We start from the raw sequence: 113,265 nt of genomic DNA, 5'->3' as shown, positions 1-113,265 counted from the left end.
GCAGCGCGTACGCGAGGCCGAGAAACGCGGGCTGATCCGCTTCAAATTCCGTCACCGGGTCAACGAATTGACGCGGACGGGCAGCGTCGTCAACGGCGTGCGCGGCGACCTATTGGCGGCGAGCGATGCCGAGCGCGGCCGCAAGAGCTCGCGCGAGATCACCGGCGATTTCGAGCTGAAGGCGCAGGCCGTCATCGTCGCCTCCGGCGGCATCGGTGCCAATCACCAGCTGGTCCGGGAGAATTGGCCGAAGCGGATGGGCGCGCCGCCGAAACGCATGATCACTGGCGTTCCCGATCATGTCGACGGCCGCATGCTGGCGATCGCCGAAGCCGCCGGCGGCCGGCTGATCAACCGCGACCGCATGTGGCACTATGTCGAGGGCGTCAGGAACTGGGCACCGATCTGGACCGATCATGCGATCCGCATCCTGCCCGGCCCGTCATCGCTGTGGCTCGATGCGCGCGGCAAGCGCCTGCCGGTCCCGCTCTATCCCGGCTTCGACACGTTGGCCACGCTCAGCCACATCATGAGCACCGGCTTCGATCATTCCTGGTTCATCCTGACCAAAAAGATCATCCAGAAGGAGTTCGCGCTGTCGGGCTCCGAGCAGAACCCCGATCTGACGGGGAAGAGCTGGCGCCAGGTGCTCGGCCGCGCCACCAGCGGCGTGCCCGCGCCGGTCAAGGCGTTCATGGAGAAGGGCGAGGATTTCATCGTCGAGCCTGATTTGCCGGCGCTGGTCGCCCGCATGAACGCATTGGCCGGCGGCGAGCCGCTGCTCGAACTGGCGCAGGTTGAGCGCGAAATCCGCGCCCGCGACCGGCAGCTCGACAATCCGTTCTCCAAGGACATGCAGATTACTGCGTTGCGCGGCGCGCGAGCCTATCTCGGCGACCGGCTGATCCGCACCGCAAGACCGCACAAGCTGCTCGATCCCGCCAATGGCCCGCTGATTGCCGTCAGGCTCAGCATCCTGACCCGCAAGACGCTCGGTGGGCTGGAGACTGACCTCGACAGCCGCGTGCTGGGCGCCGGCGGCCAACCAGTCGAGGGGCTGTACGCGGCGGGCGAGGCCGCCGGTTTCGGCGGCGGCGGCATGCACGGCTATGCGGCGCTCGAAGGCACGTTTCTCGGCGGCTGCATCTTTTCCGGCCGCAGTGCCGGACGGGCGGCGGCACGCGCGGTGGGGTGAAACAAGGCCCGCCGGCGGCCGTTGCGCCAAGGTGGCGATTGCACCGAATGGCCAACTTCCCTTAGAGCATTTTGCAGCCAAAATGGAATCATTTGGCGTCCGCATAAATGCGGCAAAACAGATGGTTAGAGCGGGTTACCGGTTCCAGGAGAACCGGAACCGCTCTAGGCGAAGGGCTGCAAATTGACGTCTTGAAGCTTGGAACCGGCAAGCAAAGCCTCGAGCACCTGCTTCTTGAGAGACAGGCACTGCGAACGGGCAAGTTTGACGATGGCGGAAACCTCGCCTGCCTCGCAGGCAAGGACCAGCTCCTTTTGCTGGGCGATGATCAACTGGGTGAAGTCGCGGGACTTGAAGCCGAGGTGGAGAACCCGCGCCGACTGGTCGAGTATCTGGTCCAGGAGATGCGCCAGTCGTAAATTTCCCGAGAGCTCCGCAAGGGCCAGACGAAAGGCACGGTCGGCCGCAAGAAAGGCAACGTGGCTGCGTAGCGTCTCCGGCTTCAGCACTTTTTGCGCTGCCAGCCTGACATCCTCGAGCCCGCGCTCGGTCATGTTCGATGCCGCCACCCTGAACACTTCCGGCTCGATCAAGCTGCGGACATCGAAGATCTCGTTGACATCCCGCAGGCTGAGCGTAGCAACGACGTAGCCGCGGCGCGGCTCGCTCCTGACCAGTCCTTCCTGCATCAGTCGGGCCAGCGCCGCGCGGATGGTCGCCTTTTTGATCTGGTATCGATCACCGATCTGTTTCTCCGTCAGCGCTTCGCCGGGGCGCAACACGCAGGCAATGATGTCGTTCCTCAGCTGCTCATATGCCTGTTCCCTGCGAAGGACGTCGGCGGCTGACAGTGCTGTCGCCTCGACCGTGGCCGGCCTTGCCGGTTCGGCGGTCAACTTCGTCGTTTTCATATTCTGTCCGTCTGGCTGTCCGGTTGACGCTGGCATCAGCATTCGCTAGCGTGAGCATCTCAGATTGATAATCTGAGCATCTCAGGGAGGATAACTGATATGCCTTTACCCGCCAACTCGCCTCTCTACGCCGCTGCCGATGATATCGTCAATGCCGCGAAGGGGCCAGGTCCCCTCGAAGCGGTAAGGACGGTCCTGGGCGACTACACCAACCGCTTTCACGCATCGGGAACACTCGCTCACGAAGAAGACGACGACGAGGTGCTTCTGCATGCGAGTCCGAACCTGACGATCTATCACATCACTCTGTCGCCCGGCCTGCAGTACCCGCCTCACAACCACCTGATGGATGCCTTGATCGGCATCTACAAGGGCAGCGAGACGAACTTCATCTATCCCGTTGCCGGCAGCGAACTCGATGTTCCCGAAAGGCAGGACATCGCAGCGCCTGCCGTGGTGCACATGGCGTCAAATACCGTGCATGCGGTTGCGAATACGGGCGGTGCGCGATCGGGTGCGCTGCATGTCTACCTCGGCGATCTCACACGAACCCACCGGCAGCTGTGGAGTCCGGACAGCAACCACGCCGAGCCGTTTGACAATGACCGCTATCTGGCCGGCGCTCGGCCCATTCAGCAGTCCGGGCACGAATGAGCGCAGGGGCGTCGCGGGCGGCGAAATTGGCCGTGATCAGCGGACCCGTCGGAATCGCGTCACACTTGTCACTCTCGCCAATCCGCTATCGCCCCTATCCTGGCTCACGACCCAACACGTCGCGCCGGTGCGGCGACAAACCAGCAAGGGAGATGCACAATGACGGCACATCAGAATGGCACAGGCGAGCAGACGACGCGGCTCGCGATGAAGACACCACCGGTCGTTTCGCCTGACGCGTGGGAGGCCGCGCGCCAGCAGTTGCTCGTGAAGGAGAAGACTGTGACCCGGGCTCGCGACGCACTGGCCGCCGAGCGCCGGCGGATGCCGTGGATGGCGGTGGAGAAGACCTATACGTTCGAGGGCCCCGACGGAAAGGTGAGCCTGCTCGACCTGTTCGAGGGCCGCCGTCAGCTGATCGTCTACCGCGCCTTCTTCGAGCCCGGCGTATTCGGCTGGCCCGACCACGCTTGCCGCGGCTGCTCGCTGGGGGCGGACCAGGTCGGCAATCTTGCCCATCTGAACGCCCGCGACACCACGCTTGCCTACGCCTCGCGCGCACCGCAGGCCGACATTGCGCGGCTGAAGGCGCGGATGGACTGGAAGATGCCCTGGTACACCATCACCGACAGCTTCGATGCCGATTTCGGCGTTGACGAATGGCACGGCCACAACGTGTTCATCCGCGACGGTGATCGCGTGTTCCGTACCTACTTCATTAACAACCGCGGCGACGAGGCGATGGGGACCGTATGGAGCTATCTCGACCTGTCGCCGCTCGGCCGCCAGGAGGTTTGGGAGGATTCGCCCGAGGGCTATCCGCAGACGCCGACGTACAAGTGGTGGAACTGGCACGACAATTACGGCGCCGAAGCCGTTCCCGACAAAAAGTGGGTCGAGGTGTCGGACGCCGGAGAGGCCGCGTTCCGGAACCGCACTGAATAGAACGTCTTTGGCGTCGCGCAAATGCGGCCAGGACAATTGGAGGAGCGGGATGCACGGTTCGACCGCATCCCGCTCGCTATGCAGGACAACGGACATGAGCGAGATTCATGCAGGCGGATCCACCGGCGATGCGAGCCCGGCCGGCCATAGTGCAGCCGATTGGCTGTCCTTTGCGGCCGCGCCGACCTTCGCAACCATGGCGCTGCTGACGCTTCTCGGCGGCGCGCCGGACATGATGTGCTCGACCGGGCAAGAGGCGTCACCGCTGGGCGGCATGGTCCCGATGTACCTGCTGATGAGCGGCTTTCATTTAGGACCTTGGCTGAAGCAGGTTTCCGGCCGGCGACGCCGCCGCAAATAGAGCTGTACCGGCCGACAAAGGCCCGTTCTGGTCGGGAAGACATCCCTCACCAGATCCACTCGCCCCTTCCCAAAACCGCTACCGCATCGACAATCCGGGTAAAGCTCGAGCGGGCGCGGCCGGCCGTGTGCCTGGCGCGCAAATAGCCATGCACCAGCCCCGGCTCCTCGAGCCACCAGGCGCGCCCGCCCGCGGCAACGATGCGGTCGCGATAGGCTTCGCCGTCCGACGACAGCGGGTCGCATTCAGCGGTGATCACGACGGTGGGCGGCAGATTGGCGAACTCGGCGTCGGCGAGCGGCCACAGAGTGAGATCGCCGGTGCGATCCTCGCCACCGGTCCTGATGTCCCTGTAGAAAACGAGGTCGCGCGCGGTAAGCATCGGCGCTTCCGCGTGGGTGACGTAGGAACCGGCGGAGCTGTCGCCGCCAAGGCCGGGATAGACCAGGATCTGGCCGATCGGCTTGCGCGCATGGCCGCGCGTTGCGTGACTGACAGCGGCGGCGAGATTGCCGCCGGCACTGTCGCCGCAGAGCAGGACAGGACGCTCGTAAGTCGCCGCCGCCCATTCGAAGGCGCTGATGGCATCGTCGAAGGCGGCCGGATGAAGGTGTTCCGGTGCCAGCCGGTAGTCGACCGAAACCACTTCGTAGCCGGTGCGGCTGCAAAGCTCGGCGCAGAGGTCGTCATGGCTGTCGAGCCCGCCGAGGATAAAACCGCCGCCATGGAAATAAAGCACCATCGCCGCCGCTTCCGGCGCCGGGGCGCGGTAGACGCGGATCGGAATGTGCCAGGGTGTGGCAATGGCGGTGGTTTCCGCCGTGACGCCTTGGGGATAGCCGGCAAAGAACTCGCGGCACATCCGGTTGTAGATCTGGCGCTGCTCGGCGATGGTGTAGTCGATCGTATCGGGCGGATAATAAGAATTGGTCCGCTCGATGAAGGCCCAGGTCTCGGCGTCGATGAGGGTTTTGTAGTCGGTCATGGGCGCTAAATGGATCGCAATGAATCCGCCTGAACACCCCCCTCTGGCCTGCCGGCCATCTCCCCCTCAAGTGGGGAGATCGGCAGCTTCGGCGAAACCGCCTTTTTTCCGGCGTCGACAATTGGCGAAAGCGATGATGACATCCAATCTCCCCCCTTGAGGGGGAGATGTCCGGCAGGACAGAGGGGGGTGAGCGCCATCATTCCTGCAATACCACTACTTCCCCTTCCACACCGGATCGCGCTTTTCGGCAAAGGCGCGAAAGCCCTCGAGATTGTCCTCCGAGCCGTAGAGTGCGTCAACCGTCGACAGTTGCCGGCGCGTCACCCGGTTCATGGCGTCCTGGAACGTCAGCGATTCTGCGACCCTGGCCGTTTCCTTGATCGCGGCGAAGACCAGCGGCGGGCCGCTGGCAAGCAGCCGTGCGATTTCCCAGACGCGGTCCTCCAGTCTTTCCTTGGGCAGCACCTCGTTGACCAGGCCCCATCGATGCGCCTCGGCGACATCCATCCAGCGGCCGGTGAGCAGAAGGTCCATGGCGACATGGTAGGGGATGCGCTTAGGCAGCTTGATCGTCGCCGCATCGGCCAGCGTGCCGGCACGGATTTCGGGCAGGGCGAAGGAGGAGTGATCCGATGCATAGATGAGGTCGCAGGATAGCGCCAGTTCGAAGCCGCCGCCGACCGCCATGCCATTGACGCAGGCGATCACCGGCTTGTTGAGGTCGCGCAGTTCCTGCAGCCCGCCGAAGCCGCCGACGCCATAGTCGCCGTCGACCGCGTCGCCGCTGGCTGCGGCCTTCAGGTCCCAGCCGGCGCAGAAGAACTTGTCACCGGCGGTCTTGACGATGGCGACGCGCAAGTCGGGATCGTCGCGAAACGCCTTGAAAATCTCGCCCATCAGCCGCGACGTCTTCAGGTCGATGGCATTGGCCTTGGGCCGGTCGAGCGTGACTTCGAGGACAGCGCCTTCGCGGCGGGTCGAAATGATTTCAGACATTCTTCTTGTCTCCAAGCACCAGCAGCGCATCGGCGATCCAGGCGCCCTTGCCTTCGGTGCAGACGATCAGCGGATTGATGTCGAGTTCCTCGATCTCGCCGGCGTTTTGCTGCACGAAAGCGGCAATGCCCGATATCGCATCGATTGCCGCTGCAACATCGGCCTTCGGCCGACCGCGATAGCCGTCGAGCAGCGGGAACAGTTTCAGCCCGCGCAAAGCGGCCTCGATATCGTCGCGGGTCGCCGGCAGCATCAGCGTGACGCTGTCGCGCAACAGCTCGACCAGCACGCCGCCGGTGCCGAGCGTCATCACCGCGCCGAACATCGCGTCGCGGGTGAAGCCGACGAGCAGCTCGGCGACGCCGTCGCGCACCATGCGCTCGACATAAAGGCCCGTGCCGAGCGGGCCGAGATCGTGGGCGGCGGTGCTGACGGATTCGGCATCCCTCAAATTGAGCCGGACCGCGTCGAGCTCGGACTTGTGGATGACACCAAGGGCCTTCAGCGCCACCGGGAAGCCGAGCGCCATCGAGGAGATGACAGCTTCGACCGCGTTGCCGGCGCGCTCGCCCTTCGGCACGGGGAGCCCGGCCTCGATGAGCCGCGCCTTCGCCTCGGCCTCGTCCGGCGTGACATGGTCGCCGACCGGCGCGCCGGACGCCGAAGTGTCGATCGGCTGCGCCTGCGGCTCGCGCCAGGCCCAGCCGATGAAGGCCGCCGCCTGGGCGGCGTCCATGGCTTCGGAGATGCCGAACAGCGGCACCATGCCCCGCGCCATCAGGCCGGCAGTGTATTCCTCGGGCAGGTTCTCCGGCAGCGAGGAGACGATCGCGCCTTGCGCGCTGTTGGTCTTCAGCGCCACTTCGAAGGCGCGCAGCGTCGCCCACCAGTCGGTGTCCGAGCAGCGGTCGGGGCGCGGGAAATCGAGCACCAGCATGTTGAGGTCGAATCCGCCCGACACCATCGCGGTGAAGGTGGCGGTCATCGCCGGCTCGTTGTTCCAGATGAAGGTGTGGTAGTCGAGCGGGTTGGCCACCGCGACCAGCGGCCCGAGCGTCGATTTGACATGCGCGCGGTGCTCGGGGGTGAGTGGCGGAAACGTCACCCAGCGGCCTTCGGCGCTGTCGGCCATCACCGACGCCTCGCCGCCCGAACAGCTCATCGACGACAGCCGGTAGCCGGGCAGGGGGCCGGTGACGTGCAGCAGCTTGAGCGCCTCGATGAAGGCCGGGATCGAATCGATGCGGGCGATGCCGAGCCGCTTCAGGAAGGCGCCGGACGCTGCGTCCGAGCCGGCCAGCGACGCGGTATGGGAAACGGTCGCCTGCCGCGCCTGCTCGGAGCGGCCGACCTTCATGGCGATGACAGGCTTTTTCAGCTCGCGCGCCCGTGCCGCCAGCCTTTCGAAGCCGGCTACCGAATCGAAAGCCTCGATATGCAAGCCGAGCGCGGTGACACGGTCGTCCTCGATCAGGCCGAGCGCCATTTCGGAAAGCCCGGTCTGCGCCTGGTTGCCGGCGGTCATCAGAAAGGCGATCGGCAGGCCGCGCTTCTGCATCGTCATATTGATGGCGATGTTCGACGACTGGGTGATGATGGCAACGCCGCGACCGCCTTCTGGCAGCCTGATGCCGCCATGCTGGTCGGGCCACAAAAGCGCGCCGTCGGCATAGTTGATGAGCCCGTAGCAGTTCGGCCCGATGATTGGCATTTGGCCCGCCGCCGCGACCAGCTCGGCCTGCAGCCGCTCGCCGTCCTCGTCATAGGCCTCGGTTTCGAGGAAGCCGGCGGCGAAGCAGACCGCACCGCCGGCGCCGCGCTCGGCCAGTGCCTTGACCACTTCGATGGTCAAGTGCCGGTTGACGCCGACGAAAGCGGCATCCGGCGCACCGGGCAATTCGGCCACCGAGCGATAGGCCTTGCGGCCGGCGACCTCGGCCTTGCTCGGATGCACCGGCCAGATCTCGCCGGCAAAGCCCATCTTGATCGATTGCGCGACGACGGCGGCAGCCTGCGCGCCACCGAAGACCGCGATTGTCCGCGGGCGCAAAAGGCGCTCAAGTTTGTGCATGAACACCCTCCTCTGCCCTGCCCTCTTTGCCAAAACTTGGCATCTCCCCCTCAAGGGGGGAGATTGGCAGTTGGGCCGCCGGCCCCAGGCATGCAACGGCAATAACTGGCGAAATCAGGAATGGCGGCCGATCTCCCCCCTTGAGGGGGAGATGTCCGATAGGACAGAGGGGGGCGCGAAGGAATGCAAACATTGCGCTGTTCAGCCCCCGAACGGGCGCAGCAGCGCCCGCGAGATGATGTGGCGCTGGATTTCCGAGGTGCCTTCCCAGATGCGCTCGACGCGGGCGTCGCGCCAGATGCGCTCGAGCGGCAAATCGTCCATCAGCCCCATGCCGCCATGGATCTGGATCGCCTCGTCGGCGACAAAGGCGAGCATCTCGGTGGCCTTCAGTTTGGCCATGGCCATGTCCTGGTCGGTGACGGTACCCTGATCGTACTTCCAGCCGGCTTCGAACACCATCAGGTCGGCGGCCTTCAGCTCGGTCGCCATGTCGGCGAGCTTGAACGACACGCCCTGGAACTTGCCGATCGGCTGGCCGAACTGCTGGCGCTGCGCGGCGTATTCGACGGCGTGGCCAAGCGCCCGCTCGGCGCGGCCGAGGCAGGTGGCGCCGACCTGCAGGCGCGTTGCGCCAAGCCACGAATTGGCGACGTCGAAGCCTTTGTGGACCTCGCCCAGAACCTGACTGGCCGGCAACCGGCAATCGTCGAATTCGAGGATGGCATTGGTGTAGCCGCGATGCGAGACGTTGCGGTAGCCGTCGCGCACCGTAAAACCCTTGGTGCCCTTATCGACAAAGAAGGCGGTGATCTTCTTGCGTTTTCCACGCGAAGACCCTTCCTCACCCGAGGCCATGAAGACGATGGCGAAATCGGCGAGGTCCGCATGGCTGATGAAATGCTTGGTGCCGTTCAGCACCCAGTCGTCGCCGTCTTGCACGGCGGTTGCCTTCATGCCGCGCAGATCGGAGCCGGCGCCCGGCTCGGTCATTGCCAGGCAATCCCATTTCTCGCCGCGAATGCAGGGAAACAGATATTTTTCGCGCTGCTCCGGCGTGCCGGCGAGAAGGATGTTCGAAGGCCGCGCCACGCAGGTCCAATGCAGCGCGTAATTGGCGCGGCCGAGTTCCTTTTCATAGAGCAGCCAGGTCACCGTATCGAGCCCGGCGCCGCCGACATCGGCCGGCATGTTGGCGGCATAGAGGCCGGCTTCGATCGCCTTGGCCTTGATCTCCTCGATCAGCTCGCGGCGCAGCACGCCGGTACGCTCCACTTCGCGCTCATGTGGGTAAAGCTCGTTCTCGACGAAGGCCCGCGTCGTCTCGACGATGAGCTTCTGCTCCTCCGAAAGACCAAAATCCATGGTCTCAGCCTTTCTTCCTTTTCTTCGGCTTTTCAGCCTTTGCCTTTTCGGCCGCCTTGGAGGCGGTGGGCTTCTTGGCCGCGAGCTTGGCCAGCTGCCTGGTGTAGTCCTTATGCAGGGCGCCGGCACCCCAGCCTTTGCCTTTGTTCTGCTTCGACAGTGCCTCCATGATGGCGACCAGATTGTCGTCGCGGATCTTTTCGAGCTCGCGGATCGACAGACCGTGCGCCTGATCGTCCGACTGGGTGGCGATCAGCTCGACCAGCTCATCGTTGAACTCCGGCACGTCCATCAGCTTGGTCCACGGCCATTTCAGGCACGGGCCGAACTGCGCCATGAAGTGGCGCATGCCGGCCTCGCCGCCGGCGACGCGATAGACTTGGAACATGCCCATCTGCGCCCAGCGCAGGCCGAAGCCGTAGCGCATGATGTCGTCGAGCTCCTCGACCGTGCAGATGCCGTCCTTGACCAGCCACAGCGCCTCGCGCCAGGCCGCTTCGAGCAGCCGGTCGCCGACGAACGCTTCGATCTCCTTGCGGATCACCACCGGCTTCATGCCGATCGAGGCATACATCTCCGTGGCGACTTCGATCGCCTCGGGAAAGGTCTGTTCGCCGCCGACGATTTCGACCAGCGGCAGCAGATAGACGGGGTTGAACGGATGGCCGACGACCAGCCGCTCCGGGTGCTTCTTCATCGCCACCTGCATGTCGGTCGGTTTGATGCCGGAGGTGGAGGAGCCGATAATGGCGTTGGCCGGTGCATAAAGGTCGATCTCGGCCAGCACGCGGTGCTTCAGGTCGAGCCGCTCCGGCACGCTTTCCTGGATGAAGTCGGCGTCGGCCACCGCCTCGGCGATCGTCTTGGCGAAGGTAAGCTTGCCCTCTTTCGGCAGGCCGCCGGGCAGCATCTGCTTGTAGGCGCGGCGTGCGCCCTTCATCACCTCGCCGACCTTGCGTGACGCCTCGGGATCGGGATCGAAGATCGACACGTCGATGCCGTTGAGCAGCAGCCGCGCCACCCAGCCGGCGCCGATGACGCCGCCGCCGATCGCGGCCGCCTTGTTGATGATGCTCATGCGGAAGCTCCGGTTCTTGTGCGGGCTGTTGCGGGGTCGGTGAGGGCGACACGCTCGCCGGCACGGATCACGGATGCGTCATAGGCCTTGCGCGCGAACACTTCGAGCACGAAGGGCCGGAAGAAATCGATCGGCAATGTCTCGTAGTCGGGATCGAAGCTCGACTGATCCCAGCGTTCGCAAAACTTATCGCAATCGTCGAAGTAGATGTGCCCGGCGAAACGGTCGCGGGCGTGTGGATTGCCGCCGAGGTGGTGGGCGTAATAGAGGCGCTGGAAATCGCCGTGCTTCTCCACCACCCAGGTGCATTGCTCGCGCACAAAAGGCTTCAGGATCGACGCCGCATACTCGTCGTGGTTATAGGGCGCGTAGATGTCGCCAATATCGTGCAGCAAGGCGCAGGCAATCCAGTCGGTGTCGGCGCCGTCGCGCCAGGCCCGTGTTGCCGCTTGCAGTGAATGGCCGAGCCGGGTGATCTTGTAGCCCGAGAGGCCCGCATCAAGCTGGACGAGCGCGTCGAGCAGCCGCTCGCCGGTCTTTGCCGCATAGTCGATCTCGTGCTCGGTGAGGAAGGCATAGTCCTCGCGGTCGCCGTCCTTCATGGCGGTGAATTTCACGGTCTTCATCGGCGGCTCCTCCCAACCGGCTACCGGCTTTCAAAGCGGTGCGCGCTTCGTCAGGTTCAGCTTCTTGCGGACTTCGTCCGGGCCGATGACCCTGGCGCCCATATTCGACACGATGCTGACCGCCCGCTCGACCAGCTGCGCATTGGTCGCCAGCACGCCCTTGTCGAGCCAGAGATTATCCTCCAGTCCGACGCGGACATTGCCGCCGGCCAGCACCGCGGCTGCGACATAGGCCATCTGGTTGCGGCCAATGGCAAAGGCCGACCAGTTCCAGGTCGACGGTACATTGTTGACCATGGCCATGAAGGTGTTGAGGTCGTCCGGCGCGCCCCACGGCACGCCCATGCACAATTGCACCAGCGCGTCCGGCTTCAGCACTTCTTCCTCGACCAATTGCTTGGCGAACCACAGATGCCCGGTGTCGAAGGCCTCGATCTCCGGCTTGACGCCGAGCGCCGTCATCATGCCGCCCATGGCACGCAGCATGCCGGGCGTATTGGTCATGACATAATCGGCCTCGGCGAAATTCATGGTGCCGCAATCGAGCGTGCAGATTTCCGGCAGGCACTGGCTCACATGTTCCATGCGGTTGCTCGCGCCGCCCATGTCCGTGCCTTTTTCGTTCAGCGGCAGCGGCTTCTCCGGCGGGCCGAATACCATGTCACCCCCCATGCCGGCGGTCAGGTTCAGCACCACGTCGACGTCCGCCGCGCGGATGCGCTCGGTTACTTCGCGATAGAGATGCACGTCGCGCCTAGGCTTGCCGGTCTCGGGATCGCGCACATGGCAGTGCACGATTGCAGCACCTGCCTTTGCCGCCTCGATAGCCGAATCGGCGATCTCTCTGGGCGAGCGCGGCACATGCGGGCTGCGGTCCTGCGAACCGCCGGACCCGGTCACGGCACAGGTAATGAAAACCTCACGGTTCATCGCTAACGGCATCGGACTCTCTCCCAATAGAACGTAGGGCAAGAATGCCTGACTTGCCGGAAACTGTTTTGCGTTTTACGAAGATCGTGTGACCAAAAACGAAAAACCGACGATCTTTCGGGCCGAGCGTTTGCCGCTCAAGGTAACGCTGCTGGTATTCTCCGGCTCGTCGATCATGTGCGTCGCGTCGGCCGTCGATCCGTTGCGCGCCGCCAACCGCATTGCCGGTGAGACGCTGTTTGATTTCAGGCTGGTCTCGGTGACAGGCGAGGCGCCGGTCACCACATGCGGCCTGCCGGTGGCGGTCAGCGGCCGCTTCGATGCGGCTGACACAACCGATATGCTGGTCGTCGTCGCCGGCTTCGGCACGCAGAACTACGCCACATCGGCCCTGCTGTCCGGACTGCGCCGGGCGGCGCGCGCGGCACGCGCCTGCGGCGGCGTCGAGGCCGGCACCTGGCTGGTTGCCCGCGCGGGTCTGCTGGAGGGGCGCAGCGCCACCACCCACTGGGAGGACATGGAGGATTTCTCGTCGGCCTTTCCCGGCGTCGACGTGCGCCCCGACCGCTACGTCATCGATGGCCCGGTGTTCACCACCGGCGGCGCCTCGCCGACCTTCGACCTGATGCTGCATCTGATCCGCACGCGGCTCGGCATGGCCGTGGCGCTAGATGTCGCGAGCGTCTTCATCTACGACCAGGCGCGCGCCGCGACGGACGCGCAACCGCTGGTCTCGCTCGGCCGTCTCGACGGCTACGATCCCAGGCTGGCGCAAGCCATTCGGCTGATGGAAGCGCATGTCGACCAGCCGCTGACTATCGCCGCCGTGGCAAAGCGCGCCGGGGTGACGGCACGGACGCTGGAAAGCATCTTTCGCAAGTCGATCGGCGAAACGCCCGGCGCTTATTACCTCAGGCTGCGCCTCGGCGCCGCGCGCCGGCTGGTGGTCGACACGCGCATCGCCATGGCGGACATTGCCGGGCGAACGGGGTTTTCGTCCGCCGCGGCATTTTCCAGAGCGTTTTCAAGAGCGTTCGGCGAAGCGCCGGTCAGGCTGCGTCGGGGATAATGCATGTCGCCCAAAAGTGCGGAGCGGTTTTGGGATAACGACATGCATAGACAAAGGTAGATCAGGCAGCGTCCTGGCGGTCGCTGCTGCCGTCGATCTGCGAGCGCATCTGTCTCGCAAGATGGGTCTCGAAGCGGCTGGCGACCGCGCGATCCCATTCGTTTGCACTCAGCGCACCTTGTTTCGGGTGCGGCAGCGCCATCAGCCGGTCGATGATCGATCCAGCCTCGCCAGATGAGAGCAGGGCGTCGATTTCGCGTTCGTGCTGCATATCGTTTCGCCTCCTTCTTTCTGAATCCCGCCACGAACCACACTATAGGAGGTTCGTGACGGCTGTTTGAAGGCAAGAGCGAGGCGATTGATGGGCGATGCCGGGCAAAGTTTTGTCCGCCGCCGCCCATCTTGGGCACGATCGTCCCGGCAGGTCAGGCGCTGCTTCAGCCAAGCCGCATCGACAGTTCAACATCCTCGCCGAACGGCGTGGACATGTAGCCACTCCCGGTCGAGCGCACCCGCTCGAGGTATTCGGGGCAAAGATCTGCGTTGTCGGCAACGACGAAGGCGCCCGGCCTGAGGCGGCTTTCAACCAGACTCAAGATCTCGGGATAGAGCGCTTTGGCGCCGTCGAGCAGAAGCAGGTCGACCGTTTCGGGAAGATCGACGCTTAATGTTTGTAGCGCGTCTCCTTCGCGGATTTCCACCATGTCAATGAGACCGCCTGCTGTCAGATTACGCCTCGCGCGCGTCACCTTGGATGGCTCGAACTCGCTGGTGATCAGGCGGCCGCCGCCATTGTCCCGCAAGGCTGCGGCAAGGTGCAGGGTCGAGATGCCGAACGAGGTTCCAAATTCAACGATCATCCGTGCATCGCTGCCTCGTGCCAGCATGTAGAGCAGCGTGCCGGTCTCTCGCGAGACGGGAAGCCAGAGATCCTTTAGCCGCCCATAGAAATCGAGGTATTCGGTCTTGCTCCGAACGAGGCGGCTCCGTTCCTCGGCGGAGAGTTCCGCCACCGCGGGGCTCGTTGCGGCAGCGGCTTCCTCGAACAGGCGGTCCAGCAGGGGCGCGAGCGGCGTTGTCGTCAGTGTGGTCATATCGGTCTCCAGTCAGAAGGGAATGCGTTCTTGTGCGGCATTCAAAATACGACTAATCATTCGCATTCACTAATCGCATTGGCGCGCCCCTCAATGAGCGATCACCGAAGCTCCCGGATTTCCTCGCGAAAACAGCCCAAGCAAGCCCGCTCGGCGGAGCTCGTCGCTGCGATTTTGCAGGCTGCTGTTCAGGTTTTGGCGAGGGAAGGCGCGCAGCGCTTCACCACGGCACGGGTGGCCGAGAAGGCCGGCGTCAGCGTCGGATCGCTGTATCAGTATTTTCCGAACAAGGCGGCGATCCTGTTCCGGCTCCAGAGCGACGAATGGCGGCAGACGACCGATTTGCTGCGCGACATCCTCGAGGACGTCAGGAAACCGCCACTTGAACGGCTGCGCGACCTAGTGCACGCCTTCCTCCGCTCGGAGTGTGACGAGGCCGCGGTGCGTGTGGCGCTCGACGACGCCGCACCGCTTTACCGCGACGCGCCTGAGGCGCAGACGGCAAGGGCGTCCGGAGACCGCACCATCCAGCTCTTCATGCAGGAGGCGTTGCCAAACGCCGCGCAAGTGACTCGCGAATTGGCCGGCGACCTGGTCATGACGACGCTCAGCACGGTGGGGAAGCAGTTCTCGGAGACGCCTCGAACGCCCAAGGAGATTGAAGTCTACGCCAACGCGATGGCCGACATGTTTTGCGCCTACCTGAGAGGCTTCGATCACGGCTAAGGCAAATGCCAGGCCCGGTCAGCAAGCAGGGCGAAGTTTCGCACGGGGCAAACCTTGTTGGTTTCAGCCCCGCGGAAAGCCGCCTTTATCCGCGGCCGTTCGAACAATGCGGCCGCGAACCGGGTACGCCTCAGACGTACCGGTTGACGATGTTCTCGAGTAATTCCTGGCGGCCGGATCTTGGCTGCGGCTCGATCTTCTCTTTGACGACGCGCTCGGCGATTTCCTCCAGCGTGCGCTTGCCGGCAAGCATCGCCTTGGCCTCGGCCGAATCCCAGCCGGCATAGCGCTCGGCGAGCGGGGCGGACAGCGCCTTGTCCTCGACCATGCGTGCTGCCGCCTTGAGGCCGCGGGCGCAACAATCCATGCCGCCGATATGGCCAATCAGCAGGTCCTGCGGATCGAGCGACTGGCGCCTGAGCTTGGCATCGAAATTGGTGCCGCCGGTCTTGAAGCCGCCGGCCTGCAGCACCTGGTAGTAGGCCAGAGCCATCTCCGGCACATTGTTGGGGAACTGGTCGGTGTCCCAGCCCGACTGGTAGTCGTTGCGGTTCATGTCGATCGAACCGAAAATGCCGAGCGCATTGGCCAGCGCCAGTTCATGCTCGAACGAATGGCCGGCCAGGATGGCGTGGCCCTGCTCGATGTTGAGCTTGACCTCGTTCTCCAGTCCGAAACGCTTGAGGAAGCCGTAGACGGTGGCGACGTCGTAATCATACTGGTGTTTGGTTGGCTCCTGCGGCTTCGGCTCGATCAGGATGGTGCCTTCGAAGCCGATCCTGTGCTTGTAATCGACGACCAGATTGAGGAAACGGCCGGCCTGTTCCTGCTCGCGGGCAAGGTCGGTGTTGAGCAGCGTCTCATAGCCCTCGCGGCCGCCCCATAGCACGTAGTTCTCGCCGTTCAGCCGCTTGGTGACGTCGATGCAGTGTTTCACCGTCGCCGCCGAATAGGCAAAGACGTCCGGATCGGGATTGGTGGCGGCGCCTGACATGAAGCGGCGGTTGGAGAACAGGTTGGCCGTGCCCCACAACAGCTTGACGCCGGTCTGCTTCATCTTTCCCGAGAAGTAATCGGCGATCTCGTCGAGCCGCGCCGCACTTTCGGAAAAGTCCCGGCCCTCCGGCCGCACGTCAGCATCGTGGAAGCAGAAATAAGGCGCACCCAGCAGCGAAAACATCTCGAAGGCGACGTCGGCCTTGAGTTTGGCCAGCTCCATCGTGTCGGTACCGCCGGCCTTGGGGAACCATGGCCGGTCGAACGTCTGACCGCCGAACGGATCGCCGCCCGGCCAGGCGAAGGAATGCCAATAGGCAACGGCAAAGCGCAGATGGTCTTCCAGCCGCTTGCCGGCGACAATCTCGTCCGGATTGTAGAACCGGTAGGCCAGCGGATTGGTCGAATCCGGTCCCTCGTATTTGATCTGTTGGATGTCGCCGAAAAAACCGCTGCTCATGTTCTTTTCCTCTCGCATGGTCCGGCCTGATTACCTCAGGCGTAATTGGTTTCGCGCTGACGCTGGTCGAAAAGGCTCATGTCAAAGCCACCCAACGAAGGAGACAGACCATGACCGACCTCAACACCATTGCCGAAAACTACATCGCCGCCTGGAACGAGAGCGACGCCGCGCGCAGAAAAGCCTTGCTCAAGGCAACCTTCACCGAGGACGTCGGCTATCGCGATCCGATCATGCGGGGCGACGGCCATGACGGCATCGCGGCGCTGATCGACGGCGTGCAGCAGCGCTTTGCCGGCTTCAGGTTCTCGCTGAAAGGCGAGCCGGACGGCTTCGCCGATACCATCCGTTTCTCCTGGAACCTCGGGCCGGACGGCACCGAATCCGTCATCGAAGGCACCGATATCGGCGTCATCGAAAATGGCCGGCTGAAAAGCGTCACCGGCTTTCTCGACAAGGTGCCGGCACAGTGAGGCCTTCTCGGCAGGCCACGGCGAGGGCGGGAAACCGCTCACGCCGTGGCGCTCCTGATCGCCGGGTAAAGCTGGCGGTAGCGCTGATAGGCATCTGCATAGGCACCGCCGAGGGCGGCGACCGGCTCGACCGTGGCGTCCGTCGCCGGCGCCGTGCACACGGCGCGCGGATCGGCGCCTGTCGCCGCGGTCAGGCCAAGTCGGGCCGCGCCAAAGGCAGCGCCGAAATCGCCGTCGGCTGGAATATCGATGGGCAGGCCAAGCGCTGTGGCGATGGCCTTCAGCCAATAGCGCGAGCGCGAGCCGCCGCCGATCGCCGTCACCCGGGTCAGCGTCGTGCCGGCTTTGGCCAGAGCTTCGAGGCTGTCGCGGAAAGCGAAAGCGACGCCTTCGAGCACGGCCTGGGTCAGTGCCGCGCGGCCGGATTCGTGGGCAAGCCCGGTAAACGCGCCACGAATGGCGGAATCATTGTGAGGCGTCCGCTCGCCCGAGAGATAGGGCAGGAAGGAGACACCGCTCGGCGCCTGCAGCGAATCGCCGAGTTCGGCGGTCAACTCGCCAGCACTTTTTCCAGCGATCCCCGACAGCCAGTTGAGCGAATCGGTTGCCGACAGGATGACGCCCATCTGGTGCCAGGTGCCGGGCAGTGCGTGGCAGAATGTGTGCACCGCGCTTTCCGGATTGGGCAGATACGACGCGTTGGCGGCAAAAAGCACGCCCGACGTGCCGAGCGAGACGAACGCCTGCCCGGCGCCGACCGTGCCCATGCCGCAGGCCGAAGCCGCGTTGTCGCCGGCACCGCCGGCGATCGGGATGCCCGCCTGCATGCCCCATTTGGCGGCCAATTCGGCGCGCAAGGCACCGGCCTTGGCCGTGCCTTCGACCAATGACGGCATCTGCCTTTCGTCGAGCGATGTGGCGGCGAGCAGTTCGGCGGACCAGGCTCGTCTGCCGACATCGAGCCACGACGTGCCAGCCGAATCCGACATTTCCGAAATATGCTCGCCGGCGAGCCAGAGCCGCAAAAAGTCCTTCGGCAGCAGGACCCTTGCCACCTTGGCGAAAACAGCCGGTTCGTTGTTCCTGACCCAGGCCAGCTTCGGCGCGGTGAAACCGGGAAAGACGATGTTGCCGGTCAGCTTGCGAAAGCGCGGGTCGGCATCGAGCGCGGCCGCCTCGGCGTGGCTGCGTGTGTCGTTCCACAGGATGCAAGGGCGCAGCACCTGGTCGGCGGCATCAAGCAGAGTGGCGCCATGCATATGGCCGGAAAGGCCGATGCCTTTGACCGCCGCGAGTTCCTTCGCATGTATGGACCGCAGTTCGGCAACCGCCGCTTCGCAGGCGCGGATCCAGTCGGCCGGGTTCTGCTCGGACCAGCCGGGATGCGGGCGCGACACGTCGAGCGGCGCATGGCCGGAACCGACGATGCTCTGCCTTGCATCGATCAGCAGCGCCTTGACGCCCGACGTGCCGAGATCGAGGCCGAGATACATGTTTCCTCCCATGTCCGTCATGCCTGGCGGCGACGGTCTTTCTTGCTTCCCCGCCCAGTCCTGTGACACGGGCGGCGAAGATATCCCGGCAATCGTGCCGCCGGAAACGCACCCCGGTCAACACGCGAAGATTTTTTCGACGCTCGAAAAAATCTGGTCGGGGCAGTTTTTAAGGCAAGATGTGGCCTTGGTCAATTCGCCGCGAGAGCGGTTGCACGCCGCAAAAACAATGCCGACAACGGGCTGTTCGGCCGTGCCAGCGCGCGTTCCGCCGCAAGCGCCCTCGCCAGCGCGCCATCACCGGAACGCAATGCCGCTTCGATCAGCGTCAGGTCGATGACGTCGCGTTGGGCGTGGCTGCCGCCGAAGCGATGGGCGATTGCCCGGATCGGCCGGATCAAGCGGATCGTCCCGGCATAATTGCCCTCGCCGAACGCCTTGATGGCGAGCGTCAGGGGATGGCCGACATCCCTGGTGAAAGCAGCGTTGTCGTCCTTGCCGCGCATCGCCTCGCGCTGCGCCTCGAGCAAGCCGCGGGCCGGCGCTTCGAGGCCGGCGCCGACAAACGCCATCATCGCGTGGGCGTCATTGAAGGCATAATGGCCGGCGCTCGCCTTGGGCAACCAGTTGGCGGCGAGTGCCGTCCAGCGCTCGCCGACATCGACGCCGCCGAGATGCAGCCGCCACAGGATCGCCGAGGCATCGACCATGTTGAGCGCCAGCGTCGAGCGCTCGCCATAGATCGGCCCGTCGTAGAGCGCCAGCACCTCGTCGGTCTCGCCGAGATCATAATGGAACAGCGCCAGATGCCACCAATTATGCACCTGCAGGAAGCTTTCCCGCGTCCACGCTTCGGGATTGGCGCGCATCCACAGAATGCCGTCCTTCTGCCGGCTCTGCATCTCCATGACATGGGCCACCGCATGCTGGGCCCAGCCGTCGCGCGGCTCGAGATCCACCGCCGTGCGGCCAAGTTTTTCGGCGCGCGCGTAGTCGCCCATTTCTTCCAGCCCGAAGGCTTGCATGCCGAGTATGGCATGGTAGCCCGGCATGCCGCTCTGCCAGGACGGCAGCGCGCGGCCGATGCGGTCGCGCAGCATGCGCGCATTGCCGGTGAAGAAGTCGATCTGGTGGCCGGTCTGCAGCGCCAGCGCATCGAGCGGAAACTCGATGGCGATATCCTCCAGCACGCGGGCGGCCTCGTGCCAGCGTCCATCCGCAAGGTGGCCAAGGGCGGCGACATGCGCCTGCTCGCGCGTCGTCGCGGCAAGTGGCAGCGCTGCCTCGTGACATGCCTTGGCCACCGCCGTCGCTTCGCGCTCTGTGGCAAGGCCAAAGAGATAACCCTTGAACACATGCGCCATGACGAAGCCGGGATCTTCGGCGATTGCCCGGTCAACGGAACCGACCGGATCGCCGATGAAGCACTGCAATTCGCGCACAGCCCGGCTGTAGGACGAGAACCCGGCCTCCGTCGCGCCAGACAGCGTCAGGCCAAATGCGTCGCTCACCGCCATGGTTTGCCTCAGTTGCCCGAGCGCATCGCCACTGTCGCGATCCCGGCGCCGACCAGCAGCGTGCCGCCGGTGCGGTTGAAGATGCGGATCGCCTTTGGGTTGCGCACCACGTTGCGCGCCCTTGCCGCGATCAGCGCATAACCGAAGGCATTGGCGAAGGCGAGCGCCAGGAAGGTCGTCTCGAAGATCAGCATCTGTGCCCAGAAATCCGCATGCCGGTCGAGGAACTGCGGCAGGAAGGCGACGAAAAAGGTGATGCTTTTCGGATTGAGCGCGGTAACCAGCCAGGCATGCGCCGTCATTTTCGCCGACGACACCGCATCGGTGCGCGGTTCGGCCCGGAGCGCGCCGCCGGCGCGAAACAGCTTGATGCCGAGATAGATCAGATAGCCGGCGCCGATCACCTTCAGCACGGTGAATACGGTGGCCGACGCCGCCAGCAGCGCGCCGATACCCAGCATCGACAGTGTCATCGCGGTGAAGTCGCCGAGCGCCACGCCGACTGCCATCGGCAGCGCGGTGCGCCAGCCCTGGCCGAGCGCATAGGACACCACCAGCAGGATGGTCGGACCTGGAATGACCAGAAGGACTGCCGAGGCAGCGGCAAAAGCGGCCCAGTTTTCGAAGGACATTTTCTTCTCCTTGAGCTCAAAGAAGAGGATAAATCCTTGGTCCCGCGCAGATGTAAAGAGGCAAAAATCGAAAAAGCCCCTCGTTAACGCCAGGCGGCCGGCCTTCACGCTTTTTCAACCATGATTGGTGAAAATGCCTGCTATCCGGCCGGATGGTGTTTCCCGCCGACAGCGTAGGGTTTGGGTAAATGCGTGAGTTGCCGCAAGGTCTGTCGCTGCCGCATAATGGCGACGCAATCGAAACCGAAATACAGCTTTCCCGCCGCGCGGTGCTGTCCGGCGCCGGTGCGCTGGCGCTGCTCGGCGTCGCCGGCTGCAGCCAGACGCTGGATCTGCCGTCGCTCCAGCTCGACGACGTCACCACCGGCTCGATCCGGCCCATCCGTCCGAGTATCAGCGTCGACAAGAACATCACCAGCCCCGACGTGATGTACGCTTCGCTCACCGACGGTGGCTTCAATGTGCCGGAAGTGCCCTATCTCAAGGTCAAGCCGGAGTTCCGCCGCCAGATCGTCGTCGATCCGACCGGCGAGCAACCCGGCACCATCGTCGTTCACTCGCAGGAACGGCTGCTCTATCTGGTGCAGCCCGGCGGCGATGCGATCCGTTACGGCGTCGGCATCGGCAAGGACGGGTTCCGCTGGTCCGGCCGCGCCAACATCCAGTACGGCAAGGAATGGCCGGTCTGGACCCCGCCGCCCGAGATGATCACCCGCAGGCCGGAACTGGTGAAATGGCAAAGCGGACAGCCGGGCGGCCTCGACAATCCGCTCGGCGCGCGTGCCCTCTACATCTATCAGAACGGCAGCGACACCGGCTATCGCATCCACGGCTCGCCCGAATGGTGGAGCATCGGCCAGGCGATGTCGTCGGGCTGCGTGCGCCTGATCAACCAGGACATCATCGATCTCTACAGCCGCGTCTCCAAGAAGAATCCGGTCGTCGTCGTCTGACCGGCGGCCAAGGCTCGAGCGATTACTCTGCCGGCAGCGCTGCACACCCATGTACTACAATTTTGTGCGAATTCATGCGACGCTTCGCCTTGCCCAGCCATGTCCGCTCGCGTGACTGACAAGTTTTGGGAGATCGCGACATCGTTGCGCTGATCGAGGCGAGCGAAGCGGAGAAGCCGACCATGCGTGGTCCCTTGCAAGAAGCAAGAAAGCAATTGATGCCGCTTGTCAGGATAGCCGAACTGGAAATCGATCCTAAGCAGATCGGCAGCTACAAGGCCCTGCTTGCTGAAGAGATTGAGGCTTCTGTACGCGTCGAGCCGGGCGTGCTTTTCCTTCATGCGGTGGCAGTAAAAGGCACGCCTGAAAAGGTGCGCGTGATCGAATGCTACGCCGATCAGGCGGCCTATGAGGCCCACCTGACCACGCCGCACTTTCTCAAATACAAGGCGCGGACGGCGAGTATGGTCAGGTCACTTCGGCTCATCGAAACGGATCCTATCGCGCTGCAGGCGAAGAGTGGCCCGATTTCAAACTGACCCACTGCCTCTGCCGTTGCGCGATGCCGCAAGACAGGCGAATGTGCCTGCGATTTTCACCGCCCGGGAGACGTGAACAATGGCCGGAACTTTTGTCATCGCGCAAGGCGGCGGCCCGACCGCCGTCATCAACCAGACCGTGGTGGGCGCCACGCTCGAAATCCGCAAGCGGCATCCCGGCGCCAAGGTGCTTGGTTCCATCCACGGCGTGCGCGGAATTCGTGACGGCAATTACGTCGATCTTTCCGCCATCCCCGAGGACCGCCTGCGGCTGATCGCGGCGACACCGAGCGCCGCGCTTGGTTCGACGCGCGACAAGCCGGATGCCGCCTATTGCGACCTCATCCTCAACGGCTTGAAGAACGCCGGCGCCGATGCCTTCATCTATATCGGCGGCAACGACACCTCGGGCACGCAGCAGATCCTCACCGACGCCGCCGGCGGCAAGATCGCCTTCGTCCACGCGCCGAAAACCATCGACAACGATCTCGAGGAGAACGATCACACGCCCGGCTTCATGTCGGCGGCCGAGTTCGTCGCTGGAGCATTCCTTTCGGTCGATCTCGATTTCCGCGCTCTGCCGGGCATCTATGTCGGCATCGTCATGGGGCGGCATGCCGGTTTCCTGACGGCCGCGTCCGCGGCCTGGCAGCTCGATCAGGACAGCGGCCCGCATCTCGTCTACGTGCCGGAGCGGCCGTTCTCCGCGGCGGGCTTCATCGACGACGTTCGTGCAACGCTCGACCGCCACAAGCGCTGCATCGTTGCCGTCTCCGAAGGCGTCAGCACCGCCGACGGCAAAGCGCTGGTCGAAAGCCTGGTGCCGCCGGAAAGGCTGGAGCGCGACCAGCACGGCAACGTCAAGCTGTCGGGCAGCGACCTGCCGGCAGCCTTGGAGCGCGCGCTCGCCGAAGGATTGCCGGGCAAGCGGGCGCGCGTCGATGCGCTCGGCTATATGCCGCGCGGCTATGTCGGCGCCATCAGCGCGGTGGACGCGCAGGAGGCCTTCGATGCCGGTGCCTTCGCGGTCACGGTGGCCGACGAGGGGGGCGGTTCGGTGGCGCTGCAATATGACGGCAAGAAAACCGTGCTGAAGAAGGTGCCGCTGAAGAACGTCGCCGGCAAGACGCGCCATATGCCGGATGATTTCATGCTGCCGGATGTCAACCGGCTGTCCGATGCGGGGATGGCCTATCTGAAGCGGCTGGTCCCGCAAAAGTACAAGGTCGGCAAGCCGTTCGTCTGATGCCGGCCTTGATCTGATGGACAGCTGGTTCAGCAAAACCATCGTCGACGCCAAGACGACGATGCTGACCGAGCCCTTCGTGCACGAATTCGTGCGCGCCAACATCTGGCATCTGCGCGGCCGCGATGTCGACCTGCTGGTCGACACCGGCATGGGGATCTGCCCGCTGGCGCCGCAGATCGACACGCCGTCCGGCAAGCCGCTGCTCGTCGTCGCCACGCATATCCATCTCGATCATGTCGGCTCGCTGCACGAGTTTCCGTTGCGGGCAGGGCCGCGCCACAGCGCCGCACAGTTCGACAGCATGGATGAAGCGGTGACCTACGCCTACATGTTCCATGATCTGGAAGGCGCCGTCTCCAGGCTGCCGGCAAAGGGCTGGAAGGCGGCCGATTACAGGATTCAGCCGGCGCCTCTAGCCCGGACCCTGGACGAGGGCGATAGGATCGACCTCGGCGACCGCCAATTCCGCGTCCTGCATCTGCCCGGCCACTCTCCGGATTCGATCGCGCTGTTCGACGAGGCTGACGGCCTGTTCTTCGCCGGCGACGCCATCTACGACGCCATGCTGATCGACGACCTGCCGGATTCGGATCGTGCCGCCTATCGCCGCACGATGCAGCGCCTGCTCGAGCTGCCGATCCGCATCGGCCATGGCGGTCATGGACCGAGCTTCGACGGCAGGCGGATGCGCGAGATCGCCACCACCTATCTCAGCCGGACCGACCGGAAAGGCGAATAGGAGGCCTCGGCTGAGGCGGCGCAAATCTGAAGCGATTTGTCTTGCGCAGCTATTTTGTTCTTGCTTTGTGCCGGCAGCTATGCTAGTAATCTGGGTATGGTGCTGATTCGCCCCAATGACCCGCCGCAAGGCGGGTTTTTGTTTTCGGGTTTCGGCGCCAGCCCGGCAAGGCGGCTGCCAGCCGGAAATTAAATCTTCGTAATATTATCTGGAAACCACGATCGGCGCCCTAGATGCGGGGCTGTCGATCCGGTCGGCCGCCGTGCCAGGCGAGACAGGCAAGGCCGACACGCCGATAGAGCATTCCGGTGACGGAACGCTGCGGCGCCCGATCAATCTCTCGCCCGGACAACGGCCATGTCACCAATCCAGACCCTTCGCGGACATCGCGTCGCCGCTCTGCTGGGCGCCGCGCTGATCGTCAGCCCCTTCGCCCTGCCCCTCGCTCCCAGGCTGAATGATGTCCTGGCGGCAACAGTGACCCCACCTGTCACCGGAATGACGGCGCCCAGCGGTTCGTTCGCTCCGGTCGTGGCGGCCGACAAACCGGCAGTGGTGACCATCGCGACGGTCATGAAAGTACAACAGCCGGACACCATGAGCGACGCCTCTCCCTTTGGCGGAACCTCGCCTTTCGACGACTATTTCCGCCATTTCTTCGATGACCAGGGACAGCCCGCCCCCAAGACACCGCCGGAACAGGCGCCGCGCACCGAGGCCCTCGGCTCAGGCTTCATCGTCGGCGCCGACGGCACCATCGTCACCAACAATCACGTCGTCGACGGCGCCCAGTCGATCAAGGTGACGCTCGACGACGGCACCGAGCTTCCCGCCAAATTGATCGGTCATGACGCCAAGAACGATCTTGCCGTGCTCATGGTCAAAGCCGGCAAGCCCTTGCCGATCATCAAATGGGGCGATTCCGACAAGCTCATGCCGGGCGACCAGGTGCTCGCGTTCGGCAATCCTTTCGGCCTTGGCACCACGGTCACGGCCGGCATCGTCTCGGCGCGCGGCCGCGACCTGCATAGCGGGCCGTTTGACGACTTCATCCAGATCGACGCACCGATCAACCGGGGCAATTCCGGCGGCCCGCTAACGGATGTGAACGGCAATGTCGTCGGCATCAACACGGCGATCTTTTCGCCGAATGGCGGCAGCGTCGGCGTCGGCTTCGCCATCCCCTCGGACCAGGCGCAAAAGGTCGTCGCCAAGCTGATGAAGGGCGGCTCCATCCAGTACGGTTATCTCGGCGTCCAGATCCAGCCGGTGACGCCTGACATGGCGAGCGCCATCGGCCTCGATCACGCAGCCGGCGTGCTGGTCGCGCAGGTCAGCGACGGATCGCCGGCCGCCAAGGCCGGCATCGAGACCGGCGACGTCATTACCAGTTTCGCCGGCCGCGACATAAAGGATCCAAGGGATCTGTCGCGCACCGTCGCCGACGTTGCGCCCGGCACGAGGGAAACCCTCAATGTCTGGCGCCAGGGGCAAAGCCTGCAGATCTCCGTCGAGGTCGGGCGCAACGAAGACGACATGGCAACGGGATCGGTGACCAGCGATCGGCGTCAGCCGTCGACGGAGCAGGGCCTTCGCGCACCGGCGCTCGGTCTCGGCCTGATGGACGTCACCCCGGATGTGCGCCAGGCAATGAACCTGGCAGGCAACCAGCACGGCGCGCTGGTCGAGCGCGTCGACCCGAACAAGGCGGCATCGGCTTCCGGCATCCAGCCCGGCGACATCATCGTCGCCGTCGACCAGCATCCGGTGAGGAACGCCAGGCAGGCTAACCAGGCGATTGTGCAGGCTGCCAAATCTGGCAAGAAATCGGTGCTGCTGCTTGTCGAGCGTGGCGACGCCCAGATGTTCGTCGCCGTCCCCTTCGCCAGTGGCTGAAGCGGGCGCCGCGCTGCCAAGATCGATGTAGAGCATTGCCGCCAGGCCGGAGCCAAGATTTCGGTTGCCCGCGCACGCGTCTTCGAGAAAACTGACAAAGGTCGATTGGACCTTGCGCAAACGGATATTCTCGATGGTTACCCGAGGCTTCTCTTCCGGACGAAAGCCGCCGACGGATACGGATGCACGTATCCCGCCGGGGCAATATCTCGAGCAAGGTTTCCCGGTCCTGTCGGCCGGCCCGACGCCGCATGTCCGCACCGAGGATTGGTCGTTTACGCTTAAGCACGGGCCGCGGCCGATCAAGAAGTGGAACTGGGCCGAGTTCAACGCGCTGCCCTTGACCAAGATGACGCGCGACATCCATTGCGTCACCGCATGGACCAAGTTCGACACCGCGTGGCAGGGCGTGCTGGTCGACGACATCCTTGCCGACGCCGGCATCGAGCCGCCCACCGCCTTCACGCTGGCGCTGGGTTTCGACGGCTATTCCACCAATGTGCCAACGAAGGATCTCACCGGCGGCAAGGCGATGGTGGCACTGCTTTACGAGGGCAAGCCGATCACCCCCGATCATGGCGGCCCGGCCCGGCTGCTCGTTCCGCACCTCTATTTCTGGAAATCGGCCAAATGGCTGAACGGGTTGCAGTTCACCGAGCGTGACGAGCCGGGTTTCTGGGAATTGCGAGGTTATCATATCTACGGCGATCCGTGGCGCGAGCAGCGCTACACGAACGATCCATGAGCGACGCACCGGCGGCGCAGTCGCCCTGGCAGACGGTCACCATCACCCGCATCCAAAAGCGCACGCCGCGCGTCACCAGCTTTTTCCTGCAGCCGTCGCGGCCCTTCGTCTACCATGCCGGACAGCATGTCGATGTCAGGTTGACAGCGCCGGACGGCTATCAGGCGCGCCGCTCCTACTCCATCGCCTCGGCGCCGGAGACCGGCGAGACCATCGAACTGGCGATTGAAAAACTCGAGGACGGCGAGGTCTCGCCGTTCTTTCACGAGATCGCGGCGGTGGGCGACGAGGTCGAATTGCGCGGGCCGCTCGGCGGCCATTTCGTCTGGTCCGACGGCGATGGCGGACCGCTCCTGCTCGTCGGCGGCGGGTCGGGCGTGGTGCCGCTGATGTCGATGGTCCGTCACCGGGCGATGCGGGGATCGCTGGTCGCCGCCACCTTGGTGTTTTCGGCGCGGGTCTGGGACGAGGTGATCTTTCGCGACGAGTTGATCGACCTCGCCGAGCGCCGGGATGGCTTCGACCTGGTGCTGACGCTGACGCGCGAGCCGGCCCGCCGTCCGGCAGATCATGCGCGGCGGGTCGACGCCGCGATGATGGTGCAAGCCATGACGAGGCTGCCCGCGCCGCCGAAGCTCGCCTTTGTCTGCGGCTCGAACGCATTCGTGACGGCCGCCGCCGAGGCACTGATCGATGCCGGGGTGCCTGCGGCACTCATCCGCACCGAACGCTACGGGGTCTGACCGGTTCTGCTTGCCCGGTTGCTGCCTTTGTTGGGCGGCATAAAGCAGGCCAAAAGCAGCCGCAACGCCGACGCCGCGTTTGGCCGAAATGGGTAACGATTCGACAAAGAGCCTCGGCTGCGACTTTTGTCGGTTTAAAAAATCGAACCGAACGGTTCGTTTCTGTTGACAATGCGTGCAGGACGCTGTGAACGCTGCCTCCCCAAGTCACCTTGCAGCCAGACCGATACTATGGGCTATCTACTTGATATTTAGCAATAAAATTGTGGCGAAGGGAATCTCTGGCACAATTTCAAGGTGTAGATTCTTGGTCCACACCAAACAACTTCGTGATTGGAAACTGGCCATCGCCTTTCCCACATCGGGGCTGTCCGAACGACGCGAATTCCTCCCAAGACACGCCGCTGGACGGACGGAAAAACTGAGATACTGGAGTACTAAAATGAAAAAGATCGCTCTTGCCGCCGTCGCCGTTTTGGCCATCACCGGCAGCGCCTTCTCTGGCAGCGACAACTTTGGTTCCAAGGGTGCGAACCAGCCTGCCGCTTCGGTCGACAGCTCGTATACGGCTTCCATTCAGAAGCCGGCTCATGCTGACCAGCAGCCTGTCCAGGGCGCCGACCGTAACCTCTTCGGCAACAACTAACAGTCGATCCCAGCATCAGGGCGGCGGGCATATCCGCCGTCCGGGGATCTGAAAAATTCAGGAGTATTAAGATGAAAAAGATCGTTCTTGCTGCCGCCGCCGTTTTGGCCATCACCGGCAGCGCCTTCGCGGGCAGCGACAACTTTGGTTCCAACGGAGCCAACCAGCCTGCTGTCTCGGTCGACAGCTCCTACACGGCTTCCGTCAAGACGTCGGACCAGGCTGAAAAGCAGCCGGTTGTCCAGGGCGCCGACCGTAACCTCTTCGGCAACAACTAACAGCCGATCCCACCATCAAGGCGGCGGCATGCCCGCCGCTTGATTTCGAAAATCCAGGAGTACCCAAAATGAAAAAGATTGTTCTTACTGCCGCCGCTCTCTTGATTGCCGCCGGCAGCGCTTATGCCCGCAACGACAATGTTGGCGGGACCGACATCAACAAGCAGTCGACCGTCAACGTCGACAACACGCAGACGTATTCGGTACGTGACAGCAACTCGCCGATCTACAAGCTGCTGAACTCGTCTGGCGATGTGCCCAAGTCCGCGCCTCAGGGCGCCGACCGCAACCTCTTCGGCAACAACTAGAGCAATTCCAGGAAAAGTGTGAAACGGTTTTCCCGGGAAAAGCGCGTAGCGCTTTCCCTTGGGAATTGCGTCAAAACAAAGAGGTAGAGCGGTTCGGCGTTCGTGAAACGATGAACCGCTCTAACGGCCGAACTGGAATTCCAGACAAGAGCGGCGGGCCCAGGCCCCCGCGCGTGTTTTTTGCAAGGCGGAAGAACGCCTGCTTCAAGCCGCCTTTGCTTCTGCTTCATGGAGCGCGAAAGAGCGCCCGTCCGCGTCGAAAATATGCAGGTCGCCGGCGTCCGCCGTCAGCCGCAGCGTCGCTCCGCGCTTGACCTCGACATTGCCCGGCAGCTTGGTCACCAGCGGCAGGTCGGCGCGGCCGATGTCGACATAGACGAGCTGGACCTCGCCGAGCTGCTCGACGTAATCGACCGTCCCTTCGAACAAATAGTCGGCGCCGGTGGCAATCATCAGATCCTCCGGCCGCACCCCGAAGCTCACCGCAGCGCCTTTCGCCGAGGCAGGCGTTGCGATCGGCACCGTCGCCTTGCGGCCGCCGACATGGCTGACGACCGTCGGGTTGCCGGTCTTGTCGATCGTCGCCGGCAGGATGTTCATCGCCGGCGAGCCGATGAACTGGGCGACGAACAGATTGCCGGGCCGCTTGTAGAGCTCCATCGGCGTGCCGACCTGTTCGATATGGCCTTCCTTCAGCACTACGATGCGGTCGGCCAGCGTCATCGCCTCGACCTGGTCGTGGGTGACGTAGATCATCGTTGTGGCCGGCATCGACTCCTTGAGCTTGGCGATCTCGATGCGGGTGGCGACACGCAGCGCCGCGTCGAGGTTGGATAGCGGCTCGTCGAACAGGAAGACCTTGGGATTGCGCACGATGGCGCGACCGATGGCGACGCGCTGGCGCTGGCCGCCCGACATCGCCTTGGGCAGACGGTCGAGATATTTGGTCAGCTGCAGGATCTCGGCCGCCTGGCGCACCCGCTTGTCGATCTCGGCCTTGCTTTCCTTGCCGATCTTCATCGAGAAGGCCATGTTGTCGTAGACGGTCATGTGCGGATAAAGCGCATAGGACTGGAACACCATGGCGATGCCGCGCTTTGACGGCGGCACGTCGTTGACGATCTCGCCGTCGATCTTGAGCTCGCCCGAGGTGATCTCCTCCAGCCCGGCGATGCAGCGCAGCAAGGTCGACTTGCCGCAACCCGAGGGGCCGACGAAGACGATGAATTCGCCCGACTTTATGTCGAGGTCGACGCCGTGCAGAATGTTGAGATTGCCATATGATTTCCTCACTTGCCTTAGCGTGACATCGGCCATGGTGTACCCTCCAGTTCTTCCTTGAATTCAGTCGATACGCCCGAACCAGGCGCCGTAGCCGCCGAGGCGGATAGTGCCGGCGCCAGTCTGTCCCGAAAACCCGTGTCCCGGCAAGGGCTGCAATGAGCGGCCGCCAAGATCGACTTCGGCCGGCTTTGCTCCGAGATTGAAGGCGCAGACGATCTGCTCGTTGCTTTCACGGCGGGTGAAGGCGACGGTGTCGCCCTCGCTTTCGATGAACTCGATATCACCCTTGGCCAGTGCCGGATGGGCGCGGCGGAAAGCCAGGAAGCGCCGGTAGTGCTCGAGCAGCGAGCCGTCGTCGCCTTGCTGCACATTGACGGCTTGCGCAAGGTGCTTGCTGGGCACCGGCAGCCAGGGCTTTGCCGTCGAGAAGCCGCCATTGCGGGCGGCGCCGTCCCAAACCATCGGCGTACGGCAGCCGTCGCGTCCCTTGAATTCAGGCCAGAAGCGGATGCCGTATGGGTCCTGCAGATCCTCGAAGCTGAGCTCGGCCTCGCTGAGCCCGAGCTCCTCGCCTTGATAGATGCAGACCGAGCCGCGCAACGACATCAGCAGCGCCGAGATGACCTTGAGGTAGGCGGTCGGGTCGGGCTCGCCGGCTGCCCAGCGAGAGGCGGGACGCATCACGTCATGGTTGGAGAAGGCCCAGCACGACCAGCCGTCGCTGGCCACCTTGCCGAAGGTTTCCAGCACCGAGCGTACCTTTGCCGCGCTGATCTTCTCCGGCGCCAGGAAGTCGAAGGAGTAACACATATGCACGCGCTTGCCGCCGGCCGTATAGGCCGCCACCACTTCCAGCCCACGCTGCGAATCGCCGACCTCGCCAACCGCGGCCGTCGCCGGGTATTCGTCGAGCAAGGCGCGGAAGCGTTCGAGGAAGCCGAGGTTTTCAGGCCGGCTCTTGTCGTAGAGATGGTCCTGGTAGTTGTAGGGGTTGACGGCCGGCGCCGTCTGGTCGTTGCGCTGCTCGGGTGGCAGCGGCGGATTGTCTTCCAGGCCTTGGCTGTGGAAATAGAAATTGATGGTATCGAGGCGGAAGCCGTCGACGCCGCGCTCCAGCCAGAAGCGGGTGACGTCGAGCAGCGCGTCCTGGACCGCGCGGCTGTGGAAATTGAGGTCGGGCTGCTCGGCCAGGAAATTATGCAGGTAATATTGCTGGCGGCTGGTGTCCCACTGCCAGGCCGAGCCGCCGAAGATCGACAGCCAGTTATTGGGTGGCGTGCCGTCCGGCTTGGCATCCGCCCAGACATACCAGTCGGCTTTTGGATTGCTCCGGCTCGAGCGGCTCTCCTTGAACCAGGGATGGATGTCGGCGGTGTGCGAGAGCACCTCGTCGATCATCACCTTGAGGCCAAGCCGATGCGCCTCTGCGGTCAGCGCGTCGAAGTCGGCCAGCGTGCCGAACATCGGATCGACATCGCAATAATCCGACACGTCGTAGCCAAAATCCTTCATCGGCGATTTGAAGAATGGCGAGATCCAGATGGCGTCGACACCGAGCGAGGCGATGTAGGCCAGCCGGCCGATCATGCCCCTGAGGTCGCCGATGCCGTCGCCGTTCGAATCCTGATAGCTGCGCGGGTAGATCTGGTAGATCACGGCACCTCGCCACCAGTCGCGATCTATAGCGAGATCTGGCTTCGGGGTGGCCTTCAAAGCGGATTGCATGATCTCAACCTCCTTTCACCGAGCCGGCAAGCAGCCCGCGGACGAAATAGCGCTGCAGCGAGAAGAACACGATCAGCGGCACGATGATGGTGACGAAGGCCGATGTCGTCAGGATCTCCCAGTCGCCGCCGCGCGAGCCGAGCAACGCATTAAGCTTGGCGGTCAGCACGATCTGGTCGCCCTCGGTACCAAGGAAAACCATCGCCACCAGCAGATCGTTCCACACCCAGAGAAACTGGAAGATGGCGAACGAGGCCAGCACCGGGAACGACAATGGCAGCACGATCTTGACGAAGATCTCGAAATCGCTGGCGCCGTCGATACGCGCCGACTCCATGATCTCGCGTGGCAGGCCGGCAATATAGCTCCTCAGAAGATAGATGGCGAAAGGCAGGCCGAAGCCGGTATGCGCCAGCCAGATGCCGAGATAGGTCTTCGACGGCACGCCGAAGAAGCTGCCGACGCCGTTATAGAGCTTCAACAGCGGGATCAGCGACATCTGCAGCGGCACGACCAGGAGGCCGATGATGACGGCGATGAGCAGCGCCCGGCCGGGAAAGCGCATCCAGGCCAGCGCGTAGGCGGCGAACGCGGCGATCAGGATCGGGATGACGGTCGCCGGAATGGTGACGGTCAGCGAGTTCATGAAGGAGCGGCCGATGCCTTCCGAAAACAGCACCGTGTCGTAATTGTCGGTGGTGAATTTCGGCGGCGCCGACGAGGCGTAATAGACGCGCTGGCCGCGTTCGCTTTCGAAAGCCTTCGGCGAGGTCATGACGAAACTGCCGTCGGCATTGAGCTGCAGGGTGACGCCGTCGCCGAGATCGGCTGTCGTGCCGGCGGGATATTGCGTCGGCGCGGCCGACTTGACGCCAAAGGCGCTGATGTTGCGGGCCGGGCCGTCGCCGAAGATATTGCCTTGCAGGACGAACTTGCCCTCCTTCTCGACCTGCGCCGAGGCTGGCGGCAGCCGGCCGGCCTCCGTCTGGCTGGAACTGGTGAACGAGTTCCACCAGCCCGAAGCGATGATCTGATCCTTGTCGCGCAGCGACGAGACCAGAATGCCGAGCGTCGGGATCGTCCAGATCGCAACGAAGATGAAGACGGCGATGTGGACGCCGAAACGGCTGACAAAGGACTTTCCGGTCGACGCGGCCATCTCAATGCCCTTCCGTCTCTTTGTTCGCCTGGCGGATGTTCCAGACCATGATCGGAATGACCGCGATCATGATGATGATGGCGATGGTGGCGCCGCGGCCGAAATCGCCGCCGCCGCGGAACATCCAGTCGAACATCAGATTGGCCAACACCTGGCTGTTCCACTGGCCGTTGGTCATGGTCAGCACGATGTCGAAAACCTTCAGCACCAGGATGGTGATGGTGGTCCAGACCACCGCGATGGTGCCCCAGATCTGCGGCACCATGATCTTCCAGAAGATCTGGAAAGGGTTGGCGCCGTCGATGACGGCGGCTTCCAGCGTCTCTTCCGGAATGCCGCGCAAGGCCGACGACAGGATGACCATGGCAAAGCCGGTCTGGATCCAGATCAGGATGACCATCAGGAAGAAGTTGTTCCAGAACGGCAGCGAGATCCAGACCTGCGGCTGGCCGCCGAAATACTGGATGATGGCGTTGAGCAGACCGATCTGCGTCTGCCCGTCGCCGCGATATTCGTAGATGAATTTCCAGATGACGCTGGCGCCGACGAACGAGATCGCCAGCGGCAGGAAGATCAGGCTCTTGGCGATGGTGCCCCACCAGATCTTGTCGGTGAGCACGGCGATGATCAGCCCGAGGAAGGTGCAGGCGGCCGGCACCACCGCCAGCCAGATGATGTTGTTGAGGATCGAGTTGCGGAACTCGCGGTCGCCGAACGCCCATTGATAGTTGGCCAAGCCGACGAAATGGGCGCCGCCGCGATCGAGGAACGACAGCCTCAGCGTCTCCACCACCGGGTAGATCAGATAAATGGTGAGGATGATCATCGCCGGGCCGACGAACAGCCAGGGTCGGATCACCCCCTGCCGGCGCAGATTGTTAATCGCCGCCTTGCCGGAAACGCCGCGTGCTGGAAAGATCGTGTCGAGTGCCTTGTTGGCGCCCCAGAAATAGGCGACGCAGCCGCCCACGCCGATGATGATGACGAATATCGCGGAAAAAATCTGAGCCGCCATGGGTCCCTCCCCCTGCGCACGGATCCGCCAGTCGAGAATGGCTTTGGCGACGGGATCATGCGCCGATTCAGTTGTCTGGAGCGCGACCAGCCGGAAAGCAGGTCACTGGGCGCGCGTCACGCCGGAATGTGTTGTACTCACGACAATCGACGCGACGCCAAGCACCGGGTAGGGTCCGGGGCGGTTGAGGCCCGGACCACATCACATTGGGAACTCAAGCCGGCCGCTTACTTGATCGCGTCCCAGCTTTTCTGGATGTCAGTGGCGACGTCCTGGGCGGACTTGCCGCCGACCAGGTCGATCATGCCGGTCCAGAACGCACCGGCGCCGATCTTGCCCGGCATCAGGTCGGACCCGTCGAAGCGGAAGGTCGAGGCGTTGGCCAGGATCTCGCCCTGCTTCTTCAGCGCGTCGCTAGCATAGGCGTCCTTGTTGACCGACTTGAACGGCGTCACGAAGCCGCCCTGTGCCATCCAGATCTCATGAGCGAGCGGCAGCTTCAGGAATTCGATGAACGCGCGGGCACTCTTGCTATCTTTAGTGATCATGGCCAGCGTGCCGGCGCCGAGCACCGGAGTGCCGAGCTCGGGCTTGGAGGCGTAGGGCGGGTAATAGAAGAAGTCGGCATCCTCGCCGATCTTGGTGCCTTGCGGGAAGAAGGTCGGGATGAACGATGCCTGGTGGTGCAGATAGCATTTCGGCGGCACCGAGAAGAGGCCCTTCGGGCTGTCACGGAAATCGGTCGCCGCAACCGCCTTGGCGCCGCCCTCGACCATCTTGTCGTCGGTCGCGATCTTGCCGAAAATGTCGATGGCGTTGACCACTGCCGGATCGTTGAACGGAATTTCGTTCTTCACCCATTTGTCGTAGGTCTCGGGCGTCTGGGTGCGCAGCATGATGTCTTCGACCCAGTCGGTCGCCGGCCAGCCGGTGGCGCCGCCCGAACCAAGCCCGATGCACCATGGCGTGCCGCCGTCGCCGATGATCTTCTTTTCGAGCTCGGCAAGCTCTTCCTGCGTCTTCGGCACCTTGTAGCCCGCTTCCTCGAAATTGTCCGGCGAGTACCAGACCAGCGACTTCACGTCGGCCTTATACGGAAAGGCGAAGAAGCCGGGCTTGCCGTCCTTGTCCTTGAACGTGCCGAGGTCGACCCAGGATTGGCCGGCGCCGTAATTGTCCTTGACCCAGTTGGCCGTGTCGTCGCCGAGCGGCGTCAAAAGGCCCTTCGATGCCAGATCCTGGATCAGGCCCGGCTGCGGCAGCACGGCAATGTTGGGCGGGCTGCCGGCCTGCGTGTCGATGACGATCTGCTGCTCGTAATTCTCCGACGAGGAGTACTTGATCTCGGCGCCGGTGGCTTCGGAGAAGTAATCGAGGACGGTGCGGATAAGCCCTTCGTCCTCGCCGCGCCACGGTCCGAAGATCGTCAGCGTCTCGCCCTTGAGGTCGACTTTCTTGAGCTCTTCGTAGTTCGCCCAGTTGAAACGGGGATCTTCGCCCGGCTTGAACTTCAATTCGGCTTGCGCCGGCATGGCGAGCGCAAGCGTGGCAAACGCAGCGCCCAGCAGAAGCATTTTCTTCATCGGTATTCCCTCCCAGTGGTGACAAACACCGAACGAAACCTCCATTCCGTCCGCCGGCGCTGCAGGACTGTGACTCAGTCGGAAAGGAACTGCAACCTTTCGTAGAGTCTTCCAAAGCGCTTTGGTGATTTTGATCACGCCACTGAATTGATCCGGAGTCAAGAGAAAGCCAGACTAATCGATTTAATTTCTGCGGCCGAGTGCCGGCAAAAGTGCGCTGCAGCACAGTTTTCTGGCGGTGCAGCAGCAAATTCGGCTTCAAATCGGTCCGAACCGTGCGTATGGTCAGTGCGCTCGGCAACGCGGTTCGTAGCGGCCAGCTCGATTCAGATTAAAAGCGCTTTGAGGTTTGGAGGCCTCCGGTGAACCTCAAGCAGCTCTCCCACATGCTGGCGCTTTCGCAGACTACGGTGAGCCGCGCATTGAACGGCTACCCCGAAGTCAACGAGGAAACGCGCCGGCGGGTGGTCGATGCCGCCAAGCGTCACGGCTATCGCCCCAATCCGAGCGCCCGTCGGCTGGCGACCGGCAAGACCGGCATGATCGGCTATGTTCTGCCGACGGGGACGACCGTCGACATCGACCCGCATTTCGTCGAGTTCCTGTCCGGCCTCGGCGACTATGCGCGTTCGCACGAGCTCGACCTGGTGCTGTCACCGGCCGATGCCGACGACCAGGAGACGACGTACCGCCGCATTGTCGCCAACCGGCAGGTCGACGCGGTCTATATCTCGTCGCCGAGGCCGGCCGACCGGCGGGTGGCGCTGGTCAATACGCTCGGCATTCCTTTCATCGTCCATGGCCGCAGCGAAGGCTTCGATTTCGACTATCCGTTCACCGACATCGACAATGAGGGCGCCTTCCACGAGGCGGCGCGGCTACTCGTTCAGCTCGGTCATAGGCGTCTGGCGCTGATCAACGGCGACGATCGCGAGACCTTCGCCATCCATCGCGAGCGCGGCGTGCGCCGCGCGCTTGCGGCGAGCGGCCTGGTGCTTCGTGATCAGCATGTCTGTTCGCTCACCATGACCGAGGAGAACGGCTACCGCGCCGCCCGGCGCTTGCTGGAACAAAGTGACGCGCCGACGGCGATCGCCTGCTCCAGCCTGATCATGGCGCTCGGCGTGGTGCGCGCGGTGCGCGATCTCGGCCTGACCATTCCGGGCGACCTGTCGCTGATCGCCCATGACGACGTCTTTCCCTGGCTGAAGCCGGAAAATTTTTCGGTGCCGCTGTCGACGACGCGTTCGTCGATCCGCCTCGCCGGCGCGCGCATCGCCGAACGGCTGGCGGCGCGGATTTCCGGCCTGGAGGAGGGCGCTCGCGGCGAAGTCTGGCCGGTCGACCTGGTGGTCAGGGGATCGGTCGCCGGCGCGCCGGCCTAGAGGCAATCACTCTGAACGGCCGAGGTCGACTCTTGGCGGCTGTTGGCCAGCACCAGCGGGTGCGTCCTGGTCTCAGGCCGCGGATTTGAGGTGATCGATGAAGGCGCGCAGCTTCGGCAGGACTTGGCGCTTGCCGGGATGATAAAGGAAGACACCCGGCGTCGTCGTGGCGACGCTGTCCAGCACCGACTGGAGTTTTCCTTCGGCTATCAGACCTTCGGCGAGTGGTCGCGGTGTCTGCGCCAGCCCGACGCCCCGCATCGCAGCCCCGACCAACGTCGAATAGTCGTGCGCGATCAGCGGGCCTGAGACGACCGCTTCGATCGCGCCGTTGCCGTCGATGAACGACCAGGGCGCGATGCTGCCATTCGAGCGGCGCAAGCGTAAGCAGGCGTGGTGGCGCAAGTCGTCGACACGCTCGGGACGGCCGTGGCGCTCAAAATAGTCAGGGCTGCCGACGACCACGAACGAGAACGGCGCTGTCAGCCGCACCGCGACCATGTCGGCGGCGATGAGCTGGCCGAGGCGGATGCCGGCATCGAACCCGCCGGTCGCGAGATCGACCATCTGGTCGCTCACGGCGATCTCCAGTTCGATCTCAGGATAGGCTTGGCAGAACGACGCGATCAGCGGCTCCAACATCAGCGGCACGATAGCGCGGGGCACAGACAGGCGCAGCAGACCGGTCGGCCGCTGGCCGATATCGCGGGCGGCCTCGCCGGCCGCGACAAGCTCTTCGAACGCCGGGCCGGCACGGTCGAGGAACCGCTGGCCAGGCTCGGTTAAACCAACGCTCCGCGTCGTGCGGACGAACAGCGCCGTGCCCAGGCGGGCTTCCAGCGCGCGCACCGTCTGGCTCACGGCGGATGGCGTCACGCCGAGATCGGCGGCGGCACGGCGGAAACTGAGGCGCCTGGCGACGGCCAGGAACGCCTCGACGCCCTCCAGCGCACCATGTCGGACTGTGTAGTTCTGCTTCATAGGTTGTTGTGATTACACCGGATAGTCGAATTGCGGTAGCGGGCTTAAAGCCGCGTGAATCAACTGTTGAGAGAAGGCCAAATGTCCACGGAAATGGTGTTCCAAACCCATCTTGCTCTCGGCTATGTCGCGTGGCTGCTTTGCTTCGGCGCGTACGGTTTGCCGTGGCTCAGGTCGATGGACCGGGTCGCGGCGCAACGCGCCATCGCTACGCTGCACAGCTTCCGCTTCTTCGGGCTCGTCTTCATGGTTCCAGGTGTCGTAAGCCCCAATCTGCCCACCGACTTCGCCGTATTCGCCGCCTACGGCGATTTCGCGACTGGCGTGCTGGCCATGCTGGCGCTGCTCACGGTGAGGATACGCCCGCTCTTCTGGCCGTTGGTCGTCGCCTTCAATGTCGCAGGGACGGTCGACCTCATCGTCGACTATTACCATGCCGTCCAGATCGGCCTTCCTGCACGCGCAGGCGAACTGGGCGCCACCTACGCGATCCCGATCATCTACGTACCGCTGCTGATGATAACGCACATCGCCGCATTCTATTTTCTGCTACGTCCTCAGCAAAACGCGACTTGAGCGGGCTATTCCTTCGCCGCCTCGGCCGCCTTGGTATTCAGCAGGCCAAAGCCGAAATCATTGTCCCGCCCCTTGGGGCCGAGATCCCTGGCGGTGGCGGCAAGTGCTTTCTCGACCCAGTCGGCCGAACGGTCGGGTGCGGCATGGAACAGGTTGGCGACGGCGCCGGTCACGATCGCTGCGGCGAAGGACGTCCCGGTCACCACGTCCGAGCCGGCGCCGCTCGGCGCCACCATCTCGACGCCGGGAGCGGAGATGAAGACATAGGCGCCGCGATTGGCCTGCGGCATCAGCCCGTCCTTGGCATCGGTGGCCGTCACCGCCATCACGCCGTCGAAGGCGGCCGGATAACCATAGGGCGCCTTCGGTCCGTTATTGCCGGCGGCCGCAACCAGCACGATGCCAAACGCGCGCGCATTGCGGCAGGCGATGCCGAGCAGGTCGTTCTTCGGACCGACGAAGCTCATATTGATGATGCGGACATCCTGCTCCGCCGCCCAGTCGAGCGCCGAAAGGATGACGTCCATGGTCGACTTGCCGCCCTCGAAGGCGCGGGCGTGATAGATCCTGGCACCCGGCGCCATGCCTTTGAACGCGCCGGTGCCGGCAATCAGTCCATCGACCGAAGTGCCGTGGTCGCGCGCCTTGATCGGCACGTCGGGCATGGCATCGAACTGCCCGGCGATGACGCCGGAGAGCGCCGGATTGCCGTCATCGATGCCGGTGTCGATGACGCCGACGCGCACATTCTCGCCGCTGGCTTTGTCGGCATCGAGCGCAATGCGCTCGAACGCATAATTGACGATGCTGGCCGCCTGCTGCAGCGAGTAGACATGGTTGGCCTCACGCCGCAAAGTACGGCCGTCGGCGGCAAGTTGCGCCAGCACGACGCCGACCGGGCGGCCATCGGGAATGCCGAAGCGCACCAGCGTGTTGCCGAGCAGCCGCGACTGCCGCTGCGAGCGTATCTCGAGGCCGAACGAGGCCGCGATCTGCTGGACCGCGCCGGCATCGCCATTGACCGTGACCAGCACCTCGTCGGGCACGAAATCGCCGATCACGGCGCGCGGCGGCTCGGTTGCGACAAGATCGGTGGGTGCTACGACCGGACCGCCCGGCGCGGCAGCCTGTATTGCCGGCGCGACGGCGGGTGGGGTTGCAGTATTGCCAGGAGGTATAGGCGCCTCGGTGACTACGGCAGGATTGGGGAACAGGTCGACAATCAAGTCCGGAAGAAACACCGCGCCCGTTATTCCAGGAGCCAGCGCTTTGCCGCCATCCTTCACGGCGCCGCCATCCTTGGCGCAGTCGGCGTTGGCAGCATTTCCCCGGTTCAGGCAGTCGATCTCAGCCTGGGTGAGGTTCGGGTCATTGGTCTGCGCCATTGCGGACGCGGCGAAGATTGTCATCGCTGCCGTCAATCGAATGACCGCCTTAGCCGCCATCAGCCGGTTTCCTTCCCTCCAGCGCAGCTTCGGTGAAAGGCTGGGCGGCAATAAGGCCAAGCAGCTTCTGATAGTCGGCGGCGGTCTTGGCCGGAACGCCGAGGCGGAAGACACCGTCGGCGGTCGGCCCGCCGGCGATCTTCAATTGGTTCTGGTCGAGAAAAGCGATGATGTCGGACAGCTTCGCATCCGGTTTGAACTTCACAAGTGCAAACGGCATTTTGGCCAGGTCGTCTTCCGATCCGGCAATCTCGAAATCGCCACCTCTGTTGCCGGTCTGCACAAAGGATTGCGCGACGACCAGGGCGAGCAGCACCGCGGCCGCGGCCCAGGCGACGCCGACCGGCACCGCCATGAAGCGGCTCCAGGCTTGCGCCAGCCAGGACGATGCCGCAGGCGCGCGGGACGGGCCGGCCTCGGCGTCGAGCGCCTTGGCAAAGCGGCTGAGCGCATCGGCCGGCGGGCGGATTGCCTCGTTTGCGGCAGCGGTGCCGGAGAATTCGGCCTCGGCCTCGCCTAGTGCGGCCATCGCCGCCGGATCGCTCGCCAGCCATTCCTCGATGGCTTCGAGCTCGGTGCCCTCCAGCGAGCCGTTCAGATAAAACGGCAGCAGCATTTCCATTTCGTCGCGGCGTGACATTTTTTCAGCGGCGCTCATGGCCACCCCCTGTCGTAACCGGCGGCCTTGAGGGCTTCGCCGAGTTTCTTGCGGGCGTAGAACATCCTGGTCTTGACCGTTGCGACCGGGATGCCGAGTACCTCGCCGATCTCGCTCACCGATTGCCCGTGATAATAGGCAAGGTCGATCACCGTGCGGTGCTCTTCCGGCATGGCATCGATAAAGCGTCGCAAGGCGGCGGCCTTGTCTTCCTTCATCGTCACGACTTCCGGCGTGTCGGCGCCGTCGGCGACCCGGGCCGCGTCATCGTCGTCGATCCAGTCTTCCTTCTTCTTGCGCAGCAGGGACAGCGCCTTGAAGCGGGCAATGCCGAGCAGCCATGTCGAGACCTCCGAGCGCCCCTCGAAGGCCGGTGCCTGCCGCCAGAGTTCGAGGAACACCTCGTTCGCGATATCGTCGGCCATCAGTTCCGATCCCGTCTGGCGTGCCACGAAGCGGTAGACCCGCGCGTGGTGGCGCATGAACAGGAGCCGCACGGCGGCACGGTCACCTTTCGCGACCCGCTCGACAAGCGCGCGATCGGTCTCCGCGGCCGTCATCGCCGGTCGAGCCGCCTGGCTCCTGCCTGCTCTGTCGCTGATCGGCCCAAAAAGGTTCACCGCATCCGCCCGTATATTTGCGGAGGCTAACTGAAGAGCGGGAGCGTTGCCAGAGGGAGAAGAGGGCGCGCGCTCAGCTCAGGAATGGCTCGGCCTTCATCGTCGCCGGCACCGGCACGCCGAGGCGCACAAGCACCGTCGGCGCGAGCTGCAGCTGATCGAGCAGCGTATTGGCTTCCGGACCCTCGCCGGATCCGAAGTAGTAAAGTGCGAAATCCTGCATCTCCTCGTCGTGGCCGCCATGATGGCCGCGATCGGTCTGGCCATGATCGGCGGTGACGATCACCTCGTAGCCGGCTTCCCGCCAGCGCGGCAGAAAGCCGGCGAGCATGGCGTCCATTGCATAGACGGCATGATCCATCTCGTGGCAGTCATGGCCGAAGCGGTGGCCCATCGAGTCCAGCGTGCAGCTGTGCAGGATGCCGTAGTCGATGCCGTAGCGCCTGGTCAGCATGGTCAACGTCGCGAACAGGTCGACGTCGCTCGGCGTCATCTGGTTCCTGGCATTGTAGCCGGTCATGGTGTGGAATCGGCCATGGCTGATCGGCCTGCCCGGCTGGTCGAACTCCATGTCCTCGACCAGGTCGAACGGATAGGCCCGAAAGAATTCGGACCAGTAGGAGTGGGTGACCGCACCGGTCTTGCCGCCGGCCCTGCTGACTTCGGAAAAGATGTCCGGCTGTTCGACGCGAAACCGGTTCTCGTTCGACAGGATGCCGTGCACTTGAGGCGGCACGCCGGTGTGGATCGAGGCATAGCAGGATGCCGAGGTCGACGGCAGCACGGAGCGCATCTTCCACACGCGGGCTTCGCCTGATTGCACCCAGCCTTCGAGATTGCCCATCAGCCGTCGCCAGTTCCGGTAAGGCACGCCGTCGAGGATGATGAGCAATAGTTTTGTGTTGAGCGCCAAGGGCGCCTCCATGCGGCTTAATCGGAAAAGTCAGGGCGGGCCTGCCGTTCAATCCACGCCCGGACAGGATCGTCGGGCGCAAAGGGCGGCCCGCTAGTTCCCCGCGCTGGCCATGCGCCGTCCCTTGATCGCTTTCTCTAGCCAGCCGATCTCCATTTCTGGCACCGACGATAGCAAAAGATCGGTGTAGGCATCGAAGGGTGGCGTCAGCACGGTGCTCTTGGCGCCGTAGCGCACCACTTCGCCGCGATACATCACGGCGATTGAATCGGCGATCGACTTGACCGTGGCCAGGTCGTGGGTGATGAACAGATAGGCGACGTTTTCCTCTTTCTGCAGCCCGAGGAGCAGCTCCAGTATGCCGTGGGCGACCAGCGGATCGAGCGCCGAGGTCACCTCGTCGCAGATGATCAGCTTCGGCTTTGCGGCGAGCGAGCGGGCGATGCAGACGCGCTGCTTCTGGCCGCCCGAAAGCTCGGCCGGATAGCGGTCGACATAGCCTTTGCCCATTTCGATCTTGTCGAGCAGTTCCGCGACACGGGCGTCACGTTGCCTTCCGCGCAGACCGAAATAGAATTCCAGCGGCCGGCCGATGATGGTGCCGACCGTCTGGCGCGGGTTCATCGCCACGTCGGCCATCTGGTAGATCATCTGCAGTTGGCGAAGATCCTCTTTCGGCCGGTCGGCAAGCCGGTTGGCGAGCGGCCGTCCGTCGAAGGTGACGGTGCCTTGTTCGGGCGGCAAGAGGCCGGTGATGGCGCGCGCCAGTGTCGATTTGCCGGAGCCGGACTCGCCGACCACCGCCAGCGTCTGGCCGGGGAAAATATCGATCGAGACGTTCTTCAGCACCTTGATGTGACTGCGGCCATAGGCGGCGGTGATGTTCTTGACCGACAGGAACGGGCTCGTGCCAGGCTTCTGCTCCTGGTGTTCGATCTCATGCACCGAAACCAGCGCGTTGGTGTATTCCTGGCGCGGCTCCTTGATGATCTGGCGGGTGCCGCCCCATTCGACCAGCCGGCCGTGGCGCAGCACCATGATCTCGTCCGAGACCTGGGCGACGACGGCAAGGTCGTGAGTGATGTAGAGCGCCGCGACATGCGTGTCGCGGATGGCATCCTTGATCGCCGCCAAGACGTCGATCTGCGTCGTCACGTCGAGCGCCGTGGTCGGCTCGTCGAAGACGATCAGGTCGGGTTCCGAGCACAGCGCCATTGCCGTCATCACGCGCTGCAGCTGACCGCCCGAGACCTGGTGGGGGAAGCGCTCGCCGATGCTTTCGGGGTTCGGCAGGCTGAGCTTCTTGAACAGCGCCACGGCGCGCTTTTCGGCTTCGGCCCGCGTCGCCGTGCCGTGCAGGAGTGCTGCCTCGACCACCTGGTCCATCAGCCTGTGCGCCGGATTGAAGGCGGCTGCCGCCGATTGCGCGACATAGCAGACCTCGCGGCCGCGCAATTTGCGAAACCCTTCGTTGCCGCCCTTCAGGATGTCGCGGCCATTGAGGATGACCTCGCCGCCGGTGATGCGCACGCCGCCGCGGCCGTAGCCCATCGACGACAGGCCGATGGTCGATTTGCCGGCGCCGGACTCGCCGATCAGGCCAAGCACCTTGCCCTTCTCCAGCGTCAGCGAGACATCGTGCACCAGCACGATGTTCTTCGGCGCCTCACCCGGCGGATATACCGTGGCCTCGATGCGCAGATTGCGAATGTCGAGCAGCACGCCGGACTTCGGTTGCCCGGGCTTCGGTTGCCCGGGCTTCGGTTGCTTGTCAGCCATTACCCGCGTCCTCCCTTCAGGCTTGTCGTGCGGTTGAGCACCCAGTCGGCGACGAGATTGACGGAAATCGCCAGCGCTGCGATCGCCGCCGCCGGAATGAGGGCGGCGCCTATGCCGAAGACGATGCCGTCCTTGTTTTCCTTGACCATGCCGCCCCAATCGGCGCTAGGCGGCTGCACGCCAAGGCCGAGGAAGGACAGCGTCGACAGGAACAGTACGGCATAGATGAAGCGCAGGCCGAGTTCCGAAACCAGCGGCGACAGCGCATTGGGCAGGATCTCGCGGAAGATGATCCAGCCGCTGCCTTCGCCGCGCAATTTGGCCGCCTCGACATAATCCATGACGTTGATGTCGACGGCGACCGCCCTCGACAGGCGGTAGACGCGGGTCGAATCCAGAACGCCCATGACCAGGATCAGCGTCACCAGATTGGATGGCAGCACCGACAGCACGACAAGGGCCATGATCAATGTCGGGATCGACATCAGGAGATCGACGAGACGCGACAGAAGCGTGTCGAACCAGCCGCCGAACACCGCGGCCGAGAAGCCGAGGATGGCACCGAGCGAGAACGACAGCGCGGTCGCCAGCACCGCGATGAACAGGGTGATTCGGGCGCCGTAGATCATGCGCGACAACAGATCGCGGCCGAGATTGTCGGTGCCCAGCCAATGCGCCGCCGACATCGGTTCCCAAGGGACGTCGCTGACGATCTCGGCATTGCCATGCGGCGCGATCCACGGCGCAAAAATTGCTGCCAGCACGAACAGCGCCGTCAGCACGATGCCGACCAATGCCGGGATGGGGATGCGTTTGATGACGAGCATACCCGCCCCCCTCATTTCGGATGTCTGAGGCGCGGATTGGCGATGATCGCCGCTATGTCCGCGATGATGTTCAGGCTGATGTAGACGGCGGCGAAGATCAGCCCGACCGCCTGCACCACCGGCACGTCACGCTTGGTGACGTGGTCGACGAGGTATTGGCCCATGCCTGGATAGACAAAGATAACTTCGACCACGACGACGCCGACGATCAGGTAAGCGAGATTGAGCATCACGACGTTGATGATCGGCGCAATGGCATTGGGGAAGGCATGCCTGCGGATGACCGCGAAGGCCGAAAGCCCCTTGAGTTCGGCGGTTTCGACATAGGCCGACTGCATGACATTGAGGATCGCGGCGCGCGTCATGCGCATCATATGGGCTAGCACCACCAGGGTCAGCGCCGCCGCCGGCAGTGCGATGGCCTGAATGCGTTCGCCGAAAGGCATCCCGTCATAGACAGTGGAAATGGCGGGAAACCATTGATGTTGCACCGCGAAGAAAAAGACGAGCACATAGCCGACGAAGAATTCCGGGAAGGACGTCGAGGCCAGCGCCAGTCCCGAGATCAGCTTGTCGACCCAGCCATTGCGGTAGCGCACCGCGATCAGCCCGAGGATGATCGCCAGCGGCACCGCGACGACCGCCGCCCAGAAGGCGAGGAACAGCGTGTTCCACAGCCTTCCCTTGATAGAGGTTGCGATATCCTGACCGCTCGACATCGCCGTGCCGAGATCACCGGTCAGAATGCCGCCGAGCCAGCGAAAATAACGGATGTAAGCGGGATCATTGAGGCCGAGCTGCTCGCGCAGATTGGCGAGCGACTCCGGTGTCGCCGACTGTCCTAGGATGGCTTGCGCGACGTCGCCGGGCAGGATCTGGGTGCCGGCGAAGATCAGGACCGAAACGGCCAACAGCAGCAGAATGCCCAGCGCAATGCGCTGGGCCACCAGTTTCACGATGGGTGAGGACATATCCGCAAGGCCGGGCTCAGGCTTCGAGCCAGCACTTCGCCAGAGCATATCCGTTCATCAACTCCTGATGCGGATCATCCACCCACCCGGCAACCTTGGCGCCCGTCGCGTCGATAAACTGATTGAACATCGGCAGGATCAGGCCGCCCTCGTCGCGCACCATCACAGCCATGTCGTGGTACATTGCCTTGCGCTTGGCCTCGTCGAGCTCGGCGCGAGCCGCCAGCACCATCTTGTCGAAATCCGGACGCTTGAACCGTGTGTCGTTCCAGTCGGCCGTCGACAGATAGGCAGTCGAGTACATCTGGTCCTGCGTCGACCGGCCGCCCCAGTAGGAGGCGCAGAAGGGCTGCTTGTTCCAGACTTCCGACCAATAGCCGTCGCCCGGCTCGCGCTTGATCTCCAGCGTGATGCCGGCCTTGGCAGCACTCTGCTGGAACAGCTGTGCAGCATCGACGGCACCGGGGAAGGCGACGTCCGACGTCCGGAGCAGGACGGCACCGTCATGGCCCGACTTCTTGTAGTGGAACTTGGCCTTGTCGGGATCGTATTTGCGCTGCTCGATTTCGGTGAATAGCGGGTACGATGCATTGATCGGGAAGTCGTTGCCGAGCGAGCCATAGCCACGCAGCACCTTGTTCAGCATCTCCTCGCGGTCGATCGCCAGCTTCAACGCCATCCGCAAATCGTTGTTGTCGAACGGCGCGGTGTTGCAGTGCATGATGAAGACGTAGTGGCCGGGTCCCGAATGGTTGCGGATGGTGACGCCGGGCACGCGCTTGATCAGATCGACGATCTTCGGCTCGACGCGGTTGATCATGTGGACCTGGCCGCCCTGCAGGGCGGCCGTGCGCGCCGTGGCGTCGTTGATGACGATGATCTCTATCTGGTCGGCATGGCCCATCTTGTCGCCCTGCCAATAATTGGCGAAGCGCTCGCCGCCATGGCGCACGCCGGGCTCGTTGGTGGTGACCTTGTAAGGACCCGCCGAGATGCCGGCATCGGCCTTGTCCTTGCCGCCATTCGGCTGAATGATCAGGTGATAGTCGCTAAGCAGGTAGGGCAGGTCGGCATTCGGCTCCTTCAGCGTCAGCACCACTTCCTTGCCGCTGGCCTTGATGCTCTCGATGCCTTTCATATAACCGAGCGCACCGGACTTTGACTTCTCGTCCGAATGGCGTTCGAGGGTGGCGGCCACGTCCTCTGCGGTCACCTTCTTGCCGTTGTGGAACTCGACGCCATCGCGGATCTTCAGCGTCCAGGTCTTGGCGTCGTCCGACGAGCCGATCTCCTCGGCGATGCGGTTCTCGAGCTTGCCTTCGGGAGACAGTTCGACGATCAGTTCGCCCCACATCTTGCCGAAGGCGAACGGCACCTGCGTCATAAACAGCGCCGGATCGAGGCTGTTGGTGGACTCGCCACCGACCAGGCCGGCCTTGAGCGTGCCGCCCTTGACCGGACCCGCCGCGCGGGAAGCCCTGGATAGCAGCGAATTGGCGATGGTTGCGGTGACGCCAAGCGCTGCTGCCCGGCCGAGAAAATCGCGACGGCTCAGCTTGCCGGACGCAACGCGCCGGCTCAGATATTCCAGTTCGTTTGACATGTTGAGTTCCTCACTCTGCTGGTCCGACCTTATGGTCGTTTTTCTCATTTCTATCGGGAGAATAATGACCGTAAGGGAAAGCGGTAAGCAAGACCGAATGCGACATGCCGTGGCGTAAATCGTGCGTCGCAATTGGACCAATCGCTATAAGCGCTCAAAGCAGTGCGCGCGGGATTTTCTCCTCGAAGTTGCGCTCGAAGACCAGTTTTTCGCCTTCGTAGGCTTCGATTCTGGCGCTAACCACGAAGCTTTGCGCGTCGGACCGCATTTCGGCGAAGGTTTCGGTGCGCACCGACCATCCATTTCGCGACAGCGTCTGGGTCCAATGCGTCTTGCCCGAGGCTGACAGCGGATTGTCGGGATGGATCGCCCATGTCTCTCTGGCGATGCTGCCATTGGCGAGGCCATGCTCCAGGTCGCGCACCTCACCGAAATCGTCGACGATGGAAAGCGTAATCATTCCGGTCTTTTCGTCGCGATCGACATGACGCTCGGAATTGGCGGGCCGAAGCGTCTCCGTTGCCCAGGGCGCAGCACCTTCGGGAGCGGGGAAGGTGACCTCGTCGCCTGTCGCCGGCGGGCGTACCGGCAGCATCAATGTCGCGGCCGACAATTCGAGCCGGACCGGCTCCGGCGACGGCCAGATCATCGGCCAGTAGGCGTTCGAAACGGCAACGCGCAAGCGATGGCCGGCCGGCACGCGATAGGCGCATTGGTCGAGCACCACCCGGGCGCTGACGGTTTCGCCGGGCACCAGCGCTTCGGGAAATTCGTGCGAGTTGCGATGCGTCAGGTTGAGCACGCCGTACGAGATCAGCTCCGATGCCCCGTCCGGATGGACGTCGCACAGCCGAACCGCGATGTTCGCCTGGCGCCGGTCCGACGAGACGCTGACCACAACTTCGGGAGCACCGACAATGTCGACCGTTTCGGTCAGCACCGGCTGGTCGAAGCACACCGACAGCGCATCGTCGGGGCGCTGGTCACCCGGCAGTTCCGGGCCGAAGGTGAAGGGGAAATATTCGCCGCCGGCGAGGCCGCAGCTTTGCGGCGAAGCGACGATAGCGTGGTTGCCTTCAGCGATAAGCTCAACCTCTTGCGTCTTGATGTTGGGTGACGGCCATTCCGATTCAGCGACCCAGCGGCCCGGCCGCTCGGGATGCCAGCGTGCCGGACGCACGCTGTCCATGACATAGGCGCGGTAGGCGGGGTCGGCCTCGACGCCGGTGTCGATGTCCTTCAGCCAGCGGTCCCACCAGCGCAAGGCCTCCTGCAGGAAGCCGATGCGCGGTTCGGGCGCGGCGTAATGCGGGTATTTGTGGATCCACGGGCCGACGATGCCCTTGACCGGCGCCTCGATATTGACGGCGAGATGGGAAATCGTATTGCGATAGCCATCATGCCAGCCGCCGATCGACAGCACCGCGGCATGGATGGCGGAATAGTCCTCGCAGATCGAGCCGCGCCTCCAATAGGCATCGCGATGCTGGTGCTTCAGCCACAGCGGTGCCAGGAATGGCTGGTTCTCCAGCCTGGTCAGCCACAGGTCGCGCCATCTGTTGTCGCCGGCCAGCAACGGATCCGGCGGCCTTGACGAATAGGACAGCATGGTCGAGGCCCAGCCGAAATTCTCGATCAGCAGGCAGCCGCCCTTGTAGTGGATGTCGTCGGCATAGCGGTCGACCGTCGAACAGAGACTGATGACCGCCTTCAGCGCCGGCGGCTGCTTAGACGCCACCTGCAGGCAGTTGAAGCCGCCCCACGAAATGCCCATCATGCCGACATTGCCGTTGCACCAGGGCTGGTCCGCCGCCCAGGCGATGACGTCGCAAGCGTCCTGCAATTCCTGCTCGGAATATTCGTCGTCCATCAGCCCTTCGGAATCGCCATTGCCGCGCATGTCGACGCGGATCGAGGCGTAGCCGTGGCCGGCAAAATAGGGATGCGTCAGCTGATCACGATAGATCGTGCCGTCGCGCTTGCGATAGGGCAGGTGTTCGAGGATTGCCGGCACTGGGTCGTCGGCAGCATCGGCCGGCATCCACACCCGCGCCGACAGCCGGCAGCCGTCCGGCATGATGATCCTCATATCCGGAAATTCGACGATCTTTCGGGGGAATTCAGTGACGATTTTCATGCGGGCGAACTCCAGGAGCGCCAGATGATGGAGCCCGTGAGAGCGCGTCATGGGCCAGTCAACGAATTCGGCTGGTCAATCCGCGTCAATTCAGCGGAATGTCGTTTTCGTCCTTGCCGGCCTGATAGGCGCCGGACAATTCGTCATAGCGCGCTGATATTGTGTGGATGCGCGCTTCCAGCCGACCGCGCTCGGGGTCGGGCAGCGAGCGCACCAATTTGCGGATCGAAAAGCTCTTCCAATAGGCATTCTCGGCATTGTAGCCGCCGGGATCGAGGGTGAAGACCTCTTTCAGGATCTTCAAATCGTGCGGGATGTCGAAGCTGTCGCGCGAGTCCTCGTGGCTGAACAGATAGAAGAAATTGTCGAAGCCGGTCCAGGTGATCGCCGACAGGCAGAGCGAGCAAGGTTCGTGCGTGGCAAGAAAGATCGCGTCCTTGGTATCGACGCGCTCGGCCTTCGGCATTTCGTAGAAGCGCTTCAGGCAGTGCACCTCGCCATGCCAGAGCGGGTTTTCCGTCTCGTTGTTGGTTTCGGCAAGCACCAGCGAACGGTCGTCCTTGCGCAGGATCGCCGCGCCGAACAACTTGTTGCCATGCGCGACGCCCTCGGCCGTCTTCGGCACGATGTCGTGCTCTATGACATCGAGCAGGCGGTCGATCAGCGAAATGTCGGTCATCACCGGCTCCCATCGGGAAGATGTATCTCGTAGGCGTGCGAGAAATGGCACTCTTCGAGATTGGAGTCGTCGCCGCCACGGTCGACGACCAGGAAGTCCTGCGGCTCGCCGATCGGCGTCAGCACGCCGTGCCACAAATTGCGCGGATAGTTGATGCCTTGCCCGGGCGCGGTGATGAAGGCATGCGGCTCGCCCGGGCCCTCCTCGCCGTCATGGCAGACGACGACCAGGAACGGCCGTGGTGACAGCGGGATGAAGGCCTGGCTGCCAAACGGATGGCGCTCCACCATGGTAAGCTTCAACGGCAGCTCATAGTGCGTGCCACGCACCATCGAGATCAGCACGCGCGCATTCGGCCCTCGTGCTTCCGCGGTGGCGAGGTCATGGTAGCGCTCGGCCTTGCCGCCATTGATCGGATAATGGTTGTCGCCGCCCATATCGATGACGTCGCCGAATTCGGCGAAATTCTCGCGGGTCAGCGGCCGCGCGACGATGCGGGTCATGGTGTAGGTCTCGCGACGCCGGCGCTGCCAAGCTTGGCGTGGCGGTTGACGTCCTTGTAGAGGAGATAGCGGAATTTGCCTGGCCCGCCGGCATAACAAGCCTGCGGGCAGAAGGCGCGCAGCCACATATAATCGCCAGCCTCGACCTCGACCCAGTCCTGGTTGAGACGATAGACCGCCTTGCCCTCCAGCACATAAAGCCCGTGCTCCATGACATGCGTCTCGGCGAAAGGAATGACCGCGCCCGGCTCGAGCGTGACGATGGTGACATGCATGTCGTGGCGCATGTCGGCCGGATCGACGAAGCGCGTGGTCGCCCATCGGCCTTCGGTACCCGGCATCGGCGTCGGCGCGATGTCCTGTTCGTTGACGAAGAACGCTTGCGGCGGCTCGATGCCGTCGACTGAATCATAAGTCTTGCGGATCCAGTGGAAGCGGACGGCGGCGCCGCTTTCATTGTGCACCGTCCACCCACTCGCCGGCGGCAGGAAGGCAAAGCCGCCCGGCCTTAAGCTATGTTTCTTGCCGGCAAGCGAAACGCTTAGCTCGCCTTCGACCACGAACAGCGCACCTTCGGCGGCGGCGTCAAGCTCAGGGTGGTCGCTGCCGCCGCCAGGCGCGAGCTCGACGATATATTGCGAAAACGTCTCGGCAAAACCCGACAGCGGCCGCGACAGCACCCAGACGCGTGTCCCATCCCAGAACGGCAAGGCGCTGGTGACGATGTCCTGCATCACGCCCTTGGGGATGACGGCATAGGCCTGTGTGAACACAGCGCGGCCGGTCAGCAATTCGCTCTGGCCGGGATGTCCGCCCTGCGGCGCATAATAGGTTCGCTCGGCCATTTTCATCATATCCATAAATTCAAGCCTGTTGCGGACGCCAAGGCCTATCGCGGCAGCCAAAGCCTATTGCGGAAGCATGTCCTTGAGACGAAGCAGCGCGATGCGCTCGACCTGTCTGCAGGCGGTTTCGAATTCGACATCGTGGCTGTTGCCAATACGCGCCTCGAACTCGGCCAGGATCTCCCCCTTGGTCTTGCCTTTCACCGCAATAATGAAGGGGAAACCGAAACTGGTGACGTAGGCGGCATTGAGTTTTGCGAACAGCTCGCGCTCCTTGTCGGTCAGCGCGTCGAGGCCGGCCGAAGCCTGTTCCCTCGACGATTCCGCCGTCAGCCGCTTGGCCTGCGCCAGTTTTCCGGCAAGGTCGGGATGCGCATTGAGCACGGAAAGCCGATCGGCCTCGCTTGCCGCGCGAAAGACGCGGCAGAGCGCATTGTGCAGGCCGCCGGCACTTTCATGCGCCGGGCCGAGCTCCAGCTCATAAGCGCGCTCGGCAATCCACGGCGAATGCTCGAACACGCCGCCAAATGTATGGACGAAGGCCTCGAATTCCATTTTCGACGGGCGCAGCGCCGGCAACCGGAACGGATGCGTCTCCTGCCAATGTTTTGCGATGTCGATGCGCCGTGCCAGCCAGACCTTGTCGTGTGATTTGACGTAGTCGATGAAGCGCTTCAGTGCCGCGACCCGGCCCGGCCGGCCGACGAGGCGGCAGTGCAGGCCGATGTTCATCATGCGCGGCCGTCCTGCCTTGCCCTCGGCATAGAGCGTATCGAAACTATCCCTGAGATAGGCAAAGAACTGGTCGCCCGAGTTGAAGCCTTGCGGCGTGGCAAAGCGCATGTCGTTGGCGTCGAGCGTGTAGGGGATGATCAGCTGCGGTTTCGCCGTGCCATCCGGCGCCACGTGCTCGAACCAGTAGGGCAGTTCGTCGTCATAGGTGTCCGACACATAGTCGAAGCCGCCCTCTTCCGCCGCCAGCCGCACCGTGTTGATCGAGGTGCGCCCGGTGTACCAGCCGGTCGGCCGCGCGCCTGTGACCTCATAATGCAGCCGGATCGCCGCTTCCATGTCGCGGCGCTCGTCTTCTGGCGCATGGTCGCGGTAGTCGATCCATTTCAGCCCGTGCGAGGCGATCTCCCAGCCGGCCTCCTGCATCGCCGCAACCTGATCGGGCGAACGCGCCAGGGCCGTGGCGACGCCGTAGCAGGTGACCGGCACTTGCGCCGCGCTGAACAGGCGCAGCAATCGCCAGAAGCCGGAACGGGCGCCGTATTCGTAGATCGATTCCATGTTCCAGTGGCGCTGGCCGGGCCAGGGCGCGGCGCCGACGATCTCCGACAGGAAAGCCTCCGAAGCCTTGTCGCCGTGGAGGACGCAATTCTCGCCGCCCTCTTCGTAATTGACGACGAACTGCACGGCGACATGCGCCCCGCCGGGCCATTTCGGATCCGGCGGATTGGCTCCATAGCCCCGCATGTCTCGTTCGTAACGCATTCTCGCTCCTGCCGGAATTGTGATCAGGATAGTCGAAAGGAGTGCCTGCGCATTCCCCCGAAATTTTTGAAAGTGTTTTTGTCGCGCTCCGCTCGACCGGGACTTATGCATCGCCTTTAATTGGCGCACAATTCATGAATAGTGTTCGACTGTGCAGGGAATGGAGCAGCCAGTGGCGGAAACGTCGAAAGCCGAAGGCGGGCGCCTGACGACCCACGTCCTCGACACTGCAGCCGGCAAACCGGCGGCCGGTCTGTCGATCGAGCTCTATCATCTTGACGGTCAGGCCCGGACGCATCTGAAAACGGTCGTCACCAATGATGACGGCCGTTGCGATGCTCCGCTGCTTGCCGGCGCGGAATTCCGTACCGGCGAATACGAGCTGGTCTTTGCGGCTGGCGATTATCTGCGCCGGCAAGGGACAAAACTGCCGGAACCGGCCTTCCTCGACCATGTGCCGATCCGCTTCGGTATGGCCGAGCCGGTGCACTATCATGTGCCGCTGCTCATGTCGCCTTACGGCTATTCGACTTACCGGGGAAGCTGAGATGGCCGGGATCAAGACACGCAACGAAATCCGGTTCATCCTCAATGGCGAGGACGTCGCGCTCGGCACGGTCGCGCCCGACCAGACACTGCTCGACTGGCTGCGGCTCGACCGCTCGCTGCGCGGCACCAAGGAAGGTTGCGCCGAGGGCGACTGTGGCGCCTGCACGGTGCTGGTCGGCAGGCTCTCCGGTGGAACACTGGTCTATGAAAGCGTCAATGCCTGCATCCGCTTCCTTGGCTCGCTAGACGGCACGCATGTCGTGACCGTCGAGCATCTGCGCGGCGACGCAGGAAAACTGCATCCCGTGCAGCAGGCGATGGTCGATTTCCACGGCTCGCAATGCGGCTTCTGCACACCGGGTTTCGTCATGTCGCTTTATGCTCTGTGGATGCGGGCGCCGGAGCCGTCGGACGCCGCCATCGAAAAGGCGCTGCAAGGCAATCTCTGCCGCTGCACCGGCTACGAGGCGATCATGCGCGCCGCACGTGCCATCTCCAGCTACGGCTCGGCGGCAAAGGATCCGTTGGCGGCGGAGCGCAAGGCAGTCACGACCAAGCTCGAAGCGATGAAGGACGGTTCGCGCATCGAGATCGGCTCCGGCAACAAGCGGCTGATCGTGCCGGCCAATGCCGACGATCTGGCCAGCGTGCTGGTCAAGGAGCCGGGCGCCACTATCGTCGCGGGTTCGACCGATGTCGGCCTTTGGGTGACCAAGCACATGCGCGATATCGCGCCGGCGATTTTCATCGGCAATCTCGATGGTCTGTGCGGGATTTCCGAGAACAAGGGCGTCATCTCGATCGGCGCCGGTGTCACCTATAGCGAAGCCTTCTCGACGCTGGCGAAACGCATCCCGGCGCTCGGCCCGCTGTTCGATCGCATCGGCGGCGATCAGGTGCGCAACATGGGCACCATCGGCGGCAATATCGCCAACGGTTCGCCGATCGGCGACACGCCGCCGCCGCTGATCGCACTCGGTGCCCGCCTGACGCTTCGCCGCGGCGACAAGCGGCGGACGATCCCGCTCGAGGAGTTTTTCATCGCCTATGGCCGACAGGACCGGCAGCCCGGCGAATTCGTCGAGGCCGTGCATGTCCCGGTGCCAGGTAGCGAGACGAAATTTGCCGTCTACAAGATCACCAAGCGCCGCGACGAAGACATCACAGCAGCGCTAGGGGCGTTTACCCTGAAGCTCGCCGCGGATGACACGGTGGCGGATGTGCGCATCGCCTACGGCGGCATGGCGGCAACGCCGAAGCGAGCCTTTGGCGTGGAAAAGGCATTGCTTGGCAAGCCGTGGACGGAAGCGACGGTCGAGGCGGCGATGGCCGCGTACGCCGGCGATTTCACGCCGCTGACCGACATGCGGGCAAGCGCCGAATACCGGGCGCTGGCGGCGCGCAACCTGCTGCTGCGCTTCTTTGCCGAAACCACCGGCACCCGGGCGCCGATCCAGGTATCACGGCACGAGGCGGCATGATGAACAAGCACGCCACCCCAAACCTGAAGGCGCAAAAAATCGCCGGCGGCGTCGCCACCGACCAGCGCCATGATTCCGCGCACAAGCATGTCAGTGGCACGGCCGTCTATATCGACGACATGCCGGAACCGGCCGGCACGCTGCACGGCTGCCTTGGGCTTTCGACGGCGACGCATGCCACCATCACCAGCATGGACCTGTCGGCGGTGCGCGCCGCACCCGGCGTCATCGACGTGCTGACGGCGAGCGACGTGCCAGGCGAGAACGACATTTCGCCGACCGGCCGTCACGACGAGCCGGTGCTGGCCGACGGCAAGGTACAATTCTTTGGCCAGCCGATCTTCTGCGTCATTGCCGAAACCCGCGAGCAGGCGCGCCGTGCAACGAGGCTGGCCAAGGTCGAATACAAGGAATTGCCGTTCGTCGCCGATGTCGGTGAGCTCGATCCACGGATGGATAAGCTGGTCACGCCGCCGCTGATGCTGAAGCGCGGTGATGCAGCGGCTGCGATCAAGGCGGCGCCGCGCCGGCTGAAGGGAAAGATGCGCATCGGCGGCCAGGAGCATTTCTATCTCGAAGGCCATATCGCCTTGGCCATTCCTGGCGAGGACCACGACGTCACCATCTATTCCTCGACCCAGCACCCGAGCGAAATCCAGCACATGGTCAGCCACGCGCTCGGTGTTCCGAGCCACGCGGTGACGGTGGAAATCCGCCGGATGGGCGGCGCTTTCGGCGGCAAGGAAACGCAAGGCAATCAGTTTGCGGCATTGGCCGCTATCGCCGCGAAGAAACATCATCGGGCCGTGAAAATCCGGCCCGACCGCGACGACGACATGATCGCCACCGGCAAACGCCACGATTTCCTCGTCGACTACGAGGTCGGCTTCGACGACGAGGGCAATATTCTGGGCGTAGATTTCATGTTCGCGGCGCGCTGCGGCTTCTCGGCCGACCTCTCCGGCCCGGTCACCGACCGCGCACTGTTCCATTGCGACAACACCTATTTCTGGCCGGCGGTGCACGCGCAATCGGCGCCGCTCTACACCAACACGGTATCGAACACCGCCTTTCGCGGCTTCGGCGGCCCGCAAGGCATGGTCGGCGCCGAGCGCGTCATCGACGAAGTCGCGTTTGCCGTCGGCAAGGACCCGCTCGAAATCCGCAAGAAGAATTTCTACGGCACCAGCGACCGCAACATCACGCCCTATCACCAGACGGTCGAGGACAACGTCATCCACCGCATCGTCGCCGAGCTGGAGGCGAGTTCCGACTATGCGAGGCGCCGCCGCACCATCGATGCTTTCAATGCCAACAGCCGCTTCATCAAGCGCGGACTGGCGCTGACGCCGGTCAAGTTCGGCATCTCGTTCACCGCCACCCATTACAACCAGGCCGGCGCGCTGGTGCATGTCTATACCGATGGTTCGGTGCATCTGAACCACGGCGGCACCGAGATGGGGCAGGGCCTCTATGTCAAGGTGGCGCAGGTTGTGGCGGAAGAGTTCCAGATCGACCTCGATCAGGTAAAGATCACCGCGACGACGACCGGCAAGGTGCCGAATACCTCGGCCACCGCCGCGTCTTCCGGCTCCGACCTCAACGGCATGGCGGCGCAGAATGCCGCCCGCCAGATCAAGGACCGGTTGATCAATTTTGCCGTCGAGAGATACCAGGTGCCGCGGGACCAGGTGCTGTTCTTGCCCAACCGCGTGCGCATCGGCAACCAGGAGATCGCCTTCGCCGATCTCGTCAGGCAGGCCTATATGGCGCGCATCCAGCTTTCGGCGGCGGGTTTCTACAAGACGCCGAAAATCCATTGGGACCGCGACAAGGGCGAGGGCCATCCCTTCTACTATTTCGCCTATGGCGCCGCGTGCTCGGAAGTCTCGGTCGATACGCTGACCGGCGAATATGTCGTCGAGCGCACCGACATCCTGCACGAAACCGGCCGCTCGCTGAACCGCGCCATCGACCTCGGCCAGATCGAGGGCGGCTTCATCCAAGGCATGGGGTGGCTGACAACGGAGGAACTGTGGTGGGACGACAAGGGGCGGCTGCGCACCCATGCGCCATCGACCTACAAGATCCCGCTCGCGTCGGACCGGCCGAAGATTTTTAATGTGACTTTGGCCGACTGGGCGCAAGCAGGCGAGCCGACGGTGCACCGCTCCAAGGCGGTCGGCGAGCCGCCCTTTCCGCTCGCAATGTCGGTGCTGCATGCGCTGTCGGACGCAGTGGCGAGCGTTGCCAGCCACAAGATCTGCCCGCGCCTCGACCCGCCGGCCACGCCGGAGCGTGTGCTGATGGCGATCGAACGGCTGAAGCGGGAAGCCAGGACCGGCACTTGAATCCCGGAAAACGTGCAATTCAGGCTGAAAAACTCTATATTTCCCGATAGGGAACGCGAATGATGAACGCGAAAGTGCAGAGCCTGAAAGCCTTTCTTGCCGGTGCCGGCCGGGTCGCCTTGGTTGAGGTGGCCGGGACAAAAGGTTCGACGCCGCGCGAGACGGGTGCCCTCATGCTCGTCTCGGGATCGGCCACTTTCGGCACGATCGGCGGCGGCCAGCTCGAATACATGGCGATCGACAAAGCGCGGCAGATGCTTTTCTCCCCCCTTGAGGGGCAGATGGCCGCGAAGCGGCCAGAGGGAGTCGTCTCAGAAGGCACCGCCAGCGCGTCGAGCACTGCCGCGGCGACCCCACCCGGCGGCTTCGCCGCCACCCTCCCCTCAAGGGGGAGGGATACCCTCGACATCGCGCTCGGCCCGGAGATCGGGCAGTGCTGCGGCGGCAGGGTCGAGCTGCTGATCCGGCTGGTCGACCCCGCGCTTGAAGCCAAGCTGGTTGCGGCGGCGGAAGCCGAGGAAGCGCAGCTACCGCATGTCTACATCTTCGGCGGCGGCCATGTCGGCCAAGCGCTGGCCTCCGCGATGGCCTTGCTGCCGGTGCATGTCGTCGTTGTCGAGACGCGAGCCGGGGCGCTGGAGGGCATGCCGGAAGCGGTAGAAACAAGCCTGACGCCGATGCCTGAGGCAATGGTGCGCGAAGCCCCGGCTGGATCCGCCTTCGTCGTCCTCACCCATGACCATGCGCTGGACTTCCTGATCGTCGCCGAGGCGCTGAAACGCCGGGATGCCGCCTATGTCGGCATGATCGGCTCCAGAACCAAGAAGGCGACCTTCCGGAACTGGTTCCTTAAGTCGGCGGACGGAAGCGAGGCGGAATTTGCCCGCCTCGTCTCGCCGATCGGCGGCGATACGGTGAAAGACAAGCGCCCGCAGGTGATCGCCGCACTCGCCGCAGCCGAAATCATGACGGCATTGGCGAGGTATTATTTACCCGTCGACGGGCCAAAATATTCCCAATCACCGGGCGGTGGTCGGTCGACCGCATCATCGTCGCAGACTTTTTGATGCTATGAACGAAAGACTGGAGCAGTTGGCGCGTAAGGCCGAGAAAAACACGAGCAGCACATATTGATGAAACAGCTTGTCATAGCTCTTCTGGCTGCTTTTGCAGTTTTCTTGGCGTCTACAATAGGATCGCGAACGCCCGCTGCGCGACACGCCGGCGGGCAAACACTCCGCGCCACCTGGTTTGTGCATGTGTTTGCGGTCCTGCTTGCGGGCTTTATCGCGGTCGTTGTGGTTGCCGGACACAGCGAAACACCGAGCGAGCAACTTCCCTGGATTTTTGGTCTACTGGTTGGCTTTGGTCTGAGCCTGATCGGGTGGATTTGGTTCTTTTATGTTCGCGTAGTCTTTTGGAATGTCGAGGGAATAGGAATCCGGCAGCCATTCATGCCGCCTCGATTTATTCGGTGGGAAGACATCGAATGGGCTGGTCGCAAATGGACAGGAGATTTCCAGCTTCGTTCCAAGAAAACCAGCATTGGCTACACCGCGTTCCAGGGCGGACACGATGAGCTAAATCGCCGGGTGAAGCTTGAGGTGCCGAAGTTCGAGAGGAATTTCTAATCGAACCCCGGCGCGCCGAGCAAATAGCGCCGTCCAAAAAGAGCTATTCCTTCTCCTGCGTGTGCGCCTCAAGGAACCACAGCAATTTGTCGAGCGAGCGCGAATAGGCGGTGAAGATGTCGGCGGTATCGGCGTCGCCCGCGCCAGCCGCTTCGTCGATCGCGGCGCGTGCCCGCTTGGCGGTCGCGGCATAGCGGTCGATCAGCGCCGCCAGATGGTCTCGGGTCTTGTGGATGTCGGTCGGATAGGCCTCCAGCATAGTCGCCTTCGACACCTCCTGCGAGGTGCCGAGCGCCGTGCCGCCGAGCTGTACGGCGCGCTCGGCAATGGTGTCGACATGGCCGTCGATCTCCTCGCGGAACGTGTCGAGCATCTCGTGGATGGCGATGAATTGCGGTCCCTTGACGTTCCAGTGCGCCTGCTTGGTGATCAAGGCCAGATCGATGGCGTCGGCGAGGCGGGCATTGAGAAGATCGATACACTCTTTCTTGGCATTGGATTGCAGGTCATTGCGGGTGGCGATGGCATCCATGATCGGCTCCTGTGGCGGTTGCGTCCGCGTGGTTTGAAAAGAGGGCGAAGTTTGGGATGGACAATCGAATATGCGCGCAGACGCCCTCATCGCCGCGGCACAGCATCCCAAAACGGCGATCTCCGACTTTCGTTCCGCTCGTCGTTTTACGCCGGCGTTTTCAAGCCCAGATGGTCGCGCAGCGTGCTACCTTCATAATCCTTCCGGAAAAGCCCGCGCCGCTGCAGCTCCGGCACGACAAGCGTGGCAAAGGCTTCGAGTTCGCCGGGAAAATAGGATGGCATGACGTTGAAACCGTCTGCCGCGCCGCCCTCGAAGCGTGCCTCGAGCTGGTCGGCGATCTGGGCCGGAGTTCCGACGACGCGCCAATGACCGCGCGCGCCGGCGAAATGACGGGCAAGCTGGCGAATGGACAGCTTGTCGCGGCGGGATTGCTCGATGACGAGCGCCTGCCGGCTCTGCATGCCTTCGCTGGCCGGCAGCTCGGGCAGCGGTCCGTCGATGGGATAGCGCGCGAGATCGGATATGCTGAGATAGCTGGAAAGCAGCGCGACGCCGACATCGTCCGGTATCAGCTCCTGCAGTTCATCATGTTTTGCCCGGGCTTCCGCTTCGCTTGCCGCGACGACCGGCGCGACGCCGGGCATGATCTTGACGTCCTCCGGCTCGCGCCCATGGGGCGCCAGCCGTCCCTTGAGGTCGTCGTAGAAGGCCTTTGCCTCCTCGAATGTTTGCGCCGCAGTGAACACCACATCGGCGGTCCGGGCGGCGAGATCGCGGCCCTCGTCCGACGCTCCTGCCTGAACCATGACCGGCGCACCTTGTGGCGAGCGCGGCAGATCGAGCGGGTCGCGCACCGAAAAACTTCTGCCTTCGTGTCCACCCTGGCCTCGCCAAAGGCCGGTAACCACGGCAGCGAATTCGCGCGCGCGTTCGTAGCGGTCCGCATGTGGGCGCAGTCCGGTCGAGCCGAAATTGGCGGCCTCGATCTGGCTCGCCGAAGTGACGAGGTTCCAGCCGGCTCGGCCACCGCTCAGATGGTCGAGCGACAGGAAGGTCCGCGCCAGTCCGTAAGGCTCGTTATAGCTCGTCGACGCCGTGGAGACGAGGCCGATGCGCTCCGTCTGGACGGCGAGCGCGGCAAGCAGGCTTATCGGCTCGAAGCCGATCGAGCGCGACGTTTGGCTGGCGATGTTGACATTGGCCTCGCGCACGCCGGCGGCGTCCTCGCAGAAGATCATGTCGAACTTGGCTGCTTCCGCCGTCCGCGCCAACTGGACGTAATGGTCGATGTCGATGCCGGCCGTGACATGCGCCTGCGGATGGCGCCAGGCGGCGATGTGGTGGCCTGTCGCCCACAGGAAGGCGCCGAGCTTCATCTGGCCTCGACCGGCGCTCATTGCCGATCCTCCCCTGCAAGCCCGAGATGGGCGCGCAGTGTCGCCGCGCTGTAGCCGGACCGGACAAGGCCGCGGCGGCGAAGCTCCGGCAGCACGAGACCGACGAAATCGTCGAGCGCCGATGTGAAGGGCATGGCGATGTTGAAACCGTCGCAGGCTTTCGAGCGAAAGCACTCTTCGAGCCTGTCCGCAAACAGGTCCGGCGCGGCGGTTATTTCGGCGCTAACGGTAACGTTCATCAGCACTTTCAGCGCCTCCGGACTGCGCCCGAAGGCAAGCGCACGGCGCTTCAGATCGCCAGCCTTCGCCGGCTCGATCGATGGCTCATCCAGCAGGACGACATCGGCGGTGCGGGCGGCGATATCCGTGTCGGGCTCGGACAGGCCGGACATGACCAGCATCGGCGTGTCCTGCGGCGACCGCGCCACGTTGAGCGGCCCGCGCACGGAAAAATATTCGCCCTTGTGGTCGAGAAGGTGCATCTTCTCGGGATCGAAGAAGCGGCCGCCAACTTTGTCGAACAGCAGCGCGTCTGCGTCCCAGCCTTTCCACAAGCCTTGCACGATGCCGATGAATTCCTCGGCGCGCAGGCGGAAATCGTCGCCGGAAAACCCTTCCGGCCGGCTGAAATTGGCCGCCTCGCGCGGTTCGGGCATCATGCTCGCGTTCCAGCCGGCGCGGCCATGGCTGATGATATCGAGCGAGGCGAAACGGCGCGCGAGATTATAGGGCTGGTGGGCGACCGTCGACGCCGCGGCGGCAAGGCCGATCCTGCTTGTCACCGTCGCCAGCGCCGCCACCAAGGTCGTTGCTTCGAAGCGCATTTGCCGGTTCGGCCCGCCTGCAACCGGTGCGGAATCGCCGAGCAACACCATGTCCAGGCCGGCCGCTTCGGCTTCTTGCACGAACCGCGTCAGCAGACTGAAGTCCGGGCCGGCGTCGGGCGGATGGGAAGGAGCGGCTTCCGGAGACAGTGAAACGGCGAGACACATTGTGGCGCCGTTGGCCATCGCTTTTCCCTGTTGAGCGAGATTCCTTGAGAATTATCTCGCCGGCTGGACGGAAAGCAACCGGCCAGCCGGCGATCATTTGCCGGCCAGAATATCCCTGATCAGCCGCTGGCAGCGCTCGGCCATGAAATCGAGCAGCAGCCGCACCTTCGGATCCTGCAGCTTCTTATGAGGGTAGACGGCGGCGAACTGCACCGGCGTCGGCGGCGTGTTGCTCAGGATCACCTTCAGCCGCTGGTCGCGGATAAACGGCTCGACCTCGAAGCGCGGCTTGTTGATGATGCCGCGGCCGGACAGCGCCCAGCCGGTCAGCACGTCGCCATCATCGGTATCGTAGGGGCCGTGCACCTCGAATTTTTGCGGTCCGTTCGGCGTCTGCAGCGTCCAGACATATTCGCGCGCGCCGGAATAGCGCAGCATCAGGCAATCGTGCTTCTTGCCGATCAACTCCTGCGGCTCGGTAGGCTCGCCGCGCGCTTCCAGATATTGCGGAGCCGCCACCAGAACGCGTTCGCATTCCATGATGCCGCGCATCCTGAGGCTGGAATCCTCGATGATGCCCAGCCGGAAGGCAACGTCGATGCCTTCCTTCATGATATCGACATTGTGATCGGAAAGCCGGAGCCGCACTTCGATATCGGGGTACCTGTCGTGGAAATCCGGGATTCCGGATGCTACCAGCCGCCGCCCGAGGCCGAGCGGCGCTGTCACCTTTATGGTGCCGCGCGGCTGCCCGGATAACGCGCTGACCGCAGCTTCGGCCTCGGTGACCGCCTCCAGCACCTGCTTGGCGCCGGAGTAGAACACCGTGCCGTGCTCGGTCGGCATCAACTGCCGCGTCGTGCGGTTGAACAGCCTGACGCCCAGGTGCTTCTCGAGCTCCTTGATCCGATTGGAAGCGACCGCCGGCGAAATGCGCATGTCGCGCCCAGCCGCCGATAAATTGCCGAGCTCGACGACGCGAACGAAAACGGCGATGTTGTCGAGATAGGCCATGCGGCTTCCGTGGCTCTCATGTGGCTGCGTATGATCAGCCTAGTATTTTCCAATTTTTTTTGAAAGTCATCGTGCAGCTCGGCCCTTTCCGTTTGCGCTCCAGTCCGTAAAGTCAGTGGATCGGCAGGGACGATTTCTTTCATGATGGATTTCGCGATATTCTGGGATTGGCTGAGTTTCGCCGTGCGCTGGCTGCACGTCGTCACCGGTATCGCTTGGATTGGATCGTCGTTTTATTTCGTCGCGCTCGATCTCGGGCTGCGCCAGCGTCCGGGCATGCCTGCCGGAGCCTTCGGCGAGGAATGGCAGGTGCATGGCGGCGGCTTCTACCATGTGCAGAAATATCTGGTGGCGCCGGCTGAGATGCCCGAGCATCTGACCTGGTTCAAGTGGGAATCCTACGCCACCTGGCTGTCGGGCTTCGCCATGCTGTGCGTCGTCTACTATGCCGGTGCGGACCTGTTCCTGATCGATCCGAATGTGCTTGCCATGTCGGTGCCTACAGGCATCTTGCTGTCGCTGGCGACGATCGGCGTCGGCTGGGTGGTCTACGATCTCTTGTGCCGTTCGCCGCTCGGCAACAGCGACACCGGCCTGATGCTGGTGCTGTATGGGGTGCTGGTATTCATGGCCTGGGGACTGACCCACCTGTTCACCGGCCGCGCCGCCTTCCTGCATCTCGGCGCCATCACCGCGACGATCATGTCGGCCAACGTTTTCATGGTCATCATCCCCAACCAGAAGATCGTCGTCGCCGACCTGATCGCCGGCCGTAAGCCCGATCCGAAATACGGCAAGATCGCCAAGCAGCGCTCGCTGCACAACAATTACCTGACGCTGCCGGTTTTGTTCCTGATGCTGTCGAACCATTATCCGCTGGCGTTCGGCACAGAGTTCAACTGGGTCATCGCCTCGCTGGTGTTCATCATCGGCGTGCTGATCCGGCACTATTTCAACACCAGGCATGCGCGCAAAGGCAATCCGACCTGGACCTGGCTGGCGGCCGCCGTCCTGTTCGTCGTCATCATCTGGCTGTCGACGGCACCGAAGCTGCTGACCGGCGAGGTGAAGGCCTCGTCGGCTGCACAGGTCTACGTCGCCTCGGCGCATTTTCCCGCCGTGCGCGATACGGTGCTTGGCCGCTGTTCGATGTGCCATGCGGCGGAGCCGTCCTACGCGGGCCTTTACCACGCGCCTAAGGGCGTGATGCTCGACACCGATGCCGGCATCGCCGAGCACGCCGGCGAGATCTACCTGCAGGCCGGCCGCAGCCACGCCATGCCGCCCGCCAACGTCACCCAGATCACCGACAAGGAACGGGCACTGCTGGTAGCCTGGTTCGAAGGCGCGGGGAAATAGCATGACCAGCACGCTCCTGCGCGGCCGCACGCTGTCGTTTTTGCGCTGGCCAGAAACCATCGACGACCATTCCGCCTGGCGCTACGAGCAAGATGGCGGCCTGCTGATGCGCGACGGCAGGATCGTTGCCGCGGGCGCCTATGCCGAAGTCGAGAAAAAGGCGGGCGAGGGAACAAAAAAAATCGACCACAGGCCGCATCTGCTGCTGCCCGGGTTCATCGATGCGCACGCGCATTTTCCGCAGATGCAGGTCATCGCTTCCTTCGGCGCCGAGCTGCTCGACTGGCTGAACACCTACACTTTTCCGGAAGAGACAAAATTCCAGAACGCCCAGCATGGCCGCCGTATCGCCAGGCTGTTCCTGGATGAAGTATTGCGGCATGGCACCACGACAGTCGCGGCCTATTGCTCGGTACACAAGGAATCTGCCGAAGCGTTCTTTGCCGAGTCGCACGACCGCAACATGCTCAACATCGCCGGCAAGGTGATGATGGACCGCAACGCGCCGGACGGCGTGCTCGACACGCCGCAATCGGGCTATGACGACAGCAAGGCGTTGATCGATGAGTGGCACGCCAAGGGGCGCCAGCACTATGCCATCACGCCGCGCTTCGCCATCACCTCGTCGCCCGAGCAATTGGAGATGGCGGGCGCGCTCTGCCGCGAATATCCTGATCTGCACATGCAGACGCATCTGTCGGAAAACCACGCCGAGATCGCCTTCACGCAGCAATTGTACCCGCAGACGCGGGACTACACCGACATCTACGAACACTATGGGCTGCTCGGGCGCAGAAGCCTGTTCGGTCATTGCATCCACCTGTCGGAACGCGAGGCGGATGCGCTTTCGGATAGCGGCTCGGTGGCGGTGTTCTGCCCGACCTCCAACCTGTTTCTCGGCTCGGGCCTGTTCGATTATCAGCGCTATAGCCGCCGCGAGAAGCCGCTTCGCATCGCCGCCGCCACCGATGTCGGCGGTGGCACCAACTATTCGATGCTGCGCACCATGGACGAGGGCTACAAGGTGATCGCGTTGAACGGCGAGAAGCTCAATCCGTTCCAGTCCTTCTGGCAGCTGACCCGCGGCAATGCCGAGGCGCTGTCGCTTGCGGAAAAGATCGGCACCCTGGAGGAAGGCAGCGACGCCGATATCATCGTGCTCGACGCCCGCGCCACGCCGGCGATGCGGCTGCGGGTGGAGACGGCGGACACGCTCGCCGAGGAATTGTTTCTGCTGCAGACGCTCGGCGACGACCGCGCCGTGCGCGAGGTCTATGTCGCCGGCCGGGCGGCCAAGGCGGATATAGCGGTTTAGCCGTCGTATGCGGCCGGCTTGACCGGGCGGCAGCCATCCGCCAAAGCAACAGGCGAGATCGACAAGGGGAACGACATGGCCGCTGCGGACGACATCGCTCTGATCAATAAACAGGAAGCCACGCTTGTCTTTTCGGCCTTCGATGAAGCCGTCGCTTTCGAGATCGGCTCGGCGATCCGCGACCGGGCTCTCAAGGAAAACCTGCCGATCATCGTCGATATCAGAACTTTCGACCGGCCGTTGTTCTATGCGGCAATGCCCGGCTCGAACGCCTCCAATCCGGACTGGGCGCGGCGCAAGATCAACGTCGTGCGGCGGTTCCTGAAAAGCACCTACCGCATTGTGCTGGAGCAGCAGCGCCCCGACCGCAGCTTCAAGCCCGGCGAGGGGCTGAACGTTGCCGACTATGTGCTGGCCGGTGGCGGCTTTCCCATCACTGTCAAGGGCGCTGGCGTCATCGGCGTGATCGCCGTCTCCGGTCTACCGGAGCGCGAGGACCACGGAGTGGTCGTCGATACGCTGTGTAGCTACTTGGGCGTCGATAGCCAGGAGTTGGTCCTGCCGCCGGAAGCAACATCGTGACGTTGGCGCTGCCCCTCATCCGCCTGCCGGCACCTTCTCCCCGCGTAGTGACGGGGAGAAGGGAAACGCTCCAACGCTGGCGATCCCCTCTCCCCGTCTCTATACGGGGAGAGGGTAAGGGTGAGGGGCAGCGCAAACGCCGCAGAAGCTCGCACAGCGTCCGTGGTAGCTCAGTATGACCGCGCTCGATCCCAAGTCCTTTCTGATTTCGATCTTCAACGCCGCCGTTGCCGCCGCCGATCCCCAGAGGACGATCAAGGATCATTTGCCCGCAAGGCCGAAGGGACGGATGATCGTCATCGGTGCAGGAAAAGGCTCGGCGCAGATGGCGGCGGCTTTCGAGAAAGTGTGGGACCGGCCGATCGAAGGTTTGGTCGTCACCCGCTACGGCTATGGCGCGGCCTGCCGGCGCATCGAAATCATCGAGGCGGCGCATCCGGTGCCGGATGCCGCGGGGCTGGAGGCCTCGCGACGGCTGCTCGAAAAGGTCCAGGGACTGACTGCGGACGACCTCGTCGTGGCGCTCATTTCGGGCGGCGGCTCGGCGCTGCTGCCGTCACCTGCCGAAGGTCTGACGCTGGCCGATGAGGTCGCTGTCAACGAGGCGCTGCTCGCCTCCGGCGCGCCGATCGCCGCGATGAACACCATCCGCAAACATGTTTCCACGATCAAGGGCGGCAGGCTGGCGGCCGCTGCCTATCCAGCCAAGGTGGTGTCGCTGGTGGTCTCCGACATTCCGGGCGATAACCCGGCGCTGGTCGCTTCCGGCCCGACCGTTCCCGATTCCGGCAGCCGCGAAGATGCATTAGCGTCGATCGCCGCCTATGACATGAAATTACCGGCTTCAGTGATGGCGCACATCAATTCGCCGGCCGCCGATGCACCGCGCGTCGATGATCCGCGTTTTTCGCGCAACGAGGTACATCTGATCGCCTCGGCCGGCGTATCGCTGGAAGCGGCTGCGGCCGAAGCCGGGTACCAAGGTATCGAAGCGGTCATTCTCTCCGATTCCATCGAGGGCGAGGCGCGTGAGGTCGGCGGCGTCCACGCCGCAATCGCGCGCGAAGTGGCGACGCGCAACCGGCCATTCGCAAAACCGGTGCTGATCCTGTCGGGCGGCGAGACGACCGTGACCTTGCGCGCGAAAGGCAAAGGCGGCCGCAACTCGGAATTCCTGCTCGCCTTCGCCATTGGGATCAGCGGCATGGCGGGCGTCCACGCACTGGCCGCCGACACCGACGGCATTGACGGTTCGGAAGACAATGCCGGCGCCTTCGCCGACGGCTCGACAGTGTCGCGGATGCATAAGGCGGGCGTCGATGCCAAGGCCATGCTTGCCGGCAACAACGCCTGGACGGCATTCAATGCCGTAGATGACCTTTTCGTACCCGGTCCGACCGGCACAAACGTCAACGATCTCCGGGCGATATTGATCAAATAGCTCAGGCGGCCATTAGCTTTTTCACCGCTCTCATATCCTGCAGGAACCGGTCGCGTTCTGCCTGCCTGTCCGCCGGCTCGCGAATGCGCAGGATGAAGGACGGGTGGATGGTGACGAAGACACGCAAGCCATCGTCACGCTCCACGACGGCCCCGCGCATCTTCATGATCGGCACCACCTTACCAAGCAGCGCCTGCGCCGCCGTTGCGCCGAGCGCCACCGCCAGATTGGGCTTGATCAGATCGATTTCCTTGTCGAGCCACCAGCGGCAAGCCTGCACCTCGCCGGCGTTCGGCTTGGAGTGGATGCGCCGCTTGCCGCGCGGCTCGAACTTGAAATGCTTGACCGCGTTGGTGACGTAGACTTTCAGCCGATCGACGCCGGCATCGTCCAGGATCGCGTCAAACACCTTGCCCGCCGGACCGACGAAGGGCTTGCCCGCCAGGTCCTCCTGGTCGCCCGGCTGTTCGCCGACGAAGATCACCTTGGCTTTATCAGGGCCTTCACCGAACACGGTCTGCGTGGCGTCGTGCCATAGCGGACAGCGGCGGCAGATCTTGGCCGTTTCGCGCAGTTCAGGAATCGTCCTGGCGTCGATTTCTGTCGTTTCCGGAGACTTGCTTGCAGGCAAGCGTCTTGCCTGCACCTTGGCATGGTGCGGCGTCGGGGTTGTCTGCATCCTGGCGATCATGACTAAGGCGGCCTTGTTCGCTCCTGCAATCAGACACGCAATGAGCAAAGCCCGCCGAAGGTTCCGTTGAAATTATTCCGCATGGGCCTTCGACGGCGGATGGCCGACGATGTGATGCCCTACACCTCGTGCAGATAGAGGTGATAATCCAGTTCGCTGACCGTGCGCGCCACGCGCAGATATTCCGATTGCTTGATCGCCACGAACGTCCGGTGCAGGTCTTCGCCCAATGCGCCCTTGAGGAAGGTCGACGCCCTTGCCGCCTCGATCGCGGCACGCCAGTCGACCGGCATCGTCGTGCGCGTGACGGCCGATTCGTAGCCATTGCCGGTGGTTTCGGGACCGGGATCGAGGCCTTCGTCGAGGCCTTTGACGACACCGGCCAGCACCGTTGCCGCCACCAGGTAAGGATTCGCGTCGACGCCCGATGGCCGGTGCTCGATGCGGCGGTTCTTGGCATCGCCGGCCGGCACACGCAGTGCCACCGAACGGTTGTTGACGCCCCAGGTCGGCGCCACCGGCGCATAGGATTGCGAGACGAAGCGCCGCCATGAATTGGCATGCGGCGCGAAGACCAGCATCGATTCCGCCATCGTCTGGATCAGTCCGCCGAGGCTGCGCAGCAGCGGCAGAGACCAGCTTTCGCCGCCGGTTTCGGCAAAGACATTCTTGCCGGCATCGTCCAGCAGCGAGACATGAAAATGCATGCCCGAGCCGGCATATTTCTCGATCGGCTTGGCCATGAAGCAAGCGGTGACACCATGACGGCGCGCCTGCGCCCGCACCAGTCGCTTGAGCATCACGAGATCGTCGGCCGCCCGCATCACATCCTTGCGGTAGTTGAGCGTCAGCTCGTACTGGCCGGGCGCATATTCCGAGATGACCGTCTCGGCCGGGATGCCCTGCACCTTGGCTGCGGCGTAGATGTCGGAAAACAGCGGCTCCATGCCGTGTAGATGGTCGACGGAATAGACCTCCGTCTTGGCCGAGCGGCGTCCGTCAAGCACCGCGTGCGCCGGCTGCACCTTGCCTTCGGCATCGCGCTCGTTGGCGAGCAGGAAGAATTCGAGCTCGAAGGCGCCGGCCGGATGCAGGCCCTTGGCCGCGAGGATGTCTACCTGGCGGGCGAGTGCCAGCCGCGGGTCGGACGACATCGGCTGGCCATCGAGATGGTACATCGCCATCAGCACCTGGCCGCGCGGCGGCTGGGTGGCGAACAGCGGCACCAGTGTGCCGGGGATCGGCCACGCCCGCAGGTCGCCGTCGCCCGTCGTCCAGATCAGCCCGGTCTCGTGAACATCCTCGCCGGTGATGTCGAGGCCGAGGATCGAGATCGGCATGTGCCGGCCCCCCTCGAAGATGCTCATCAACTCATGCCGGCGCACGATCTTGCCGCGCCCGACGCCATTGGCGTCGGTCAGCACGATGTCGAACGCTTCGATCTCGGGATGAGCGTCGAGAAAGGCCTGCGCCTCGGCGGGCGTCGAGCCGGAAGGGGATGTCGTGACCAGGTTCAAACTTTGCTTGGGCGCTTGTTTCATGCCGCAAGCTTGTCTCACGCCGTAAGCTTTGCCGCAACCGCGCCGAAGGCAGTGATCAGCCGGTTCACCTGGGCGGCGCTGGTCGCAGGAGAGATCAGCATCATGTTGTGGAAGGGTGCGATCAGCACGCCGCGATTGACCAGCGCGACATGGATTGCCGCCTCGAGCTCCGGCACGTGCGCAGCTTCCGCTTCGCCGCCGTTCCTCAGCGGGCCCGGCGCGCAGATGAACTCGACACGGGCACCGACGCGAGCAACATGCCAGGGCAGACGATAGCGATCGATGACGGCGGTCAGCCCGGCGTCGAGCCGCCGCGCCAGATGGTCCATATGGCTGTAGTTCTCGTCGGTCATGACGTATTCGAGCGTGGCGCGCATCGCTGCGAATTGCAGCGGATTGGCCGACAGCGTTGTCCCCATGCCGGAGTAGCCGGGCTCTTTCCGGCTGATATAAGCGGCATAGCGGGCGGCAACGTCTTCGCTCATGCCCCAGACGCTCGCCGGTACGCCGCCGGCAATCGGCTTGCCCAGCACGAACAGGTCCGGCTCCAGCCCGTATTTGCTTGTATAGCCGCCGGGACCGGTCGAAATTGTATGCGTCTCGTCGATTAGAAGCAGCGTGCCGGTCGCACGGGTGAGACGCCGCAAGCCATCATGAAAGCCGGCTTCGGGCAGCACCATGCAGGAATTGGTCAGCACCGGCTCGGCGATGACGCAGGCGACATCGTTGCCCTGGAGTGCCGCCTCGAGCGCCGGCAAATCGTTGAACTCGACGACATCTGTCGCCCGGGTCAGGTCGCGGAATTCGCCGGCCAGTCCCGGTCGATTCACCGCTTTCCCGGCGACCAGCCGCACCATCGTCTCGTCGACCGAGCCATGATAGCAGCCGTTGAAGACCAGTATCTTCTCCCGGCCGGTAACGGCGCGGGCAACCCGCAGCGCGAAGCGGTTGGCATCGGTCGCCGTCGTCGCGATCTGCCACGACAGCAAACCGAAGCGCTGCTGCAGCAACGGTCCGATGGCCAGCGCGTCTTCGGAAGGTAGCATATAGGTCAGTCCTCGTCCGGCCTGCCGGCGGATGGCGCGGGCGACCGGCGGCGGCGAATGGCCGAACATCGAGCCGGTGTCACCAAGGCAGAAATCGTCCAGCCGATTGCCGTCGATGTCGGTGATCGCAGCGCCCTTGGCACTGTCGACCAGGATCGGGAATGGCGTCGGCCAGTCGTTCATCCAATGCATCGGCACGCCGCCGAAGAAGCCGGGCAGGCCATTGCCGATTTTCGCCATCGATTTTGGCCGCGCCCGGCGGAAGACTTCTGCCTCGGTCGCGCGCAACTCGACGATCCGGGCCGGGCCGATGCCGCCGATGCAAGTCTTTGAATGGTTCATGACGTTCATGGCGGCCCTCTCAGTCGCACTTTAGACAATCGGCATCCGCCACCGCAATTGGCCGGGCGGCTGCCCTGTGTTGGGTCAGCGGTCATTTGAATGAAAACAGGCGCTTGACCGCGAGCCGCCTTCGGGCGCCAATGGTACTTCGGCTGGAGGGCATAAGATGGTGCGGGCGATCGTCTGCGCAGCAACGCTGCTGTCGTCGGTTGGTGCGGCTCTGGCGTCCGGCGGCATCTGGTGTTCCGCCGAGGATGCAGCCGTCAAATTTCAGGTCGGTGCCGGGATCACCAGAGGCATGGGCGGGCCGACCTTCAATTTTAGCGGCGAGCTCGAGATTCTGGGCAGGCCGGCTGGCGACAGTCTGCGCGAGACATTGTTCGAGGATCAGAACCTCACGCAATATTGGCTCGACAACAAGGAATTGCGGCTGCTCGTCTACCACGAACGGCTGGTCGAAAACGCCTACGGCTATGTCGAACTGGCGATCCTGACCAAGGCCAGCGACGAAGGCGTCTATGACGGTCGCTATTTGCTCTCAATCCATGATGTAACGGCCGATGCCGAAAAGGACGGCAAGCAGGCTGAATTGACCGGCAAAGTATCTTGCGGAGCCGAGTAAGTAACAGGCTACGCCGAAATATCGATGACGCCGCAGTCGCCCGCAGCGCTGCCAAAGGCGACGCGGCGCTCTTCCTTGTCCCACATCATCGAAGTGACGGCGCCCTTGCCCGGCCGGCGCAACAGCACTTCCTTGGCGTCGGCGAAGCGCACCGCCATCACCATCCCGTCATCATAGCCGATAGCAACGACGTCCTGGCTCGGGTGACAGGCGACGGAGGTGACCATCGCATTGCCGCGCGTGCCGAGTTCCAGCGGCGCCTTGCCCATCGGCCCGTCTTTGCCGGAAAACGGCCAGACGATCGCCGCCGGCGCGCCGGAACTCGCCAGCCATTTGCCCTTGGCGCTCCACGATAGGCTTTTCACCTTGCCGGGGTAGCCGGACATGCGCATGTGCTTGCCGTCGGCGAGCTTCCAGCCATGAAGCGCGTTTTCCTGCATGGTGGTGACGACGAAGCCGCCGTCCGGCGAGAAGGCGATGCCGGTGTGGGCGCCGGCCCATTCGAGCTCGACCGGCTTGCCGTCGGCAGCCGGGAAGTGCAGCGTCGCGCCATTGTAGCGGGCAACGCCGAAGCGCATGCCCTTGGGCGAGAAGGCAAGCCCCTCGACTGAGCGCGGATGCGAGAATTCCCTGGTTTTGCCGTCGGCAAAGCGCACATAGGCAATCTTGCCCGAAGCATAGGCAACAGCGCCTTGCGGCCCGGCGGCGACGCTGGTTATCCATTTTTTGCCTGCGGTCGCCAATTCCGTTGTATTGCCGCCTGGGGTCACGGCAAAGATCCTGCCGTCCTCACCACCGGTGATCAGTCGGTCGTTTGCCGCATCATGGAAGGCGGCGAGCATTCCGTCATTGGCCTGCACCGTCTTGTGGCCGTGGTCGAGCCAATGGATTGTGCCGTCGGCCAGCGCAAAATGCGGCACGTCGCCGAGAAACACGGCGGCGAGGCAGTGGCCTTCGAGATCGAGCGGGGCGACTGTCGGCATGAGAGATCATTCCGTTCGAGATTTCTGCTTGTCATCTAACCCCGCCGGGCTGTCGGCGAGGCTCCGCCTTCTCCCCTTGTGGGAGAAGGTGGATTGGCGCGCAGCGCCAAGACGGATGAGGGGTGCTGGAACGAGCGCCGTCGATGCCAAGCTGGAGCACCCCTCATCCGACCGAGCTACGCTCGGCCACCTTCTCCCACAAGGGGAGAAGGAAAGAAGGGGCAGCGCTAACGTTATAAGATCTGGAAATCAAGCCGCCTGGCAGGCCTCGAAACTCTTCTTCAGCCGCTCGGCGTCGAGATCGCGGCCGATGAACACCAGCCGGCTCTCGTGTTTCTCGCCATCCTTCCAGGCGCGCTGGTGGTCGCCCTCGATGATCATGTGCACGCCCTGGATGACATAGCGCTCGTCATCGCCCTTGAGCGCGATGATACCCTTCAGCCGCAGGATGTTCGGGCCTTCCATCTGGGTGATCTTCTCGATCCAGGGGAAGAATTTCTTCGGATCCATCTCGCCGCCGCGCAGCGACACCGACTGCACCGTCACGTCATGGATGTCGGAAGGATGCGCGTGATGATGCCCGTCATGATCGTGGTGATCATGGCCGTCGTGATCATGGTGATGGTGGTCATGATCATGATCATGATGGTCGTGATCGTCATGCGCCTCGAGGAAGTGCGGATCGTTCTCCAGCGCCCGGGACAGGTCGAACGCACCGCGATCGAGCACCTCGGACAGCGCCACGCTGGCGCGTGTGGTGCGATGGATTCGTGCCGCCGGGTTGATGGCGCGGATCGTCGCCTCCACCTTGCTCAGCTCTTCGGGGGTGACCAGATCGGTCTTGTTGAGTACGACGACATCGGCAAAGGCGATCTGGTCCTCGGCCTCTCGGGAATCCTTCAGACGCAGCGGCAGGTGCTTGGCGTCGACCAGCGCCACCACCGCATCGAGCCTGGTCTTGGAACGCACGTCGTCGTCCATGAAGAAGGTCTGCGCCACCGGCACGGGATCGGCGAGGCCTGTGGTCTCGACGAGGATGGCGTCGAAGCGGCCAGGCCTGCGCATCAGGCCTTCGACGACGCGGATCAGGTCGCCGCGCACGGTGCAGCAGACGCAGCCATTGTTCATCTCGTAGATCTCCTCATCGGATTCCACGATCAGCTCGTTGTCGATGCCGATCTCGCCGAACTCATTGACGATGACGGCGTAGCGCTTGCCATGGTTTTCCGAAAGGATGCGGTTGAGCAGTGTCGTCTTGCCGGCGCCGAGATAGCCGGTGAGGACGGTTACGGGGATCTGCGTCTGTGCGTCGCTCATATTGTGCCTCGAATAGGGATTGTCGGCTCCATATAGGATGTGTGCTCGGCTTTTGCACGAGGCAAACCGGTGGGCCAAAGAGGGGCTGGTATTGCCGAACTTTCCTCACATTACCGAACTTTCATTGGCGCCGCCTGACAGCGGGCCCTAGATAGGCGGGGTCATTTACGGAGCTGTTCGCGTTGAAGAGGCGCCAGATGTCCGACATGTCCTTGCCACTAAGCCGTCGGCAGGCGCTCGGTCTCGTTGCGGTTACCGCTGGCGGCATATTCCTGCCCGCCGGTGCAAGGGCCGGGCAGGTTTCGCCCTATGCCCGGCTTGCTTTGTTCGAAGCCGGTGCCGGCGTCTGCGCCATCACGCCCGAGGTCACCGAAGGGCCGTTCTATTTCGACCCGAAGCTCGAACGCGCCGATATCACCGAGGGCAAGAAGGGCATCGGCCTCAATGTGCGGCTGCAAATCGTCGACGCCGCCTGCCGGCCGCTTCCCGGCGCACGCGTCGATATCTGGCATTGCGATGCCCAGGGCACCTATTCCGGCTATCCCGGACAGGGCGACGGGCAGGATATCGACACGTCCGGCCAGAGCTTTCTCCGCGGCTGGCAGAGAACCGATGAAAGCGGCATCGCTTCTTTCGCCACCATCTATCCCGGCTGGTATCGCGGCCGCACCACCCACATCCATTTCAAGATCTTCCCCGACGACCGCTCGGTGATGACCGGCCAGATGTTCTTCCCCGACAGCCTCAGCGAGCAGATATTCGCCACCGTCGCGCCCTATAAAGATCGCCCCGGCAAACGCGATACATCCAACGCGCGGGACGGCATTGCGCGGCAGGCCGGGCCGCTGTCGCAGGCAGCGCTGCGGGAAATGGCGGACGCCTATCAGGCGTTGATGGTGGTCGCGGTGAAAGCCGGTTGAGAACACCTCGTCACGTCCTCATCCAGCCATTGCGGAAAGTCGTTTGTCATCTAACTGAAATAAACATCTGGCATTAGCCACGGCGAACACCGCGAAGCTTGCCGGCAAAGCTATTTTCCGAGCCGGAATGTTTTCGATCGTCATTGCCAATCGGCGGCCTGCTTCTATGCTGCCCGCTCCGGTTCGGCCGAGGAGGGATGAGCATGGCCAAGGCGGACAAGACTGCAACAATGAGCCGGCTGCATTCGGCGGCGCGGCTGGCGCGCACGGCGCTCGCCGCCCGGCTTCTGGCGCATGGTTTCTATGCCGGCCAGGACCAGATCATGCTGGCGCTCGACCGCGAGGACGGGCAGACGCCCGGCAACCTTGCCGGCCGCCTCGGCGTGCGTCCGCCGACCATCACCAAGACCATCAACCGGCTGCAGGCGCAGGGCTTTCTGGAGAAGCGGGCCTCGTCCGCCGATGCCCGCCAGGCGCATATTTTCCTCACCGACACCGGCCGCGAAATCATCCACGCCATCGAGAAGTCGGTGAAGAAGACCGAAAAGCAGGCATTGAAGGGTCTCGACAAGAAGGATCAGAAAGCGCTGTTCAAGCTGCTTGCCCGCGTCGAGGCGAACCTGTCGAACGGCGAAATGGTGCTCCCGGATGACGAACTCGATATCGAGGACAAGATGCTTGAATAGCTCACGCGTTCGCCGCTGACGGCTGCCGCGTCAGTGCCGACCAGCGTCCCGGTGTGACGCCGAACGCCTTCTTGAAATGCCGATTGAAATGGCTTTGATCACTGAAGCCGGCTGCGATGGCGATTTGCGCCAGCGGCTCGTCGGCTTCGATCATCCGACGGGCTCGTTGAAGCCGGCGCATCAACAGGAACCGGTGCGGGCTGGTGGAGAAGGTGGCGCGGAAATGCCGCCACAGGGCATAACGGTCCAATCCGGTTATCGCCTCCAATTCATCCGAACGTACAATCCGCGCGACATTTTCCTCCAGATAGTCGCGCGCCAGGCTGGCGGCGCGCCACGCAGTTTTCGCTACCGGTTTCGTCGGCTGACCGGCGTGCCGGGCCAAGCTTTGCATAAGCTGCGTCATGAAATCGACGACAAACAGCTCGTCCAGTTCCTGATTCAACGGCCCGAGCGCGGAAAGCAGCGTCGCCCGGAGATCGCGGTCTGTCACCACGGCATTCCCGACGAATGGTAGTGATCCGCCGCCGAGACAATCGAGCATCAGGGACGGCTCCAAATAGAGCATTCTGTATCGCAAGCCGTCTTCGGTGCCGGCACCGCCATCGTGCAGTTCGTCGGGATGAAGGATAATGATCTGGCCAGGCAGGCTCTGATGCGTTTGGCCGCGATAGCGGAAGCGCTGCACGCCATAAAGCGTCACCCCGATCGCATAGGTGTCATGGCGATGGAGATCGAAGGCATTGCCGTGGAACCGGGCCTCGATGCGTTCCATCCCGGCAGCACCGGGTGCCGGTACGATGCAGTTCTCGGCTGCATCCACGCACAAACGTCCAAGACCCTGAAAGGCTTCCCGGTCTAGATCGTGCGCCATCGCTTCACTCGCAGCCTCGGATTGGCCCCCTTTTCGGATTGGAAACTGTCGCATGTTCGATACGAAATTTGCAATCGTGCTCAAGGATGATCTTCCCGTCTGGCAAAAGCTCAATGTCACCGCCTTTCTGACCAGCGGCATCGTCGCGCAATTTCCCGACATTATCGGCGACCCCTACCGTGATCGCGCCGGCAATATCTACAACCCGCTGTCGATCCAGCCGGTCATCGTGCTTTCGGCGGACGGCCAGACGCTCGGCGCGATCCAGCGGCGGGCGCTGGAGCGTGGTGTGACGGTTTCGCTCTATGTCGAGGATATGTTTTCGACCGGGTATGATCTGGCCAACCGCGCCGTCTTTGCCGAATTTGCGCCGGAGGATGCCAAGGTGGTCGGCATCGCGCTTCGCGCCGAAAAGAAGCTCGTCGACAAGATCACCAAGGGCGCCCGCATGCACGCCTGAGTCGTCGGCCACTAGGTCGGCCACTGGGAAACAAACTGAGCCTGTCGGCGGCTGTCGTTGTGCCAGACTGTTTTGGCTTGCCCGCAGGCGACAATTGCCGCATTGGTGAGGGACCGGCTTGCTTCCCGTCCGACCTGAAATTGAATGCTCCCCCAAGACAAGACGAAAGCGCGACATCGCCGGCGGCGATCCTGTGCATGCTTTCCGTCTATGTGTTTTTCACCTTCCTCGACACCAGCAGCAAGTACCTTGTGCTGGCCGGCGTCTCGGCGCTGATCGTCGCCTGGACCCGCTTCGCGGTCCATGTGCTGATCGTCGGCGTCTTTCTGCACGGATGGCGTGAGCCGCTGCGCTTTCGTCCCGCCAACCTGCCGGCGCATCTCACGCGCGGTCTGCTCCTGTTCGGATCGACGATATGCAACATTCTCGCGCTGCGGACGCTGCAGCTGGCGGAAACCACCTCGATCTACTTCTTCGGCCCGATGGTGATCACCGCGCTTGCCGGTCCGTTGCTAGGGGAATGGGCCGGCTGGCGGCGTTGGCTGGCGATCATGAGCGGCTTTGTCGGCGTCCTCATCATCACCCGGCCGGGCATCGGGGTTTTTGGCGTCGGCCACCTCTTTGCGCTCGGCTCGATGCTATCGAACAGTTTCTACGTCATCATGACGCGCCGCATGTCGGCGACGGAAACCTCGGAAAGCCTCATCCTGTTTTCGGCGTTGGCGCCGGCCGTGCTGCTGCTGCCGACACTGCCGTTTTCGCTTTCGTTGCCGCAGGATGGCTGGCACTGGTTCATATTGCTGATGCTGGGCGTCTTCGGCGCCATCGGCCATTGGCTTCTTGTGCAGGCCTATCGCCTTGCCACCACCACGGCCCTGGCCCCCTATCCCTATTCGCAGATGATCTGGATGATCATCTCCGGCCTGATCGTCTTCAACCAGTTTCCCGACCGCTGGACGCTGGCCGGTGCGACAGTCATCGTCGCCAGCGGCCTCTACATCGTCCACCGCGAGCACCGGCTTCGTGTGCGCAACCGCGCGACGCTGGACGCGGAGGCGGAAGCGCTGGCAAAAAAACTTTGATTTGCGCGGGATCGATGGCATAAGAGCCGGCCTTTAAACAGTTTAAATTGCTTCGGGAGCGCAGGGCGCTGGCACAGAAGATCAAGCTTTCCACCATCGCGGATGCGCTCGGCGTGTCCACGGCCACGGTTTCGCTGGCCTTGCGCGACAGCCCGCTGGTCGCCGGCGGCACCCGCGACCGCATCAAGGAACATGCCCGCGCCATCGGCTATATCTACAACCGCCGCGCCGCCAGCCTGCGCACCTCGCGCTCAGGCATAGTCGGCGTCGTCGTCCACGACATCATGAACCCGTTCTTTGCCGAGATATTGCGTTCGATCGAGAGCGAACTCGACCGCAGCCGGCAAACCTTCATCCTGTCGAACCACTACGACCAGCTCGAGAAACAACGCACCTTCATCGACACGCTTCTGCAACTCGGCGCTGACGGCGTCATCATGTCGCCGGCCATCGGCACACCGCCCGAAGACATAATCATGGCCGAGGAGAACGGTCTCCCGGCAGTGCTGATTGCACGCACCGTCGAAGGTGCCGACGTGCCGGTGTTTCGCGGCGACGATGCCTATGGCACCGGGCTTGCCACCAATCATCTGATCTCGCTTGGCCACAAGCGCATCGCAATGATCGGCGGTACCGACCAGACCTCGACCGGCCGCGACCGCTATCAGGGATATGTCAACGCCATGGAGGCGGCAGGGCTTGAGGTCAGGCCGTCCTGGCGCATCGCCGGCCCACGCACCAAGCAGGCCGGCTTCGAGGCCGCCGGGCAGTTCCTGGCGCTGAAGGACAGGCCGACCGCGGCCTGCTGCTGGAACGACCTCGTCGCCATCGGCCTGATGAACGGCATTGCGCGCGCCGGGCTGGTGCCGGGCATCGACATCTCTGTTACCGGCTATGACGACCTCGAGGAGGCGGCGATCGCGACGCCTGCGCTAACCACCGTCTGGAACGGCCAGCGCGAGGTTGGCCGCCGCGCCGCCAGCGCGCTGCTCGACAAACTCAACGGACAGACGGTGCGGCCGTCGCAGGAACTGATCAAGCCGGAACTGCATGTGCGCCAGTCGACCGGCAAACCGGTGGAACGTGCATGACAAAAACCAAACAGCAAGCTGTCGCCATTCTGGTGCCCGGCCAGTTCAACGATCATGCGGTCGGCCGCATCGACGGGGTGTTCAGCCGCGTCCGGATCGAACGCGCCGATCCGTCGCTGGTCACCGACGAGATGCGTCATACGGTGCGCGGCATCGCCGCCTTTGGCGGCATAAGCGCCGCGTTGATGGACGCGCTGCCAAAGCTCGAGATCATCGCCAATTTCGGCGTCGGCTATGATTCGGTCGATGTCCGCCACGCCGCACAGCGCGGCATCATGGTCACCAACACACCGGATGTGCTGACCGAAGAGGTCGCCGATACGGCGCTCGGCCTGTTGATCAATACCATCCGCGAACTGCCGCGCGCCGAGGCCTGGCTGCGCGACGGAAGCTGGCTGCGCAACGGCAACTATCCGCTGAGCCGGCTGACCTTGCGCGGGCGCCATGTCGGTATCTTTGGCATGGGCCGCATCGGCCTCGCCATTGCCCGCCGGCTCGACGCTTTTGGGCTGCCCATTGCCTATCACAACCGGCGCCGCGTCGAAGGCCTGTCCTATGACCATCACCCGACGCTGAAAGGTCTCGCCGAGGCGGTCGACACACTGATCTCGGTGGCGCCCGGCGGGACTTCGACGGAAAAGGCCGTCAATGCCGAAATCTTCTCGGCTCTTGGGCCGAACGGCGTCTTTGTCAACATCGGCCGGGGCAGCACGGTCGACGAACCAGCCCTTGCCGCCGCACTTGCCAGCGGCAGCATCGCCGCTGCCGGGCTAGACGTCTTTGCCGACGAGCCGAATGTGCCAGCGGCGTTGCTTGCCGCGCCCAACACCTCGCTTTTGCCACATGTCGGCTCGGCCTCGCAGCACACCCGCCGCGCCATGGCGGACCTGTGCGTCGAAAATCTGGTCTCGTGGTTTTCGCAGCGCAAGGCGCTGACGCCGGTGCCGGAGACGGCAAATGTCAAGGCAAGGCCGTAAGCGGGCTGCCATATCTATTAACTTCAGCTTAACCCTTCGGAATCATTCTGGTCCCTTCGCAGTGTATGTCCGCCTGACAGGACATGACAGCAAGATGAAGCGCGCCTCCCTGATCTCTTCGAACCGGCGCGCTTGAAATGCGCGGAGAACCAGGATGAAGACGCTTCCTGCATTGATGGCAGTCGCTGTGCTGTTCGGCAGCGCCCAGCTGTTTTACGCCGGCAGCGGTGAAAGCCGTGCAGCCAGTGGGTCGCCGCCTTCATCCGGCAACTACAGGCTGGTAGCCCATGGCGACGAGGGGTCTTGTGCGGTCAGCCGCGGCGCCGAGATTTCGCAAGGCCTGTCGCTGTTGACGGTCGCAGCAAATTGCCGCCGGGTGTTGCCCGGCGTCGAGCAGGCGAAGTTCTGGCGAGAGCAGGATGACGGCACGGTCACCTTCAGCGCCAACGGCACCGATCCGATTGTCATGTTCTCAGTCGCCGACGGCGATGGTTACGAATCCTACGCGCCGGCGCTGCCGCTGCTGACGCTCGCGTCGGCCGGCAACTAGCGAGCGCGGCAGGACTATTCCGCGGCTGCGCGCGCACCCGATTTCGCCGCCTGGTGCAGGCGCACCGCATCGCCGAATGCGCGAAATATCTTTACCGAGATACTGTCCGATTTGACCCAGTATTCGGGATGCCACTGGACGCCGACGGCGAAAGCCCGTGCATCGCGCACCGAAACCGCCTCGACAGTGCCGTCGGCGGCGACCGCTTCGACCTGCAGCTTTGGGCCAAGCCGGTCGATGGCCTGGCGATGCACCGAATTGACCATGATGTCGCCGGCGCCGAAGACCCCGGCCAGGCAGCTGCCGGGTTTTATCGCCACGCTCTGGCGGATGGCGAAGCGTTCGTCCTGATTGTCGCTTGCCGGCGCACGATGATCGAGCGAACCGGCGCGTTCCTGGATTTCGGTGGCCAGCGTGCCACCCAGCGCCACATTCATCTCCTGGATGCCGCGGCAGATGGCGAGCAATGGCACCCCGCGCTCCACCGCCCGGCGGATCAGCGGCAACGTCGTCGCGTCGCGGGCGGAGTCGTAAGGACCATTGGCTTCGCTGGCGTCACCGCCATAGAGCGAGGGATGAACGTTCGATTTGGAACCGGTGACCATGACGCCGTCGACGGCAGAAAGCAGTTCGTCGAAGTCGAGCCGGTCGCCGAAGGACGGTACCAGCAGCGGGAACACGCCTGCACCCGAAAGCGCCGCTTCGAGATATTGCTGTGGCGCGGCATGCCAGGTGTAATTGTCGAACTGGCGGACATCGGTCGATACGGCGACGAGCGGCTGGTGCATTTGGTCCGGATCCCATCGGGTGCAACGAATTATCTGCCTGCAAAATAGGCGATCCGGAGGCGCATTTCCATGGCAAGTTTCGGCGTGTCGCGTAGGCCAGTTAATCGACCTTAGACTATAGTTGCAAGATCTGCCCCAACGCCGCGAATTTCCCCGAAATGCGCCGCTCAAACCGGGCTGCCGTGCTGGACTCGACTCCTTGCCTGTGTATTGTCGGCTCGAAGCCGATCCGGGCGCCGAAGTGTCCCGAATGTCGGTCAGTGGATCCAAAAGGGAGGAACTTCATGGATCGTCGTTCGTTCATCCGCAAGGCCGGCACCGCCGGCGTTGGCGCCGCGGCCGCTGCCGCGACACTTGCCGCGCCGGCCATCGCCCAGTCCAATCCGAAAGTGACCTGGCGGCTGGCGTCGTCCTTCCCGAAGTCGCTCGATACGATCTATGGTGGCGCCGAAGTGTTTTCCAAGATGCTGTCGGAGGCGACCGACGGCAACTTCCAGGTCCAGGTCTTCGCCGCCGGCGAACTCGTTCCCGGCCTGCAGGCCGCCGATGCCACCACTGCCGGCACCGTCGAGGCCTGCCACACCGTGGCATACTATTACTGGGGCAAGGACCCGACCTGGGCGCTGGGAGCGGCGGTTCCGTTTTCGCTCAACGCGCGCGGCATAAACGCCTGGCACTATCATGGCGGCGGCATCGATCTGTTCAACGAGTTCCTGGCGACGCAGGGTCTGTTTGGGCTGCCGGGCGGCAATACCGGCGTGCAGATGGGCGGCTGGTTCCGCAAGGAGATCAAAACGGTCGCCGACCTTTCCGGCCTCAAGATGCGTATCGGTGGTTTTGCCGGCAAAGTGGTGCAAAGGCTCGGCGTGGTTCCTCAGCAGATCGCCGGTGGCGACATTTATCCGGCGCTGGAAAAAGGCACGATCGATGCCGCCGAATGGGTCGGCCCCTATGACGACGAGAAGCTCGGCTTCTACAAGGTTGCGCCCTATTACTACTATCCCGGCTGGTGGGAAGGTGGACCGACTGTCCATCTGATGTTCAACAAGGCGAAATACGACGAACTTTCGCCGGCTTACAAGTCGCTGGTGCACACTGCCGCCCAAGCGGCCGATGCCAACATGCTGCAGAAATACGACTACCTCAACCCGGCGGCGGTGAAGCGGCTGGTTGCCGGCGGCGCCAAGTTGAGCCCGTTCAGCCAGGAGATCATGGCCGCCTGTTTCGAAAAGGCCAACGAAGTCTATGCCGAGATGGAAGCCTCGAACGCGCCGTTCAAGAAGATCTGGGATTCGATCAAGGCGTTCCGCAAGGAGCATTATCTCTGGGCGCAGGTGGCCGAGTACAACTATGACACCTTCATGATGGTCCAGCAGCGCAACAGCAAGCTCTAGAACATTCTGCGACGCCGAGTGGCTCCACTCGGCGTCGCAGAAATGAGCTAAAACAAAGCGGATGCCCGGTTTTATTTGAATGCATTCCGCTCCAGGAAGACGTGGTTCTTGTCAAAGGACCCTGAGCACGCCCCGTGTTCCTTTCTGTCAGCCTCGGACGCACTGACTTCCACCAGTATTCCCGCCCGGAGCATGGCAATAGAACACTGTCGACTTGATGCGGCCACGCCTCAGTTGCTGGACCTCACCCGGTTGTAGGCTGGCGTCGGCATAGGTGGCGGGGTCGCCTTTCCCCGGCTTCATCAGCCCGGCTTCATCAGATTGAGGATGAAGCCATCGATGCGACGCAGAACCGCGAAGCCTGCCGGTGGCAAGTGGCCCGATGGATCAGCTCTGAGGCACTACCAGGACTTTGACCTCACCTGGCGCCGGCGGGTTGGCAATGATCGCCACCGCCTCGTCGAGGCTGACTTGTCGCGATATCAGCCGATCTACTTCGATCGCCCCCGAGGCGATAAGATCGGCGGCCCGGCGATGGGTAAAGGGGTTGAGGAAGGAACCCAGAACCTTCAACTCACGGAACAGCAGATCGAATGGTTCGAACGCCACTTTCATGCCTTGCGGCATCACGCCGACGACGACGACGGTGCCGCCCGCTTTGGCCAGCCGCAACGCCTGCTCAACAGTGTCTTTCACGCCGGCGCATTCGAACACCACGTCGACGCCGCCCGGCATCAAACCCGACCGGCCGACGATCGCATCGGTGACATCGAAGGCGCTGGGATCGAGCGTCGCCGTTGCGCCAAATTGCTCGGCAAGAGCCCGCCGCGAGGCCTGACGGGTCGACAAGATAATGGTCGTCGCACCGGCGAGCTTTGCCAGCTGAACGGTGAGCAGGCCGATCACGCCGCCGCCGAGCACCGCGACCGACGAGCCTGGTTTGATCGCGGCAAGGTCCACGCCATGCAGGCAGCAGCCGAGCGGCTCGCAGAAAGCACCATGCGTAGGCTTCAGATCGCCTGGCAAGACGAAGGCCTGTTTCTGTGGCAGGACAAGATATTCGGCAAAGCCGCCATCGCGATGGATGCCGATGGCGCGTAGATTGCCGCAGAGATTGACCCGGCCGGCCTGACAATGCTCGCATCGGCCACAGGCAATGTTGGGATCGCCGGTGACGCGGTCGCCGACGGAAAAGCCGGATACGGCAGGTCCGACCGCCTCGACGATGCCGGAGAATTCATGCCCGAGCGTCACCGGCGGCGTGCACGGGAATTCACCATGGAAAAGATGCCTGTCGGTGCCGCAGACGCCGCACGCCTCGATGCGCACCAGCAGATCGTTCGGCCCGGCGGTCGGTTTCTCGACCTCGCACACGGCGAGGCTGCCCACTCGCTCCAACCGAACCGCCTTCATGGCTGCCGCCTTCCTCAGTTGAAACTCGGTGGTTGCGACAGATCGATTGCCGGCGCCGCCGGTTTCGCGGGCGGCTTTTCGTCGAAGCTCGGCGGCTGCGACAAATCCGGTGTGGAAGGTGAGGCCGGGGCAGTGCCGCCGTTGGCCGGCGGCGTGCCAAGCGGCGACAAGCCGATGCCGGGCGTTTCCGGCACCTGGTAGTTGATGGTGCCAGGATCGACGACAGTGCCTTTGTAGTGCATCACCATCTGCGGGAAGGCGATGGTCAGGCCGATCATGATCACCTGGATGCAGACGAAGGGCACTGCGCCCCAATAGATCTGCCCTGTGGTGACCGGCGCGATCTGCTTGCCGGTGAGTCGGTCGAGATAGGGCACGCGCGCGGCGACCGAGCGCAGATAAAACAGCGCGAAGCCGAAGGGCGGATGCATGAAGGAGGTCTGCATGTTGACGCCCAAAAGCACGCCAAACCAGATCAGGTCGATACCGAGTTTGTCAGCCGCTGGCGCCAAAAGCGGCACGATGATGAAGGCAAGCTCGAAAAAGTCGAGGAAGAAGGCGAGCACGAAGACGAGGATGTTGACGCCAATCAGGAAACCGACTTCACCGCCCGGCAGCGACGTCAACAGGTGCTCGACCCAGATGTGGCCATTGACGCCGTAGAAGGTCAGCGAGAACACCCGCGCGCCGATCAGGATGAACAGAACGAAGGACGACAGCCTGGTCGTCGAGGCCAGCGCCTGCTTGACCACGTCGAGCGACAGCCGCCCCTTCATCGCCGCCATTGCCAGCGCGCCGACGGCGCCCATGGCGCCGCCTTCCGTCGGCGTGGCGATGCCAAGGAAGATGGTGCCCAGCACCAGGAAGATCAGCGCCAGCGGCGGGATCAGCACGATGATCACCTGCTGTGCCAGTCTGGACATCAGGTTGATCTTCAGGCGCTGGTCGACGATCGCGACGACATAGATGAAGATGACGCCGATGGTGGCGCCGAGGATATCGGCGTTGCCGCCATGGTTCGGCGCAAGGTAGCGATACGCCGCATAGGAAACCACCACCGCCGCCAGCAGCGCCGCCAGCAGCGACAGCGCGCCGTGGCCGAGCGTGCGGGCCTCCAGCGGCAGGGCCGGCATCGACTTCGGCCGGAAGATCGACATGAGCAGGATGTAGAGCATGTAGATGCCGGTCAAAATGAGCCCGGGGATCAGCGCTCCCTTATACATATCGCCGACCGAGCGGCCGAGCTGGTCGGCCAGGACGATCAGCACCAGTGACGGCGGGATGATCTGGGCGAGCGTCCCGGACGCGGCAATGACGCCGGATGCCAGCCGCCGGTCGTAGCCGTAGCGCAGCATGATCGGCAGCGAAATCAGACCCATGGCAATGACGGAGGCCGCCACCACGCCGGTCGTCGCGGCGAGCAGCGCGCCGACGAAAATCACGGCATAGGCGAGGCCACCACGGACCGGTCCGAACAACTGGCCGATCGTGTCGAGCAGGTCTTCGGCCATGCCGGATCGTTCGAGCACGATGCCCATGAAGGTGAAGAACGGGATCGCCAGCAGCGTATCGTTCGACATCACCCGGCTGCCATAGAAATTATCCGGCAACGCGTGCAGCAACGGCCAGGCGAGATTGATCGAGCCGCCCGAATAGGGCGACAGAAGCACGCCGACGAAGAAGAACATCAGGCCGTTGGCGGCGAGCGAGAAGGCGACGGGGTAGCCGATCAGCAGGAAGACGACCAGCGAGGCGAACATGATCGGCGCCATGTTCTGGGCGATGAACTCGATCACGAGCGCACCTCTTCGGCGAGCGCCTTGGCTTCGAGTTCGGCCTGCTCATGCGCCGATATGAACGGAGTGGGATCGTCCATCTGACCGCGCATGATGGCGATTTTCTTGATGATTTCGGAAATGCCCTGCAGTGCGAGCAGAAAAAAGCCGACCAGCAGGATCGCCTTCGCCGGCCAGATGATCAGCCCGCCGGAATTGTTCGACATCTCCCCGCTGCGATACGACAGCGACACATAGGGAACGAAATAGACCACCATCAACGTCACGAACGGCATCAGGAAGAAGACGTGACCGAAAAGGTCGATCCAGTGCTGCACGCGGCGCGAGAACATGCCGTAGACGATATCGATGCGGATATGGTCGTTCTGCTTCAGCGTGTAGGCGGCGGCCAGCATGAAGGCGGCGCCGAACAGATACCATTGCAATTCCAGCCAGGCGTTCGAGGACATGTCGAACACCTTGCGGATGACGGCGTTGGCGGCGCTTACCAGGATCGCCAGCAGGATCAGCCACGAAACCCATTTGCCGATGAATTCGTTCAAACGGTCAATGGTTCTGGAAAGAGCGAGAAGCCCTGCCATGCATTCCTCCCTTGTGTCAGAGCGCGGCGGTTCCCTGTCCGTCGCGTCGCTGTGGACCAACGGTATGCAGTGCGTGGTCCGGCGGGTCAACACGGGACAGCCCGCATAAACACAGTTGTGAGATGACGGGCGGCAAAATGCTGCCGCGTCCTTTGCATGTCCAAGGACATGCGGCGCCTTCACCCAAGCAAAGTCGGGTGCGGCTCAGGCGATCTTCTGTTGGTCGCGGCCGGCGCCGATCAGCACAAGCATGGCGACGAGGAACAGGTACATCCAGCCGTCCCGCCATTCGAGCGGAAAATAGCCGGCCCATAGCGATTCGGCCATGCCGAAAGCGGCGGCGCCCAGTGCCGCCCGCAAAGGCGAAAGATAGCCGCCCACTGCGGTCACGAACAGGATTTTCAACCCGTAGACCAACCCTGTGCCGAAGCTGATGTTGCCGTAGTAGAAGGCGGCGAGCACGCCGGCCAGTGCCGCGCAAAGGCCGCCGAAAAGCACCGCACGCCGAAACACCGCACGGACATCGACGCCGCACATCGCAGCCGCCTTGGGATCGTCGGATACGGCGCGCCAGCTCCGGCCGAAGCTCGAATATGCGAAGCCCCAAGCAGCCAGCGCTATGGCCGCCAGTACGGCGGCGCAATCGAGCAATTGGATCAGCGTCAACGTCGCCTTGAAGCTGGCATTCTGCGCGAAGACGATGGTTTGGGCCAGCATTGGCGGCAACCATAGGTCATGGGTATCGGCGGCGATGCGGCTGGCTTCCGACAAGATCAGCAATATGCCGAGCGTCGTCACCACGATGGCGTTGGGCGAGCGGTCGGCCAGCGGTTCGAAGATACTTCGCGACAGGACATGGCTGAGCAGCGCCGCATAAAGGAATGCCGCAGCTACGCCGAGCGCGACCGATGCAAACAGCGTCAGCCACAGCGCCTGATAGCCGAACGCCGCGGTGAGGATCATCGTATGCCCGCAAAAGGCGAACAGCGCGCCATAGGCAAGATTGGTACGGTGCAGGATGCCGTTGGTCAGCACGTAGCCGAAGGCAAGCAATGCGTAGAGCGCGCCCGAATGCAGCCCGTTCAGAACCTGCTGGAAGAAATAGAGCATGCAAGACCCTCTATGCATGCCCCGCAATCGGGGCAGAAGTTTGGGACGAACGATATTCTCAGTACGGCGATCGCCTCAGTGACGAGCGTTGCACCCGGAATCTAACTTGTCAAACGCGAGTTATCAGTTAGATTCTACCATATGACGGTATCCTGGACTCCGCACCGCTTTACCGGTGGCATGCTGGCGCTCGATACGGCGAACACCGTCGTTTTGCGGAACGATCCGGAGAAAACTTTCGACCGTTTCGACGATCCGGCCGAGATCGCCCGCTTTGCCGAAGCCGCGAGTGCCTTTCGCGCCGCCGAGCTCGGCGGCAGGCGGCTCGTAGCGCCGGCGCCTGAAAAGATCGCACCGGTGGTGCTGTCGATCCGGGAGACGACCGATCGGCTGTTTCGCGGCGCGGTATCGAAAGGTGCGATCGCGACCGGCGATATGCCGAAATTCTTGGAAGCCTGCGCCGATGGCCTCGCTCATAGCCGCACCGAAATCGGCATGCCTGGAAAACCGTTCGGTGATCCGGCGACGCCGATTGCCTTCGAGGCCGCGCTTGCGGTCTCGGCGCTGTCGCTGCTGCGTAGCGACACCATCGCCAGGCTGCGGATATGTCCGAACTGCAGCTGGCTGTTTGTCGACAAAAGCCGCAATTCCAGCCGCCTCTGGTGCGACATGGCGGTGTGCGGCAACCGCCAGAAGGCAAACCGACACTATCGCCGCCGGACCGCGGCCAGGGAGGTCACCAATGTCTAGAAGATTCTCACGCGCGATGATTGTCGTCGCGGCGTTGTTCGCGGCGGCCGCGCTCGGCGCCTGCCGTGACTCCGGCAAGGACCAGCTGTTCGCCATTTCCGGGAAGCTGTTCGAGTTCAACTACCGGCTGGGTATCGCCACCTATGTCATCACCCTCAATCCGCTGCGGCCGGTGGGTGAGGGGCAGGTCGCTGTGGTCTCCTTCCAGAACCCGGCCGGTGGTGATCCGATCATCGTCACCCAGAAAATATGGCCGAAGCTGCCGCATGTGACGCTCACCAGCCCGCCGCTTACCTGCGTTGTCAAGGACAAGCCCTATGCGGTGTCGATCCGCATCGAGGATTCCAGCGGCAAGTTGCTGCAGAGTTTCGCGACCACTCTCACGTCCTCGCTCGACCAGTCGGTCCTGCCCGACCGGCCTCTGGTGGTCGGGCCAGTCTACGAGCTCAACAAGGACTTGGCCGGCCATGTCGACGGCAAGCTGCCCGGTGAACCGAAGCCCAGTTGCCCAAAGGCTGCATGATGCATCACCAGCGGCGCTGACCGCCGCCGGAATTTTTCATGCTCGGCCATCCTCCCCGACAGGCGTTTCGTGGCGCCACACGGCCGCGCACGGATCGTTTGTTGCGGACCGCCTGGCACCTTCGATTTTGTTTGACCTCCCCGGCAAGGGAAGAAAGACTGTGGGCACTCGACTCCGACGTTGGCCGCGCACCTCCAGGCGCGGCCTCCGCACAGGAAATGCCTGATGACGCTGCACAATGTCGCGCTCGACGACAAGTTCGACCTGGCAAAGGAGCGCATCTTCCTGTCGGGTGCCCAGGCAGTCATCCGCATGCTTCTGATGCAGCGCGAGCGCGACCGCCGGGCTAGCCTGAACACCGCCGGTTTCGTCTCCGGCTATCGCGGCTCGCCGCTCGGCGGCCTCGACATGCAGCTGTGGAAGGCCAGGAACCAGCTCGCGCAGTCGGACATCGTCTTCCAGCCCGGTCTCAACGAGGAGCTCGCCGCCACCGCCTGCTGGGGCTCGCAGCAGGCCGAATTGCTGGGCGAGGGTACCCATGACGGCGTTTTTTCGGTCTGGTACGGCAAGGGTCCGGGCGTCGACCGCTCCGGTGACGTGTTCCGCCACGCCAATCTCGCCGGGTCGTCGAAACATGGCGGCGTGCTGGCTCTGATGGGTGACGACCACATGGCCGAATCCTCGACCAACGCGCATGCCACCGAGTTCCTGTTCGTCGACACCATGGTGCCGATCCTTAATCCGGCCGGCGTCCAGGAGATCATCGACTACGGCCTTTACGGCTTTGCCATGTCGCGTTTTGCCGGCACCTGGGCGGCGATCAAATGCGTCAAGGACAACATCGAATCGACAGCCTCGGTCGATGCCGCGCTCGACCGGCTAGATATCGTCATCCCGGACTTCGACATGCCACCCGGCGGCCTCAACATCCGTAACGAGATCGACATGCTCGGCCAGGAGGAGCGGTTGCATGAATACAAGCGCGCCGCCGCTTCAGCGTTCATCCACGCCAATGGGCTGAATCGGATCGTCTATTCGGGCGGCACCAGCGCCAAGCTTGGCATCGTCACCATCGGCAAGAGTTATCTCGATGTTCGCCAGGCGCTGGAGGATATCGGCGTCGACGAAGCGGCCGCCAGTCGTATCGGTATCAGGCTGTTCAAGGTCGGCTGCCCGTGGCCGCTCGACCTGCAACACATCGCCGACTTTGCTCGCGGCCTCGATACTATCGTCGTCGTCGAGGAGAAACGCTCGCTGATCGAGGTGCAACTGCGCGAGAACCTTTACGGCACCGCGACGCAGCCGGTCATCGTCGGCAAGAAGGACGAGACCGGCGACTGGCTGTTCCCGGCCAAGGGCGCTCTCGACCCCAACGATATTGCCATCGCGCTCGGCGAGAGGATTTTGCGAACGATCGGCCCGTCGGAAGAAATCGCCGCGCGGGTGGCGAAGTTGCGCCAGTTCCAGGCGATGCTGGCCGACACGTCAGACATCGCCTCGCGCACGCCCTTCTTCTGCTCCGGCTGCCCACACAATTCCTCGACCAAGGTGCCGGACGGCTCGCTCGCCGCCGCCGGAATCGGCTGTCATTTCATGGCGCTGTGGATGGACCGCAACACCGTCGGCTTCACCGCCATGGGCGGCGAGGGCGCGCAGTGGGTCGGCCAGGCGCCGTTCTCGAAGCGCGAGCACATCTTCCAGAATCTGGGCGATGGCACTTACAACCACTCGGGTGTGCTGGCGATCCGCTTCGCGCTGTCGACCGACGCCAATATCACCTACAAGATCCTCTACAATGACGCCGTCGCGATGACCGGTGGGCAGCCGCACGAGGGCGGCCTGACGGTGGACATGATCGCAAGGCAGGTGCGCGCCGAGGGCGTGGAGCGCATCGCCATCGTCACCGACGAGCCGGACAAATATACCGGCAAGGTGGAATTCCCCGCCGGCGCCACCATCCATCACCGCGACGATCTCGATCTCGTCCAGCGCGAGTTGCGTTCGGTCAAAGGCGTCTCGGTGCTGCTCTACGACCAGACCTGCGCCGCCGAGAAGCGTCGCCGCCGCAAGCGCGGCACCTTCCCCGATCCCGACAAGCGTATCTTCATCAACGAGCTGGTCTGCGAAGGCTGCGGCGATTGCGGCGTGCAGTCGAATTGCGTCTCGATCCAGCCGGTCGAGACCGAATTCGGCCGCAAGCGCAAGATCGACCAGTCGAGTTGCAACAAGGACTTCTCTTGCGTCAACGGCTTCTGCCCCTCCTTCGTCACCGTTCACGGCGCCAAAATCAGGAAAGCCGAAGGCATAGCCGGCGCGGCCGACCCGCTCGCGGGGGTGCCGGCGCCGGCGCAATTTACGCTCGGTGAACAAGGCTGGGCGGCGATCATCGACGGTGTCGGCGGCACCGGCGTCGTCACAATAGGCGCGGTGCTGGGCATGGCCGCGCACCTGGAAGGCAAGGGCTGCGGCATGATCGACATGGCCGGCCTCGCCCAGAAGGGCGGCTCGGTGTTCACCCATGTCCGCATCGCCCGCACGCCGGACGACATCCACGCCATTCGGGTATCGGCCGGCAAGGCCGATCTCGTGCTCGGCTGCGATCTCGTCGTTTCGGGTGCCAAGAAGGTGTTGGCCGCGGTGCGCGAAGGCCATACCATCTTCCTCGCCAACACTGCCGAGATCATGCCGGGCGAGTTCGCCCGTTCGGCCGATTTCTCGCTGCCCGTCGAGCGGCTGAAGAAAGCGATAAGAACGGCCGCGGGCGACGACAGGACGCATTTCTTCGACGCTACCCGCACCGCCACCGCGCTGTTCGGCAGCTCGCTTGGCGCCAACATGTTCATGCTCGGCTTCGCCTTCCAGCACGGCGGCTTGCCGCTGTCGGCGGAGGCGGTCGAGAAGGCGATCGAGCTCAACGGCGAGGCGATAGCGATGAATATCGCGGCATTTCGCTGGGGCCGCCGCGCCGCCCACCAGCCGGATTTCGTCCGCAGCCTTCTTGCCCAGCCGGGCAAGGCCACGCAGCATGCCGCCATTGCCGAGACGCTGGACGATATAATTACTCGCCGCGTCGCCTTCCTGACCGCCTATCAGAACGCCGCCTATGGCAAGCGCTATGCCGACAGACTGGCGGCGCTGCGCAAGGCCGAAACCAATGCTGTGCCCGGTTCGACCGTGGTGACCGAGGCTGCCGCAAAGAACCTGTTCAAGCTGATGGCGATCAAGGACGAATACGAGGTGGCGCGGCTTTATACGGACGGCTCCTTTGCTGCAGAGCTCGCAAAGCAGTTCCAGAGCCACGGCAAGCTTGAATTCCATCTCGCACCGCCGATCATGGGCAGGCGCGGCAGTGACGGCAAGCCGAAGAAGTCGAGCTTTGGTCCGTGGATGATGAACGGGTTCCGCCTGCTGGCGGCGATGAAGGGGCTGCGCGGTACCGCTTTCGACCTGTTCGGCTACAGCGCCGAGAGGCGTATGGAGCGGCAGCTTCTTGCCCTCTATGAAGCCGACCTGGCGCTTGTCGCCGGCGCGCTGGCGCCGGGCAAGATCGAGGCCGCCGCCGCGCTTGTCTCGGTGCCGGCGCTCATCCGCGGCTTTGGCCACGTCAAGCAGGCCAGTGCCGAAAAAGCCGCCGGCGAACGCCAGCGTCTGCTCGACCGCCTCTCGACGGCGCCGCTGCGGCCGCAACTTCAAGCCGCCGAATAATTCAGCGCTGTGATACGCCTTGTTTACCTGAACTGTAGTTTCCCTGCTTCCGCTGCGTCACCAATGAATGCCAATAGAGCCCGAACCGCTGCTCTAAACCTTTCTTAAGGCCAATGTGACACTGCTGGGTTCCCCAGGGTTGGGATCCAGGCGTGAATCTGAGACGAAAAAACGAGATTCCGGTCGACGTTTACATTCCGTTCGTGGAAACGCTGTTTCGCGACGGGTTCACGCTGTCGATCGGCCTTGTTGCGCAGACACTCCTCGTCATTCTGGTCTATTGGAAGACCATGGACTTGGCGTATCTTCTAGTTGCCGCTGGGCTCATCATTGTCGGTACTCTGCGCCTTCGCAACATCCGAAAATACGGGCGACTTCCTTCCCCGACGACGTGGGAAGAAGCCCATGATCGCGAAAACGATTACATAATTTTCGGTTCGATGCATGGTTTCATGCTTGGCGCGTTCTGTTTCGTCAGTATCTATCTGGCAAATGACAGCCACGACAACTATGCCGAAATAGCCTCTGTCTGCGTCACTCTGGCATCGGTCACGTCGATTGCCGGCCGCAATTATGGGTCGCCGCGCATGGTCATGATTTTTATCATAACCACCACATGGCCCATATCGCTTGGCTTTATCCTGCGCGGCGATATCTACCACATCATCCTCGGTCTGATGTCGGCCCCTTTTCTGTTTGCGATCAAGCGGTTCGCCGACATCGTCCGCGAAGTCCTGTTTACCGCCCTGTCGGAGGAAAAGAAGGCGAACCGCATCGCGCAGCGTTTCAACCGCGCGCTCAACACCATGTCGCATGGCCTTGTCATGCTTGGTCCCGACGGCCGGGTGGCGGTGGCCAATGCCGAAGCCGCGCACCTGATGTCGCTCAAATCGGCCGATGCGCTGCTAGGCCGCTCGATCCACGGTCTGCTGATGCGCGGCGCTGCAGGCGGCATGCTGGCGCCGAAAGATTGCCGTTACATCGAAGCCCAGCTGACGCGTGCGTTGCGCGAGGGCCGCGACCGCAAGGTCCTGGTCTCGCTCACCAACGGCCAGCACTATGAATTTTCGGCGCGCGAAGGCAGCCAGGAACTGGGCGTCGTCACTTTCGAGGATGTGACCGCCCGGGTCGAGGCGGAAGACAAGATCCGCTTCATGGCGCGCTACGACAGTCTCACCGGCCTGCCCAACCGCGCCTACTTCCACGAGTTGGTGGTGGAAGCCATGGCCTCAGGGGATCCCGAGCGTCTCTGCGGGCTGGTGGTGCTCGATCTCGATGATTTCAAGAGCGTCAACGACACGCTCGGCCATCCGGTCGGCGACGGATTGATCTACGCCGTTGCCGAGCGGCTGGCGGCAGTCGCTGGGCCAGGCATCACCGTCAGCCGCTTCGGCGGCGACGAGTTCATGATCTTCTTCGAGCGCGTCGAGGATGAAAGCCACCTGACCGGCCAGGTTGATGAGATCTTTGTCAATCTACAGGGCGAGGTCGATGTCGCCGGCCACGGATTACGCATCCAGGCCAGCGGCGGCGCGGTGCTGTCGCGGGTCAAGGATACCGACGTTGACGCCATGATCGTCAAAGCCGACCTTGCACTCTACAAGGCCAAGGAGCTTGGCAAGAACGGTTGGCGGCTGTTCGAGGCCTCCATGGATGCTGCCTTCCGCAGCCGTCAGCTGATGAAGGCGGACCTGCGCAGCGCCGTGGAAAACAACGAATTGCGGGTGGTCTATCAGCCGATCGTGGCGATGAGCACGATGCGTATCGCCAGTTGCGAAGCGCTGTGCCGCTGGGATCATCCCGATCTCGGGCCGATTTCCCCCGGTATCTTTATTCCGCTGGCGGAGGAAATGGGGATTATTTCCGACATCAGCACCTTCGTCCTGCATGCGGCCTGCACGCAATGCGCCAAATGGCCGGCCCAGACCAGCGTGTCGGTCAATCTCTCGGCCAAGGATTTCCGCAACCGTGATGTCATCCAGAAGGTTCGCGACGCACTGGCTGAATCCGGTCTCTCCGCCGGACGTCTGGAGATCGAGGTCACCGAGACGGCGCTGCTCGACGACAAGTCGCTGACACGCCAATATATCGAGGAGTTGAAGCGGCTCGGCGTGCGCATTGCGCTCGACGATTTCGGTACCGGGTATTCGAGCCTCAGCTATCTCCACAAACTGCCGCTCGACAAAATCAAGATCGACCGCTCGTTCCTGATGGATGTCACTCAGAACAGCCGGTCGCTCGAATTGCTCAAGGGCATCGTCAACCTGTCACGGCCGCTGGGACTTTCGGTTACCGTCGAAGGTGTCGAGACCTTCGAACAGCTCAAGATCCTGGCATTGCAGGTCAAGCCGGACCTGGTCCAGGGCTTTCTGTTCGGGTCGGCACTCAGCGCGTCCGGCATCGAGACGATGTCGAGCACCGTCTGGCCCTTCGCCAAGGACATCCAGACGGCAAGGAAGGCGCCGCGGCGCTGACTTCGCGCTGAAAAACCGCGTATTTTAGTATAATTTTATTAATTATTAACCTTAACGAGCGGTAAACGAGCTCCTACTTATTTTCATCTTTACATCTCATGACCCGTCCGTAGTGTCGGCTGGTGGCGGTAATCGCGGGGAATAGAGTTCATGTGTGCCCAGTTGAGTTCGCTCGGCCATGCGGCGGGCGCTGGTGGGAAAGATGCGTCCGAGACCATGTCCAGCTTCGCGCAACATGTTTATGCGCTGCTTGACCGGACCGAGTACCGACGCTGTGAAAGCGGCGAGGACTTCGAAAGCATTTACAGGCTGCGCTACAATTCCTATCGGATGAACGATCTGGTGCCCGAGAATGCGTCCCGTCAGGTCCATGACGAGTTTGACGAACTGCCCAATTGCCATACGTTCGGAATCTACATCGAGGGGCGGCTGGTCAGCACAATGCGCCTGCATAACGTGTCTGCTGATAACGCCACATCACCAGCGCTCAGCGTCTACAAGGACTTGTTGATGCCGCGTCTGGCGGCAGGCGAAGTCTTTATCGACCCGAGCCGTTTTGCCGTGGACGCCGAATGGTCACGGCTTTACCCGCAGATCCCGTATGTGACGCTGCGCCTTGCGGGCATGGCTTGCTTCCATTTCGGCGCGCCTTATTGCATATCCATGATCCGCGAGGACCATGCGGCTTTCTACAAGCGCATCTATCGGGCGCGACCGATTGGCGATGCGCGGCCCTATGCCGGCGTGATCAACTGTTTCGCGCTGCTTTATCAAGCCGATGTCCTGGCGATCAAGAATGAAACCTACGCTCGCTTTCCGTTCTTCCGTTCGACGCCAATGGAGCAGCGCATGTTGTTCGATACGCCCGGTGCCGGCGAACTCGCCCCGCTGACCATCCTGCCCACCGCCAAGTATTTTCGCGAAGCCGCCTGAACGAGCCCATGGAGCCTTCCGGTCGCTTCGGCGTCCTGGGCAAGGGTGCTGGTGGTAGGTCGGCATGGCCGGCATCCGCCAAGCATCGCTTCGATAGCGATCCGATCAAAGGAACCGATATGACCATTTCCACGCTCGCCCTTACCCCGCTTATCTCGCTGATTGCGGGCGTGCTGATCCTGGTGATGCCGCGGCTGCTCAATTATATCGTCGCCCTTTATCTGATCGTTGTCGGCCTGCTCGGTCTGTTCCCGCATCTCGCCGGCTAACGACATCGGCAATAGCGGACCTGCCATCCATTGTGATTGGTATCGCCGCGCTTCGCGCAGCGATTTCAAGTTTTGCTTGAGATTGTTGGCTGCGGCGATGCGGCAATAGCGCCATTGCCCTTAACGCGGCTTTTCGCTATGTGCCTGAAAGATGTCTTCGAAGGGGTATTCCAATGGCTGAACACACGCCGACCGGTCCTGTCGAACTGGGCGCGAAGATGGACTATGCCGAGCACGACCGCACCTATGCCGGCTTTGTGATGCTGGCCAAATATGGGTCGCTATTTTGCGCCGCCGTGCTTCTTGCCATGGCGTTCGGCTTCTTTGTGGGCGGCTTCTTCTCGGGGACTATCCTGTTCGTGCTGATCCTGGCCATCGGCGCCTTTATTCTCCGATAACTCCTCCAACCTTTGTCGAGGGCGCCGCCGGGGTCGGTCGATGTCTTGCGGTAACAGGGTTCCGGCCGAAAGGATCATGCGGTGGGACAGACGGTTTTCATCCCTCGTGAGCTCGACGCAAACGAGCCGCGCGTCGGGGCCTCCCCCGACACGGTGAAGCGGCTGGCGGCACTGGGTTTCGACGTGATTGTCGAAACCGGCGCCGGCACAGCGTCGCGCATTCCCGACGAGGAGTTCGCCCGGGTGGGCGCCGCGATCGGCAAGGCCGGCGATGCAGCCAGGGCCGATGTGGTGCTGAAGGTGCGCCGCCCCACGGACGCCGAGCTGAAGGGCTACAAGTCCGGCGCCGCTGTCATCGCGATCATGGATCCCTACGGCAACGACGCTGCCGTCGCAGCCCTTGCCAGGGCCGGTGTTACTGCCTTCTCCATGGAGTTCATGCCGCGCATCACCCGCGCCCAGTCGATGGACGTTCTATCCAGCCAGGCCAACCTCGCCGGCTATCAGGCGGTGATCGACGCGGCTGCCGAATATGACCGGGCGTTACCGATGATGATGACGGCGGCCGGCACCGTACCGGCAGCGAAGGCGTTCGTCATGGGCGTCGGCGTCGCCGGTCTGCAGGCCATCGCCACCGCGCGCCGCCTCGGCGCCGTGGTCACCGCCACCGACGTGCGCCCGGCCGCCAAGGAGCAGGTCGCCTCGCTCGGCGCAAAATTCCTGGCCGTCGAGGACGAGGAGTTCAAGGCGGCCGAGACGGCCGGCGGCTACGCCAAGGAAATGTCGAAGGAATACCAGGCCAAGCAGGCGGCGCTGACCGCCGAGCACATCGCCAAGCAGGACATCGTCATCACCACCGCGCTGATCCCCGGCCGTCCGGCGCCGAAGCTGGTCTCGGCAGCAATGGTCGCCTCGATGAAACCCGGCTCTGTGATCGTCGACCTCGCGGTCGAGCGCGGCGGCAATGTCGAGGGCGCCGAAGCCGGCAAGGTGGTGACCACGGCCAACGGGGTAAAGATCGTCGGCCATCTCAACGTTCCCGGTCGCGTCGCCGCCTCCGCTTCGCTTCTCTATGCCAGGAACCTCTATGCCTTCCTCGAGACGCTGGTCGACAAGGCGGCGAAGACGCTTGCCATCAACCACGACGACGAACTGGTCAAGGCGACGATGCTGACCGATGCTGGCAAGATCGTGCATCCGGCTTTCGCAAAGGCTGAGCAGGAGCCGCCAAAGGGCCAATATGTCGAGCCACCGGCCATTCCGGCCAGGACGATGGTTGCCGAGGCTTCGGCCAAGCCGGCTGCGAAGAAAACGGCCGCTTCGAGGAAGCCCAAGACCACCGGAGGGATCGCGTGATAGATCAGACGCTGCAGAAAGCCCTCGACCAGCTCGACCAGGCGACAGCTGCCGTGCGGCTCGCGGTGCAGAACCTGGCGGCCGCGCCCGGCACCGAGGCGGCGGGTGACGCCGCTCACGCGCTGTCCGGCGGTGCCATCGATCCCTTCGTCTTTCGCTTCGCCATCTTTGTCCTGGCGATCTTCGTCGGCTACTACGTCGTGTGGTCCGTCACGCCGGCACTGCACACGCCGCTGATGGCGGTCACCAACGCCATTTCCTCCGTCATCGTCGTCGGCGCGCTGCTGGCCGTCGGCATCTCGGCCTCAGGGCTTGCCACCGGCTTCGGCTTCGTTGCGCTGATGCTGGTATCGGTCAACATCTTCGGCGGCTTTCTCGTCACCCAGCGCATGCTGGCCATGTACAAGAAGAAGGAAAAGTAGGCTGCTATGAACGCCAACTTCGCCTCCTTTCTCTATCTGGTCTCCGGCATCCTGTTCATCCTGGCATTGCGCGGCCTGTCGCATCCGACCACCAGCCGCCAGGGCAACATGTACGGCATGATCGGCATGGGCATCGCCATCGCCACGACGCTGGCGCTGGCGACCCCTTCGGCCGGGCGCTTCGGCCTCATAGTGCTCGGGCTGCTGATAGGCGGCTCGGCCGGTGCGGTCACGGCACGGCGTATTGCCATGACCTCGATGCCGCAGCTGGTCGCCGCCTTCCACTCGCTGGTCGGTCTTGCCGCGGTCATGGTGGCGGCCGCCGCCATCTATGCACCGGAAAGCTTCGGCATCGGCACCGTCGCCGACATTCATGCCCAGGCACTGATCGAGATGAGCCTCGGCGTTGCCATAGGTGCCATCACCTTCACCGGCTCGGTCATCGCCTTCTTGAAGCTCGACGGCCGCATGTCGGGCAAGCCGATCATGATCGGTGGCCGCCACTTCATCAACGCGGCCCTGGGCATTGCGCTGATCGTGCTGATCGTGCTGCTCGTCACCGCCGAGTCCAAGGTGGTGTTCTGGCTGATCGTTGCCGCCTCGCTGGTGCTGGGTGTGCTTCTCATCATCCCGATCGGTGGCGCCGATATGCCGGTGGTCGTGTCGATGCTGAATTCCTATTCGGGCTGGGCCGCGGCCGCCCTGGGCTTCACGCTCGGCAATCTGGCGCTGATCATCACCGGCGCGCTGGTCGGCTCGTCGGGCGCCATCCTGTCTTACATCATGTGCAAAGGCATGAACCGGAGCTTCATCTCGGTCATCCTCGGCGGCTTCGGCGGCGAGACATCAGCCATTGCCAACGACGGCATCGAGCGCACGGTCAAGCAGGGCTCGGCCGAGGATGCCGCCTATCTGATGATGAATGCGCAAAAGGTCATCATCGTGCCGGGCTACGGCATGGCCGTCGCCCAGGCGCAGCACGCGCTGCGCGAGATGGCCGACAAGCTCAAGGCCAACGGCGTCGACGTCAAATACGCCATCCACCCGGTTGCCGGCCGCATGCCCGGCCACATGAACGTGCTCTTGGCCGAAGCCAACGTGCCTTATGACGAAGTGTTCGAGCTGGAGGACATCAACTCTGAGTTCGCGCAGGCCGACGTCGCCTATGTCATCGGGGCCAACGACGTCACCAATCCCTCGGCTCGTGACGACAAGTCCTCACCTATCTACGGCATGCCAATCCTCGACGTCGACAAGGCGCGCACTTGCTTGTTCGTCAAGCGCTCGCTCGGCTCCGGCTATGCCGGCATCGACAACACGCTGTTCTACAAGGACGGCACCATGATGCTGCTCGGCGACGCCAAGAAGATGACCGAGGAGATCGTCAAAGCGATGGATCACTGAAACGGCGTCGCTGCCAACTCACTGCCGATCGTCGAATACAGCCCGGCTCCGCGCCGGGCTTTTTCTTGGCTGTTACCGGTTCTGAAGCTACGATGCCGACCCGTCGTCTTGCTAACGGCGTCATCGTGGAGGTGCTGGTGCCCGACCCTGGTTCTGCTGCATCGCCGGCCGCCGATCTGACCGCAGCAGAGAAGGCGCCACGCAAGCGCAGCCAGGCGGTAGTGGTCGTGCACGGCATGGGCGAGCAGCGGCCCATGGACACGTTGAGGGAGTTTGTCCAGGCCGTATGGAGCCACGATCCGGCCCGTGCACCGTTCTATGCCCATGTCCCCGATCCGGCCGACCCGATGGGTACGAAGATCAACCAGAGCTGGATCACGCCCGACAGCCGGACCAATTCGCACGAACTCCGCCGGATCACCACGCCCTATGATGTCGATGGCCGCCGCACCGATTTCTACGAGCTTTACTGGGCCGACATCACCCAGGGCACGACCCGAAGCCGCCTTGCTGCCTGGGTGACGACCCTGCTCTGGCGCAAGCCGGCCGATATTCCGCGCGATGTGCTCAAACTCTATGTCGTCACGCTTTTGGCCACCATCGTCGTCCTCGGCGCGGCGCTGGCGCTCGCAACGTCGACCTGGCAAGGCTACATCTCCTGGACGACCGGTGTGCTTGTCACGGTTCTGGCGTCGTTCGTCATCTGGTCGGTGGACCAGTTTGGCTTGCCTTATTTCGGCGACGTCGCCGCCTATGTGCGGGCCGAAGCGGCAACGGTCGAGAAGCGGGCGCTGGTCCGCGAGCGTGGCCTCAAGCTGCTGAAGCGTCTCATGATGGACGATGCCTATGACCGCATCGTGCTGGTCTCGCACAGCCTCGGGTCGATCATCGCCTATGATCTGTTGCAGATATTGTGGGCCGATTTCAGGCCTAGAAAGTTGGAAGCCATTCGCGACAAAGCGAGGCTGAAGGCGATCCACGCCGTCGACAAGGCGACGCTGGACGCCGATGCTTCCGCTTGGCCCGACAGCCTCGATGACCTCCCCGCATTCCGGCGCAGCCAATGGGAGCTCTACCGGCAGCTTCGCGTCGGCGACGCCGATCATCCGCTGCCGTGGAAGATCAGCGATTTCGTCACGCTCGGCAGTCCGCTGACCCACAGCGAGTTTCTGGTGACCTACAACCTCGCCGAATTCAGGCGCGGCATCGCCGAGCGCCTGTTTTCGGCATGCCCGCCGATCGCCGACAGGGCGGCGGGCGGGACCATGCTCTACCAGGAAGGGCGCAGCCATTCCGGCAAGCCGCAGCGGGCGGTGCATCATGGCGCGGTGTTTGCCGCGACGCGCTGGACCAATATTTTCGACAGGGGCAATGGCTGGCTGACCGGCGACCCGATTTCAGGGCGGATGACGGAAAATTTTGGTCCCGGCGTGGAAAACATCCAGGTCGAGCTGCGCGGCTCGGGCGGCCGCGTCTTCACGCACAGCCTCTACTGGTCGCTGACGGCGAGCGGCGTCGAGGTCAACGCGCCGGCCGGCGTACAGCCGCGCTCGCACCTTGCCGTGCTGCGCGATGCGGTCGATCTCGGCCGCAAACTGGAAGCTGAGCTGTAGGCGGCGAGCAGCGCACGACATGCCGCGGCGGCAGTTCAAAGCAAGGTCCCCTTCGGGCGTAATCTTCCCGAAGCGGACCGAGTTCGCTTAGTCACCGATCAACGATTGGTCAGGAAAATCGCTTCCTCGTCGTCGCGCTGCCTGCCGCCAAGTGCTGCAGCCGCGCTGGCAATGAAGGCCCCGACGACCAGCGACAGCGCGCCAATCAGCGAGAAGGTGGCGCCTGCCTTTCTGGCGGTGTCGGCCGCCTGCTGGGCCTTGACCTTGGCGTCCTGCGCTCTGGCGATTACCGCATCGACGCGAGCGGTGGCATCCGCTTCGGACAGGCCTGTGCGGGCGGCCACCAGCCGCGACAGATAGGTCTTGTCGTCGGCCGATATTTCGCCTGCTGCGGCACTCGCGATCAGAATGCGCGATGCCTGCGCGGTTGCCGCAGCGTCGCTCTCCGGATTGGCGGCAGCGAGCCTTGCCGGATCGGCCGGGCGGAACAGCGTATCGACGAAATAAGACGTGGCGTTGTCAGGCGAGGCGCCACTCGCGTTCGCAGCAGCACCCGCCGAAGCGCCCATTGCCACGCCCGATGCCACAGTCGAAGCAGCCTGGACACCGGTACCTATCGCGGCCGAAAGCGCCGTGCCGAGCACGCCGGCGACGAGCAGCGTCGCCAGCGCCCAGGCCAGGAAGCCGTGAGCGGTATCGCGGAAGAAGACTTCATCGGTGTGGATGCCGACCCATTTGGTGCGCAGGCGTCCGGCGAGGTAGCCGCCCAGGGCCGACGACAGCCACTGCACGACGATCAGCCAGACGGCGGTGGAAACGGCGAAAGTGGTGACTGACGCACCCGAGCCGGACCATGGCGACACCATGCTCAGCCCAAGCCCGGAGCCGAGCAGCATCAAGATGAAGGTAAGCGTCGACGCAGCAAAGGCGCCGGCGACGATTGGCCCCCAGCTGACAGCGGGGGAAGCGGATTCCGTCGGTGCGGAAACGTCGACAGTCGTTAGGGTGGACGGCATGGAAGCCTCCTACCGTGCAAACAGCATGATCAGAATAATAATCGGAATCGGGACTCCGAGAAGCCAGAGCAAAATGCCACGTCCCATGGATGCCTCCTGCGGCGATTGTGATCAACTACAATGCCTTAAAAGACTTTCCGTTCCGGGCGATCCTCAGTGATCTTGTTTGCGATGCAGCAGGCGTATTGGTGCGTCAATGCGCACCAATGCAACTTCATGCCTAGCGGCTGGGCATCTCGGCCTTGGCTCAGATGTCCAGATTGGCGACCGACAGCGCGTTTTCCTGGATGAATTCGCGCCTTGGCTCGACCTCGTCGCCCATCAGCCGCGAAAACAAGCTGTCCGCATCCGTTGCGTCATTGACCTTGACCTGTAAGAGCGAGCGCACATTCGGGTCAAGCGTCGTTTCCCAGAGCTGCTCGGCGTTCATTTCGCCAAGGCCCTTGTAGCGCTGCATGGTCAGGCCCTTGCGGCCGGTGGCAAACACGGCATTGAGCAGTGCCAGTGGCCCCGAAATGGTTTCCGAGACATCCTTGCGGCGCAGCACCGGCGGCTCGCCATAGATTTCCGCCAGGCGCGGCGCATAGCGGTCGAGCTGGCGTGCGTCGGCGGAATTGATCAGCGCCAGGTCGAGATGCGCGAACTCCTTGACGCTGCGCACCGTTCGCTCGAAGACATAGCCGCCGATGCCCTCGTTCGAGGTCGACATGCGGCCGATCCAGCCGCGCTCGGTATCCTCGGCGATAATGTCGAGACGGCGGGCAACACGCTCGGCCGTCTCATTGGCGCGGCGGAGGTCGGTGAAGATCTCCGGGTTGAGCGCGCCGGCAATCGCTGCCTGCTCGACCACGCCTCTGTTATAGCGCGTGTGCAATCCGTTGATGAGCTGGCGGACAGCCAAGGCGTCGTCGATGGCACTGCGCAGGTCCTGCCCGGCCCGCACCTCGCCTGTGCTGAGCGCAAGCGACGCTTCTTCCAGCCCGGAGCCGATCAGGAATTCCTCGAAGGCGGCTTCGTCCTTGATGTATTGCGAGCTCTTCCCGCGCGTCACCTTGTAGAGCGGCGGCTGCGCGATGTAGAGATGACCGCGTTCGATCAGTTCCGGCATCTGGCGGAAGAAGAAGGTCAGCAGCAAGGTGCGGATGTGGGCGCCGTCGACATCGGCGTCGGTCATCAGGATGATCTTGTGGTAGCGCAGCTTGTCGGCGTTGAACTCGTCCTTGCCGATCGAGGTGCCGAGCGCGGTGATCAGCGTGCCGATCATGTCGGAGCCGAGCATGCGGTCGAAGCGGGCGCGCTCGACATTGAGGATCTTGCCGCGCAGCGGAAGAATGGCCTGGTTCTGGCGCGAGCGGCCGCCCTTGGCCGAGCCGCCGGCGCTGTCGCCCTCGACGATAAAGATCTCGGATTTCGCCGGATCGCGCTCCTGGCAATCGGCCAGCTTGCCGGGCAGCGAGGTAACGCCGAGCGAACTCTTGCGGGTGATGTCGCGTGCCTTGCGCGCGGCTTCGCGCGCGGCAGCGGCCTGGATGACCTTCTCGATGACCGCCTTGCCCTCGGTCGGGTGCTCCTCGAGCCAGGTGCCGAGCGCTTCGTTGACAAGCCCTTCGACCACCGGGCGGACCTCGGACGACACCAGCTTGTCCTTGGTCTGCGAGGAGAATTTCGGGTCGGGAACCTTGACCGACAGCACCGCCGTCAGCCCTTCACGGCAATCGTCGCCGATCAGCGCCACCTTTTCCTTCTTGGTCAGGCCCGAAGAGTCGCCATAGCCGGTTATCTGGCGTGTCAGCGCACCGCGAAAGCCTGCCAGATGCGTGCCGCCGTCGCGTTGCGGGATATTATTGGTGAAGGCCAGCACGTTCTCGTGGTAGCTGTCGTTCCACCACATGGCGACTTCGACCGTGATGCCGTCGCGCTCGGCGCGGATCGAGATCGGCTTGTCGAGCAACGGCTTCTTCGTCCGGTCGAGATATCGGACGAACTCTTCCAGCCCGCCATCGTAATGCAGTTCATGGCGCATGATGTCGGCATGGCGGGCATCGGTCAAAACGATGCGCACGCCGGAATTCAGGAAGGCGAGTTCGCGCAGCCGATGCTCCAGCGTACCGTAGTCGAATTCGACCATGGTGAAGGTCTCGGACGACGGCAAAAACGTGATTTCGCTGCCGCTGCGGCCTTCATAGGTGCCGGGGACCTTGTCTTGTTCATAACTGCCGGTGATGCGCAGCGGCGCGTCGGCATTGCCATGCGTGAAGCTCATCTCGTAGATCTGGCCGTTGCGGCGGATCTTCAGTTTCAGCCAGGCCGACAGGGCGTTGACGACTGACACGCCGACGCCGTGCAGGCCGCCTGAGACCTTGTAGGAGTTCTGGTCGAACTTGCCGCCGGCATGCAGCTGCGTCATGATCACTTCGGCCGCTGAAATGCCTTCGCCGGTGTGGATATCGGTCGGAATGCCGCGGCCATTGTCGATGACCGTCACCGATCCGTCCGGATTGAGCGTCACCGTCACCAGGTCGGCATGGCCGGCCAGTGCTTCGTCGATGGCGTTGTCGACGACTTCATAGACCATGTGGTGCAGGCCCGAGCCGTCGTCGGTATCGCCGATATACATGCCGGGCCGCTTGCGAACGGCATCCAAGCCCTTCAAAACCTTGATGGAATCGGCGCCGTATTCGGCTTCAACGCCGTTGGCGATGTCGGTCTGGTCGCTCATGAAAACCTGTCTGATTGATGCCGTGTGCAGAGCGCGAAAAATCGGCTTCGAATCGCGCATTTCTAATGTCGTAGATATAGGCGCAAAAGGCGGTTTTTCCAAGGTTTGCAGGCATTTCGGAACGGAATGACCATCGCGTGAGCCGGCTACCGGCGCCTGGCTTCGATCCTGGCCAGCCGCTCACGTAAAAACTTGATCATGAACTTGTGGCGCGGTGCCAACCGCCCGCTCCGGTCGAGCTCGAGCGTCATGTCGAGCGCCTTGGAAAGCACAGCCTTCGGGTCCTTTGCGACTTGGGCGTAGTCGATATAGGCGACCACCAGGTCGCGCTGCCAGGTGGCGTTGTCCGGATCGGACCGGGCAAGTTTCTCGCGAATGGCCAGGCTGTCCTGAAGGGCTTGCCGGGCGCCCCTGACGTCGCGCTGCCTGAGGCGCAGCGTGGCGACTTCGGACAGCGTTATCGACAAGTCCCGCTGCCAGTCGGAATTGGCGGGATCGAGCTTGGCCAGCCTCTGCGCAATCGCGTAGCTGTCCAGATAGGCTTTCAGCGCGCCTTTGTGGTCGCCCTGTATCGCCAGGACGCCGGCGACTTTCTCGATGCACACGGACAGGTCGCGCTGCCATTCGGTGTTGTTCGGGTCGCCGGCGGCGAGCGCGCTGGCCTGCGAAAGTGCCTCACGATAAGCCGAAAGTGCCGCCGGCCAATTCTGCTGGTCGCTCAGCGCATTGCCGATCTTGGCGTTGCCGACCGACAGGTCGCGCTTCAACTCGGTGTCGTCCGGATCGCGTTTCGCCAGTTGCTTGACGATCGCCAGACCTTCCTTGTAGGCCGCCAGCGCCCCGGCGGCGTCGCCGCGTTCGCGCAGCAGGTCGCCTATCGTATCGTGGCTGACCGAGACGTCACGCTGCCGGTCGGCGTCTCCCGGGTTGGCCGCCGCCAGCGCCAGCCGCACCTTCAGGCTCTCTTCATAGGCCGCCTGTGCGTTGTCCAGTTGGCCTGCGATATGGGCAAGGTGACCGATCTCATCGTAGGTGATGGTCAGGTCGCGCTGCAGTTCGGCACGGTCGGGCTCTCCGGCGGCGAGCTGCTTCTTGATCGACAGGCTTTCCTGGTAGACCTCTGCGGCGCCGGCCAGATCGCCTTGCGTCGCCAATACGTTGCCGATCTTGTCGTCGGCCATGGCGAGGTCGCCGAACCACTCCAGATTGTCCGGTTCTGCCTCGGTCAGGCCCTGCAGAATGGTCTTGGCGGTCTCATAATTCTGCAGCGCTGACGGCAGATTGCCTTGCGCCATCCGCACGTTGCCCAGCTTGACGTGGCTGACGGCGAAGTCGCGCTTCACGTTGGGATCGGTTTCATGATGCGACCGCCGCTCGAGATCGGCTTGCAGCGCCTCGAAGGCACGGCCAGCCGCATCGATATTGCCGACCGTGGTATAGAGCTTGCCGAGCTCGTCCAGCGTGCGGATCAAGCGGTCGGCGTCGTCGAGCGACAGCACCACCTGTCCGGCTTCGCCATAAAGCGCCAGCACGGACTCATAGTCCCTGATGGCTGTGGCGTAGTCGAGGTCGGCGCGCGCGGCCCCGCCGGACAAATAGCGCGTTGCGGCCTCGGAGAGCGTGCGGCTGACGAAATTGGCCTTCAAAGCGTTGCGAGAGACACTGTCGATCTCGGCTGCCTCGGCGAGCTTTTTCCGCGCCGCATCGAACGCTCCCAGCGAAAGCTGCTCTTCGGCCTGCCGGCGCAACGCCGACACTCTGAGATCGTCGGATCCAAGCGTCTGCATTTCGCTCCGCACCTTGACGAAGGCGTCGGCTGCCTCACGCAGCCTGGCGTTCAGACTGTCCGCGGAGAGGTGGCCGGCATCGGAACTGATCAACGCGCCATAGAGCGGTGCCAGCGGCATGTCGGCGTCGCTGGCGATCTTCTCCACTTCGCCGCGCATCGCGGGCGTCACCTCGGCCATGGCCAGCAACAGGCGTTCGCGTTCCGGCAATTTCTCCTTGGCCGAGGCGGCAAAGAACAGCTGCGGCAGGCCGCTCTCGACATAGGGCAATTGCTTGCCGCGCGAGAGGTCGTAAACCTCCTGCTGCACGAGCGTCAGCACGGAGCGGATCTCGAGACCTTCGGTGCCGAGGTATTTCGTCAGCGCCGCGGTAAACGGCGAATTCTGGTCCGTCCCATCCGCGGCGGTCTCGCCGGGCGCCGCCGAGAAGGCAAACAGGATGTTTTCTGCCCGCCCGATGCGGCCAAGACCCGGCCGGACCTTGTCGCTGACCTCTTTTACCAGCGCCGTTGCGCCGCGGCCTTCGCCGCCCGTAGCCGCAAACGGATCGCTGCGGCAGGCATCGAGCACGATCAGTCCGACCTTGCTGGTGGCGGCGACGGTCGCGCGGATCTCCTCCAGCGGCAGGCTGGTCCTTTCCAGCGTAGCGAGCGACGACGCGTCTGCATCGACCGGCAGGAGCCGATTCTCGCCGGCTATCTCGACGCCGTGGCCGGAGAAGAACACCAGCGCCACGTCGGCGCCTTTGGCATCCTCGCGGAAATCGTCAAGCGCCCGGCGCATGCGCCGCAGGTCACGGTTGGTTTCGAGGAAGACCTCGAAACCGAGCTTCCTCAGCACCGTTTCCATGATCTCGCCGTCATTGACGGGATTGGCGAGCGGCCGGATCAGCCGGTAGTCGTTCTCGGCGATGACCAGCGCAGCGCGCCGCTCCGCCATTGCAGCGGAGGCCGTCGAGAGGATCAGCAGCAAGGCAAACAGAAAACGCAAATCGAACCGCCCCGGCCCGGTCATTTGCCGGAGCATTCCATCTCTTTATGGCATGAGCAAGTTACGGCATCGGCAAGCCGGGCCGTTCGCGTTGTCAGCCAACCCGCATCGGCTTCAGCGCTTCGCTCCAGCGGAACAGCTCGTCCAGCATGGTCCTGGCCCCGCCGAGCACCTGCTCGCTGGGCAGGAAGGCGCCGGTCTCGTCGAGCAGCTTCTGGTACATCGGCAGCGCCACGCCTTCCGGAATCGGCATGACACCGACGGCGGTCAGCAACGGTTTGACCGCCTGCGCCGCCCGCAGGCCGCCGGAGACACCGCCGTAGCTGAGGATGGCGGCCGGCTTGTATCGCCATTCCCTGAGCAGGTAGTCGACCGCGTTGACGATCGCGGGGGCGGCGAAATAATTGTATTCCGGCGCCACGAAGACGAATGCGTCGGCGGCGTCGATTGCCTTCGACCAGGCTTTCGTGTGGCTGTTTTCGTATTTGCCCAGTCTCGGATGATGCGGCTCGTCCAGCACCGGCAGGTTGAAGGCCGCGATGTCGGTGAGCACCGGCTCGAATTTGCCGTGCTCGCGCGCAAAGCTCTCCAGCCAATTTGCGAAAACCGGCCCGGCGCGGCCCGGCCGCGTGCTGCCGATGATGACGTTCAACTGGTGCTTCAAGGCAGGCTCCCGCCGGTTAGTGGCATCTGTGGTGCTGCCACCTAAGACACGCAGCCGGACACAGCAAGCAGGCACTTTCCGGTGCCCCGGTCACATTCCAGAGAGCGGATGCTTCGCCTTGTCGTCCGGTCACATGGACGCCTGCCTTGCCCGCCACTACATTGAGGTGTCAGCGGAGCAAGCCATGGACAGTCAGCCCGTTCCCTTCGTCCCGCCGGCGCCGAAGCCGCGCACAGCGCCGCCCTCGACGCTGGAGATGATCCGCATCGTCTACCGCAATCCGCTCGAACTGTGGGGCGAGCCGACCTATAACGAGCCCTGGATTTCGGTGACCGGCGTCGGCGGGCCGCTAGTCATCGCCAACGATCCCGGCCTCATCCGCCATGTGCTCGTCGATAACGCCAAGAACTACAAGATGGCGACGGTGCGTCAGAAGATATTGCGGCCAATCCTGCGCGACGGCCTGCTTACCGCCGAAGGCGAAGTGTGGCGGCGTTCGCGCAAGGCGATGGCGCCGGTGTTCACGCCGCGCCACATCTTCGGCTTCGCCGAGCCGATGCTGAAACGCACGCTCGAATTCGTCACCCGTTACGAGCAAGGTGGCACGTCGGACATCGCCCACGACATGACGCTGCTCACCTTCGACATCCTGGCCGAGACACTGTTTTCGGGCGAGATATCGGGCGAGCCCGGTAGCTTCGCCAAGGAGATCGACCGCCTGTTCGAGACCATGGGCCGGGTCGATCCGCTCGACCTTTTGCGTGCGCCCGACTGGCTGCCGCGCCTGACCCGCATCCGCGGCCGCAAGACCATGGCCTACTTCCGCAAGATCGTCACCGACACGGTGCAGATGCGCGAGGCGCGGCTGAGGCGCGCTCCGGACACCGTGCCGCAGGATTTTCTCACGCTGCTGTTGAAGGCGGAGGGACCGGGCGGGCTGACCCGGGCCGAGGTCGAGGACAACATCATCACCTTCATCGGTGCCGGCCACGAGACTACGGCCAGGGCGCTCGGCTGGACGCTCTACTGCCTTGCCGAAGCGCCGTGGGAGCGCGAAAAGATCGAGCACGAGATCGATGCGGTGTTGGCGCGTGAGCCCGACCCGACGAAATGGCTCGACGCCATGCCGCTCACCCGCGCCGCCTTCGACGAGGCGCTCAGGCTCTATCCGCCGGCGCCGTCGATCAACCGCGAACCGATCGAGCCCGAAACCTGGAACGGCCTCTACATACCGCGACGTGCCGCGGTGCTGGTGATGCCGTGGGTCGTCCACCGCCATCGGAAATTGTGGGACCGGCCCGACGCTTTCATGCCGGAACGCTTCCATCCGGGAAACCGCGAAAAGATCGATCGTTTCCAGTATTTGCCGTTCGGCGCCGGCCCCCGCGTCTGCATCGGCGCCAGCTTCGCCATGCAGGAGGCGATCATCGCGTTGGCGATCATGCTGTCGCGCTACCGTTTCGACGCCACCGCGGAAACCCGCCCCTGGCCGGTGCAGAAGCTGACGACGCAGCCGCAAGGCGGCCTGCCGATGCAGGTCACCCGGCGCGGCTCGTAGGCAACCGCACGTCCGTTCGTGTTATGCGGCGGACTTGCGTTGGAACTGGCCGGCGGCGCGGTAGCGCCAGAGATAGCTGGGCAGAATGGTTCCGATCGACCGTGGCTGGATCCCGAGGCCGGCGAGCGTCCTGTTGTCCTTGACGGCGGCTTCCGACACCACATTGTGCTGGCGCAACAGCAGGATCTGGTCCTTGGTCAACAACGGATTGGGCAGCAGCCCGAGAATTGATGCCTGGAGGTTCGCCAGCCACCATGGCACGGGCAGCAAAAACCGCTTGCGTTCGATGATGACAAGCAGCTCTTGCATGCATTCCTTGAAGGTAAGCACCTGCGGCCCGCCGAGTTCATAGATCCGGCCGCCCTGGACCTTGCCGTCGACCGAGTGCGCCACCGCTTCGGCGACGTCGCCGACATAGACCGGCTGGAATTTCGTCTGCCCGCCGCCGATCAGCGGCAGCACTGGGGAAAAGCGGGCCATGTTGGCAAAGCGGTTGAAGAAACCGTCCTCCGGCCCGAAATTGATCGATGGCCGCAAGATCACGGCGTCTTGGACCGTCTCAAGAACGGCCTTTTCGCCGAGCGCCTTGGTACGCGCGTAGTCCGATTGCGCGTGGAGGTCCGCTCCCAGAGCCGAGATGTGGGTGAGGCCGGCGCCGACGGCGCGCGCCGCTTCGGCAATAGCGCGCGCGCCGAACTCGTGGACGGCAGTAAATTTCTGCCGGCCGGCCTCATGCGCGATCGCCACCAGATTGACGACATGGTCGGCGCCTTGCACGGCGCGGTCGACCGACCAGCGGACCCGGACATTGGCCTGCACCGGCTGGATCTGCCCGACATTGCCAAGCGGTTGCAAATGACCGGCGAGATCGGGCCGGCGGCAGGCAACCCGGATGCGGTAGCCGCGCTTGGCCAGCGCCCGCACGACATGACGACCGACAAAGCCGGAGCCGCCGAAAACGACGACGAGCTTTGGGGTCTGAAGGATTTCGGTCATGGCTGGCTCCGGCGGGCTATCCAGATGGCTTGATTGAAGCCGTTTCATAGTCGGTTTCGCGCCAAAGGCAAAGGGCGACCATCGGTCGCCCGGCATTGTTGAAGCATGATTTCCGGTATCCGTTCGAAACGGCAGAAAACCCGCCGACGTAACTCCATTCGGGACAGGAACCTTTGTTCCGGCCGGCGATTTTAGATGTATGGTTTGATTCCGAATGGAGGATATTGCCGATGACGACAAAATGCGTTGCGATCTTCGCTCTGGCTTTCGCAACAGGCTGCAGCATGGGTGCCTCGGCATTCGCGGCAAACCGGCATCACCACCAAGCGCAACCCGAACGCTACGTTCCTGCCAACGGCGACATCATCGACATTCTGTTCGGTGGCCCGCGCTACTATGACAACCACCTGCTCACGACGGCCGCCGAACCCTGCTCCTACAACAGGGTAGGACCGGACGCGAATGCGGTGAACGTCATCAACGATCATCATTGCGGGAAGTAGGCTCGCGCTGCCGGATCGGCCGGCCTCGTCAGCCGCTCATCGGACAAACGAATTTCTTCAGGACGAATAGCGCGCGGCGAATTCGGAAATGCGTTGCACCACGGCTTTCGGCGCGCTTATGCCGCGCGCCGCCGCCTTCTCCGCGGCCTCGGCCCGGGCACGCCCCGGCACATGCACGCCATAGCGCCGCCGCAGCCGGTCGAGCTGATCCTTCATCCGCTTTTCGAAGTCCGGATCGAGCAGCTTGGGCTCGACGGCAAGCACGAACAGGCCGGTCCCCGGACTGTCCGGCCCGCCGCTGAACCATGGCGCATCGAGCGACCAGTTGGCGCCCGACAGGCCCGCAGCCAGCACCTCGACCATCAGCGCGATGTTGGCGCCGCGCTGGCCGCCGAAGGCAAGCATGGCGCCCTTCATGGCAGCTGCCGGGTCCGTGGTCGGATTGCCGCTGGCATCCAGTGCCCAGCCTTCGGGTATCTTCTTACCGTCCTCGGCCGCCTTGCGGATGTTGACGAAGGCGGTGGCGCTCGACGACTGGTCGATGACCAGCGCCGCCCCGTCCGCGGCGGGTGCCGCAAAGGACATCGGGTTGGTGCAGTAGACCGGCTTGACCGAGCCCGAGCCGGCAAGCACGGCCGGGCCGTTGGTGGCGGCGAACGACACCAATCCCTGCGCGGCCAGCCGTCCGGTGAAATAGCCGAGGGCGCCGCACGTATAGGCATTCTTCTGCGAAAAGATGGCGACGCCGAACAGCCGCGCCGCCTTGGCGAGGTCATCGATCGCGCGGTCGAAACCGGTATGCGCCAGTCCGCCGCGGGCATCGGAGAGATAAACCGCGAGCGCCGGCCTGGTGATCACCGGATCGGCATTGCCGTCGATACGGCCGGCTTCCAGCGCTTCGAGATAATCGATGAAATGCGACAGCCCGACGGTCGACAGTCCTTCCGCCTCAGCCGCGACGATCGAGGCAGCCAGCGACTGCGCCGCCTCTTCGTTGGCGCCGGCGCCAAGTGCGGCCATCCGGCACAGCCCTGTCGCCTGGTCGAGACTGAGTTGCATTGTGATTGCCATGGATATCTGAGGGAATGGGTGAATGGTGAATAGTGAATGGTGGGTGGGACTTAGCCGGTAACACTACGGGCTACTCACTACTGACTATTCACCATTCACTATTCACCTAACCAACCTTGTTCGGAATCCGCGCCTCGATCTTGCCCAGGGTGAAGACGAGGATGCCGGTGATCGCCATATAGATCAACGCGAGGAGCAGCAAGGGTTCATAGGTGAGGTAGGTATCCTGACGCACCTTTGAAGAGACGGCGAATATGTCGATCACGCTGATGGTCGCCACCAGCGGCGTCGATTTCAGCTGCAGCACGGTTTCGCCCGTCAGTGTCGGCAGCGCGCGGTAGA

General features: G+C 63.4%; 107 protein-coding genes (2 of these 107 only partly in view). 51 read left to right on the top strand and 56 right to left on the bottom strand.

The features are described 5' to 3' along the window. On the top strand, positions 1–1,195 hold the 3' portion of the coding sequence (locus tag NKI58_RS04060) for an FAD-binding dehydrogenase (RefSeq protein WP_352782241.1). Its footprint begins 464 nt before the window's first position; only the last 1,195 of its 1,659 coding nucleotides appear in the window; the start codon falls outside the window, past its left edge; it ends in the stop codon at positions 1,193–1,195. Positions 1,196–1,359: 164 nt separating this feature from the next. On the opposite strand, the gene NKI58_RS04055 is transcribed toward NKI58_RS04060, so the two are convergent. Beyond that, on the bottom strand, positions 1,360–2,106 hold the full coding sequence (locus NKI58_RS04055) for a GntR family transcriptional regulator (protein WP_023677587.1): 747 nt from the start codon (positions 2,104–2,106) through the stop codon (positions 1,360–1,362). 99 nt (positions 2,107–2,205) lie between these two features. On the opposite strand from NKI58_RS04055, the gene NKI58_RS04050 reads away from it, so the two are divergent. The 3 genes from NKI58_RS04050 to NKI58_RS04040 all read left to right on the top strand — a co-directional run bounded on the left by NKI58_RS04050 (position 2,206) and on the right by NKI58_RS04040 (position 4,066). Continuing rightward, positions 2,206–2,760 carry an autotransporter gene (locus tag NKI58_RS04050; RefSeq protein ID WP_352701696.1) on the top strand — a complete coding sequence of 185 codons (555 nt, stop codon included), beginning with the start codon at positions 2,206–2,208 and terminating at the stop codon, positions 2,758–2,760. 159 nt (positions 2,761–2,919) lie between these two features. Then, complete coding sequence (locus NKI58_RS04045; protein ID WP_023677589.1) at positions 2,920–3,705, top strand: DUF899 domain-containing protein; 786 nt, start codon at positions 2,920–2,922, stop codon at positions 3,703–3,705. A 94-nt stretch (positions 3,706–3,799) separates the two neighbouring features. Continuing rightward, positions 3,800–4,066: a hypothetical protein gene (locus tag NKI58_RS04040; RefSeq protein ID WP_023677590.1), complete on the top strand. Its 267-nt coding sequence runs from the start codon at positions 3,800–3,802 to the stop codon at positions 4,064–4,066. A gap of 46 nt (positions 4,067–4,112) precedes the next feature. Here NKI58_RS04040 and NKI58_RS04035 read toward each other — a convergent pair whose 3' ends face one another. The 7 genes from NKI58_RS04035 to bcoG all read right to left on the bottom strand — a co-directional run bounded on the left by NKI58_RS04035 (position 4,113) and on the right by bcoG (position 12,132). Then, positions 4,113–5,051 carry an alpha/beta hydrolase gene (locus NKI58_RS04035; RefSeq protein WP_352464610.1) on the bottom strand — a complete coding sequence of 313 codons (939 nt, stop codon included), beginning with the start codon at positions 5,049–5,051 and terminating at the stop codon, positions 4,113–4,115. 216 nt (positions 5,052–5,267) lie between these two features. Then, the gene (locus NKI58_RS04030) at positions 5,268–6,050 is read right to left on the bottom strand and encodes a carnitinyl-CoA dehydratase (protein ID WP_023677592.1); all 783 of its coding nucleotides are present in this window, start codon (positions 6,048–6,050) and stop codon (positions 5,268–5,270) included. After that, positions 6,043–8,121 carry an acetate--CoA ligase family protein gene (locus NKI58_RS04025; protein WP_352853057.1) on the bottom strand — a complete coding sequence of 693 codons (2,079 nt, stop codon included), beginning with the start codon at positions 8,119–8,121 and terminating at the stop codon, positions 6,043–6,045. The genes NKI58_RS04030 and NKI58_RS04025 overlap by 8 nt, the downstream gene beginning before the upstream one ends. A 201-nt stretch (positions 8,122–8,322) precedes the next feature. Next, positions 8,323–9,486 (bottom strand): acyl-CoA dehydrogenase family protein, encoded by a 1,164-nt coding sequence (locus NKI58_RS04020; RefSeq protein WP_352701691.1) that lies wholly within the window; start codon positions 9,484–9,486, stop codon positions 8,323–8,325. A gap of 4 nt (positions 9,487–9,490) precedes the next feature. Continuing rightward, positions 9,491–10,564, bottom strand: coding sequence for a carnitine 3-dehydrogenase (locus NKI58_RS04015; RefSeq protein WP_352464602.1), 1,074 nt, complete (start codon positions 10,562–10,564; stop codon positions 9,491–9,493). Next, complete coding sequence (locus tag NKI58_RS04010) at positions 10,561–11,190, bottom strand: HD domain-containing protein (RefSeq protein ID WP_023677594.1); 630 nt, start codon at positions 11,188–11,190, stop codon at positions 10,561–10,563. The genes NKI58_RS04015 and NKI58_RS04010 overlap by 4 nt, the downstream gene beginning before the upstream one ends. Positions 11,191–11,220: 30 nt before the next feature. Then, entirely contained in the window at positions 11,221–12,132 is a 912-nt protein-coding gene (gene bcoG / locus NKI58_RS04005) for a 3-dehydrocarnitine:acetyl-CoA trimethylamine transferase BcoG (RefSeq protein WP_023677595.1), read from the bottom strand. Positions 12,133–12,208: 76 nt separating this feature from the next. Here bcoG and NKI58_RS04000 point away from each other — a divergent pair, with 76 nt between their 5' ends. After that, positions 12,209–13,189: a GlxA family transcriptional regulator gene (locus NKI58_RS04000; RefSeq protein WP_352451614.1), complete on the top strand. Its 981-nt coding sequence runs from the start codon at positions 12,209–12,211 to the stop codon at positions 13,187–13,189. Between the two features lie 61 nt (positions 13,190–13,250). Here NKI58_RS04000 and NKI58_RS03995 read toward each other — a convergent pair whose 3' ends face one another. Next, the gene (locus tag NKI58_RS03995; protein WP_023680243.1) at positions 13,251–13,460 is read right to left on the bottom strand and encodes a hypothetical protein; all 210 of its coding nucleotides are present in this window, start codon (positions 13,458–13,460) and stop codon (positions 13,251–13,253) included. A gap of 166 nt (positions 13,461–13,626) precedes the next feature. After that, on the bottom strand, positions 13,627–14,283 hold the full coding sequence (locus NKI58_RS03990) for an O-methyltransferase (protein ID WP_352783825.1): 657 nt from the start codon (positions 14,281–14,283) through the stop codon (positions 13,627–13,629). Between the two features lie 93 nt (positions 14,284–14,376). On the opposite strand from NKI58_RS03990, the gene NKI58_RS03985 reads away from it, so the two are divergent. Then, entirely contained in the window at positions 14,377–15,009 is a 633-nt protein-coding gene (locus tag NKI58_RS03985) for a TetR/AcrR family transcriptional regulator (protein WP_352782283.1), read from the top strand. A 130-nt stretch (positions 15,010–15,139) separates the two neighbouring features. On the opposite strand, the gene xylA is transcribed toward NKI58_RS03985, so the two are convergent. Beyond that, positions 15,140–16,465, bottom strand: a complete 1,326-nt coding sequence (gene xylA, locus NKI58_RS03980) for a xylose isomerase (protein ID WP_352782230.1) — start codon at positions 16,463–16,465, stop codon at positions 15,140–15,142. A gap of 110 nt (positions 16,466–16,575) precedes the next feature. Between xylA and NKI58_RS03975 the strand changes: the two genes are divergently transcribed. Continuing rightward, positions 16,576–16,938, top strand: coding sequence for a nuclear transport factor 2 family protein (locus NKI58_RS03975; protein WP_352782228.1), 363 nt, complete (start codon positions 16,576–16,578; stop codon positions 16,936–16,938). A 38-nt stretch (positions 16,939–16,976) separates the two neighbouring features. Here the strand turns inward: NKI58_RS03975 and xylB are convergent, their stop codons facing one another. The 3 genes from xylB to NKI58_RS03960 form a co-directional block, all read right to left on the bottom strand. Then, entirely contained in the window at positions 16,977–18,431 is a 1,455-nt protein-coding gene (gene xylB / locus NKI58_RS03970; RefSeq protein ID WP_352782282.1) for a xylulokinase, read from the bottom strand. Positions 18,432–18,622: 191 nt separating this feature from the next. Then, positions 18,623–19,948, bottom strand: coding sequence for a tetratricopeptide repeat protein (locus NKI58_RS03965; RefSeq protein WP_352782227.1), 1,326 nt, complete (start codon positions 19,946–19,948; stop codon positions 18,623–18,625). 8 nt (positions 19,949–19,956) lie between these two features. Beyond that, positions 19,957–20,580: a LysE family translocator gene (locus NKI58_RS03960; RefSeq protein WP_352782225.1), complete on the bottom strand. Its 624-nt coding sequence runs from the start codon at positions 20,578–20,580 to the stop codon at positions 19,957–19,959. 188 nt (positions 20,581–20,768) lie between these two features. On the opposite strand from NKI58_RS03960, the gene NKI58_RS03955 reads away from it, so the two are divergent. From NKI58_RS03955 to NKI58_RS03910, 10 genes are all read left to right on the top strand, one after another. After that, entirely contained in the window at positions 20,769–21,533 is a 765-nt protein-coding gene (locus tag NKI58_RS03955) for a L,D-transpeptidase (RefSeq protein ID WP_352634899.1), read from the top strand. Positions 21,534–21,751: 218 nt separating this feature from the next. Next, positions 21,752–22,072, top strand: a complete 321-nt coding sequence (locus NKI58_RS03950; protein ID WP_352568568.1) for a putative quinol monooxygenase — start codon at positions 21,752–21,754, stop codon at positions 22,070–22,072. Positions 22,073–22,151: 79 nt separating this feature from the next. Beyond that, positions 22,152–23,318: a diphosphate--fructose-6-phosphate 1-phosphotransferase gene (locus NKI58_RS03945; RefSeq protein ID WP_023680232.1), complete on the top strand. Its 1,167-nt coding sequence runs from the start codon at positions 22,152–22,154 to the stop codon at positions 23,316–23,318. 16 nt (positions 23,319–23,334) lie between these two features. Continuing rightward, positions 23,335–24,060, top strand: coding sequence for an MBL fold metallo-hydrolase (locus NKI58_RS03940; protein WP_352590860.1), 726 nt, complete (start codon positions 23,335–23,337; stop codon positions 24,058–24,060). Between the two features lie 357 nt (positions 24,061–24,417). Continuing rightward, positions 24,418–25,956 (top strand): DegQ family serine endoprotease, encoded by a 1,539-nt coding sequence (locus NKI58_RS03935; protein WP_352782224.1) that lies wholly within the window; start codon positions 24,418–24,420, stop codon positions 25,954–25,956. Positions 25,957–26,089: 133 nt separating this feature from the next. Next, a complete protein-coding gene (locus NKI58_RS03930; RefSeq protein WP_023680229.1) occupies positions 26,090–26,701 on the top strand; it encodes a molybdopterin-dependent oxidoreductase in 612 nt (203 codons plus the stop codon). Further along, positions 26,698–27,444 (top strand): FAD-binding oxidoreductase, encoded by a 747-nt coding sequence (locus tag NKI58_RS03925; protein ID WP_023680228.1) that lies wholly within the window; start codon positions 26,698–26,700, stop codon positions 27,442–27,444. The genes NKI58_RS03930 and NKI58_RS03925 overlap by 4 nt, the downstream gene beginning before the upstream one ends. Before the next feature lie 442 nt (positions 27,445–27,886). Further along, positions 27,887–28,090: a DUF680 domain-containing protein gene (locus NKI58_RS03920; RefSeq protein WP_023680227.1), complete on the top strand. Its 204-nt coding sequence runs from the start codon at positions 27,887–27,889 to the stop codon at positions 28,088–28,090. Positions 28,091–28,161: 71 nt separating this feature from the next. Continuing rightward, on the top strand, positions 28,162–28,368 hold the full coding sequence (locus NKI58_RS03915; RefSeq protein WP_023680226.1) for a DUF680 domain-containing protein: 207 nt from the start codon (positions 28,162–28,164) through the stop codon (positions 28,366–28,368). Positions 28,369–28,436: 68 nt separating this feature from the next. Next, entirely contained in the window at positions 28,437–28,676 is a 240-nt protein-coding gene (locus NKI58_RS03910; RefSeq protein ID WP_023680225.1) for a DUF680 domain-containing protein, read from the top strand. Positions 28,677–28,880: 204 nt separating this feature from the next. Here the strand turns inward: NKI58_RS03910 and NKI58_RS03905 are convergent, their stop codons facing one another. The 5 genes from NKI58_RS03905 to NKI58_RS03885 form a co-directional block, all read right to left on the bottom strand. After that, positions 28,881–29,993, bottom strand: a complete 1,113-nt coding sequence (locus tag NKI58_RS03905) for an ABC transporter ATP-binding protein (RefSeq protein WP_023680224.1) — start codon at positions 29,991–29,993, stop codon at positions 28,881–28,883. Positions 29,994–30,020: 27 nt separating this feature from the next. Beyond that, positions 30,021–31,685 carry a beta-galactosidase BglA gene (bglA, locus tag NKI58_RS03900; RefSeq protein ID WP_352697178.1) on the bottom strand — a complete coding sequence of 555 codons (1,665 nt, stop codon included), beginning with the start codon at positions 31,683–31,685 and terminating at the stop codon, positions 30,021–30,023. Positions 31,686–31,689: 4 nt separating this feature from the next. After that, positions 31,690–32,844, bottom strand: a complete 1,155-nt coding sequence (locus NKI58_RS03895) for a carbohydrate ABC transporter permease (RefSeq protein WP_023680222.1) — start codon at positions 32,842–32,844, stop codon at positions 31,690–31,692. A 1-nt stretch (position 32,845) separates the two neighbouring features. Continuing rightward, positions 32,846–33,859: a carbohydrate ABC transporter permease gene (locus tag NKI58_RS03890; RefSeq protein WP_023680221.1), complete on the bottom strand. Its 1,014-nt coding sequence runs from the start codon at positions 33,857–33,859 to the stop codon at positions 32,846–32,848. Between the two features lie 227 nt (positions 33,860–34,086). Further along, positions 34,087–35,442: an ABC transporter substrate-binding protein gene (locus NKI58_RS03885; RefSeq protein ID WP_023680220.1), complete on the bottom strand. Its 1,356-nt coding sequence runs from the start codon at positions 35,440–35,442 to the stop codon at positions 34,087–34,089. Between the two features lie 362 nt (positions 35,443–35,804). Between NKI58_RS03885 and NKI58_RS03880 the strand changes: the two genes are divergently transcribed. Next, the gene (locus NKI58_RS03880) at positions 35,805–36,827 is read left to right on the top strand and encodes a substrate-binding domain-containing protein (RefSeq protein WP_031213013.1); all 1,023 of its coding nucleotides are present in this window, start codon (positions 35,805–35,807) and stop codon (positions 36,825–36,827) included. A gap of 72 nt (positions 36,828–36,899) precedes the next feature. On the opposite strand, the gene NKI58_RS03875 is transcribed toward NKI58_RS03880, so the two are convergent. Next, a complete protein-coding gene (locus NKI58_RS03875) occupies positions 36,900–37,808 on the bottom strand; it encodes a LysR family transcriptional regulator (RefSeq protein WP_023680218.1) in 909 nt (302 codons plus the stop codon). 81 nt (positions 37,809–37,889) lie between these two features. On the opposite strand from NKI58_RS03875, the gene NKI58_RS03870 reads away from it, so the two are divergent. Further along, entirely contained in the window at positions 37,890–38,384 is a 495-nt protein-coding gene (locus NKI58_RS03870; RefSeq protein WP_023680217.1) for a DUF8737 domain-containing protein, read from the top strand. A gap of 5 nt (positions 38,385–38,389) precedes the next feature. On the opposite strand, the gene NKI58_RS03865 is transcribed toward NKI58_RS03870, so the two are convergent. The 13 genes from NKI58_RS03865 to puuE all read right to left on the bottom strand — a co-directional run bounded on the left by NKI58_RS03865 (position 38,390) and on the right by puuE (position 52,861). Further along, a complete protein-coding gene (locus tag NKI58_RS03865) occupies positions 38,390–39,829 on the bottom strand; it encodes a S8 family serine peptidase (protein ID WP_023680216.1) in 1,440 nt (479 codons plus the stop codon). Next, positions 39,819–40,487, bottom strand: a complete 669-nt coding sequence (locus NKI58_RS03860; protein WP_352568403.1) for an anti-sigma factor — start codon at positions 40,485–40,487, stop codon at positions 39,819–39,821. The genes NKI58_RS03865 and NKI58_RS03860 overlap by 11 nt, the downstream gene beginning before the upstream one ends. Next, entirely contained in the window at positions 40,484–41,047 is a 564-nt protein-coding gene (locus NKI58_RS03855) for a sigma-70 family RNA polymerase sigma factor (protein ID WP_023676214.1), read from the bottom strand. The genes NKI58_RS03860 and NKI58_RS03855 overlap by 4 nt, the downstream gene beginning before the upstream one ends. Positions 41,048–41,180: 133 nt before the next feature. Continuing rightward, the gene (locus NKI58_RS03850; protein WP_084641081.1) at positions 41,181–42,020 is read right to left on the bottom strand and encodes an alkaline phosphatase family protein; all 840 of its coding nucleotides are present in this window, start codon (positions 42,018–42,020) and stop codon (positions 41,181–41,183) included. 93 nt (positions 42,021–42,113) lie between these two features. Further along, on the bottom strand, positions 42,114–43,799 hold the full coding sequence (locus NKI58_RS03845; RefSeq protein WP_023676216.1) for an ABC transporter ATP-binding protein: 1,686 nt from the start codon (positions 43,797–43,799) through the stop codon (positions 42,114–42,116). Continuing rightward, positions 43,799–44,626, bottom strand: coding sequence for an ABC transporter permease (locus NKI58_RS03840; protein WP_023676217.1), 828 nt, complete (start codon positions 44,624–44,626; stop codon positions 43,799–43,801). Before NKI58_RS03840 ends, NKI58_RS03845 begins: the two co-directional genes overlap by 1 nt. An 11-nt stretch (positions 44,627–44,637) precedes the next feature. Then, positions 44,638–45,597 (bottom strand): ABC transporter permease, encoded by a 960-nt coding sequence (locus NKI58_RS03835; protein WP_023676218.1) that lies wholly within the window; start codon positions 45,595–45,597, stop codon positions 44,638–44,640. A gap of 16 nt (positions 45,598–45,613) precedes the next feature. Then, on the bottom strand, positions 45,614–47,200 hold the full coding sequence (locus NKI58_RS03830) for an ABC transporter substrate-binding protein (RefSeq protein ID WP_352782218.1): 1,587 nt from the start codon (positions 47,198–47,200) through the stop codon (positions 45,614–45,616). Between the two features lie 154 nt (positions 47,201–47,354). Continuing rightward, complete coding sequence (locus tag NKI58_RS03825; RefSeq protein WP_352783849.1) at positions 47,355–49,337, bottom strand: CocE/NonD family hydrolase; 1,983 nt, start codon at positions 49,335–49,337, stop codon at positions 47,355–47,357. An 85-nt stretch (positions 49,338–49,422) separates the two neighbouring features. Beyond that, the gene (locus tag NKI58_RS03820) at positions 49,423–50,016 is read right to left on the bottom strand and encodes a nucleoside deaminase (protein ID WP_352454754.1); all 594 of its coding nucleotides are present in this window, start codon (positions 50,014–50,016) and stop codon (positions 49,423–49,425) included. Further along, positions 50,016–50,519, bottom strand: coding sequence for an ureidoglycolate lyase (locus NKI58_RS03815; protein ID WP_023676220.1), 504 nt, complete (start codon positions 50,517–50,519; stop codon positions 50,016–50,018). Before NKI58_RS03815 ends, NKI58_RS03820 begins: the two co-directional genes overlap by 1 nt. Next, positions 50,516–51,364, bottom strand: coding sequence for a bifunctional allantoicase/(S)-ureidoglycine aminohydrolase (locus NKI58_RS03810; RefSeq protein ID WP_502897028.1), 849 nt, complete (start codon positions 51,362–51,364; stop codon positions 50,516–50,518). The genes NKI58_RS03815 and NKI58_RS03810 overlap by 4 nt, the downstream gene beginning before the upstream one ends. Positions 51,365–51,427: 63 nt before the next feature. After that, positions 51,428–52,861 (bottom strand): allantoinase PuuE, encoded by a 1,434-nt coding sequence (gene puuE / locus NKI58_RS03805; protein WP_352783854.1) that lies wholly within the window; start codon positions 52,859–52,861, stop codon positions 51,428–51,430. A 172-nt stretch (positions 52,862–53,033) separates the two neighbouring features. Here puuE and uraH point away from each other — a divergent pair, with 172 nt between their 5' ends. The 5 genes from uraH (at position 53,034) to NKI58_RS03780 (ending at position 58,873) form a co-directional block, all read left to right on the top strand. After that, entirely contained in the window at positions 53,034–53,408 is a 375-nt protein-coding gene (gene uraH / locus NKI58_RS03800; RefSeq protein WP_352620696.1) for a hydroxyisourate hydrolase, read from the top strand. A 1-nt stretch (position 53,409) separates the two neighbouring features. Further along, positions 53,410–54,891: a xanthine dehydrogenase small subunit gene (gene xdhA, locus NKI58_RS03795; protein WP_352634922.1), complete on the top strand. Its 1,482-nt coding sequence runs from the start codon at positions 53,410–53,412 to the stop codon at positions 54,889–54,891. Continuing rightward, a complete protein-coding gene (gene xdhB / locus NKI58_RS03790; RefSeq protein ID WP_352783860.1) occupies positions 54,891–57,242 on the top strand; it encodes a xanthine dehydrogenase molybdopterin binding subunit in 2,352 nt (783 codons plus the stop codon). Before xdhA ends, xdhB begins: the two co-directional genes overlap by 1 nt. 62 nt (positions 57,243–57,304) lie before the next feature. Continuing rightward, on the top strand, positions 57,305–58,309 hold the full coding sequence (xdhC, locus tag NKI58_RS03785) for a xanthine dehydrogenase accessory protein XdhC (protein WP_352784155.1): 1,005 nt from the start codon (positions 57,305–57,307) through the stop codon (positions 58,307–58,309). Between the two features lie 66 nt (positions 58,310–58,375). Beyond that, a complete protein-coding gene (locus NKI58_RS03780) occupies positions 58,376–58,873 on the top strand; it encodes a hypothetical protein (protein WP_352634926.1) in 498 nt (165 codons plus the stop codon). 43 nt (positions 58,874–58,916) lie between these two features. On the opposite strand, the gene dps is transcribed toward NKI58_RS03780, so the two are convergent. From dps to NKI58_RS03760, 4 genes are all read right to left on the bottom strand, one after another. Continuing rightward, positions 58,917–59,405: a DNA starvation/stationary phase protection protein Dps gene (gene dps, locus NKI58_RS03775; RefSeq protein ID WP_023676226.1), complete on the bottom strand. Its 489-nt coding sequence runs from the start codon at positions 59,403–59,405 to the stop codon at positions 58,917–58,919. Positions 59,406–59,551: 146 nt separating this feature from the next. Beyond that, on the bottom strand, positions 59,552–60,805 hold the full coding sequence (locus tag NKI58_RS03770; RefSeq protein ID WP_352590945.1) for an LLM class flavin-dependent oxidoreductase: 1,254 nt from the start codon (positions 60,803–60,805) through the stop codon (positions 59,552–59,554). Beyond that, positions 60,802–61,815, bottom strand: coding sequence for an LLM class flavin-dependent oxidoreductase (locus tag NKI58_RS03765; protein WP_352590948.1), 1,014 nt, complete (start codon positions 61,813–61,815; stop codon positions 60,802–60,804). Before NKI58_RS03765 ends, NKI58_RS03770 begins: the two co-directional genes overlap by 4 nt. A gap of 75 nt (positions 61,816–61,890) precedes the next feature. Further along, positions 61,891–62,811, bottom strand: coding sequence for a LysR family transcriptional regulator (locus NKI58_RS03760; protein ID WP_352590951.1), 921 nt, complete (start codon positions 62,809–62,811; stop codon positions 61,891–61,893). A 141-nt stretch (positions 62,812–62,952) separates the two neighbouring features. Here NKI58_RS03760 and NKI58_RS03755 point away from each other — a divergent pair, with 141 nt between their 5' ends. From NKI58_RS03755 to NKI58_RS03740, 4 genes are all read left to right on the top strand, one after another. Then, positions 62,953–64,170: a urate hydroxylase PuuD gene (locus tag NKI58_RS03755; RefSeq protein WP_352782210.1), complete on the top strand. Its 1,218-nt coding sequence runs from the start codon at positions 62,953–62,955 to the stop codon at positions 64,168–64,170. A gap of 1 nt (position 64,171) precedes the next feature. Beyond that, positions 64,172–65,485 (top strand): guanine deaminase, encoded by a 1,314-nt coding sequence (gene guaD / locus NKI58_RS03750; RefSeq protein WP_352782208.1) that lies wholly within the window; start codon positions 64,172–64,174, stop codon positions 65,483–65,485. Positions 65,486–65,560: 75 nt separating this feature from the next. Continuing rightward, positions 65,561–66,067 carry a heme-degrading domain-containing protein gene (locus NKI58_RS03745; RefSeq protein ID WP_352826579.1) on the top strand — a complete coding sequence of 169 codons (507 nt, stop codon included), beginning with the start codon at positions 65,561–65,563 and terminating at the stop codon, positions 66,065–66,067. 175 nt (positions 66,068–66,242) lie between these two features. Next, positions 66,243–67,508 (top strand): glycerate kinase type-2 family protein, encoded by a 1,266-nt coding sequence (locus NKI58_RS03740; protein WP_352782205.1) that lies wholly within the window; start codon positions 66,243–66,245, stop codon positions 67,506–67,508. A gap of 1 nt (position 67,509) precedes the next feature. Here the strand turns inward: NKI58_RS03740 and NKI58_RS03735 are convergent, their stop codons facing one another. The 3 genes from NKI58_RS03735 to NKI58_RS03725 form a co-directional block, all read right to left on the bottom strand. Next, positions 67,510–68,232, bottom strand: a complete 723-nt coding sequence (locus NKI58_RS03735; RefSeq protein WP_352635054.1) for a UdgX family uracil-DNA binding protein — start codon at positions 68,230–68,232, stop codon at positions 67,510–67,512. An 86-nt stretch (positions 68,233–68,318) separates the two neighbouring features. Next, positions 68,319–69,740, bottom strand: coding sequence for a glutamine synthetase family protein (locus tag NKI58_RS03730; RefSeq protein WP_352697146.1), 1,422 nt, complete (start codon positions 69,738–69,740; stop codon positions 68,319–68,321). 14 nt (positions 69,741–69,754) lie between these two features. After that, positions 69,755–71,137 (bottom strand): aspartate aminotransferase family protein, encoded by a 1,383-nt coding sequence (locus NKI58_RS03725; RefSeq protein WP_352782203.1) that lies wholly within the window; start codon positions 71,135–71,137, stop codon positions 69,755–69,757. 157 nt (positions 71,138–71,294) lie between these two features. Between NKI58_RS03725 and NKI58_RS03720 the strand changes: the two genes are divergently transcribed. Next, entirely contained in the window at positions 71,295–71,750 is a 456-nt protein-coding gene (locus tag NKI58_RS03720; protein ID WP_352568392.1) for a hypothetical protein, read from the top strand. Between the two features lie 8 nt (positions 71,751–71,758). Here NKI58_RS03720 and NKI58_RS03715 read toward each other — a convergent pair whose 3' ends face one another. Then, positions 71,759–72,733: a WD40 repeat domain-containing protein gene (locus NKI58_RS03715; RefSeq protein ID WP_352568390.1), complete on the bottom strand. Its 975-nt coding sequence runs from the start codon at positions 72,731–72,733 to the stop codon at positions 71,759–71,761. 249 nt (positions 72,734–72,982) lie between these two features. Beyond that, positions 72,983–74,050, bottom strand: a complete 1,068-nt coding sequence (locus NKI58_RS03710) for a CobW family GTP-binding protein (protein WP_352568389.1) — start codon at positions 74,048–74,050, stop codon at positions 72,983–72,985. A gap of 197 nt (positions 74,051–74,247) precedes the next feature. On the opposite strand from NKI58_RS03710, the gene NKI58_RS03705 reads away from it, so the two are divergent. Together NKI58_RS03705 and NKI58_RS03700 are read left to right on the top strand one after the other, a co-directional pair. Beyond that, positions 74,248–74,970, top strand: coding sequence for an intradiol ring-cleavage dioxygenase (locus NKI58_RS03705; protein ID WP_352782200.1), 723 nt, complete (start codon positions 74,248–74,250; stop codon positions 74,968–74,970). Positions 74,971–75,173: 203 nt separating this feature from the next. Beyond that, positions 75,174–75,656, top strand: a complete 483-nt coding sequence (locus tag NKI58_RS03700) for a MarR family winged helix-turn-helix transcriptional regulator (protein ID WP_254816029.1) — start codon at positions 75,174–75,176, stop codon at positions 75,654–75,656. Position 75,657: 1 nt separating this feature from the next. Here NKI58_RS03700 and NKI58_RS03695 read toward each other — a convergent pair whose 3' ends face one another. Further along, positions 75,658–76,431, bottom strand: coding sequence for an AraC family transcriptional regulator (locus tag NKI58_RS03695; protein ID WP_352853064.1), 774 nt, complete (start codon positions 76,429–76,431; stop codon positions 75,658–75,660). Here NKI58_RS03695 and NKI58_RS03690 point away from each other — a divergent pair. The 6 genes from NKI58_RS03690 to NKI58_RS03665 all read left to right on the top strand — a co-directional run bounded on the left by NKI58_RS03690 (position 76,378) and on the right by NKI58_RS03665 (position 80,690). Beyond that, on the top strand, positions 76,378–76,518 hold the full coding sequence (locus NKI58_RS03690; RefSeq protein ID WP_352826584.1) for a hypothetical protein: 141 nt from the start codon (positions 76,378–76,380) through the stop codon (positions 76,516–76,518). The two genes, NKI58_RS03695 and NKI58_RS03690, sit on opposite strands and share 54 nt — an antisense overlap. A gap of 64 nt (positions 76,519–76,582) precedes the next feature. Further along, on the top strand, positions 76,583–76,990 hold the full coding sequence (locus tag NKI58_RS03685) for a DUF2000 family protein (protein ID WP_352568386.1): 408 nt from the start codon (positions 76,583–76,585) through the stop codon (positions 76,988–76,990). 197 nt (positions 76,991–77,187) lie between these two features. Continuing rightward, on the top strand, positions 77,188–78,072 hold the full coding sequence (locus tag NKI58_RS03680; protein WP_036238364.1) for a DMT family transporter: 885 nt from the start codon (positions 77,188–77,190) through the stop codon (positions 78,070–78,072). 68 nt (positions 78,073–78,140) lie between these two features. After that, positions 78,141–79,163, top strand: a complete 1,023-nt coding sequence (locus NKI58_RS03675) for a LacI family DNA-binding transcriptional regulator (RefSeq protein ID WP_023676245.1) — start codon at positions 78,141–78,143, stop codon at positions 79,161–79,163. Beyond that, on the top strand, positions 79,160–80,140 hold the full coding sequence (locus tag NKI58_RS03670) for a 2-hydroxyacid dehydrogenase (protein ID WP_352826578.1): 981 nt from the start codon (positions 79,160–79,162) through the stop codon (positions 80,138–80,140). Before NKI58_RS03675 ends, NKI58_RS03670 begins: the two co-directional genes overlap by 4 nt. Positions 80,141–80,294: 154 nt before the next feature. Beyond that, positions 80,295–80,690: a hypothetical protein gene (locus NKI58_RS03665; protein WP_352782198.1), complete on the top strand. Its 396-nt coding sequence runs from the start codon at positions 80,295–80,297 to the stop codon at positions 80,688–80,690. Positions 80,691–80,704: 14 nt separating this feature from the next. On the opposite strand, the gene NKI58_RS03660 is transcribed toward NKI58_RS03665, so the two are convergent. After that, complete coding sequence (locus tag NKI58_RS03660; RefSeq protein ID WP_352469877.1) at positions 80,705–81,478, bottom strand: gamma-glutamyl-gamma-aminobutyrate hydrolase family protein; 774 nt, start codon at positions 81,476–81,478, stop codon at positions 80,705–80,707. A 284-nt stretch (positions 81,479–81,762) separates the two neighbouring features. Here NKI58_RS03660 and NKI58_RS03655 point away from each other — a divergent pair, with 284 nt between their 5' ends. Next, on the top strand, positions 81,763–82,872 hold the full coding sequence (locus NKI58_RS03655) for a TRAP transporter substrate-binding protein (RefSeq protein ID WP_352492671.1): 1,110 nt from the start codon (positions 81,763–81,765) through the stop codon (positions 82,870–82,872). A 387-nt stretch (positions 82,873–83,259) separates the two neighbouring features. On the opposite strand, the gene NKI58_RS03650 is transcribed toward NKI58_RS03655, so the two are convergent. From NKI58_RS03650 to NKI58_RS03635, 4 genes are all read right to left on the bottom strand, one after another. Continuing rightward, the gene (locus tag NKI58_RS03650; RefSeq protein ID WP_352782194.1) at positions 83,260–84,285 is read right to left on the bottom strand and encodes a zinc-dependent alcohol dehydrogenase family protein; all 1,026 of its coding nucleotides are present in this window, start codon (positions 84,283–84,285) and stop codon (positions 83,260–83,262) included. A 14-nt stretch (positions 84,286–84,299) separates the two neighbouring features. Continuing rightward, on the bottom strand, positions 84,300–86,078 hold the full coding sequence (locus NKI58_RS03645) for a TRAP transporter large permease (RefSeq protein ID WP_352782280.1): 1,779 nt from the start codon (positions 86,076–86,078) through the stop codon (positions 84,300–84,302). After that, positions 86,078–86,662: a TRAP transporter small permease subunit gene (locus NKI58_RS03640; protein WP_352452211.1), complete on the bottom strand. Its 585-nt coding sequence runs from the start codon at positions 86,660–86,662 to the stop codon at positions 86,078–86,080. Before NKI58_RS03640 ends, NKI58_RS03645 begins: the two co-directional genes overlap by 1 nt. Before the next feature lie 204 nt (positions 86,663–86,866). Further along, positions 86,867–87,772 carry a branched-chain amino acid ABC transporter permease gene (locus tag NKI58_RS03635; protein WP_352782192.1) on the bottom strand — a complete coding sequence of 302 codons (906 nt, stop codon included), beginning with the start codon at positions 87,770–87,772 and terminating at the stop codon, positions 86,867–86,869. A gap of 141 nt (positions 87,773–87,913) precedes the next feature. Here NKI58_RS03635 and NKI58_RS03630 point away from each other — a divergent pair, with 141 nt between their 5' ends. The 11 genes from NKI58_RS03630 to NKI58_RS03580 all read left to right on the top strand — a co-directional run bounded on the left by NKI58_RS03630 (position 87,914) and on the right by NKI58_RS03580 (position 101,619). Continuing rightward, complete coding sequence (locus NKI58_RS03630; protein WP_352783877.1) at positions 87,914–88,522, top strand: CGNR zinc finger domain-containing protein; 609 nt, start codon at positions 87,914–87,916, stop codon at positions 88,520–88,522. Then, positions 88,515–89,045, top strand: a complete 531-nt coding sequence (locus NKI58_RS03625; RefSeq protein WP_352452209.1) for a hypothetical protein — start codon at positions 88,515–88,517, stop codon at positions 89,043–89,045. The genes NKI58_RS03630 and NKI58_RS03625 overlap by 8 nt, the downstream gene beginning before the upstream one ends. A gap of 225 nt (positions 89,046–89,270) precedes the next feature. Further along, entirely contained in the window at positions 89,271–92,750 is a 3,480-nt protein-coding gene (locus NKI58_RS03620; RefSeq protein ID WP_352783880.1) for an indolepyruvate ferredoxin oxidoreductase family protein, read from the top strand. A 152-nt stretch (positions 92,751–92,902) separates the two neighbouring features. Next, positions 92,903–95,224, top strand: coding sequence for a putative bifunctional diguanylate cyclase/phosphodiesterase (locus tag NKI58_RS03615; RefSeq protein WP_352782188.1), 2,322 nt, complete (start codon positions 92,903–92,905; stop codon positions 95,222–95,224). Between the two features lie 150 nt (positions 95,225–95,374). Continuing rightward, positions 95,375–96,157 carry an N-acyl amino acid synthase FeeM domain-containing protein gene (locus tag NKI58_RS03610; protein ID WP_023676258.1) on the top strand — a complete coding sequence of 261 codons (783 nt, stop codon included), beginning with the start codon at positions 95,375–95,377 and terminating at the stop codon, positions 96,155–96,157. A gap of 119 nt (positions 96,158–96,276) precedes the next feature. Beyond that, positions 96,277–96,426 carry a DUF3096 domain-containing protein gene (locus NKI58_RS03605; RefSeq protein WP_013528205.1) on the top strand — a complete coding sequence of 50 codons (150 nt, stop codon included), beginning with the start codon at positions 96,277–96,279 and terminating at the stop codon, positions 96,424–96,426. 173 nt (positions 96,427–96,599) lie between these two features. Beyond that, a complete protein-coding gene (locus NKI58_RS03600) occupies positions 96,600–96,824 on the top strand; it encodes an aa3-type cytochrome c oxidase subunit IV (protein ID WP_023676259.1) in 225 nt (74 codons plus the stop codon). Between the two features lie 81 nt (positions 96,825–96,905). Beyond that, a complete protein-coding gene (locus NKI58_RS03595; protein WP_352767303.1) occupies positions 96,906–98,180 on the top strand; it encodes a Re/Si-specific NAD(P)(+) transhydrogenase subunit alpha in 1,275 nt (424 codons plus the stop codon). Continuing rightward, positions 98,180–98,602: an NAD(P) transhydrogenase subunit alpha part 2 gene (locus tag NKI58_RS03590; RefSeq protein WP_036238371.1), complete on the top strand. Its 423-nt coding sequence runs from the start codon at positions 98,180–98,182 to the stop codon at positions 98,600–98,602. The genes NKI58_RS03595 and NKI58_RS03590 overlap by 1 nt, the downstream gene beginning before the upstream one ends. 6 nt (positions 98,603–98,608) lie before the next feature. Then, positions 98,609–100,006: an NAD(P)(+) transhydrogenase (Re/Si-specific) subunit beta gene (locus NKI58_RS03585; protein WP_352454727.1), complete on the top strand. Its 1,398-nt coding sequence runs from the start codon at positions 98,609–98,611 to the stop codon at positions 100,004–100,006. A 92-nt stretch (positions 100,007–100,098) separates the two neighbouring features. Beyond that, positions 100,099–101,619, top strand: coding sequence for a hypothetical protein (locus NKI58_RS03580; protein ID WP_352782185.1), 1,521 nt, complete (start codon positions 100,099–100,101; stop codon positions 101,617–101,619). A 98-nt stretch (positions 101,620–101,717) separates the two neighbouring features. Here NKI58_RS03580 and NKI58_RS03575 read toward each other — a convergent pair whose 3' ends face one another. The 4 genes from NKI58_RS03575 to NKI58_RS03560 all read right to left on the bottom strand — a co-directional run bounded on the left by NKI58_RS03575 (position 101,718) and on the right by NKI58_RS03560 (position 108,795). Beyond that, positions 101,718–102,635: a hypothetical protein gene (locus tag NKI58_RS03575; RefSeq protein WP_352701644.1), complete on the bottom strand. Its 918-nt coding sequence runs from the start codon at positions 102,633–102,635 to the stop codon at positions 101,718–101,720. A gap of 247 nt (positions 102,636–102,882) precedes the next feature. Beyond that, positions 102,883–105,354: a DNA topoisomerase (ATP-hydrolyzing) subunit B gene (gyrB, locus tag NKI58_RS03570; protein ID WP_352578576.1), complete on the bottom strand. Its 2,472-nt coding sequence runs from the start codon at positions 105,352–105,354 to the stop codon at positions 102,883–102,885. Between the two features lie 146 nt (positions 105,355–105,500). Beyond that, positions 105,501–108,167 carry a caspase family protein gene (locus tag NKI58_RS03565; protein WP_352783887.1) on the bottom strand — a complete coding sequence of 889 codons (2,667 nt, stop codon included), beginning with the start codon at positions 108,165–108,167 and terminating at the stop codon, positions 105,501–105,503. Positions 108,168–108,225: 58 nt separating this feature from the next. Next, a complete protein-coding gene (locus tag NKI58_RS03560) occupies positions 108,226–108,795 on the bottom strand; it encodes an NADPH-dependent FMN reductase (protein ID WP_352782181.1) in 570 nt (189 codons plus the stop codon). Positions 108,796–108,979: 184 nt separating this feature from the next. Here NKI58_RS03560 and NKI58_RS03555 point away from each other — a divergent pair, with 184 nt between their 5' ends. Beyond that, the gene (locus NKI58_RS03555) at positions 108,980–110,353 is read left to right on the top strand and encodes a cytochrome P450 (protein ID WP_352634954.1); all 1,374 of its coding nucleotides are present in this window, start codon (positions 108,980–108,982) and stop codon (positions 110,351–110,353) included. 21 nt (positions 110,354–110,374) lie between these two features. Here NKI58_RS03555 and NKI58_RS03550 read toward each other — a convergent pair whose 3' ends face one another. Further along, the gene (locus NKI58_RS03550; RefSeq protein WP_352782179.1) at positions 110,375–111,349 is read right to left on the bottom strand and encodes a complex I NDUFA9 subunit family protein; all 975 of its coding nucleotides are present in this window, start codon (positions 111,347–111,349) and stop codon (positions 110,375–110,377) included. Positions 111,350–111,365: 16 nt separating this feature from the next. Further along, positions 111,366–111,635, bottom strand: coding sequence for a hypothetical protein (locus tag NKI58_RS03545; RefSeq protein ID WP_352782289.1), 270 nt, complete (start codon positions 111,633–111,635; stop codon positions 111,366–111,368). Between NKI58_RS03545 and NKI58_RS03540 the strand changes: the two genes are divergently transcribed. Next, complete coding sequence (locus tag NKI58_RS03540) at positions 111,634–111,852, top strand: hypothetical protein (RefSeq protein WP_502896997.1); 219 nt, start codon at positions 111,634–111,636, stop codon at positions 111,850–111,852. The two genes, NKI58_RS03545 and NKI58_RS03540, sit on opposite strands and share 2 nt — an antisense overlap. Before the next feature lie 57 nt (positions 111,853–111,909). On the opposite strand, the gene NKI58_RS03535 is transcribed toward NKI58_RS03540, so the two are convergent. Beyond that, on the bottom strand, positions 111,910–112,911 hold the full coding sequence (locus NKI58_RS03535; protein WP_352614392.1) for an Ldh family oxidoreductase: 1,002 nt from the start codon (positions 112,909–112,911) through the stop codon (positions 111,910–111,912). 118 nt (positions 112,912–113,029) lie between these two features. After that, on the bottom strand, positions 113,030–113,265 hold the 3' end of the coding sequence (locus NKI58_RS03530; protein WP_502896999.1) for an ABC transporter permease. Its footprint extends 589 nt past the window's final position; only the last 236 of its 825 coding nucleotides appear in the window; its start codon lies off the right edge, out of view — the gene reads right to left on this strand; the stop codon is at positions 113,030–113,032.

It is taken from the genome of Mesorhizobium sp. M0522, assembly GCF_040321085.1.
GTDB lineage: Bacteria > Pseudomonadota > Alphaproteobacteria > Rhizobiales > Rhizobiaceae > Mesorhizobium.
Note: the sequence above shows the minus strand (reverse complement) of the source record. Positions and strands in the feature narration are given on the sequence as shown.

Excerpts from the sequence above, each read along its gene's own strand:
- NKI58_RS04055 (WP_023677587.1), bottom strand. The coding sequence starts at position 2,106 with ATGAAAACGACGAAGTTGACCGCCGAACCGGCAAGGCCGGCCACGGTC.
- NKI58_RS04050 (WP_352701696.1), top strand. The coding sequence starts at position 2,206 with ATGCCTTTACCCGCCAACTCGCCTCTCTACGCCGCTGCCGATGATATC.
- NKI58_RS04045 (WP_023677589.1), top strand. The coding sequence starts at position 2,920 with ATGACGGCACATCAGAATGGCACAGGCGAGCAGACGACGCGGCTCGCG.
- NKI58_RS04040 (WP_023677590.1), top strand. The coding sequence starts at position 3,800 with ATGAGCGAGATTCATGCAGGCGGATCCACCGGCGATGCGAGCCCGGCC.
- NKI58_RS04035 (WP_352464610.1), bottom strand. The coding sequence starts at position 5,051 with ATGACCGACTACAAAACCCTCATCGACGCCGAGACCTGGGCCTTCATC.
- NKI58_RS04030 (WP_023677592.1), bottom strand. The coding sequence starts at position 6,050 with ATGTCTGAAATCATTTCGACCCGCCGCGAAGGCGCTGTCCTCGAAGTC.
- NKI58_RS04025 (WP_352853057.1), bottom strand. The coding sequence starts at position 8,121 with ATGCACAAACTTGAGCGCCTTTTGCGCCCGCGGACAATCGCGGTCTTC.
- NKI58_RS04020 (WP_352701691.1), bottom strand. The coding sequence starts at position 9,486 with ATGGATTTTGGTCTTTCGGAGGAGCAGAAGCTCATCGTCGAGACGACG.
- NKI58_RS04015 (WP_352464602.1), bottom strand. The coding sequence starts at position 10,564 with ATGAGCATCATCAACAAGGCGGCCGCGATCGGCGGCGGCGTCATCGGC.
- NKI58_RS04010 (WP_023677594.1), bottom strand. The coding sequence starts at position 11,190 with ATGAAGACCGTGAAATTCACCGCCATGAAGGACGGCGACCGCGAGGAC.
- bcoG (WP_023677595.1), bottom strand. The coding sequence starts at position 12,132 with ATGCCGTTAGCGATGAACCGTGAGGTTTTCATTACCTGTGCCGTGACC.
- NKI58_RS03995 (WP_023680243.1), bottom strand. The coding sequence starts at position 13,460 with ATGCAGCACGAACGCGAAATCGACGCCCTGCTCTCATCTGGCGAGGCT.
- NKI58_RS03990 (WP_352783825.1), bottom strand. The coding sequence starts at position 14,283 with ATGACCACACTGACGACAACGCCGCTCGCGCCCCTGCTGGACCGCCTG.
- NKI58_RS03985 (WP_352782283.1), top strand. The coding sequence starts at position 14,377 with ATGAGCGATCACCGAAGCTCCCGGATTTCCTCGCGAAAACAGCCCAAG.
- xylA (WP_352782230.1), bottom strand. The coding sequence starts at position 16,465 with ATGAGCAGCGGTTTTTTCGGCGACATCCAACAGATCAAATACGAGGGA.
- NKI58_RS03975 (WP_352782228.1), top strand. The coding sequence starts at position 16,576 with ATGACCGACCTCAACACCATTGCCGAAAACTACATCGCCGCCTGGAAC.
- xylB (WP_352782282.1), bottom strand. The coding sequence starts at position 18,431 with ATGTATCTCGGCCTCGATCTCGGCACGTCGGGCGTCAAGGCGCTGCTG.
- NKI58_RS03965 (WP_352782227.1), bottom strand. The coding sequence starts at position 19,948 with ATGGCGGTGAGCGACGCATTTGGCCTGACGCTGTCTGGCGCGACGGAG.
- NKI58_RS03960 (WP_352782225.1), bottom strand. The coding sequence starts at position 20,580 with ATGTCCTTCGAAAACTGGGCCGCTTTTGCCGCTGCCTCGGCAGTCCTT.
- NKI58_RS03955 (WP_352634899.1), top strand. The coding sequence starts at position 20,769 with ATGCGTGAGTTGCCGCAAGGTCTGTCGCTGCCGCATAATGGCGACGCA.
- NKI58_RS03950 (WP_352568568.1), top strand. The coding sequence starts at position 21,752 with ATGCCGCTTGTCAGGATAGCCGAACTGGAAATCGATCCTAAGCAGATC.
- NKI58_RS03945 (WP_023680232.1), top strand. The coding sequence starts at position 22,152 with ATGGCCGGAACTTTTGTCATCGCGCAAGGCGGCGGCCCGACCGCCGTC.
- NKI58_RS03940 (WP_352590860.1), top strand. The coding sequence starts at position 23,335 with ATGGACAGCTGGTTCAGCAAAACCATCGTCGACGCCAAGACGACGATG.
- NKI58_RS03935 (WP_352782224.1), top strand. The coding sequence starts at position 24,418 with ATGTCACCAATCCAGACCCTTCGCGGACATCGCGTCGCCGCTCTGCTG.
- NKI58_RS03930 (WP_023680229.1), top strand. The coding sequence starts at position 26,090 with ATGGTTACCCGAGGCTTCTCTTCCGGACGAAAGCCGCCGACGGATACG.
- NKI58_RS03925 (WP_023680228.1), top strand. The coding sequence starts at position 26,698 with ATGAGCGACGCACCGGCGGCGCAGTCGCCCTGGCAGACGGTCACCATC.
- NKI58_RS03920 (WP_023680227.1), top strand. The coding sequence starts at position 27,887 with ATGAAAAAGATCGCTCTTGCCGCCGTCGCCGTTTTGGCCATCACCGGC.
- NKI58_RS03915 (WP_023680226.1), top strand. The coding sequence starts at position 28,162 with ATGAAAAAGATCGTTCTTGCTGCCGCCGCCGTTTTGGCCATCACCGGC.
- NKI58_RS03910 (WP_023680225.1), top strand. The coding sequence starts at position 28,437 with ATGAAAAAGATTGTTCTTACTGCCGCCGCTCTCTTGATTGCCGCCGGC.
- NKI58_RS03905 (WP_023680224.1), bottom strand. The coding sequence starts at position 29,993 with ATGGCCGATGTCACGCTAAGGCAAGTGAGGAAATCATATGGCAATCTC.
- bglA (WP_352697178.1), bottom strand. The coding sequence starts at position 31,685 with ATGCAATCCGCTTTGAAGGCCACCCCGAAGCCAGATCTCGCTATAGAT.
- NKI58_RS03895 (WP_023680222.1), bottom strand. The coding sequence starts at position 32,844 with ATGGCCGCGTCGACCGGAAAGTCCTTTGTCAGCCGTTTCGGCGTCCAC.
- NKI58_RS03890 (WP_023680221.1), bottom strand. The coding sequence starts at position 33,859 with ATGGCGGCTCAGATTTTTTCCGCGATATTCGTCATCATCATCGGCGTG.
- NKI58_RS03885 (WP_023680220.1), bottom strand. The coding sequence starts at position 35,442 with ATGAAGAAAATGCTTCTGCTGGGCGCTGCGTTTGCCACGCTTGCGCTC.
- NKI58_RS03875 (WP_023680218.1), bottom strand. The coding sequence starts at position 37,808 with ATGAAGCAGAACTACACAGTCCGACATGGTGCGCTGGAGGGCGTCGAG.
- NKI58_RS03870 (WP_023680217.1), top strand. The coding sequence starts at position 37,890 with ATGTCCACGGAAATGGTGTTCCAAACCCATCTTGCTCTCGGCTATGTC.
- NKI58_RS03865 (WP_023680216.1), bottom strand. The coding sequence starts at position 39,829 with ATGGCGGCTAAGGCGGTCATTCGATTGACGGCAGCGATGACAATCTTC.
- NKI58_RS03860 (WP_352568403.1), bottom strand. The coding sequence starts at position 40,487 with ATGAGCGCCGCTGAAAAAATGTCACGCCGCGACGAAATGGAAATGCTG.
- NKI58_RS03855 (WP_023676214.1), bottom strand. The coding sequence starts at position 41,047 with ATGACGGCCGCGGAGACCGATCGCGCGCTTGTCGAGCGGGTCGCGAAA.
- NKI58_RS03845 (WP_023676216.1), bottom strand. The coding sequence starts at position 43,799 with ATGGCTGACAAGCAACCGAAGCCCGGGCAACCGAAGCCCGGGCAACCG.
- NKI58_RS03840 (WP_023676217.1), bottom strand. The coding sequence starts at position 44,626 with ATGCTCGTCATCAAACGCATCCCCATCCCGGCATTGGTCGGCATCGTG.
- NKI58_RS03835 (WP_023676218.1), bottom strand. The coding sequence starts at position 45,597 with ATGTCCTCACCCATCGTGAAACTGGTGGCCCAGCGCATTGCGCTGGGC.
- NKI58_RS03830 (WP_352782218.1), bottom strand. The coding sequence starts at position 47,200 with ATGTCAAACGAACTGGAATATCTGAGCCGGCGCGTTGCGTCCGGCAAG.
- NKI58_RS03825 (WP_352783849.1), bottom strand. The coding sequence starts at position 49,337 with ATGAAAATCGTCACTGAATTCCCCCGAAAGATCGTCGAATTTCCGGAT.
- NKI58_RS03820 (WP_352454754.1), bottom strand. The coding sequence starts at position 50,016 with ATGACCGACATTTCGCTGATCGACCGCCTGCTCGATGTCATAGAGCAC.
- NKI58_RS03815 (WP_023676220.1), bottom strand. The coding sequence starts at position 50,519 with ATGACCCGCATCGTCGCGCGGCCGCTGACCCGCGAGAATTTCGCCGAA.
- NKI58_RS03810 (WP_502897028.1), bottom strand. The coding sequence starts at position 51,364 with ATGGCCGAGCGAACCTATTATGCGCCGCAGGGCGGACATCCCGGCCAG.
- puuE (WP_352783854.1), bottom strand. The coding sequence starts at position 52,861 with ATGCGTTACGAACGAGACATGCGGGGCTATGGAGCCAATCCGCCGGAT.
- xdhA (WP_352634922.1), top strand. The coding sequence starts at position 53,410 with ATGGCCGGGATCAAGACACGCAACGAAATCCGGTTCATCCTCAATGGC.
- xdhB (WP_352783860.1), top strand. The coding sequence starts at position 54,891 with ATGAACAAGCACGCCACCCCAAACCTGAAGGCGCAAAAAATCGCCGGC.
- xdhC (WP_352784155.1), top strand. The coding sequence starts at position 57,305 with ATGAACGCGAAAGTGCAGAGCCTGAAAGCCTTTCTTGCCGGTGCCGGC.
- NKI58_RS03780 (WP_352634926.1), top strand. The coding sequence starts at position 58,376 with ATGAAACAGCTTGTCATAGCTCTTCTGGCTGCTTTTGCAGTTTTCTTG.
- dps (WP_023676226.1), bottom strand. The coding sequence starts at position 59,405 with ATGGATGCCATCGCCACCCGCAATGACCTGCAATCCAATGCCAAGAAA.
- NKI58_RS03770 (WP_352590945.1), bottom strand. The coding sequence starts at position 60,805 with ATGAGCGCCGGTCGAGGCCAGATGAAGCTCGGCGCCTTCCTGTGGGCG.
- NKI58_RS03765 (WP_352590948.1), bottom strand. The coding sequence starts at position 61,815 with ATGGCCAACGGCGCCACAATGTGTCTCGCCGTTTCACTGTCTCCGGAA.
- NKI58_RS03760 (WP_352590951.1), bottom strand. The coding sequence starts at position 62,811 with ATGGCCTATCTCGACAACATCGCCGTTTTCGTTCGCGTCGTCGAGCTC.
- NKI58_RS03755 (WP_352782210.1), top strand. The coding sequence starts at position 62,953 with ATGATGGATTTCGCGATATTCTGGGATTGGCTGAGTTTCGCCGTGCGC.
- guaD (WP_352782208.1), top strand. The coding sequence starts at position 64,172 with ATGACCAGCACGCTCCTGCGCGGCCGCACGCTGTCGTTTTTGCGCTGG.
- NKI58_RS03745 (WP_352826579.1), top strand. The coding sequence starts at position 65,561 with ATGGCCGCTGCGGACGACATCGCTCTGATCAATAAACAGGAAGCCACG.
- NKI58_RS03740 (WP_352782205.1), top strand. The coding sequence starts at position 66,243 with ATGACCGCGCTCGATCCCAAGTCCTTTCTGATTTCGATCTTCAACGCC.
- NKI58_RS03730 (WP_352697146.1), bottom strand. The coding sequence starts at position 69,740 with ATGAAACAAGCGCCCAAGCAAAGTTTGAACCTGGTCACGACATCCCCT.
- NKI58_RS03725 (WP_352782203.1), bottom strand. The coding sequence starts at position 71,137 with ATGAACGTCATGAACCATTCAAAGACTTGCATCGGCGGCATCGGCCCG.
- NKI58_RS03720 (WP_352568392.1), top strand. The coding sequence starts at position 71,295 with ATGGTGCGGGCGATCGTCTGCGCAGCAACGCTGCTGTCGTCGGTTGGT.
- NKI58_RS03715 (WP_352568390.1), bottom strand. The coding sequence starts at position 72,733 with ATGCCGACAGTCGCCCCGCTCGATCTCGAAGGCCACTGCCTCGCCGCC.
- NKI58_RS03710 (WP_352568389.1), bottom strand. The coding sequence starts at position 74,050 with ATGAGCGACGCACAGACGCAGATCCCCGTAACCGTCCTCACCGGCTAT.
- NKI58_RS03705 (WP_352782200.1), top strand. The coding sequence starts at position 74,248 with ATGTCCGACATGTCCTTGCCACTAAGCCGTCGGCAGGCGCTCGGTCTC.
- NKI58_RS03700 (WP_254816029.1), top strand. The coding sequence starts at position 75,174 with ATGGCCAAGGCGGACAAGACTGCAACAATGAGCCGGCTGCATTCGGCG.
- NKI58_RS03690 (WP_352826584.1), top strand. The coding sequence starts at position 76,378 with ATGGCGATGGAGATCGAAGGCATTGCCGTGGAACCGGGCCTCGATGCG.
- NKI58_RS03695 (WP_352853064.1), bottom strand. The coding sequence starts at position 76,431 with ATGGAACGCATCGAGGCCCGGTTCCACGGCAATGCCTTCGATCTCCAT.
- NKI58_RS03685 (WP_352568386.1), top strand. The coding sequence starts at position 76,583 with ATGTTCGATACGAAATTTGCAATCGTGCTCAAGGATGATCTTCCCGTC.
- NKI58_RS03680 (WP_036238364.1), top strand. The coding sequence starts at position 77,188 with ATGCTTTCCGTCTATGTGTTTTTCACCTTCCTCGACACCAGCAGCAAG.
- NKI58_RS03670 (WP_352826578.1), top strand. The coding sequence starts at position 79,160 with ATGACAAAAACCAAACAGCAAGCTGTCGCCATTCTGGTGCCCGGCCAG.
- NKI58_RS03665 (WP_352782198.1), top strand. The coding sequence starts at position 80,295 with ATGAAGACGCTTCCTGCATTGATGGCAGTCGCTGTGCTGTTCGGCAGC.
- NKI58_RS03660 (WP_352469877.1), bottom strand. The coding sequence starts at position 81,478 with ATGCACCAGCCGCTCGTCGCCGTATCGACCGATGTCCGCCAGTTCGAC.
- NKI58_RS03655 (WP_352492671.1), top strand. The coding sequence starts at position 81,763 with ATGGATCGTCGTTCGTTCATCCGCAAGGCCGGCACCGCCGGCGTTGGC.
- NKI58_RS03650 (WP_352782194.1), bottom strand. The coding sequence starts at position 84,285 with ATGAAGGCGGTTCGGTTGGAGCGAGTGGGCAGCCTCGCCGTGTGCGAG.
- NKI58_RS03640 (WP_352452211.1), bottom strand. The coding sequence starts at position 86,662 with ATGGCAGGGCTTCTCGCTCTTTCCAGAACCATTGACCGTTTGAACGAA.
- NKI58_RS03635 (WP_352782192.1), bottom strand. The coding sequence starts at position 87,772 with ATGCTCTATTTCTTCCAGCAGGTTCTGAACGGGCTGCATTCGGGCGCG.
- NKI58_RS03630 (WP_352783877.1), top strand. The coding sequence starts at position 87,914 with ATGACGGTATCCTGGACTCCGCACCGCTTTACCGGTGGCATGCTGGCG.
- NKI58_RS03625 (WP_352452209.1), top strand. The coding sequence starts at position 88,515 with ATGTCTAGAAGATTCTCACGCGCGATGATTGTCGTCGCGGCGTTGTTC.
- NKI58_RS03620 (WP_352783880.1), top strand. The coding sequence starts at position 89,271 with ATGACGCTGCACAATGTCGCGCTCGACGACAAGTTCGACCTGGCAAAG.
- NKI58_RS03610 (WP_023676258.1), top strand. The coding sequence starts at position 95,375 with ATGTGTGCCCAGTTGAGTTCGCTCGGCCATGCGGCGGGCGCTGGTGGG.
- NKI58_RS03605 (WP_013528205.1), top strand. The coding sequence starts at position 96,277 with ATGACCATTTCCACGCTCGCCCTTACCCCGCTTATCTCGCTGATTGCG.
- NKI58_RS03600 (WP_023676259.1), top strand. The coding sequence starts at position 96,600 with ATGGCTGAACACACGCCGACCGGTCCTGTCGAACTGGGCGCGAAGATG.
- NKI58_RS03585 (WP_352454727.1), top strand. The coding sequence starts at position 98,609 with ATGAACGCCAACTTCGCCTCCTTTCTCTATCTGGTCTCCGGCATCCTG.
- NKI58_RS03580 (WP_352782185.1), top strand. The coding sequence starts at position 100,099 with ATGCCGACCCGTCGTCTTGCTAACGGCGTCATCGTGGAGGTGCTGGTG.
- NKI58_RS03575 (WP_352701644.1), bottom strand. The coding sequence starts at position 102,635 with ATGCCGTCCACCCTAACGACTGTCGACGTTTCCGCACCGACGGAATCC.
- gyrB (WP_352578576.1), bottom strand. The coding sequence starts at position 105,354 with ATGAGCGACCAGACCGACATCGCCAACGGCGTTGAAGCCGAATACGGC.
- NKI58_RS03565 (WP_352783887.1), bottom strand. The coding sequence starts at position 108,167 with ATGCTCCGGCAAATGACCGGGCCGGGGCGGTTCGATTTGCGTTTTCTG.
- NKI58_RS03555 (WP_352634954.1), top strand. The coding sequence starts at position 108,980 with ATGGACAGTCAGCCCGTTCCCTTCGTCCCGCCGGCGCCGAAGCCGCGC.
- NKI58_RS03550 (WP_352782179.1), bottom strand. The coding sequence starts at position 111,349 with ATGACCGAAATCCTTCAGACCCCAAAGCTCGTCGTCGTTTTCGGCGGC.
- NKI58_RS03540 (WP_502896997.1), top strand. The coding sequence starts at position 111,634 with ATGGGTGCCTCGGCATTCGCGGCAAACCGGCATCACCACCAAGCGCAA.
- NKI58_RS03545 (WP_352782289.1), bottom strand. The coding sequence starts at position 111,635 with ATGCTGCAGCCTGTTGCGAAAGCCAGAGCGAAGATCGCAACGCATTTT.
- NKI58_RS03535 (WP_352614392.1), bottom strand. The coding sequence starts at position 112,911 with ATGCAACTCAGTCTCGACCAGGCGACAGGGCTGTGCCGGATGGCCGCA.